Origin of the sequence: Streptomyces sp. NPDC005402 (genome assembly GCF_040606575.1) — a bacterium.
GTDB lineage: Bacteria > Actinomycetota > Actinomycetes > Streptomycetales > Streptomycetaceae > Streptomyces.
The window spans coordinates 1-115038 of sequence record NZ_JBEXFB010000004.1; the positions used below are offsets into that span (position 1 = coordinate 1).

Annotated in this window: 97 protein-coding genes, 1 tRNA gene, 1 other RNA gene and 2 pseudogenes (1 of these 101 only partly in view); 53 read left to right on the plus strand and 48 right to left on the minus strand. The window is 71.3% G+C overall.

The window, feature by feature from the left end; all coding sequences use genetic code 11:
- Positions 1-130: 130 nt before the first annotated feature.
- The 7 genes from ABZT02_RS08450 to ABZT02_RS08480 all read right to left on the minus strand — a co-directional run bounded on the left by ABZT02_RS08450 (position 131) and on the right by ABZT02_RS08480 (position 6393).
- Positions 131-1225: a serine hydrolase domain-containing protein gene (locus ABZT02_RS08450; RefSeq protein WP_356015567.1), complete on the minus strand. Its 1095-nt coding sequence runs from the start codon at positions 1223-1225 to the stop codon at positions 131-133.
- Entirely contained in the window at positions 1222-2142 is a 921-nt protein-coding gene (locus ABZT02_RS08455) for a hypothetical protein (protein ID WP_356015569.1), read from the minus strand. The genes ABZT02_RS08450 and ABZT02_RS08455 overlap by 4 nt, the downstream gene beginning before the upstream one ends.
- Positions 2139-3119, minus strand: a complete 981-nt coding sequence (locus tag ABZT02_RS08460; RefSeq protein WP_356015572.1) for a hypothetical protein — start codon at positions 3117-3119, stop codon at positions 2139-2141. Before ABZT02_RS08460 ends, ABZT02_RS08455 begins: the two co-directional genes overlap by 4 nt.
- Positions 3116-3829 carry a hypothetical protein gene (locus ABZT02_RS08465; protein WP_356015574.1) on the minus strand — a complete coding sequence of 238 codons (714 nt, stop codon included), beginning with the start codon at positions 3827-3829 and terminating at the stop codon, positions 3116-3118. The genes ABZT02_RS08460 and ABZT02_RS08465 overlap by 4 nt, the downstream gene beginning before the upstream one ends.
- 13 nt (positions 3830-3842) lie before the next feature.
- The gene (locus ABZT02_RS08470; protein ID WP_356015576.1) at positions 3843-4031 is read right to left on the minus strand and encodes a hypothetical protein; all 189 of its coding nucleotides are present in this window, start codon (positions 4029-4031) and stop codon (positions 3843-3845) included.
- 135 nt (positions 4032-4166) lie between these two features.
- Positions 4167-5543 (minus strand): hypothetical protein, encoded by a 1377-nt coding sequence (locus ABZT02_RS08475; protein WP_356015577.1) that lies wholly within the window; start codon positions 5541-5543, stop codon positions 4167-4169.
- Between the two features lie 79 nt (positions 5544-5622).
- Complete coding sequence (locus tag ABZT02_RS08480) at positions 5623-6393, minus strand: DUF4097 family beta strand repeat-containing protein (RefSeq protein WP_356015579.1); 771 nt, start codon at positions 6391-6393, stop codon at positions 5623-5625.
- A gap of 211 nt (positions 6394-6604) precedes the next feature.
- Between ABZT02_RS08480 and ABZT02_RS08485 the strand changes: the two genes are divergently transcribed.
- Positions 6605-6676: transfer RNA gene (locus tag ABZT02_RS08485), tRNA-Val, on the plus strand.
- A gap of 81 nt (positions 6677-6757) precedes the next feature.
- On the opposite strand, the gene ABZT02_RS08490 is transcribed toward ABZT02_RS08485, so the two are convergent.
- The gene (locus ABZT02_RS08490; RefSeq protein WP_356015581.1) at positions 6758-7096 is read right to left on the minus strand and encodes a hypothetical protein; all 339 of its coding nucleotides are present in this window, start codon (positions 7094-7096) and stop codon (positions 6758-6760) included.
- Between the two features lie 51 nt (positions 7097-7147).
- Entirely contained in the window at positions 7148-8446 is a 1299-nt protein-coding gene (locus ABZT02_RS08495) for an MFS transporter (RefSeq protein WP_356015584.1), read from the minus strand.
- Between the two features lie 221 nt (positions 8447-8667).
- Between ABZT02_RS08495 and ABZT02_RS08500 the strand changes: the two genes are divergently transcribed.
- On the plus strand, positions 8668-9093 hold the full coding sequence (locus tag ABZT02_RS08500) for a DUF6003 family protein (RefSeq protein ID WP_356015586.1): 426 nt from the start codon (positions 8668-8670) through the stop codon (positions 9091-9093).
- Between the two features lie 22 nt (positions 9094-9115).
- Here ABZT02_RS08500 and ABZT02_RS08505 read toward each other — a convergent pair whose 3' ends face one another.
- The 3 genes from ABZT02_RS08505 to ABZT02_RS08515 form a co-directional block, all read right to left on the minus strand.
- On the minus strand, positions 9116-10081 hold the full coding sequence (locus ABZT02_RS08505) for a YihY/virulence factor BrkB family protein (protein WP_356015588.1): 966 nt from the start codon (positions 10079-10081) through the stop codon (positions 9116-9118).
- A gap of 82 nt (positions 10082-10163) precedes the next feature.
- Positions 10164-10712 (minus strand): YciI family protein, encoded by a 549-nt coding sequence (locus ABZT02_RS08510; RefSeq protein ID WP_356015590.1) that lies wholly within the window; start codon positions 10710-10712, stop codon positions 10164-10166.
- On the minus strand, positions 10687-11520 hold the full coding sequence (locus ABZT02_RS08515) for a hypothetical protein (protein ID WP_356015592.1): 834 nt from the start codon (positions 11518-11520) through the stop codon (positions 10687-10689). Before ABZT02_RS08515 ends, ABZT02_RS08510 begins: the two co-directional genes overlap by 26 nt.
- 112 nt (positions 11521-11632) lie before the next feature.
- Between ABZT02_RS08515 and ABZT02_RS08520 the strand changes: the two genes are divergently transcribed.
- A complete protein-coding gene (locus tag ABZT02_RS08520) occupies positions 11633-12817 on the plus strand; it encodes an MFS transporter (protein WP_356015595.1) in 1185 nt (394 codons plus the stop codon).
- Positions 12818-13138: 321 nt separating this feature from the next.
- On the plus strand, positions 13139-13765 hold the full coding sequence (locus tag ABZT02_RS08525) for a dihydrofolate reductase family protein (protein WP_356015597.1): 627 nt from the start codon (positions 13139-13141) through the stop codon (positions 13763-13765).
- Here ABZT02_RS08525 and ABZT02_RS08530 read toward each other — a convergent pair.
- Positions 13723-14709 carry an alpha/beta hydrolase gene (locus ABZT02_RS08530; RefSeq protein WP_356015599.1) on the minus strand — a complete coding sequence of 329 codons (987 nt, stop codon included), beginning with the start codon at positions 14707-14709 and terminating at the stop codon, positions 13723-13725. The genes ABZT02_RS08525 and ABZT02_RS08530 overlap by 43 nt on opposite strands.
- A 148-nt stretch (positions 14710-14857) precedes the next feature.
- Between ABZT02_RS08530 and ABZT02_RS08535 the strand changes: the two genes are divergently transcribed.
- Positions 14858-15370, plus strand: coding sequence for a GNAT family N-acetyltransferase (locus tag ABZT02_RS08535; RefSeq protein WP_356015601.1), 513 nt, complete (start codon positions 14858-14860; stop codon positions 15368-15370).
- Between the two features lie 40 nt (positions 15371-15410).
- Here ABZT02_RS08535 and ABZT02_RS08540 read toward each other — a convergent pair whose 3' ends face one another.
- Positions 15411-16325 (minus strand): 2-dehydropantoate 2-reductase, encoded by a 915-nt coding sequence (locus ABZT02_RS08540; RefSeq protein ID WP_356015603.1) that lies wholly within the window; start codon positions 16323-16325, stop codon positions 15411-15413.
- Positions 16326-16442: 117 nt separating this feature from the next.
- On the opposite strand from ABZT02_RS08540, the gene ABZT02_RS08545 reads away from it, so the two are divergent.
- On the plus strand, positions 16443-16673 hold the full coding sequence (locus ABZT02_RS08545; protein WP_356015605.1) for a DUF2277 domain-containing protein: 231 nt from the start codon (positions 16443-16445) through the stop codon (positions 16671-16673).
- Positions 16674-17316: 643 nt separating this feature from the next.
- Here ABZT02_RS08545 and ABZT02_RS08550 read toward each other — a convergent pair.
- From ABZT02_RS08550 to ABZT02_RS08565, 4 genes are all read right to left on the minus strand, one after another.
- Complete coding sequence (locus tag ABZT02_RS08550) at positions 17317-17928, minus strand: VTT domain-containing protein (protein WP_356015606.1); 612 nt, start codon at positions 17926-17928, stop codon at positions 17317-17319.
- 162 nt (positions 17929-18090) lie between these two features.
- A complete protein-coding gene (locus ABZT02_RS08555) occupies positions 18091-18540 on the minus strand; it encodes a DoxX family protein (RefSeq protein ID WP_356015608.1) in 450 nt (149 codons plus the stop codon).
- A gap of 291 nt (positions 18541-18831) precedes the next feature.
- A complete protein-coding gene (locus ABZT02_RS08560; protein ID WP_356015610.1) occupies positions 18832-20496 on the minus strand; it encodes an alkaline phosphatase D family protein in 1665 nt (554 codons plus the stop codon).
- 71 nt (positions 20497-20567) lie between these two features.
- Positions 20568-21212, minus strand: a complete 645-nt coding sequence (locus ABZT02_RS08565) for an HNH endonuclease family protein (RefSeq protein WP_356015611.1) — start codon at positions 21210-21212, stop codon at positions 20568-20570.
- 343 nt (positions 21213-21555) lie between these two features.
- Here ABZT02_RS08565 and ABZT02_RS08570 point away from each other — a divergent pair, with 343 nt between their 5' ends.
- On the plus strand, positions 21556-22137 hold the full coding sequence (locus ABZT02_RS08570; protein ID WP_356015612.1) for a TMEM165/GDT1 family protein: 582 nt from the start codon (positions 21556-21558) through the stop codon (positions 22135-22137).
- A 191-nt stretch (positions 22138-22328) separates the two neighbouring features.
- Complete coding sequence (locus ABZT02_RS08575; RefSeq protein ID WP_356015615.1) at positions 22329-22997, plus strand: HAD-IA family hydrolase; 669 nt, start codon at positions 22329-22331, stop codon at positions 22995-22997.
- 190 nt (positions 22998-23187) lie between these two features.
- Here the strand turns inward: ABZT02_RS08575 and ABZT02_RS08580 are convergent, their stop codons facing one another.
- Positions 23188-24132 carry a peptidoglycan-binding domain-containing protein gene (locus ABZT02_RS08580; protein ID WP_356015616.1) on the minus strand — a complete coding sequence of 315 codons (945 nt, stop codon included), beginning with the start codon at positions 24130-24132 and terminating at the stop codon, positions 23188-23190.
- Positions 24133-24292: 160 nt separating this feature from the next.
- Here ABZT02_RS08580 and ABZT02_RS08585 point away from each other — a divergent pair, with 160 nt between their 5' ends.
- Complete coding sequence (locus ABZT02_RS08585; RefSeq protein ID WP_356016307.1) at positions 24293-26335, plus strand: MDR family MFS transporter; 2043 nt, start codon at positions 24293-24295, stop codon at positions 26333-26335.
- 166 nt (positions 26336-26501) lie between these two features.
- Here the strand turns inward: ABZT02_RS08585 and ABZT02_RS08590 are convergent, their stop codons facing one another.
- Positions 26502-26990 (minus strand): GNAT family N-acetyltransferase, encoded by a 489-nt coding sequence (locus ABZT02_RS08590; protein WP_356015617.1) that lies wholly within the window; start codon positions 26988-26990, stop codon positions 26502-26504.
- Between the two features lie 67 nt (positions 26991-27057).
- On the opposite strand from ABZT02_RS08590, the gene ABZT02_RS08595 reads away from it, so the two are divergent.
- From ABZT02_RS08595 to ABZT02_RS08605, 3 genes are all read left to right on the plus strand, one after another.
- The gene (locus tag ABZT02_RS08595) at positions 27058-27753 is read left to right on the plus strand and encodes a hypothetical protein (RefSeq protein WP_356015618.1); all 696 of its coding nucleotides are present in this window, start codon (positions 27058-27060) and stop codon (positions 27751-27753) included.
- Positions 27754-27759: 6 nt separating this feature from the next.
- Entirely contained in the window at positions 27760-28437 is a 678-nt protein-coding gene (locus ABZT02_RS08600) for a hypothetical protein (RefSeq protein ID WP_356015619.1), read from the plus strand.
- A 156-nt stretch (positions 28438-28593) separates the two neighbouring features.
- On the plus strand, positions 28594-28986 hold the full coding sequence (locus ABZT02_RS08605) for a hypothetical protein (RefSeq protein WP_351987774.1): 393 nt from the start codon (positions 28594-28596) through the stop codon (positions 28984-28986).
- Between the two features lie 10 nt (positions 28987-28996).
- On the opposite strand, the gene ABZT02_RS08610 is transcribed toward ABZT02_RS08605, so the two are convergent.
- A complete protein-coding gene (locus ABZT02_RS08610; RefSeq protein WP_356015621.1) occupies positions 28997-29668 on the minus strand; it encodes an O-methyltransferase in 672 nt (223 codons plus the stop codon).
- Between the two features lie 87 nt (positions 29669-29755).
- Positions 29756-31120 (minus strand): glycine betaine/L-proline transporter ProP, encoded by a 1365-nt coding sequence (proP, locus tag ABZT02_RS08615; RefSeq protein ID WP_356015624.1) that lies wholly within the window; start codon positions 31118-31120, stop codon positions 29756-29758.
- A gap of 309 nt (positions 31121-31429) precedes the next feature.
- Here proP and ABZT02_RS08620 point away from each other — a divergent pair, with 309 nt between their 5' ends.
- On the plus strand, positions 31430-33436 hold the full coding sequence (locus tag ABZT02_RS08620; RefSeq protein ID WP_356015626.1) for a bifunctional glycosyltransferase 87/phosphatase PAP2 family protein: 2007 nt from the start codon (positions 31430-31432) through the stop codon (positions 33434-33436).
- Between the two features lie 111 nt (positions 33437-33547).
- On the opposite strand, the gene ABZT02_RS08625 is transcribed toward ABZT02_RS08620, so the two are convergent.
- Entirely contained in the window at positions 33548-34786 is a 1239-nt protein-coding gene (locus ABZT02_RS08625) for a cytochrome P450 (protein WP_356015628.1), read from the minus strand.
- A 243-nt stretch (positions 34787-35029) separates the two neighbouring features.
- Here ABZT02_RS08625 and ABZT02_RS08630 point away from each other — a divergent pair, with 243 nt between their 5' ends.
- From ABZT02_RS08630 to ABZT02_RS08650, 5 genes are all read left to right on the plus strand, one after another.
- Positions 35030-36199, plus strand: a complete 1170-nt coding sequence (locus ABZT02_RS08630; RefSeq protein WP_356015630.1) for a steroid 3-ketoacyl-CoA thiolase — start codon at positions 35030-35032, stop codon at positions 36197-36199.
- A gap of 105 nt (positions 36200-36304) precedes the next feature.
- Positions 36305-36916 carry a DUF6461 domain-containing protein gene (locus tag ABZT02_RS08635; RefSeq protein WP_356015631.1) on the plus strand — a complete coding sequence of 204 codons (612 nt, stop codon included), beginning with the start codon at positions 36305-36307 and terminating at the stop codon, positions 36914-36916.
- A 97-nt stretch (positions 36917-37013) separates the two neighbouring features.
- Positions 37014-37367, plus strand: coding sequence for a hypothetical protein (locus ABZT02_RS08640; RefSeq protein WP_356015632.1), 354 nt, complete (start codon positions 37014-37016; stop codon positions 37365-37367).
- Between the two features lie 102 nt (positions 37368-37469).
- On the plus strand, positions 37470-37943 hold the full coding sequence (locus ABZT02_RS08645) for a pyridoxamine 5'-phosphate oxidase family protein (protein ID WP_356015635.1): 474 nt from the start codon (positions 37470-37472) through the stop codon (positions 37941-37943).
- 72 nt (positions 37944-38015) lie between these two features.
- Complete coding sequence (locus ABZT02_RS08650) at positions 38016-38168, plus strand: hypothetical protein (RefSeq protein WP_356015637.1); 153 nt, start codon at positions 38016-38018, stop codon at positions 38166-38168.
- A 39-nt stretch (positions 38169-38207) separates the two neighbouring features.
- Here the strand turns inward: ABZT02_RS08650 and ABZT02_RS08655 are convergent, their stop codons facing one another.
- A complete protein-coding gene (locus tag ABZT02_RS08655) occupies positions 38208-40484 on the minus strand; it encodes a helix-turn-helix domain-containing protein (protein WP_356015639.1) in 2277 nt (758 codons plus the stop codon).
- A 118-nt stretch (positions 40485-40602) separates the two neighbouring features.
- Here ABZT02_RS08655 and ABZT02_RS08660 point away from each other — a divergent pair, with 118 nt between their 5' ends.
- Positions 40603-41436, plus strand: a complete 834-nt coding sequence (locus tag ABZT02_RS08660) for an alpha/beta hydrolase (RefSeq protein ID WP_356015641.1) — start codon at positions 40603-40605, stop codon at positions 41434-41436.
- A gap of 18 nt (positions 41437-41454) precedes the next feature.
- Here ABZT02_RS08660 and ABZT02_RS08665 read toward each other — a convergent pair whose 3' ends face one another.
- Positions 41455-42153, minus strand: a complete 699-nt coding sequence (locus tag ABZT02_RS08665; RefSeq protein WP_356015642.1) for a YoaK family protein — start codon at positions 42151-42153, stop codon at positions 41455-41457.
- A 103-nt stretch (positions 42154-42256) separates the two neighbouring features.
- Between ABZT02_RS08665 and ABZT02_RS08670 the strand changes: the two genes are divergently transcribed.
- The gene (locus ABZT02_RS08670) at positions 42257-43507 is read left to right on the plus strand and encodes an alpha/beta hydrolase (protein WP_356015644.1); all 1251 of its coding nucleotides are present in this window, start codon (positions 42257-42259) and stop codon (positions 43505-43507) included.
- Positions 43508-43518: 11 nt separating this feature from the next.
- On the opposite strand, the gene ABZT02_RS08675 is transcribed toward ABZT02_RS08670, so the two are convergent.
- The 7 genes from ABZT02_RS08675 to ABZT02_RS08705 all read right to left on the minus strand — a co-directional run bounded on the left by ABZT02_RS08675 (position 43519) and on the right by ABZT02_RS08705 (position 50974).
- Entirely contained in the window at positions 43519-43938 is a 420-nt protein-coding gene (locus tag ABZT02_RS08675; RefSeq protein ID WP_356015646.1) for a transglycosylase SLT domain-containing protein, read from the minus strand.
- 285 nt (positions 43939-44223) lie between these two features.
- Positions 44224-45033, minus strand: a complete 810-nt coding sequence (locus ABZT02_RS08680) for an ECF transporter S component (RefSeq protein ID WP_356015648.1) — start codon at positions 45031-45033, stop codon at positions 44224-44226.
- Positions 45030-46712 carry an ATP-binding cassette domain-containing protein gene (locus ABZT02_RS08685; RefSeq protein ID WP_356015650.1) on the minus strand — a complete coding sequence of 561 codons (1683 nt, stop codon included), beginning with the start codon at positions 46710-46712 and terminating at the stop codon, positions 45030-45032. Before ABZT02_RS08685 ends, ABZT02_RS08680 begins: the two co-directional genes overlap by 4 nt.
- Entirely contained in the window at positions 46709-47812 is a 1104-nt protein-coding gene (locus tag ABZT02_RS08690; protein ID WP_356015652.1) for an energy-coupling factor transporter transmembrane component T, read from the minus strand. The genes ABZT02_RS08685 and ABZT02_RS08690 overlap by 4 nt, the downstream gene beginning before the upstream one ends.
- Positions 47802-48443 (minus strand): SCO2322 family protein, encoded by a 642-nt coding sequence (locus ABZT02_RS08695; protein WP_356015654.1) that lies wholly within the window; start codon positions 48441-48443, stop codon positions 47802-47804. The genes ABZT02_RS08690 and ABZT02_RS08695 overlap by 11 nt, the downstream gene beginning before the upstream one ends.
- Complete coding sequence (locus tag ABZT02_RS08700; RefSeq protein ID WP_356015656.1) at positions 48440-49615, minus strand: prenyltransferase/squalene oxidase repeat-containing protein; 1176 nt, start codon at positions 49613-49615, stop codon at positions 48440-48442. Before ABZT02_RS08700 ends, ABZT02_RS08695 begins: the two co-directional genes overlap by 4 nt.
- Before the next feature lie 333 nt (positions 49616-49948).
- Positions 49949-50974: an MBL fold metallo-hydrolase gene (locus ABZT02_RS08705; protein WP_356016309.1), complete on the minus strand. Its 1026-nt coding sequence runs from the start codon at positions 50972-50974 to the stop codon at positions 49949-49951.
- 167 nt (positions 50975-51141) lie between these two features.
- Here ABZT02_RS08705 and ABZT02_RS08710 point away from each other — a divergent pair, with 167 nt between their 5' ends.
- The 3 genes from ABZT02_RS08710 to ABZT02_RS08720 all read left to right on the plus strand — a co-directional run bounded on the left by ABZT02_RS08710 (position 51142) and on the right by ABZT02_RS08720 (position 54041).
- On the plus strand, positions 51142-52599 hold the full coding sequence (locus tag ABZT02_RS08710) for an aldehyde dehydrogenase (RefSeq protein ID WP_356015658.1): 1458 nt from the start codon (positions 51142-51144) through the stop codon (positions 52597-52599).
- A 4-nt stretch (positions 52600-52603) separates the two neighbouring features.
- Entirely contained in the window at positions 52604-52876 is a 273-nt protein-coding gene (locus tag ABZT02_RS08715; RefSeq protein WP_356015659.1) for a ferredoxin, read from the plus strand.
- A 304-nt stretch (positions 52877-53180) separates the two neighbouring features.
- Positions 53181-54041, plus strand: a complete 861-nt coding sequence (locus ABZT02_RS08720; RefSeq protein WP_356015660.1) for a tetratricopeptide repeat protein — start codon at positions 53181-53183, stop codon at positions 54039-54041.
- 24 nt (positions 54042-54065) lie between these two features.
- Here the strand turns inward: ABZT02_RS08720 and ABZT02_RS08725 are convergent, their stop codons facing one another.
- Complete coding sequence (locus tag ABZT02_RS08725; protein WP_356015662.1) at positions 54066-54701, minus strand: TetR family transcriptional regulator; 636 nt, start codon at positions 54699-54701, stop codon at positions 54066-54068.
- Between the two features lie 227 nt (positions 54702-54928).
- On the opposite strand from ABZT02_RS08725, the gene ABZT02_RS08730 reads away from it, so the two are divergent.
- The 3 genes from ABZT02_RS08730 to ABZT02_RS08740 are packed head-to-tail and all read left to right on the plus strand — an operon-like array spanning position 54929 to position 58826.
- Positions 54929-57031, plus strand: coding sequence for a glycosyltransferase (locus ABZT02_RS08730; protein ID WP_356015665.1), 2103 nt, complete (start codon positions 54929-54931; stop codon positions 57029-57031).
- A complete protein-coding gene (locus ABZT02_RS08735) occupies positions 57025-57759 on the plus strand; it encodes a class I SAM-dependent methyltransferase (RefSeq protein WP_356015667.1) in 735 nt (244 codons plus the stop codon). The genes ABZT02_RS08730 and ABZT02_RS08735 overlap by 7 nt, the downstream gene beginning before the upstream one ends.
- Positions 57756-58826 (plus strand): prenyltransferase, encoded by a 1071-nt coding sequence (locus tag ABZT02_RS08740; RefSeq protein WP_356015668.1) that lies wholly within the window; start codon positions 57756-57758, stop codon positions 58824-58826. Before ABZT02_RS08735 ends, ABZT02_RS08740 begins: the two co-directional genes overlap by 4 nt.
- Positions 58827-58907: 81 nt before the next feature.
- Here the strand turns inward: ABZT02_RS08740 and ABZT02_RS08745 are convergent, their stop codons facing one another.
- The 6 genes from ABZT02_RS08745 to ABZT02_RS08770 all read right to left on the minus strand — a co-directional run bounded on the left by ABZT02_RS08745 (position 58908) and on the right by ABZT02_RS08770 (position 64911).
- A complete protein-coding gene (locus tag ABZT02_RS08745) occupies positions 58908-59201 on the minus strand; it encodes a hypothetical protein (RefSeq protein WP_356015670.1) in 294 nt (97 codons plus the stop codon).
- Positions 59202-59241: 40 nt separating this feature from the next.
- On the minus strand, positions 59242-60252 hold the full coding sequence (locus tag ABZT02_RS08750; protein ID WP_356015672.1) for an LLM class F420-dependent oxidoreductase: 1011 nt from the start codon (positions 60250-60252) through the stop codon (positions 59242-59244).
- Positions 60253-60356: 104 nt separating this feature from the next.
- Positions 60357-61193, minus strand: coding sequence for a hypothetical protein (locus ABZT02_RS08755; protein ID WP_356015673.1), 837 nt, complete (start codon positions 61191-61193; stop codon positions 60357-60359).
- Between the two features lie 86 nt (positions 61194-61279).
- The gene (locus tag ABZT02_RS08760) at positions 61280-62182 is read right to left on the minus strand and encodes an N-acetylmuramoyl-L-alanine amidase (protein WP_356015674.1); all 903 of its coding nucleotides are present in this window, start codon (positions 62180-62182) and stop codon (positions 61280-61282) included.
- A gap of 36 nt (positions 62183-62218) precedes the next feature.
- Positions 62219-62872 (minus strand): class I SAM-dependent methyltransferase, encoded by a 654-nt coding sequence (locus ABZT02_RS08765; protein WP_356016311.1) that lies wholly within the window; start codon positions 62870-62872, stop codon positions 62219-62221.
- A 305-nt stretch (positions 62873-63177) separates the two neighbouring features.
- Entirely contained in the window at positions 63178-64911 is a 1734-nt protein-coding gene (locus ABZT02_RS08770; protein WP_356015675.1) for an MFS transporter, read from the minus strand.
- A gap of 136 nt (positions 64912-65047) precedes the next feature.
- On the opposite strand from ABZT02_RS08770, the gene ABZT02_RS08775 reads away from it, so the two are divergent.
- The 4 genes and pseudogenes from ABZT02_RS08775 to ABZT02_RS08790 form a co-directional block, all read left to right on the plus strand.
- Positions 65048-66526, plus strand: a complete 1479-nt coding sequence (locus ABZT02_RS08775; RefSeq protein ID WP_356015676.1) for an MFS transporter — start codon at positions 65048-65050, stop codon at positions 66524-66526.
- 51 nt (positions 66527-66577) lie between these two features.
- Complete coding sequence (locus ABZT02_RS08780) at positions 66578-67117, plus strand: SigE family RNA polymerase sigma factor (RefSeq protein ID WP_356015678.1); 540 nt, start codon at positions 66578-66580, stop codon at positions 67115-67117.
- Positions 67117-67917: a hypothetical protein gene (locus ABZT02_RS08785; RefSeq protein ID WP_356015681.1), complete on the plus strand. Its 801-nt coding sequence runs from the start codon at positions 67117-67119 to the stop codon at positions 67915-67917. Before ABZT02_RS08780 ends, ABZT02_RS08785 begins: the two co-directional genes overlap by 1 nt.
- 122 nt (positions 67918-68039) lie before the next feature.
- Positions 68040-68189 (plus strand): annotated as a pseudogene (locus tag ABZT02_RS08790) (RNA-guided endonuclease TnpB family protein); the annotation flags it as partial.
- A gap of 35 nt (positions 68190-68224) precedes the next feature.
- On the opposite strand, the gene ABZT02_RS08795 reads toward ABZT02_RS08790, so the two are convergent.
- Together ABZT02_RS08795 and ABZT02_RS08800 are read right to left on the minus strand one after the other, a co-directional pair.
- Complete coding sequence (locus ABZT02_RS08795; RefSeq protein WP_356016313.1) at positions 68225-68857, minus strand: response regulator transcription factor; 633 nt, start codon at positions 68855-68857, stop codon at positions 68225-68227.
- 199 nt (positions 68858-69056) lie between these two features.
- Positions 69057-70412 carry a sensor histidine kinase gene (locus ABZT02_RS08800; protein WP_356015682.1) on the minus strand — a complete coding sequence of 452 codons (1356 nt, stop codon included), beginning with the start codon at positions 70410-70412 and terminating at the stop codon, positions 69057-69059.
- A gap of 374 nt (positions 70413-70786) precedes the next feature.
- Here ABZT02_RS08800 and ABZT02_RS08805 point away from each other — a divergent pair, with 374 nt between their 5' ends.
- From ABZT02_RS08805 to ABZT02_RS08815, 3 genes are read left to right on the plus strand one after another with little or no spacing between them, the layout of a single operon-like run.
- Complete coding sequence (locus ABZT02_RS08805; RefSeq protein WP_356015684.1) at positions 70787-71680, plus strand: MaoC/PaaZ C-terminal domain-containing protein; 894 nt, start codon at positions 70787-70789, stop codon at positions 71678-71680.
- Positions 71681-71711: 31 nt separating this feature from the next.
- Entirely contained in the window at positions 71712-72788 is a 1077-nt protein-coding gene (locus ABZT02_RS08810) for a Zn-dependent alcohol dehydrogenase (protein ID WP_356015685.1), read from the plus strand.
- Between the two features lie 14 nt (positions 72789-72802).
- A complete protein-coding gene (locus ABZT02_RS08815) occupies positions 72803-73747 on the plus strand; it encodes a 3-oxoacyl-ACP reductase (RefSeq protein ID WP_356016315.1) in 945 nt (314 codons plus the stop codon).
- An 81-nt stretch (positions 73748-73828) separates the two neighbouring features.
- On the opposite strand, the gene ABZT02_RS08820 is transcribed toward ABZT02_RS08815, so the two are convergent.
- Together ABZT02_RS08820 and ABZT02_RS08825 are read right to left on the minus strand one after the other, a co-directional pair.
- Positions 73829-73981 carry a hypothetical protein gene (locus tag ABZT02_RS08820; protein ID WP_356015687.1) on the minus strand — a complete coding sequence of 51 codons (153 nt, stop codon included), beginning with the start codon at positions 73979-73981 and terminating at the stop codon, positions 73829-73831.
- Positions 73982-74077: 96 nt separating this feature from the next.
- On the minus strand, positions 74078-75418 hold the full coding sequence (locus tag ABZT02_RS08825) for a hypothetical protein (RefSeq protein ID WP_356015689.1): 1341 nt from the start codon (positions 75416-75418) through the stop codon (positions 74078-74080).
- A 187-nt stretch (positions 75419-75605) separates the two neighbouring features.
- Here ABZT02_RS08825 and ABZT02_RS08830 point away from each other — a divergent pair, with 187 nt between their 5' ends.
- The 3 genes from ABZT02_RS08830 to ABZT02_RS08840 are packed head-to-tail and all read left to right on the plus strand — an operon-like array spanning position 75606 to position 78477.
- On the plus strand, positions 75606-76454 hold the full coding sequence (locus ABZT02_RS08830; protein WP_356015691.1) for a Nif3-like dinuclear metal center hexameric protein: 849 nt from the start codon (positions 75606-75608) through the stop codon (positions 76452-76454).
- Positions 76451-77194, plus strand: a complete 744-nt coding sequence (locus ABZT02_RS08835; protein ID WP_356016316.1) for a C4-type zinc ribbon domain-containing protein — start codon at positions 76451-76453, stop codon at positions 77192-77194. Before ABZT02_RS08830 ends, ABZT02_RS08835 begins: the two co-directional genes overlap by 4 nt.
- An 11-nt stretch (positions 77195-77205) precedes the next feature.
- Positions 77206-78477, plus strand: coding sequence for a bifunctional RNase H/acid phosphatase (locus ABZT02_RS08840; protein WP_356015693.1), 1272 nt, complete (start codon positions 77206-77208; stop codon positions 78475-78477).
- Here the strand turns inward: ABZT02_RS08840 and eda are convergent.
- Both eda and yaaA read right to left on the minus strand, forming a co-directional pair.
- The gene (gene eda / locus ABZT02_RS08845; protein ID WP_356015694.1) at positions 78460-79086 is read right to left on the minus strand and encodes a bifunctional 4-hydroxy-2-oxoglutarate aldolase/2-dehydro-3-deoxy-phosphogluconate aldolase; all 627 of its coding nucleotides are present in this window, start codon (positions 79084-79086) and stop codon (positions 78460-78462) included. The genes ABZT02_RS08840 and eda overlap by 18 nt on opposite strands.
- A 73-nt stretch (positions 79087-79159) precedes the next feature.
- Positions 79160-79942, minus strand: coding sequence for a peroxide stress protein YaaA (gene yaaA, locus ABZT02_RS08850; RefSeq protein ID WP_356015696.1), 783 nt, complete (start codon positions 79940-79942; stop codon positions 79160-79162).
- A 63-nt stretch (positions 79943-80005) separates the two neighbouring features.
- Here yaaA and ABZT02_RS08855 point away from each other — a divergent pair, with 63 nt between their 5' ends.
- The 8 genes and pseudogenes from ABZT02_RS08855 (at position 80006) to ABZT02_RS08890 (ending at position 94398) form a co-directional block, all read left to right on the plus strand.
- The gene (locus tag ABZT02_RS08855) at positions 80006-81427 is read left to right on the plus strand and encodes an RNB domain-containing ribonuclease (RefSeq protein WP_356015698.1); all 1422 of its coding nucleotides are present in this window, start codon (positions 80006-80008) and stop codon (positions 81425-81427) included.
- Between the two features lie 147 nt (positions 81428-81574).
- Positions 81575-82153: a Uma2 family endonuclease gene (locus tag ABZT02_RS08860; protein ID WP_356015700.1), complete on the plus strand. Its 579-nt coding sequence runs from the start codon at positions 81575-81577 to the stop codon at positions 82151-82153.
- Between the two features lie 50 nt (positions 82154-82203).
- Positions 82204-83019: an AraC family transcriptional regulator gene (locus tag ABZT02_RS08865; protein ID WP_356015701.1), complete on the plus strand. Its 816-nt coding sequence runs from the start codon at positions 82204-82206 to the stop codon at positions 83017-83019.
- An 81-nt stretch (positions 83020-83100) separates the two neighbouring features.
- A pseudogene (locus ABZT02_RS08870) lies at positions 83101-83820 on the plus strand (DMT family transporter); the annotation flags it as partial.
- Positions 83821-83953: 133 nt separating this feature from the next.
- Positions 83954-84358: RNase P RNA component class A (gene rnpB / locus ABZT02_RS08875), an RNA gene on the plus strand.
- 205 nt (positions 84359-84563) lie between these two features.
- Positions 84564-85730 (plus strand): serine/threonine-protein kinase, encoded by a 1167-nt coding sequence (locus tag ABZT02_RS08880; RefSeq protein WP_356015704.1) that lies wholly within the window; start codon positions 84564-84566, stop codon positions 85728-85730.
- 283 nt (positions 85731-86013) lie between these two features.
- Positions 86014-88935: an SNF2-related protein gene (locus ABZT02_RS08885; protein ID WP_356015705.1), complete on the plus strand. Its 2922-nt coding sequence runs from the start codon at positions 86014-86016 to the stop codon at positions 88933-88935.
- Between the two features lie 51 nt (positions 88936-88986).
- A complete protein-coding gene (locus tag ABZT02_RS08890) occupies positions 88987-94398 on the plus strand; it encodes a hypothetical protein (protein ID WP_356015708.1) in 5412 nt (1803 codons plus the stop codon).
- Positions 94399-94462: 64 nt separating this feature from the next.
- Here ABZT02_RS08890 and ABZT02_RS08895 read toward each other — a convergent pair whose 3' ends face one another.
- Together ABZT02_RS08895 and ABZT02_RS08900 are read right to left on the minus strand one after the other, a co-directional pair.
- Positions 94463-94666, minus strand: a complete 204-nt coding sequence (locus ABZT02_RS08895; RefSeq protein WP_356016318.1) for a DUF397 domain-containing protein — start codon at positions 94664-94666, stop codon at positions 94463-94465.
- The gene (locus ABZT02_RS08900; protein ID WP_356016319.1) at positions 94666-95490 is read right to left on the minus strand and encodes a helix-turn-helix transcriptional regulator; all 825 of its coding nucleotides are present in this window, start codon (positions 95488-95490) and stop codon (positions 94666-94668) included. The genes ABZT02_RS08895 and ABZT02_RS08900 overlap by 1 nt, the downstream gene beginning before the upstream one ends.
- Positions 95491-95686: 196 nt before the next feature.
- Here ABZT02_RS08900 and ABZT02_RS08905 point away from each other — a divergent pair, with 196 nt between their 5' ends.
- The 5 genes from ABZT02_RS08905 to ABZT02_RS08925 are packed head-to-tail and all read left to right on the plus strand — an operon-like array spanning position 95687 to position 100836.
- Positions 95687-96163, plus strand: coding sequence for an ATP-binding protein (locus tag ABZT02_RS08905; protein ID WP_356015710.1), 477 nt, complete (start codon positions 95687-95689; stop codon positions 96161-96163).
- A gap of 30 nt (positions 96164-96193) precedes the next feature.
- Positions 96194-97390: a hypothetical protein gene (locus ABZT02_RS08910; protein ID WP_356015712.1), complete on the plus strand. Its 1197-nt coding sequence runs from the start codon at positions 96194-96196 to the stop codon at positions 97388-97390.
- A gap of 60 nt (positions 97391-97450) precedes the next feature.
- Positions 97451-98707: a DUF262 domain-containing protein gene (locus ABZT02_RS08915; RefSeq protein ID WP_356015714.1), complete on the plus strand. Its 1257-nt coding sequence runs from the start codon at positions 97451-97453 to the stop codon at positions 98705-98707.
- A complete protein-coding gene (locus tag ABZT02_RS08920) occupies positions 98704-99873 on the plus strand; it encodes a DUF3696 domain-containing protein (RefSeq protein WP_356015717.1) in 1170 nt (389 codons plus the stop codon). The genes ABZT02_RS08915 and ABZT02_RS08920 overlap by 4 nt, the downstream gene beginning before the upstream one ends.
- A gap of 30 nt (positions 99874-99903) precedes the next feature.
- Complete coding sequence (locus tag ABZT02_RS08925) at positions 99904-100836, plus strand: hypothetical protein (RefSeq protein ID WP_356015719.1); 933 nt, start codon at positions 99904-99906, stop codon at positions 100834-100836.
- Positions 100837-100840: 4 nt separating this feature from the next.
- Here the strand turns inward: ABZT02_RS08925 and ABZT02_RS08930 are convergent, their stop codons facing one another.
- A complete protein-coding gene (locus ABZT02_RS08930) occupies positions 100841-102388 on the minus strand; it encodes a sigma-70 family RNA polymerase sigma factor (protein WP_356015720.1) in 1548 nt (515 codons plus the stop codon).
- Between the two features lie 182 nt (positions 102389-102570).
- Between ABZT02_RS08930 and ABZT02_RS08935 the strand changes: the two genes are divergently transcribed.
- The 4 genes from ABZT02_RS08935 to ABZT02_RS08950 all read left to right on the plus strand — a co-directional run.
- On the plus strand, positions 102571-105702 hold the full coding sequence (locus ABZT02_RS08935) for a helicase-related protein (RefSeq protein ID WP_356016321.1): 3132 nt from the start codon (positions 102571-102573) through the stop codon (positions 105700-105702).
- Positions 105699-107552 (plus strand): DUF1998 domain-containing protein, encoded by a 1854-nt coding sequence (locus ABZT02_RS08940; RefSeq protein ID WP_356015722.1) that lies wholly within the window; start codon positions 105699-105701, stop codon positions 107550-107552. Before ABZT02_RS08935 ends, ABZT02_RS08940 begins: the two co-directional genes overlap by 4 nt.
- Complete coding sequence (locus ABZT02_RS08945) at positions 107549-108625, plus strand: AAA family ATPase (RefSeq protein ID WP_356015723.1); 1077 nt, start codon at positions 107549-107551, stop codon at positions 108623-108625. The genes ABZT02_RS08940 and ABZT02_RS08945 overlap by 4 nt, the downstream gene beginning before the upstream one ends.
- Before the next feature lie 61 nt (positions 108626-108686).
- Positions 108687-115038: the 5' portion of a DEAD/DEAH box helicase gene (locus ABZT02_RS08950; RefSeq protein WP_356015726.1), read on the plus strand. The gene runs 311 nt beyond the window's last position; only the first 6352 of its 6663 coding nucleotides appear in the window; it begins with the start codon at positions 108687-108689; its stop codon lies beyond the right edge, outside the window.

Here is a 115038-nt window from a genome sequence, read left to right on the forward strand (position 1 = left end):
CGTTGACGTCGTCATCAGCGCCGAGACAGTGTGGCGGAGCCGCATACCAGCTCGAACGATCTTCGATTCACGAACCCTGCCCCCGCGCCACGCCATGACCTGGGCGACCCCGGCCCGTCGTCCCTGATATCTACATCTCGGCCAGCAGCGCGTACGCGGTCGGCACGAAGGCGTCGCGGACACGGAAGCGGCGGGTGCACGTGGCGGCCAACGCCGTACCGGTGTCGGGGCGGAAACCCAGGAAGGCCTGCTGTCCGAGGGTCGCCCCGCCGTGGAAGTACATCGGCCCATGCTCCGTGGGGTGCTGGAACCAGGCCACCGTGTGGACGTGCCGGTGTCCGATGCCGCGCCGGAGCACAGGGCGGCGTACCGCGCGCAGCGCACCGGTCAGGGGCCGGTCCGACGGATCCAGATGTGCTTCGAGGAACGTGAGCAGGTCGTGCGGGGTGGCCCGGACGGCGCCGGCCGCCTGGAAGCCGCCGACGGCCAGCGGGGGCACGGGCGTCGTGCCGTCCCTGCGGTGTCCGGTGGCGTCGGTGTCCGGGCCGCCGGGGCCGAGGGTGGCGCCGGTCAGCCGGAGCGGGCCCAGCACCTGACCGGTGAGCAGGTCGTCCCACGGGGTGGCGGTCGCCGCTGTCAGGGCGTGGCCGAGGACGGCGACACCGAAGTTGGAGTAGTGCCAGCGGGTGCCGGGCCGGTGGCGATGCCGGTGGCGCAGGAAGGCGTCCACCACGCGCTCGGCGGGATAGCGGGCGTAGGGGTTGGTGCGCCACGTCGGCAGTGCCCGGACGAAGAAGTCGGCGGGCAGGGCGGGCAGACCGGCGGTGTGGGTGATCAGGTGGGCGAGGGTGACGGGGTCCTCGCCGGGCCGCCGGGCCGGATCCAGCAGCGCGGCGGCCGGCTCGCCCGCGGACAGCACGCCCGTGTGGGTCAGGTGGGCCAGCAGCAGTCCGGTGAACGTCTTGGAGGCCGAGCCCATTTCGTAGCGCAGCCGATCGCGCGGGACGGGCGGGGGCGGCGCGGTGCCTCCGGTGCGCACGGTGCGGAGGCCGTGCCGGGACAGCGCGAAGACGACGTCGGGCGCGTCCACGGCGTCGACGGCCGCGTCGAGTCGCCGCCGCGTCTCCTCGTCGTCGACGGCTGCCTCCTTCGACGTCACGCCGGTGATGTCGAGCGCGTCGCCCGGCCAGAAAACGGAACGCGCGGGGCGTATGTCGGCTGTCATGACGGGGTCTGCGCCAGCTGTGTCAGGGCGCGGGACATGGCCAGTACGGAGGCGAAGGCGGCGACCAGTGTCGGGTGGTAGACGAGGTCGAAGACCTCGTCGGGCTCGCCCTGCGGCATCGCGCGCACGGCGGGCATCGCGCCGTCGGGCTGCTGGGCGGCGGCGAAGCCTTCCCATGCCCGCTCGTCGAACGTGGGATGCGGCAGGCAGGCGTCGACGACCAGCAACTCGCCGAGCAGGTCCCAGCGTTGCAGGTCGAGCCAGTCGTCCAGCCAGACCGGCAGCCAGGTCGCGAGATAGTCGGCGATCCCGGCCGGCAGGCCTTCGGGGTTCTCTCCCCAGTCGGTGAGGTGGAAGACGGTGTGGGTGATGTCGTAGGCGATGTGCCCTTCCACGGTCCAGGGTTCCGGTGTCCGCCCCAGCCATGTCGCGCCGACGAGGTCGGCTTCCGGCGGCCCGGGCGGCAGGCCGAAGCGGCGCTGGAAGGCGGCCAGACCCAGGCGGCGGACCGGTGACACCTCCAGGGCGGCGAAGCTGTCCAGCCGCTGGTTGAGCCGGAAGGCCCGCTCGGCCTCGGGGCAGCTGTAGCCCAGCTCCTTGAACGGCAGGTACACCTCGAAGGGGATGGGCGATATGGGCTCGGTCTGCTGGCCGCGCACCAGCATCCGGCCGCCGTCCAGCGTGTGGGACCAGGCGTGGTCGATCAACTGCCGTGCCAGCGTGGCCTGTCGGGAGCCTGCCACGCCCTCGCGGAACAACACCTTGCAGATGAGCGCGAGTTCGCCCACCGGTTTGAAGCGTTCCAGGAATCCGATCTCCGGGTCGACGTCCAACTCCAGCCGGAATCCGTCGCGGTGGGCGTACAGCCACTCCAGGGCGCCGACCCCGACCTGGTGGACCAGACGCGTGTGGCTCATCCCGGCACTCCCTGTCCGCCGTCCACCGCGGCCGCCCCCGTGTCGTCGTCGGCCGCCTCGCGCAGCCGGTTGAGGGTCAGCACGGCGGCGAAGGCCGTCATCAGCGTCGAGTGGTAACAGTCGATGAAGGCGGGTGCGGTGGTACGGCTGCCTCGCCCGCCGACCTCCGGGACGGCACCGGAGTCGTCCTGCGCGACCGAGAGTCTCGCCCAGGCCTCCCGCAGCAGAGCGCGTTCCGGCGGGCCGGGCAGACTGCTCGCCACGGCCAGCAGTTCGCAGCTCAGGTCCCACTGCTCGTCCTCCAGGCAGGTGTCGAGCCAGGGTGCGAGCCAGTGCCGGAGGTAGTCGGCGACCGGTGGGGGCACGGCCTGCGGGGTCAGGCCCCAGTCGGTGAGATGGAAGATCACATGGGTCAGCGTGTAGCCGGCGGCCAGCTCGAACGTCCACGGCTCCGGCAGACCGGCGAGCCAGGTACGGCCCAGCGCCGTCGACATGTCCCCGTGTTCCGGGATGCCGCTGCGGCGCTCGGAGTTGAGCACGCTCAGGCGCCGGTTGGGCTCCTGTTCCGTCACCTGCCAGCCGCGGGTGCGGCCCACTGTCGCGGTGGCGCGCTCGTAGCCGGCGTGGCGCAGGCCCGCCGCCGCGAACGCCGCGTACACCTCCAGCGGATACGTGGCGAAGGGTTCGAGGCGCTGCAACTCCACGAACAGCGCGCCCCGCCTCGTCTGTTGCCACGCGAACGACAGCAGGTCGGACGCCAGCACGTGGAGCGGGTCGGCCCGGTCGGTGTGCCGTCGTACGCAGACGCACACCTGGGCCAGTTCGCCGAGGGGCTTCCAGGTGGTGTTCACGTTGCCGTGCTCGGCGAGGGCGTCGTCGCCGAGCGTGAATCCGTCGCGGTGGGCGGACAGCCAGGTCAGCGCGGCCTCGCCCACGTCCCGGACCTCGCGCGTCGCCCGTACCCCGGGCGCCGTCACACCAGCACTCCGGTTCGCATGAGTTGAGCGGCCTCGACCTGCAACTCCACGCGGGCGTCCGTGCCGCCCATCTGCGCCACGAACTCCAGACCGGTGTCCAGGCCCAGCGTCGGCGGCACCTCGTCGAGGAGGACCAGCCAGCGTCCCGCTCCGGCCGCCTGGAGCCAGTCGCGGCGGCGGACCGCCCGTACGAATCCCCGGGCGACGTCGACCGGGCGGCGGCGTGCCACCCGGGCCACCGCGCAGTCCTCGCCGGGCAGCGCCAGCGGGGCGAGCACGGCGAGTTGGTGGGTCAGGAACTGCCACGGCGCGTCGTCGAGCCAGGCCGCTTCGGGCTCGCTGTCGTCGTCCGGCGCGCCGTCGAGGGACGCGTCCAGCCGCAGCAGCGCCCGCCTCATGGCCCAGTGGCTCCACACCGAGGTGGGAGGGGCTTCGGCGGGGGGCGGGTAGGCGTGTACGGCTCTGCTGAACACGGTGAGATCGTCCGCGTCGGGGGGCGCGCAGCGCAACAGGACGCTCGGCAGGACGACATCGGCGCCCACCACCCGTACGGCGGCGAGGGACGGGTCGCCGGTCGCCGCGGGGCCGAGCCCCTTGGCGACCGTGCCTGCGAGCCGGAAGCGGTCTCCGCTCCGAAGAGCGGAGACCAGTTCCGACGTGAGGTCCTGCACCGCGCCCGCGAGGCGGGTCGAAGTGCCTGACTGCTCCATTCGGGTTCTCCCGTCAGCCCTTCTTCGGCCGCGGCGTCGGAGGCGAGAGCAGGAGCTGGCTGTGCGACGACACCAGAGCGAGCGCCGCGCACTGGCGGCTGTCGCGGTAGTAGCCGTCGGCCTCGACAGGGTCGAGAGCCGCTTCGACGTCGGTGCCGGGAACCTCGGTGAGGTCCTCGAGCTGGAATTCGGTGGAGGACATACCACCATCTCCTTTGCGAGAGATATACCGGTCTCCATCCATGTCACCGCATTGAGGCGATCTATGCAAAAAGGGATGAAATGTCCAGTTCGTGTGAGATTCAATCTCCTGCTCGCGAGTAGTTGACGAGCAGTTCTAGTGCGCGCCCCCGCGCTCCTCGCGGATCTGCGAGACCACCCGGACCACCGCCTGCCGTACCGCTTCCGTCTCGGTGAGGAAGTGCCAGTAGTCGGGGTGGCGGCCCTCCAGGCCGGCGATCGCCCGGTCCAGGCGGGCCACCGAGTCGTCCAGGGGGCGCGCGTGCCGTGGATCGGGGGTGGTGCGGCCGGTCATGGCGAGGCGCTGGGCGTCACGGATGGCGAAACGGGTGCGGTCGATCTCCTGTTGGGGGTCCTTCTGCACGGCGTTCAGCCGGCGCAGCCGGTCGCCGGCGGCGGAGACGGACTCGTCGGTGGCGTTGAGCAGGGCGCGGACCGTGGAGAGCAGGGAGGTCGCGTCCGGCCAGCGCTGTTCGTCGCGCGCGGCGCGGGCCTCGCGGAGCCTCAGCTCGGCCTGCCGGACGTTCTCCGCGGCCTGGTCCGGGACGTGTTGGAGGTCCTGCCAGCAGGCGGCGGTGAACCGGCGGCGCAGTTCGCTGAGGACCGGGTCGACCTGGCCCGCACGAGTGGTGAGGGCCTCGGCGCGGGTGCGCAGGGAGACGAGCCGGTGGTCGATCTCCGCGGCCCGCTCCGGCAGCCGCTCGGCCTCGACCCGGACCGACTCGGCCTCCCGGGCGACCCGTTCGGCCCGCTCCAGGGTGTGCGGCACACCGTGCTGCCCGGCGCCCTGGTTGAGTTTGGTCAACTCCGGTCCCAGAGCGGCGAGTCGGGCGGCGAGGTCGTCCGCCCTCAGCCCCGACTCCCGTACGGAGTCCAGGGCGTTGGAGGCGGCCAGCAGCCCCTGCCGGGCCCGCTCGACGGCCGGGGCGAGGCGGGCGAGCTGGGTCTCGGCCTTGCCCAGCAGCGGGCCGAGGCTGTCGCCGAAACGGTCCAGCTCCTTCTTGACGTTGCCCAGCTCGTCCTTGGCCCGGGTGAGCTCGGTACGCGCCTGTGCGGCGACCGCGGCCTCCAGGTCGTCCCGGTCGAGGTCATGGGCGTCGACGGCCTCGATGTAGCGCCGGCTGGCCTCGTCGATCCGCCCGCTGATCGCCTGGAAGTCGGCGACCGCCCGCCGGGCGGCGGGGGAGTCGTCGACGGCGGTGATCGTCTCTATCGAGATCCGCAGATCCCGCTGGGCGGTGTCCAGTTCGTAGAACGCGGCCGCGGCGGCGTCCTTCGCGGCCTGCGCCTCGGCCCGCTGGCTTTCCGCGCGCCCGCCGAACCAGCGCCGGGTGCCGCCGCCGGCGAAGGCGCCCGTCACCGCGAGGGCGGCCAGCAGGGGCAGGCCGACCAGGGTGAGGGTGTCCTTGAGCGCCTGACCGTGCGCGCGCGGCACCGACGACGACGAGTACGACTGCGATGGTGTCGCCGTCACATCCCTCTCCCGTGCTGTGTTCGTCCTGGCGGTGCCCGGTGTCATTCTCCCACCGGTAAGGGACGAACACACGGGCCGGTCAGTTCGCGGTTCGCACCGTGATCTTCCCGTCTCCGCTCTGGGCGGACACGATGTGGTCGCTGGAGCCGGACCGGGGCACGGACACCTCGACCCCTCCGTCGCCGCTCTTCGTGTCGACGCGGTAGGTGGCCCTCGGCAGCTCGACGGTCAGGGAGCCGTCGCCGCTGCGGGTCTCCACCCGGTCCGGTACGGCGCCGAGTTCGAGGTGGAGCGAGCCGTCCCCGGTGCGGGCGGTGACCTGGCGGGAGGTGACCTTCGCGCGCATCGATCCGTCGCCTGTGCGCAGCTCCAGCGGCCCGCTGGAGTCGGTGACCCGCACCGAACCGTCCCCGGTGCTGATGCTCAGCGGCCGGGTGAACCCCCTGGCCCGCACACTGCCGTCGCCGTCCTCGACCTTCACGCTGATGTCCCGCGGCACCTCGATGCGGTGCTTGGCCGCGCAGTCGGCCACGACGCCGCTGCACTTCATCCGCAGCACCAGCCGGTCGCCCTTCATCGACCAGGTCACCTCGGGGTCCTTGCCGACGGCGACGGTCCCCTGGAACCAGCGGGTGACCTCGATCGTGCCCGACTTGTTCGAGTCGGCGGCGACGATCTCCAGCGCCGAGTCGTCGGAGTCGACGGTCAGGGTGCGGCCCTGGAGGGCGAAGGCTTTGTGGTCGGGGGTCTTGTCGTCCCCGGCGGAGGCACCGCAGGCGGTGGCCCCCGCGACGACGAGCGCGACGACCCCGGCCGCGGCGGCGGCACGTGCGGGAACGGAACGGACCATGACGATCTCCCCCTGATCTAGCCCTGAGCGGGCGGTCGCGGGCACTCCACGACCTTGCTTCGACCCTAGGGACCGGGGCTCTCGCGGGGGATCCGGGCCGCTCCCGGATCGGGGGTGGGGTTTTCCCCCGTATCGACCCTGACTTCCCCGGCCGCCCGGGTAAGGGTTTGCAGGACACGGCCTCGGGCAAGGTAGGCTGTCGACTCGTCTCGGGTGCGTAGCTCAGGGGTAGAGCGCCTGCCTTACAAGCAGGATGTCGGCGGTTCGAAACCGTCCGCGCCCACATCGGAAGAGGACCCCGGCCGATCTCGGCCGGGGTCCTTCGTCGTTCTTCGGTGTTCCTTCGTCGTGCCGTGGGGCGTTTTCAGCCCGCTTCCTGCCGGCGGGACGCGTGCTTCAACCCGGTCCGGGCCTCCACGCGTTCCGGTGTCTCCACGTCCGTCCAGAAGCGGTGGGTGGTGACGAAGACCGCGAGTTCGTGTTCGCGCTGCCGGAGCTTTTCCACCTCGGCCTGTTCGTCGGCGGTCCAGCCGGGGGAGGCGGGGCGCTCCACCTTCCGCCAGCCGTTGTCGTCGCTGAAGCCGTCCAGAGGCGCGACCGACCAGGGGAGCCGCTTGAGCAGGGCCGACAGCTCGGCCCGGACCTGATGCAGCTCCTCCTGACCGGCGAGGAGGTCGCTAGGAAAGTCATAGGTCTTAGCCACGGCACAATGCTACGCCTGTTCGATTTTGGGTGGCGAGTCGCTTCCCGAGGTTCATGCGAACGGGCGGTGCCCGGTCGGCGGCCCGGGATCAGGGTGGGCGGGCAGCGTCCGTCCCAGCCGGGCGAGCGGCGAGAGGGCCATCACCACCGGGGACAGCAGCATTCCCGCGGCCGTCACCAGGAGGCTGGTGCGCAGCCCCCACTCCTGCGCGAGGAATCCGCCGAGCAGGGAGCCGAGCGGGGTCAGGCCCATGCCGACGAACGTGATCGTGGCGGCCGCGCGGCCCTGCATCCCGTCCGGGGTGACCGCCTGCCGAACGGCCATGACCGTGACGTTCACCAACTGGCCGCCCGCCCCGAACACGAAGCCGCCCGCGAGGAGCGCGGCGACCGTCACCGCGGAGGAGCCGTGCAGCGCGGGCACCCACAGGAACGCGCCGTCGCCGACGGCCGCCGCGGACACCAGCACCACCCCATGACCGAACCGGGCCGGCAGACGGGCGGCGAGCAGCGATCCCAGGAGCGCGCCCGGCCCCGTCGCCGCGAGCGACAGCCCGACGACGGTGCCCGACAGATGCAGCTCCCGCGGCAGGAAGAGCAGATAGACGGTCATCAGCGCGGCGAAGGAGAACTGGAAGGCCGCCGAGGTCAGGCACACGGTCCGCAGCGAGGTGTCGCTCACGACGAAACGCAGGCCCTCGTGAATCCGACGCCCTATGTGAGCGGGACGTCCCACCTGCTCCGGGATCGACTCTCGGCGACGGATCCGGCGGATCGACAGGAACGACAGAGCGAAGAACAGCGCACCGGAGGCGGCCGCGACCGGTGCCGACAGGAGTGACACCAGCGCACCGCCGAGGGCGGGACCGCCGATCTGCGCCGCGGACCGGCTGCCCTCGAGCGCGCTGTTGCCCCGTACCAGCTGATCCCGGCGCACCAACCGCACGAGCGACGACTGGTAGGCGACGTCGAAGAACACGGACAGCACCCCGACGGCGAGGACGACCACGAACAGCGCGGGCAGACCGAGCCACCCGAGGAGCCCGGCCAGAGCGGCGGCCCCCAGCGCCAGGGTCCGCCCGGCGTCCGCCAGGACCATCACCGTACGGGTCCGCCATCGGTCCACCCACGCGCCGACGAAGAGCGAGAGCAGCAGGATCGGCGCCTGCCCCACCGCTCTCAGGACGCCCAACTGGCCGGCACCGGCGTCGAGGGTCAGGACGACGAACAGCGGCAACACCAACAGGCTTGTGTGTTCCCCGAGTTGGGAGGCCGTCTGGCCCACCCAGAGGCTACGGAAGTCCCGGTCCCGCCACAGACTCGACGGGGCGGGGCGACCGGAATCGGACATGGTGGAGGAAGGAGACGGCACGGAGGTCCTCGGATCGAAGGCTGCTGTGCCACACCGTCAGGGGCAGCACGCGATGACGGGCCGGACGGCCCACGACGTCAACGCGCGCTCGGAAGACCGGGCATGTCCTCGCTCCTCTTCGGTCACTCGCCGAGCCCGAACATTAGCCGGGCGAGGCGGGGTAATGGGAGGTCGATCAGCCTGGTGAGAAGGAGCCGAGGATGACCGACGACGCCTACCTGTTCCTGCTCGACGACGCGTCCGCGCAGCTCGGCGTGGCCCCCGCCGCCGTCGGCGAGCTCGCGTGCATGGAGACCCCCGCGGTCCGCGCGTGGCTGGACGCCCAGGGAACCACGGCGACCTCCCCGCACCTGCGGCTGCTGCCGCCGGAGGAGACCGCCGCCGTGCCCGAGGGGGCCGAACGGCTGCCCGTGCCGCTGAGCGACGAGGAGCTGAGCCGGGTCCGTCACCAGCTGGTACCGCAGTCGCTCGCCGGGGTCGAGGAGGAGCTGCTCGCCTACCGCGACTGCGCGGACGGCCGGGACGGACTGATCGGCCGCGCCCTGGCCGCCGGTGTGCCGCCGCACCGCATCGTCGAACTGACCGGCGTGGACCCCGCGACGGTCACCGCCGCCGCGCAGGGCTGACCGCGGGATCGCCGTCCTGGCCTCAGTCACCCGGACCGGGGTCCGGGTGCACGGCCGACTCGATGCCCGCGCGGGCCGCTTCCAGCTGGGCGGCGAACGCGATGCCGAGGAAGAGCGCGACAGCGGTGAGGTTCGCCCACAGCAGCAGGGCGATGAAGGCCGTGAGCGGCCCGTACACGGCGCCGAAAGCACCGCTCTCCTCGACGTACAGCGCGAGCAGCCAGGTGGCCGACACCCACAGCAGCAGATGCACGGCCGAGCCGAAGGCCAGCCAGGTGTAGCCGGGCTGCACCCGGCGCGGTGACCAGCGGAAGATCACAGCGGAGGCCACCCAGGCCAGCGCGAGCCCCACCGGCAGGTCCAGCACACCCCACCAGCGGGGCCCGCCGCCGTCCCGGCCCACGGACTCGGCCACCGCGTCGCCCACGGCCTCCCCGGCGACGAGCACGACGAAGCCGAGCACCAGGGGCAGACCGGCGGCGAGCGCGAGCACGATCCCGCGCGCGTACTTGCGCGGGAAGGGACGGTCGCGCTCGATGCCGTAGATCCGGTTCGCGCCGCGTTCGATCTGGCCCATGGCCGAGGCGAGGTTCAACAGGGCGAAGCCCAGACCGAGCCACAGGGCGAGCGTGCTCCAGACACTGCCGTGCGCGGTGCGCCGCGTCCCGTCGAAGGCGTCCTTCACGATGTCGGCGCTCGCGCCCGGCACGATCCGGCCGAGCGTGAGCTCGATGATCCGGCCCACGCCCTCCGTGTGCACCGACGTGGCCAGGCCGACCAGCGCCACGGTGCACGGCACCAGACCGAGCACCACCTGGAAGGCGAGGGCCCGGGCGTTGGTGAAGCCGTCGGCGTAACGGAACCGCGCGACGGAGTCGGTCAGCAGCCGCAGGCCGCCGTAGTGGCGCAGGGCGGTGAACGCCTCGTCTCCGGAGAGCTCGTCCCCGATCATGTCCCGGGTCTGCGGGACGCGGACGGCGGTACCCATGGCGTGGACGCTCCTTGTTCGTACGGCTGGTCCCTGTGCGGTTGCCCCGAGATCCGGGTTGTCAGCGTCGAGAACCAGGTTGTCAGCGTCGTCCGCCGAACTCCCACTCATGGACCTCCACGGCGGCGTACCGGTCCGCGGTCAGCACGGCCCGTGCCCGGTCCGGATCCGGGGCACGGACCAGGGCCGCCGTGCCCAGCCAGGTGGTGGCGTCGTCCGAGAGCAGGGGGCCGTACGCGATCAGGTCGTCCCTCCCGGACGGTACGGCGAGGTCGACGGCCTCTCCCGTGCCGAGACCCAGCACCAGGTACCGGTCACCGCCGGTCCGGTCGCCGGGGAAGTCCCACATGGTGCGGCCCAGCAGGTTCCGCCAACGGCGCAGCAGCACGTCCCGGTACGCGCCCGCCTGGTAGTTGGGCTCGTCGAACGCGAACGCGCGGGCGGCAGCCGGGTCGGGCAGGTCGATGATGTGCACACTTCCGGTGAGCGTCTCCCCGTGGTCGGCGAACGTCGGCCCACGGGCGATCAGTTCGGCCTCGTACCGGTCCATGTAGGACCAGTGCGCTTCCGTCAGCTCCTCACGCAGGGACAGGGAGCCGGGCCGGTCACGGTGGTAGCAGAAGAACTCCATGGCCCCAGAGCCTTGTCCACCGGGGCCCGCATCTCAACGGCATTTGCCCGGTGGCGTGTCCGTCAGCTCCGCGAGCATCGGGGTCAGGCGGGGGGGCGAGGGCGGGGCGGGAACGTTCGAGTTCGGCCGTGACGACGGTGATCGTGGCACTCAGGGCGCGGTGGAGCTCCGCGGCGGTGAGCGAGCGTACGAGGGTCGTCTCCAGCGCGGTCGAGAGGTCCTCGGGGAGCAGATGGGCGCCCTTCGCGTACGCGATGGGGTGGCCGAGTCGCAGACAGGCCAGGGCGATGACGTGGTCGCGCAGGGTGCTGATCCAGTGTTCGGCCTGCCACCAGCGGGCGCGCTCGACGCACACGCGCGCGTGGAGGGCGTGGTGCCACAGGAGGCCGACCAGGGTGTCGCCGTCCGGGGGAGGGAAGGGTTCGAGGGGGCGGGTCCGGCCGAAGACCGTGCGCCACTGAGGGCCTCGCGGGCCGAACTCGGCCTCCGGGGCGAAGGTCAGGTCGACCTCCAGCCGGCCCGGCAGGAGGAACACCCGGATGACGACGGCCCCGACGCGCAGGTCCCAGTGGTGCAGCGCGCCGAGATCGTCGTAGAGCCGGCCCGTCCACCGCTCCAGGGTCGGAGTGAGGTCGCCGCGGACGGCCAGGACCAGGTCGGTGTCGGACCACCGGTCTGCCTCCCCGACGGCGTACGAGCCGGTGAAGGCGGCCCCCACGACCGCGCTGTCGGCTTCGGCTCGCGCGAGCAACCGCTCCCGGAGGCGGTCCCGTTCCTCGATCGTGAACATCGACCCGCTTTCGTCCAAGTGCCGTCGCTTCTTTGTCCATGGACCGGTCCGCGGTCGGGACGCGAGGGTCGGTCCATGAGCGCGGATCATGAGGATTGTCGTGCATAGCCCGGCGGTCGGACGGCGACGGATGCCAAGTGGGCTCGTCGCCCTGGCCGTCGGCGGATTCGGCATCGGGCTGACCGAGTTCCTGATCGCGGGCCTGCTGCCGCAGGTGGCGTCGAGTTTCGCGGTGTCCGAGGCGGCCGCGGGCCGGCTGATCTCCGGATACGCGTTGAGCGTCGCGGTCGGCGCGATCGTCCTGACCGCGGCGACCGCGCGGCTGCCCCGCAAACACGTCCTGGTCGGCCTGGTGGTCCTGTTCGTCCTCGGCAACCTGCTGTCCGCGATCGCGCCGAGTTACTCGGTGATGCTGCTCGGGCGGATCGTCGCGGCGCTGTGCCACGGCTCCTTCTTCGGCATTGGCTCCCTCGTCGCGCGCAGCCTGGTCGCGCCCGAGCGGAAGTCCCGCGCGGTGGCCGTCATGTTCGCCGGACTGACGGTCGCGAACGTCCTCGGCGTGCCGTTCGGCGCGCTCGTGGGAGAGCGCTGGGGCTGGCGGGCGGCGTTCTGGGCGGTCACCGCGGTCGGCCTGCTCGCGCTGGCGGGAATCGTCGCGTGCGTGCCGGGCCGCGCCGGAGGGACCCCGCCGACGGCCCCCATCGGCCTGCGCGCCCAGCTCGGTGCCTTCCGGTCCGGGCAGGTCTGGCTGACGCTGGGGGCCACCGCGCTCGGCTATGGCGGGATGTTCGGCGCGTTCAGCTACATCGCCTACACGTTCACCGAGGTCGGCGGCTTCTCCTCGGCGGATGTCGCCTGGCTGCTCATGGTGTACGGCGTCGGCCTCGTCGTCGGGAACCTGATCGGCGGGCGGGCCGCAGACCACGACCGGGACCGCGCGCTGGTCCTCACCCTGGCCGGACTCACCGTCACCCTGACCGTGTTCGGGCTGCTGGCCGCCAGCGCCACGGCGTCGGTGGTGCTGGTGTTCCTGATGGGGGTGTTCGGGTTCGCGGGCGTGCCCGGCATGATCACCCGCGTCACCGACTACGCCCAGGGCGCGGCACTCGCCGCCGGCGCCAACGTGTCCGCGTCCAACATCGGCAACGCGCTGGGCGCCTGGGCCGGAGGCCTCGCGATCACGGCGGGCCTCGGCTACACCGCACCGCTCTACGTCGGCGCCGCCATGGTGCTCGCCGCGGCCGCCGTCATGGCGGCGGCCGCGCGTCGGGCGGGGGCGGCTGGGCGGCGGGACAGGGCCATGGTGTCCCGGTGATGACTTTGGGGGCGGGTCTTCAGGGGATGGGGCCCCTGGGTCATGGTGTCGCCGCTGTTGCCGTCATGGCCGCCACCCGCGCGGCGGGCGGGGTCGTCCGGGGGGCTGGGCCGGACATGGTGGTCCGGCGATGACGTTCGGGGCGGTGACGGTTTACAGGGGGGACAGGGACGCCCCCGGGGCATGGGTGCACCGCGCCGTCGCCGTCATGGCCGCTGCCGCGCGTCGAGCGAGGCCAACCCGGCGGCCGGACCGGGACATGGTGGTCCGGCGATGACTTCCGGGGGCGGAGTCGGTCTCCCAGGAGACGAGGAGCGCCCCGTGAGAGGAACAGCCATGGAGAACCCGCAGAACGTGCGCACGGCGTCGGTACCGGACGTGGAACCGCAGACCGCCGCCGGAAAGGTGCTCTGGCACTTCACCATGTCGTTGGACGGGTTCGTGGCGGGTCCCGGGCACACGATGGACTGGATGACGGGGTTCTCGTTCCGGCCCGGCCTCGTCGAGGAGTACGCCGACACGACCGGGGCCGTGCTGGGCGGCCGGGACGGCTGGGACGCCTTCCCCGACGCCGGTGCCATCTACGGCGGCACCTGGCACGGGCCGCTGTTCGTCCTCACGCACCACCCCGAGGACGCGGGGCCCGCCGCCGGCGTGACCTTCCTGAGCTGCGACGCCGCCGACGCCGTCCGGATCGCCCTGGAAGCCGCCGGCGGCAAGAACGTGGAGGTCTTCTCGCCCACGATCGGTCGGCAGCTCCTGGAACGCGGACTGATCGACGAGATCGACCTCCACATCGCGCCGGTACTGCTCGGCGACGGGATCCGGTTGTTCGACAACCCCGGTGGCGCTCCCATCCGCCTGCAATGCCTCAACGGCGACCGCACGGCGACGGTGAACGTGCGCTACCGCCCCTTCACGACGGCTCCCAGCCAGTCGGTCAGGTGACGGCCGACCTCCTCGGGGCGTTCCTGCTGGATCCAGTGGCCGCAGCCGTCGAGGAGGTGGGCGGCGTGCAGACCGGGGAGCGTGGTGGGGAAGGCGTCGATGGCGTCGGACAGCCAGGTGGTGGAGGCGTCCAGGGTGCCGCCCAGGAAGAGGGACGGCTGGCGGATCGGCGCGCCCGCGTAGTCGGCCAGGTCCTTCCAGTCCTGGTCCATCGCGCGGTAGCGGTTGAGGGCACCGGTCAGTCCCGTGCGCTCGAACTCCCCGGCGTAGACGTCGAGATCGTCCTCGGTGAGCCAGCCCGGAAGGCGGCCGGCGGGGAAACGGTCGCGCAGCTGCCCGCCGGGCGCGACGAAGTGGGGGTCTGCGGGGACGAGTTGGGCGTCGGCCATGGGCATCGTGTCTGCGGAGAGCGCGGCGTAGAAGCCGCCCAGCCAGCCGCGTACGTCCGGCTCGATCTCCCGTTCGGCCCGGCCGGGCTCCTGGAAGTAGGAGACGTAGAACTCCTCCTCCCCGCCGATCCCCGCGAAGACCTCGCTGGGGCGGGGGCCGCCGGGCGGGGTGTACGGCACGCTCAACAGGGCGACCGCGTGGAAGACGTCCGGCCTGAGCAGCGCCGAGTGTGCGGCGATCGTCGCGCCCCAGTCGTGCCCGACGACCACCGCGGAACGCTCGCCGAGCGCCTCCACCACGGCCGCGTTGTCCTCCACCAGCTCGGTCATCCGGTACGCCGCCACCGCCTCCGGCTTCGAGGAGCGGCCGTATCCGCGCACGTCCACGGCGACCGCGCGGTATCCGGCCGCCGCCAGCACCGGCAGCTGGTGGCGCCACGAGTACCAGGACTCGGGGAAGCCGTGCAGCAGCAGGACGAGGGGCCCGGTGCCCTGTTCCGCGAGGTGGATCCGGCCGGCGGGACCGTGGACCAGACGGTGGGTGAGGTGCGGCATGTGTCCTCCGTACGTGCGGATCACGGACTACGGGTTACGGGTTACGACGATCCTGCGGGACGGCGTCGAGCTAGCGCGAGATCCGTTGCCGGTTCGGCAAAACCGCAGGCCGGGGGCGTTGTCAGACCCGGAGCCTAAGGTGGCTGGCATGGATACGGAGCAGGTGCGGCTGGTGCCCTGGGCGGAGGGCGACTTCTGGCTGCTGGAGCGGACCAACAGCCCTGAGATGACCGACCACTTGGGCGGGCCGGAGAGCGAGGAGAAACTCGTCGACCGGCATCGGCGCTACGTCGAGCTGTCGTCCGGGCGGATGTACCGCGTCACGCTCGCGGACAGCGGGGAGACCGTCGGCTCGGTGGGGTTCTGGGAGCGTGAGTGGCGGGACTCGCTGATATGGGAGACCGGGTGGGGGATCCTGCCGGAGTTCCAAGGACGGGGACTGGCCGCGCAGGCGGCCCGCGCCGTCGTCGAGGAGGCACGGGCCGCCGGCGGGCACCGGTATCTGCACGCGTTCCCGAGCGTGGAGCACACCGCGTCGAACGGTGTCTGCCGCCGGGCGGGCTTCGCGCTGATGGGCGAGGCCGAGTTCGAGTACCCGAAGGGGCACTGGATCAAGTCGAACGACTGGCGGTTCGACCTGACGGGCGAGGACGGCCGCTGAGAGCGCGGGTGGGGCGGGCGGTGACGGTCCGGACGGGCCGTCAGTCGTCGGCGGCCGCCAACTCCCGTACCACCCGCGCCGCGACGGGCACCTTCACCCCGTGCCGGTCCGCCGCGCGCAGCAACGCCCCGCCGATCGCGTCCAGTTCGAGCGGGCGGCCCGCCTCCGCGTCGCGCTGCATCGAGGACTTCATCGCGGGCGGGAAGACGTCGTAGCGGGCCAGGGCCCGGTCGGGGTCGGCGGGGCCGCCGCAGGCTCCGCTGACCGCGGCGGTCTCCTCGACCAGCGCGGTCAGCTCCTCGCGGTGGCGGGTGCGCACCTCGCCGAGGGGCAGGCCGTACAGGGTGGTGAGGAGGGCGAAGGGGGCGAGGAAGGACATCTTGGCCCACAGGGCGGCCGCTTCGTCGTCCAGGACACGGGCCCTGAGGCCGGCCGCGGCCAGGACGGAGACCAGTGCGTCGAGACGTTCGCGGGGGACGCCGTCTCCGGTCAGGTCGAGCTCGGTGAAGGGGCTGCCGTGCTCGATGACGCCCGGCGCGATCCTCGTCGACTCGACGCGGATCACCGCGGGGGCGACCCGGTCCGGGCGGTAGCGGGCGCGCAGGGTCGCCGGGTGCTCGACGCCGTTCAGGAGGGGGACGACCAGGCCGTCTCCCAGGACGGTGGGCGGGACGCGGTCCAGGGCGGAGTGCAGGGAGGTGTGCTTGACGGCGATCACACAGGCGTCGACCGGTTCGCGCAGTTCGGTGTCGGCCTCGACGGGGGTCGTGAAGTTGCCGAAGGTGCCGCTGCGGACCTGGATGCCGGCCGTGCGCAGGGTGTCCGCCGTGTCCTCGCCGGCCAGGCAGATCACCCGGTGTCCGGCGCGGGCGAGGAGAGCGGCGAGGAGGCCGCCGGTGCCGCCCGGGCCCAGGACGGCCACGGTGAGTTTCCGGTGCGCGGAGTCGTGCGCCATGTCGGGTTGTTCCTCTCGTCGGTCGGCCCCGGGGTCGGTGGCCGCCTCGGCGAGGATCATGGCATTCGGAACGGGCGGACGGAAGCGCCGATCCGCTCAGGGAGGGAGACTGTCGGTATGTGCCGCAGTATCAAGACGCTTCGTCCGCCTGTGTTGCCTGAGGAGGCGACGGAGGAGGAGATCCGGGCCGCCGCGCTTCAGTACGTGCGCAAGGTGTCGGGCTTCCGGGCCCCCGCCGCCCATAACCGCGAGGTCTTCGAACGGGCCGTGGAAGTGATCGCCGAGGCGACGGCCGAGTTGCTGGAGGGGCTGGAAGTCCGGGGAGCGGCCCGCCGCGAGGCGGGGTGACCGGGGCCGGCCTCGGACGGGTGCCCGGTGCGGGAGCCGCCCGGTGACACGCCCTGCCCGTCGCCGGCCGGGTGCTGCCGCAGTGTGATCTGCCTGGGGCGGAGGGGGCGTGCCGTTGCGCGGCCTTCCCGGTCTGCGGTCGGCGTGCGTTCTGCCGTGCCGTCGGGTGGCCTTCTCCGGTCCGAGGTCGGCGGGCGCCCTGCCGTGGCCGGTGAGAGGTGCTGTTGCAGGTTGACTGCCGGGGCGGAGGGGCGTGCGGCTGTGCGGCCACCCGGGTCCGCGGTAGGCGTGCGTCCTGCCGTGCCCGGGAGAGGTGCTGCTGCAGGTCGGCCGCCGGGGCGGGGGGCGTGCCGCTGTGCGGCCACCCGGGTCCGCGGTCGGCGTGCGTTCTGCCGTTAGCGGGGAGAGGTGCTGCCTCGGGTTCATCCGCCGGGGCGCAGGGGCATGCCGTTGCGCCGCTTCCCCGGCTCGCGGCCGACGCGCGCCCTGCCGCCGAAGGGCAGGTCACCGGCCTGCTTGGCCACCGGTGGCGCCGGCCGTTCCGGTGCAGGGCTACCCGGCCCACGCACGCCCGCACCCGACGTACGCCTGTTGCCGTTGCCGTTGCCGTTGCCGTCGACGCGCTGCCGCTGACGCCGATCCGCTACCGCGCCTCCGCTCCCCCCGTACGCGGCCGCATCACATAGGCCGCCCCCGCCCCCGCCCCGAACAGGGCTGCCACCGACACCCCCGTCGCCAGCCAGGTCGCCCCCAGCCAGTGCGCGCCGAAGTAGCCGAGGGCCACGCTGTACGCCGCCCAGGAGAGGCCCGCGAGGGCGGACCAGGGCAGGAAGTCACGGGCTCGGCGGTGGGCGGTGCCGGCCAGGAGGGAGACCACCGAGCGGCCGGCGGGAGCGAATCGGGCGAGGACCACCAGGGCCCCGCCGCCCGCGGCGAGCGCGTCGCCGAGACGTTCCTGCGCCGTGGTGAGACGACGCGAACGGGCGATCGCGCGGTCGAGGCGCTCACCGCCGCGGAAGGCGAGGCGGTACGCCGCCAGGTCGCCCAGCACGGAGGCGGTCGTCGCGCACAGGATCAGGGCCATCACGTCGGGGACCTGTCCGGTCGCCGCGCTGCCCGCCGCCGCGGCCGTCGCGGCCGTGATGACCAGCACCCCGCTGGGCAGCAACGGCACAAACACGTCGAGGAGCACCGACAGCGCGACCATGGCGTAGATCCATGGACTGCCGGTCAGTGACCCCAGGCTCTCCAACACCGCGACTCCCCGTGATTCCCCCGTAGACAGCCATACAGCGTACGCGTGGGCAGTGACAGGAGATTCACGGGGGGCTCATGAGATGAACGCGGCATGTTCACCCGGCTGCCTCGTACGGTGCCCTCCTCCAGGACGCGGGGGAGGGCACCGTATGAGATGGCCTCAGACGGCCACGGGTTCCGCGGCCGGCTTGCGTTCCTCCGCCGAGCGCTTGGCGAACAGCCGGTCCAGGCCGAACGCGCCGGACCCGGTGAAGACCAGCAGCAGGAAGGCCCAGCTGAACATCGCGGCGGCCTCACCGCCGTTCTCCATGGGCCACAGGGCCGTGGGTTGGTGCACCTTGAAGTACGCGTACGCCATGGATCCCGCGGCGAGCAGCGCGGCGCCGCGCGTGCCCAGGCCGAGCAGCACGAGGCCGCCGCAGACGAGCTGGATCACGGCCGCGTACCAGCCGGGCCAGGTGCCCGTTTCGAGGGTGCCGCCGTCGGTGCCAGGGACACCGCCGAGGACACCGAAGAGGGAGGCCGCGCCGTGACAGAGGAAGAGCAGGCCGACGACGATGCGGTACAGGCCGAGGGCGTATGGCTGGGCGCTGTTCAGGCGTCCGGTCATTGTGGGGGACTCCTTCGGTCGGGTCGGTCCCACAGGGGGGTCGCCCCAGGGGGATGGGACCGAGTCGGCCCTCCACGTTAGGTGCGCCTAACCGGTGCTTGCAAGTTCAACATTTAGCCATCGGTTTACCTCTGCTGCCCCTTCCGTTTCACCCGCAGCCGCACGTGGAACGGCTCTCGCCCACCGCACCGACGCCCGAAAGTGTGTCCGAATCCCAACCTGACGCGGGTGCGTTCGAGGCGAACTACCTTGCCGAAGACGGTACTTGACGAGATGTCAGGTGATACGACCTCAGAGCCGGGCCGTCTCCCGGCCGCTCTCCCCGGTGAGTTCGGCCTCCGAGATCGTCACCAACCTCGTCCGTCCCTCGCCCGCCTCCCGCGCGTGGTCCAGCCGCAGCCGTGCCGAACGACCGTTCAACGTCAGCGTCATGAGCTGGTTGCCGAACCAGGGTCCGCCCGTGTGTCGCCAGGAGACCGGCGGTCGCGCACAGCCGCCGTGCCGGGCGAGCCCCCGCCCGAGCGCCCGCGCCGTCGCGCTCCAGCCGAAGCGGAAGCCGAACCGGATGTACGCGGGCACGGAGTTGTGGACGGGGGAGCAGGTGAGCTGGAGGACGCGGGCGTCCGGCCCGTCCGTGTGCCACTTCGGTTCGGCCACGTACGCGTGGTGCACGTCCCCCGACAGCACCAGCACCGTCGCCGGCGCCTCGGGACCCGACCCCACCTCGGCGATCAGATCCGCCAGCGCCGTGAAGGAGTCCGGGAACGCCGCCCAGTGCTCCAGATCCGCCTTGCGCCGCAGGTTCTCCCCGAACCGGGCCCAGCGCGCCCCGCGATCCCCCCGGCACAGCGCGGCGTCCCACGCCTCGGCGTCGTGCACCAGGTGCGGCAGCAGCCAGGGCAGCGAGGTGCCGATCAGAAGGTGGTCGTAGGAGGCGCGGTCCTCCAGCGCCTGCTCGCGCACCCACTCCGCCTCGCCGGGGTCCAGCATCGACCGGTTCTCCTCGTCGAGGACGCGGGCCGCGCGGGAGTCCACCATGAGCAGCCGCACCCGGCCGAAGTCGCGCCGGTAACTCCAGCGCACCGAGGCCGCGTCGGCCTCCGCCCGGCAGGCGAAGGCGCGCAACTCGTCGGTGCCGTCGGGCGATCGGCGTACGGCGGCGTAGAGCGGGTCGGCGGCCAGTTCGGCCGGGGGGAGGTTGCCCAGGTGCTGGTAGACCCAGTACGACATCAGCCCGCTCAGCAGCCGCTCCCGCCACCACGACACGGTGCGCATGTCCTCGACCCAGGAGGCGGAGGTGTTCCAGTCGTCGATGACGTCGTGGTCGTCGAAGATCATGCAACTGGGCACGGTGGACAGCAGCCAGCGCACCTCGGGGTCGAGCCAGGACTCGTAGTAGAGGTGGGTGTACTCCTCGTAGTCCGCCACCTGGTCGCCCGGCGGGTCGCTCAGGTCGCGGCGTGCGGCCAGCCAGCTCTGCGTCGCCGGGGAGGTCTCGTCGGCGTAGACCTGGTCGCCCAGGAGGATGAGGACGTCCGGCCGTTCGCCCTCCGGCTCGGCGGCGATCCGGGTCGCGAGGGTGTCCAGGGCGTCGGGGCCCACGGGGTCCTTCTCGCCCTCCGGGGGCGCGGCCCAGCGGCAGGAGCCGAAGGCGACGCGGACGGGCGCCTCCTCGGTGGGCGTGTGGATCACGGAGGGCGGGAAGGGCGAGTCCGGCAGCGGCCACACGCGTGTGCCGTCCAGGAACACCTCGTACGACCGCTCGGTGCCGGGAGTGAGGCCGTCGACCGGGACGAGGGCGTAGTGGTGCCCCGCGATCTGGAAGGTGGGGGCCTCGCCACCGGTGCCGTCCGAGCAGCGCACCTCGGCGGTGCATGGACGGCTCGTCTCGACCCATACGGTCGCGGACGAGCCGTCGATGTACCTGAGCAGTGGTCCGACCCGCAGATCCGTCACGTGATCCTCCTCCGTCGCCCCGTACGGTACGGAACGACGGAGGGTCGCGGGGAGATTCCGTTACGGAATCGTCAGCAGTTGGCGAGGTAGCTCGTCAGCGCGCTCTTCTCCGCGGAGTCGACGGAGAGGTCGTAGTAGTACTTCACCTGGACCCAGGCGCGGACGTAGGTGCAGCGGTACGAGGTGAGCGACGGCATCCAGGTGGCCGGGTCCTGGTCGCCCTTGGACTGGTTCACGTTGTCCGTCACCGCGAGCAGCTGGGGGCGGGTGACGTCGTTGGCGAAGGACTGGCGCTGGGCGGTGGTCCAGGCGCTCGCGCCGGAGTCCCAGGCCTCGGCGAGCGGGACCAGGTGGTCGATGTCGAGGTCGGAGGCGGCGGTCCAGGTCGCGCCGTCGTACGGGGAGTACCAGCTGCCGCTGGTGGCGGTGCAGGCGGAGTTGGTGACGACGTTCGAGCCGTCCCGCTTGAGGATGTACTCACGGGTGTTGCAGGTACCGCTGATGGCGATCCACGTCGGGAACAGGTCGCGGTCGTACCCGGTGCGGTTCTCCGTCGCCACGGTGAGCGAGGCGAGGTAGGTGCGGGCGGTGGCCGCGCTGACCGGGGTGGGGAGGGCGGCGGAGGCGGTCGGGCCGTTCAGAACAGCGACGGAGGCTATGAGCGCGGTGAGCGCCCCGAGTATGCTGAGCCGTCGACGCGCGTAGAACTTCGGCATGGGAACTCCCTTGGGGGACGGGGGTGTTGGAGCGCGAGCGGTCGAATGCTCGCGGCTCCGTGTTGCGGGGAGATGTGCGTTCGGTGAGAAGTTAGTGACGTGTGCATGACACGACAAGGTTTACGACGAAACGATCACGTACGATGGAGGGCGTTGAAGGGGAGTAGCTCTTCGCCGGACCGTCGACATACTGCTCAGCTCGTCTGAGCCGGCGCCCGGAGGCAGGTCTTCAGGGATCGGCCAGCGAGACCTTCGGCCAGTAGTGCACTGACTGTGTGCTGCCGTGCCGAGGCCGTTTCGCAGGAACACTCTCGGTGGGGCAGCCCCGACCGATTGAGGACCCTTGATCAGCTTCACCGTGACGGCCGTCGTCTTCGGCGTCGTCTTCCTCGCCGAACTGCCGGACAAGACCGCGCTCGCCGGCCTCGTCCTCGGCACCCGTTACCGCGCGTCCTACGTCTTCGCGGGCGTCGCAGCCGCCTTCGCGCTGCATGTCGCGCTCGCCGTGGCGGCGGGCAGCGTGCTGACCCTGCTGCCGCAGCAGATCGTGCAGGCGCTGACGGGCGTGCTCTTCCTGGGCGGCGCGGCCGTCCTGCTCCTGAAGAAGGACGACGGTGACGAGGAGATCCGCAACCCGGAGGACCAGTCCTTCTGGAAGGTCGCCGGAGCCGGGTTCATGCTCATCCTGGTCGCCGAGTTCGGGGACCTGACCCAGATCATGACGGCGAACCTCGCGGCCCGCTACGACGACCCGCTCTCCGTCGGCCTCGGCGCGGTGCTCGCGCTGTGGGCGGTGGCCGGTCTCGGCATCGTCGGTGGAAAGGCCCTGATGAAGCGGGTTCCGCTGAAGCTCATCACCAAGGTCGCGGCGCTGCTGATGCTGGCGCTCGGGCTGTGGAGCCTGTGGGAGGCCGTGACCGGCTGAGCTGAACGGTGGGTGAACTGTGCCGGGCGCTCTCCCGGCGTGGTGGCGGGAACCCGCCCGATTTTGTACCGTGGAGAAACAAAGTGGCCTCCGCCCGTTTTCCCTGACCGGCGGGCGGGGCCGCCTTGTCCCTCCGGGGGGTGCGGGGGAGACACCTCCGAAGCCCCACGTCCCGCGTCTTGGAGCTGCCGATGACGGCCACCGCCGCCCCCACCGTGCTCACCGCCCGCGCCCTCCTGCTCGACATGGACGGCACCCTCGTCAACTCCGACGCCGTCGTGGAACGCATCTGGCGCCGCTGGGCCGAACACCACGGGCTGGACGGCGACGAGGTCATGAACGTGGTCCACGGCCGCCAGGGACACGCCTCGATGGCGGTCCTGCTGCCCGGCCGCCCCATGGAGCAGAACCTCGCGGACAACGCGCGCATGCTCGCGGAGGAGACCGCGGACATGGACGGGGTGGTGGCGATACCGGGGGCGCGGGAGTTCCTGGCCTCCCTGCGGGGGCTGCCGCACGCCCTGGTGACCTCGGCCGACGTCCCGCTGTCCACGGCCCGGATGGCCGCCGCGGGGCTGGAGCTGCCCGACGTCCGCGTCACCGCGGAGTCGGTCGGCGCCAGCAAGCCCGACCCCGAGGGATTCCTCAAGGGTGCCGCCGAGCTGGGTGTGGCACCGGCGGACTGCGTGGTCTTCGAGGACTCCGGAGCGGGGATCGCGGCCGGAAAGGCGGCCGGGATGCGCGTGGTCGGGGTCGGCCCGAGGGCCGGTCTGCACGGCCCGGACGTGGTGGTCCAGGACCTGACGCAGGTGCGGGTGGAGCCGGTGCAGGACGGCACGATCCGTCTCCACGTGAGTTAGACGTCCTTCAGGGGCGCGGGGAACTGCGCGGCCGGTGCCCACCGGACGCGCAGCCGGAATGCAGCCTATGGCTCGGTACGGCGGGGGTCTGGTGGTCCGGGACCTGACCCGGGTGCGGGTGGAGGACGGCACGACCCGTCTCCACGTGAGTTAGACCTCCTTCAGTGGCGCGCAGCCGGAAAGCGGCGGCCTATGGCTCGGTCGTCTCCGACTCCAGGCGCTCCCGGGTCAGGAGGTCGTACACCCCGTATTCCTGCACCTGGATCCCCCGGGCCCACTGATACCGGCTCACCGCGTCCTCGACGCCCTCGTTGTAGTGTCCGCTCGCCTTCCTCGAGTACAGCCCGAGCTGGGTGAGCCGCAGTTCGAGCTCGACCACCTCCGGCCCCTCGGACCCCCGCCGCAGAACCGGCGGAGCAGCCTCGCGGGCCGCGTCGGCCCCGGCCGCCGGTTTTGTCGCGGCGGAGGCCGACGGGGTCGCCGAGGGCGCCGCCGACCGGGACGGGCTCGGAGAGGCGCTGGACCCCGACGGTGACGGGGAGGCCGACGGGCTCGCGCTCGCCGTGGCGGACGGGGGCGCGGCGGACGGCCGTACGGACGCCTTGGCCGTGGACGGGGGCGCCGACGCCGCGCTCGTCGTCGCGTCCGGCACCGCCGGCCGGACGTCCCGCGGTGCCGCCTGGTCCCGCGACGGCGGCTCGTACGCGAACAGCCCGCTGGCCAGGCCGGCCGCGGCGACCACGGTCACGACCGCCCCGCCGGTGGCGAGAAGGACCGTACGGCGTCGCGTGCGGCGCGGGCGCGCGTCGGTGGTCCTCCCGTGTGCGGAAGAGCCTCCCGCCGCCTCGAACAGGCTCAGATCGGTGGGGCTCGGGGTGGCCGTCGGCGGGGTCAGCGCGCGCAGCGGCATGGTGGCGTCCGGCGCGGGCACCCTCGGCGCCGGCGCGGTCTCGTCGTCCAGCTCCACGTACGGCCGTATGCGCAGCGGATCGAAGTCCTCCGCCGCGGCCGCCTCCGCCGTACGCGCGTCCCGCAGCGCGTCCGACGCGCGCTGGGTGCACCCGCAGGACGGGGTGTTGTCCGCCCCTCTCGGTGCCCCGCACTCCGGGCACAGATGGCCGTTCGGCTCCGCCATGTGTTCGTCCCTCCCCTCACAAACTCCAGCGATTATGCAGAACCCCTCCACAGCCGACTTTCGGAAGCCCCCGGAATACCGGCTTCCAACAGGACTCAACAGGCCGTAAACGGTCACACCGACCACGATGGAGAGACAACTGGAGCCTCGGGAGGTCTTCATGGCCGCGGATGCGCACGGTATGACGGAGGATGTGCACGACGCGCGAGAACACCATGTGTCCGGCAACGTCCTCGTATCGATCGGGGCCCTGCTGCTCGGCATGCTGCTCGCCGCGCTGGACCAGACGATCGTGTCGACCGCGCTGCCCACCATCGTCAGCGACCTCGGCGGGATGGACCATCTGTCGTGGGTGGTGACCGCGTATCTGCTGGCCTCCACCGCCGCGACACCGCTGTGGGGCAAGCTCGGGGACCAGTACGGGCGCAAGCGGCTGTTCCAGACCGCGATCGTGATCTTCCTGATCGGGTCGGCGTTGTGCGGCATGTCCCAGGACATGACCCAGCTGATCGCGTTCAGGGCGCTGCAGGGGCTGGGCGGCGGCGGGCTGATGGTGCTGTCGATGGCGATCGTCGGCGATCTCGTCCCGCCGCGCGAACGAGGGCGCTACCAGGGGTTGTTCGGGGCTGTCTTCGGGGCGACCAGTGTGCTCGGACCGCTGCTGGGCGGGCTGTTCACCGAGCATCTGAGCTGGCGTTGGGTGTTCTACGTCAACCTTCCGGTGGGCGTGGTCGCGCTGGCCGTGATCGCCGTCGTGCTGCGCATTCCGCGTAAGTCGACGAAGCACGTCATCGACTATCTGGGGACCTTCCTCATCGCCGCCGTCGCCACCTGCCTGGTGCTGGTGGCCTCGCTGGGCGGCAACACCTGGGGCTGGGGGTCGCCCCAGATCGTCGGGCTCGCGGTGCTGGGGGTGGCGCTGGCGGTCGCGTTCGTGGCGGTCGAACGGCGGGCCGCCGAGCCGGTGCTGCCGTTGAAGCTGTTCCGCGTGCGGACCTTCACCCTGTCCGCCGTCATCAGCTTCATCGTCGGGTTCGCGATGTTCGGGGCCATGACCTATCTGCCCACCTTCCTCCAGGTGGTGCACGGAGTCTCGCCGACCATGTCCGGCGTGCACATGCTGCCCATGGTGTTCGGCCTGCTGCTGTCCTCGACGGTTTCCGGGCAGATCGTCAGCCGTACCGGACGCTGGAAGGTGTTCCCGGTGGCCGGGACCGCGGTCACCACGCTGGGACTGCTGCTTCTGCACCGGCTCGACGAGAGCAGTTCCACCTGGGTGATGAGCCTGTACTTCTGTGTCTTCGGACTGGGACTCGGGCTGGTCATGCAGGTGCTGGTGCTGATCGTGCAGAACGCCGTCTCCTACGAGGATCTCGGCGTCGCCACGTCCGGTGCGACCTTCTTCCGGTCCATCGGAGCGTCCTTCGGCGTCGCCATCTTCGGAACGGTCTTCGCGAACCGGCTCGGCGACAAGCTGGCCGAGGCCCTTCGGGGCGCCCAACTGCCGCCCGGGGTCTCGGTCTCGGGGATCGAGGCCGACTCCCGCGGGCTCGCGCAGCTGCCGGGCTCGCTCAGGCCCGAGGCACTGCACGCGTACGCCTCGTCGATCACCGACGTCTTCCTCTACGCCGCGCCCGTCGCGTTCCTCGGGTTCGTGCTGGCGTGGTTCCTCAAGGAGGACCGGCTGCGCGGGTCGGTCACGGCGCCCGACGTCACGGAGACGCTGGCCAGCAACCCCGTGGAACGGTCGTCGTACGACGAGGTGTGCCGGGCGCTGTCGGTGCTCGGGACCCGCGAGGGGCGGCGGGAGATCTACCGGGAGATCACCGCGCGGGCCGGGTACGACCTGCTGCCCGCGTCGAGCTGGCTCGTGCTGCGCATGCGGAAGTACGGGTGGGTCGAGCCGGCACTGCTCGCCGTGCGCACCCCCGTGCCGCTGGGGGCGATCATCGAGGCGGCGCGGCAGGTGGAGGAACGGGGGCTGGCGTCCCGGCAGGGCCCCGATCTGCTGCTCACCGAGCCCGGACAGGAGGTAGCCGCACGGCTCGCGTCGGCTCGGGAGGAGTCGCTGGGAGAGCTGCTGGGGGACTGGTGGGGGCCCGACCGGCCCACGGATCTCACTCAGCTGGTGAAGGACCTGAACGACGAACTGTGCGGCTCCGACCGGGAACAGCCGCACGAGGGGCCTGCGGCCCGGCTGTGACGGTGCGCCACCTGGGCGGGTGGGGTTGCGCGTTCGGCTGCGGCCTGGTGGGGGCGGGCGTTCGGCGCGGTTCCCCGCGCCCCTGATGCCTGCGGCGCAGCTGCGGGCCGGGTGGGGGGCGGGGGCTGCCCCCACCCGGCCCCTTCTCGCCGTAGGCGTCGGCTCGCTACAGCGTCTTGCCCAGCGTGTGGTCCGCGTAGATGTCGTCGCTGTACGGCTCGATCTCCTCGTAGCCGAGCCTCGCGTACAGGGCCAGGGCCTCGGTCAGGTCCTTGCGGGTCTCCAGGATCACTCGGGTGGCGCCCAGGCCTCGGGCCGCGGACTCCGCCGCCTCGACGAGGAGGGCCGCGCCGCCCTTGCCGCGCATCTCCGCGCGCAGGTAGACCCTGGTCAACTCGGCGCTTCCGTCGGGGCGCAGGCGTATGCCCGCGGTCCCGGCCGCTTCTCCCTCGAAGCGTGCCACAAGCAACAGACCTGTAGGAGGCGTCAGTTCGCCGCCCGTGTGTCTCGCCACCTCCCGCTCCAGCTCGGCCGGGTCTGTCCTGCGGTTCTCGTGGAGGACGTAGTAGCGGTCGCTGACCTCCGTGTAGTAGGCGCGCCAAAGTGCCGCTGCCGTGGGGGAGTCGGGGGCTTCGGGGGTGACGGTCCAGGTCATGGCCTGATTGTCGCGTACACATATGCGGAGACGGTTTGAACAAACCGTTCAGGGCAACCCGGCAGATATGTCAACAGGCCTGATCATCGCTCTGATCGTGATCGTGGCGGCCGTCCTCGTAGGGGCGGCCGTCCTGACCCTGCGTGGCCGGGGCGCGCAGCACGGCCGGGGCCTGAAGCGACGCTTCGGGCCCGAATACGACCGTACCGTGGCCCGGCACGACGGGGACGAGAAGGCCGCCGAGCGCGAACTCGCCGAGCGCGTCGAGCGGCACGGATCCCTGCGCAAGCAGCCACTCGAACCGGCGCAGCGCCAGCGGTACGAGGACCGCTGGACGGCCGCCCAGGAACGCTTCGTCGACTCCCCTCGGGAGGCCGTCGCCGAGGCGGATCGGCTGCTCGCCGAGCTCGCCGAGGCCCGGGGTTTCCCGGGCGGCGGGCAGTACGACGAACAGTTCAACGCGCTGTCCGTGCACCACGCGGACCATGTGCACGGCTACCGGCGGGTGCACGCGGTGGCCAGTGCCCGCACGAACGCCCGGCAGGACGGCGACGGCCGGACGGACACGGAGGAGATGCGTGCCGCCATGCTCGAGGCGCGAGCCCTCTTCGAGGACCTCGTCGGCCCGGCGCGCAGCCGCGAGGAGTCCCGTACACCCACCAGCGAGTCCCACGTGCGCGCGGGTCAGCCCCGCGACGGTCGCGACGACAGCCGGGGACATCTGCCGTGGGCATTCAACAAGCGTCACGCGAAGGGGAGTTGAGCTGACATGACGGATGCCACGAGCAGGCCGGGCGCCGACGGCACCCGGGGTGAGGGAAGGACCGGCAGGGGTACGGGCAACGACCCCGCGGGTTCGCGCAGTCCCCTGGTGACGCCCACCGAGACCGAGGCGCCGGATCTGGATCCGGCGGGACGTCCGGCGGCCGGCACGACCGGTGCTGAGCGGCGTGGGCCGGGCACCGGTGACGAGGGCGGCTTCGGCGGTGACTCCGCTGCCGGCCGTGACAAGACGTCCGGCCTCGGTCGGGAGACCGAGCGCGGGCGGGACGCCGGTTCCGACGCCGTCGGCGGTGTCGGAACGGGCGTGGGCGGCCCCTCGGGCCACAAGGGTCACGACGGCCACATGGGCCGCAAGGGCCACGAAGGTCACGATGCCGGGCTGCTGCCGCACGACGAGTGCGACAAGCTCAGCACGCGGCTCCAGCAGGCTGTCGCCGGGTTCGTGGACGAACCCCGGTCCGCCGTCGAGGAGGCCGACCACGTGCTGGAGGAGGTCGCCGCCCGGTTCACCGACGCCGTCACGCAGCGTCGGCGCACCCTGCGCAACTCCTGGCAGAGCGGCGACGGCGGTCAGAACAAGGCCATGAGCGCCGGCGACACCGAGCAACTCCGGCTGGCGCTGCGGGACTACCGCGAGCTGGCGGAGCGGCTGCTGCACAGCTGACCCATCGTCCCTACGTACGACCGGCCTGCCGCCCGAAGTCGGGCGGCGGGCCGCTTTGGGTTCCTTGCGCCGGACACCGCCGTGCCGGGCGATTTATCATGCGGCGGCGGCGAGCCGACGTGGTTGCCGCGCAAGGACCTTTCAAGAGGAGCGCACGTGCTCGAACTCACCATGGCCGTCGTCACCGCGGCGGAGGAGGGTGCCACGGCCGGAATGCAGATGGCCGACGCACCCAGTGACCCGGGCACCGTGCTGCGCGTGGGCCGGGACAAGTCCGTATGCCGGCTCGCGACCCCCGAAGACTGGCTGTTCGTCTCCCGGGTGCACCTGGAGTTCCTGTGCGGGCCCGAGGGCGTCTGGCAGGTGACCTGGCTGCAGGGCTCGCAGCCCGATCCCTCGTCCGAGGTACAACTGGTGGCCGGGGCCTACGCGCAGCCGCTGGTCTACGGCGGCTCCGTGACGCTGCCCCGGGGCGGCAACGGCGAGATCGTCATCCGCGACCGCACCGCCCCGCGCAGCGTCAACGTCGGTTTCTACCACGAGGTGTGAGAGTCCCGGCTCACGGCAGCACGCGGGCCAGCGCGAAGCCGTCGTAGCCCTTGCTGCCCACCGTCTGGATCGCGGTGGCGCTCAACCTCGGGTGCCCGCCGATCAGTTCGAGCGCGGTGCGGGTGCCCTGGACGTCGGGGGCGGGGTTGCCGGGGTCGGCGACCCGGCCGCCCCGTACGACGTTGTCCACCACGATCAGGCTGCCCGCGCTGGTGAGCTTGAGCGCCCACTCCACGTAGTGCGGGTTGTTGACCTTGTCGGCGTCGATGAAGACCAGGTCGAACGGGGGCGGGTTCTCGTCGGCCAGCCGGGGGAGGGACTCCAGGGCGGGGCCGACCCGCACCTCGACGACCTTGTCGAGGCCCGCGCGGGCGAGGTTGCGGGTGGCGACCTCGGCGTGCTTCGGGTCGTACTCCAGTGACACCAGGCGGCCGTCGGTGGGCAGGGCGCGGGCCAGCCAGATCGTGCTGTAGCCGCCGAGCGTGCCGAGCTCCAGGATCGTGCGGGCGCCCTGGATCTGGGCGAGGAGCTGCAGGAACTTGCCCTGTGGTGCGGTGATCGCGATCTGCGGCAGGTCGGCGGCCTCGCTGTCGCGCAAGGCCGCCCGGAGTACTTCGTCTTCGGGCGCGAGGTGGGTGGTGAAGTAGTCGTCGACGTCGTCCCAGAGCTGCGACTCGCTCATGCACCTGTGCCTTTCATATGTCTAGTTAGAGCTGCTAACTAGTTGCGCTAATGAATATAGTCGCGCTCCCACCTCGTGTCCGGGTATTTACTTCTGCGGGGGCGAGCCGGGCAGCGGCCGACCCGCCGACTCCGTCATGAACCACACCGCCACACCGCCGATCACGGCCGCGGCCATCATGTAGTAGGCGGGCATCATCATGTTCCCGGTCGCGCCGATCAACGCGGTCACCACCAGCGGTGTCGTGCCGCCGAAGAGGGACACCGAGACGTTGAAGCCGACCGACAGGGAGCTGTAGCGCACCCGGGTCGGGAAGAGGGCCGGGAGGGCGGACGGCATCGCCGCCGTGAAGCAGACCAGGAGCAGGCCCAGCGCGCCCATGCCGAGCGCGATCGCGAACAGGCTGCCCTGGCGGATCAGCAGCAGGGCCGGGACCGACAGGAACAGGAAGCCGACGCAGCCCGCGGCGATCACCGGCCGGCGCCCGACACGGTCGCTCAGGGCGCCCGCGAAGGGCTGGACGACCATCATCAGCGCCATCACGCCGAGGACGACCAGCAGGCCGTGCGTCTCGTCGTACCCCAGCTCGCTGGTCAGATAGCTCGGCATGTACGACAGCAGCATGTAGTCGGTGACGTTGAAGACCAGGACCAGGCCCACGCACAGCAGCAGCGCCTGCCACTGGCCGGTGATCATCTCGCGCAGCGGGACCTTCCGGCGGCTGGACCCGGCCTTCTCGGCCTCGGCCGCGAACGCCGGGGTCTCCTCCAGGCGCAGCCGCAGATAGAGGCCGATGACACCCATCGGGCCCGCGATCAGGAACGGGATCCGCCAGCCCCACGACACCAGGTCCTCGGTGGACAGCAGGGCCGTCATCAGCGTGACCAGGCCGGCGCCGGCGATGTAACCGGCCAGCGTGCCGAACTCCAGCCAGCTGCCGAGGAAGCCTCGCTTTTTGTCGGGCGCGTACTCGGCGATGAAGGTGGACGCGCCCGCGTACTCGCCGCCGGTCGAGAAGCCCTGGACCAGGCGGGCGGCCAGGAGCAGCAGCGGTGCGCCGACGCCGATGGTGCCGTACGAGGGGATCAGCCCGATGGAGAAGGTGCCGGCCGCCATCATGATCATGGTCACGGCGAGGACCTTCTGGCGGCCCACACGGTCGCCCAGCGGGCCGAAGACCAGGCCGCCGAGCGGGCGGACCAGGAAGGCCGCGGCGAAGGCGCCGAACGTGGACAGGAGCTGGGCGGTCGGATTGCCGGACGGGAAGAAGACCTTGCCCAGGGTGACGGCGATGTAGCTGTAGACGCCGAAGTCGAACCACTCCATGGCGTTGCCCAGTGCGGCGGCCTTCACGGCTCGCTTCACGAGGGCAGGGTCGACGGCGACGGCCTCGGGGGTGCCGGGGTCGCGAGGGGTGCGGACGGGGTGAGAGAGGGCGGGAGCACTCGCCAAAACTTCGCTCGCCTGCCTTTCGACGGGGACAAGGGCAAAAAGCGACCATAGGCGGACTTGCCGGGCTTACGTCCCGCTCACGTCCGGTCGCGAACCGTAAATAAACGTGCTTTATGCAGGTACCCTGCGCCTGGCCGGGGACGCGCCTTCCCGTAGCCCATGTGATCCATCTCGCGCCTGTCCGCGCGGGGCCCTCCCGGCGGACTAGTGTCATTCGGACAAAAGGAAGCGGACGTCAGGTGAAGCCGGGGTTGCCTGCGTCCTTCTTCACGGACGCATGGCACGAACGGGACGAGAGGCCGACGCGGCGTGGCGAATGCGGAGCACAGTGGGACCACCGAGGTCCAGGCGCGGCTGCGCGCGGCCAGGCTCGTCCTGTGGCTGGTGGCGGCCGTCCTCGCCCTACGCGAGCTGGCCGTCGTCCTCCGTACCCCCAGAGGCGAGCGGCTGACGGACCTGGAGACCTGGGTCGGCCCGGACGGCGTCCTGCACGTGAAGGGTTCGCTGTACGACTCGACGCAGTTCACCGGTACCCCATTCGGGGGACTCGTCCTGAAGCCGCTCACCCGCGCCGCCGAACAGGCCCTCGGCTGGGGCTGGACCTTCGGCACCCTGCTCCTGGTCGTCGCCCTCGGTCTCGTCGCCGCCCGTGCCCTGCCCCAGCCGGTCGGCCGCCGCACCTCCCTGCTCGCCGCGCCGGTCGCGATCAGCCTCCTCATGCTGTCGCTGCCCGTGCGCAACACGCTCTACCTCGGGCAGACCAGCATCATCCCGGTCCTGCTCGTCCTGGTCGCCTGCTTCGTCGTACGAGGTGAACGGGTCAGCGGACTGCTCATCGGTCTCGCCGCCGCACTCCAGCCCACGGTCCTGCTCTTCGCGGCCCTGCTCTGGTTCACCGGCCGCCGCCGAGGGGCCCTCACCACGGCCGCGACCTTCGCCGCCGGCACCGCGCTCGCCTGGGCCGCGCTGCCGCACGACTCGTACACCTACTGGGTGCACCACATCGCCGGCACCGGCCTCGGCGGCCCCGCCGACGACCTCGCCAACCAGTCCCTGCACGGCCTGCTGCTGCGTCTGGGCATGACGGGACCGCTGGAGATCTCCCTCTTCCTGGTGCTCGGCGCGGCCGTCGCCGCGCTGGGCGTGCGCCGGGCCGTGCGCTACGCCCGCGACGGCCAGCTGCTGCTCGCCGTCGCCATCACCGGCTGCGCGGCGATCGCCGTCTCACCGACCACCTGGCAGCACCAGCTGCTGTGGGTGCTGCTCGCGGTCGTCGGGCGGGTCGGGAAGCGGGCCTCGGACCGGTATGTGTGGCCGGTCGCCGTCGTCGTGGTGATGACCCTGCCGACGACGATGCTGCTGCCGCACATCTCGGCGCTGTACACCCTGCGGGACAACATGGTGCTGCTGGCCGCGCTCGCCGCCGCCACGGTGATCCCGTTCCTCTCGCGCACCTCGCCGCACTACCGGACGCCGATCCCCGCGGAGTACGCCGCTGTGGTGCCCGCGCGGTTCCGGCGCGTGCCGCTGCTGCCGTTCCTGCGCCGGGTACTCACGCGGCCGAACCTGCTCCTCGAACTGCTGCTCATCCGGGTCACCTACGCCGCCTACCAGCAGGTCAGACTCGCGGCGACCGGCGGCACCAACTCGGCGGGGCGGGCCACCGCCGAGAAGCACGGCCGGCAGGTCTACGACCTGGAACGCCTGCTGCACATCGACCTCGAGCACTGGGCCAACCACGCGGTCGTCAAGGTGGACTGGCTGCGGAACTTCTTCGACCACTACTACGAGTCCTTCCACTTCGTGGTCCCGCTGAGCGTGCTCGCCGTCCTGTACTGGCGGCGGCCGGTGGACTACCGGTGGGCCCGGGCCTCACTGGGGCTCGCGACCCTGTTGGCCCTGGTCGGCTTCTGGCTCTATCCGCTGGCGCCGCCGCGGCTCATGCCGGCGCTGGGGATCATCGACACCGTGCACGGGGTGCAGGACTTCTCGAAGCCGGATTACGGGACGCTCACCGCTCTGACCAACCAGTACGCGGCCATGCCTTCGCTGCACTTCGGGTGGTCGCTCTGGTGCGGGGTGGTGATCGCGGTCATCGCGCCGAGGTGGTGGATGAAGGGGCTGGGGCTGCTGCACCCGTTCTTCACGGTGTCGGCGATCGTGGCCACGGGGAATCACTGGGTGCTGGATGCGGTGGGGGGTGCGGTGGTTGTCGGCGGGGGGTTCGGGTTGTCGTACGTCTTTCAGGGGCCGCGGGCTCGGGTGGTTCGAGTGGCGGTGGAAGCTGACGAGGAACGGGCGTTGGTGAAGAGGTAGCACCCAAGGGGGTGCCGCCTGGTGTGGTCCGGCGGGCGCGGGGCCGTTGGGGCTGTTCGCGCCCACGCGGCGGAGCCGCATATGGATACAGCCCCGCGCCCCTGGACAGCCTTAACTGAGCGTCACCTGGAGCTCCTTGACCCCGTTGATCCACGCCGAGCGCAGGCGGCGGGGGTCGCCTGCTGCCCGTAGGTCGGGCATGGCGTCGGCTATGGCGTTGAAGATCAGGTCGATCTCCAGGACCGCGAGGGACTTGCCGAGGCAGTAGTGCGGGCCTCCGCCGCCGAAGCCGAGGTGGGGATTGGGGTCGCGGGTGATGTCGAAGGCGTCCGGGTTCTCGAAGACCTCGGGGTCGTGGTTGGCGGCGGCGTAGAAGATGCCGACCCGGTCGCCCTTCTTGATCTGCTTGCCGCCGAGTTCCGTGTCCTGGGTGGCCGTGCGCTGGAAGGCGTTGACGGGCGTGGCCCAGCGGACGATCTCCTCCGCCGCCGTCGAGGGGCGCTCGGCCTTGTAGAGCTCCCACTGGTCGGGGTGGGTGAGGAAGGCGTGCATGCCGTGGGTGATGGCGTTGCGGGTCGTCTCGTTGCCCGCGACCGCCAGCATCAGCACGAAGAAGCCGAACTCGTCGGAGTTCAGGTTGCCTTCGTCCTCCGCGGCCACCAGGGTCGTGACGATGTCCTTCGCCGGGCACTGCTTGCGGTCGGCGGCCATGTTCATCGCGTAGGCGATGACCTCCATGGCCGACTCCTGGCCCACCTGCTCGCTGATCGCGTACTCCGGATCGTCGTACGAGATCATCTTGTTGGACCAGTCGAAGATCTTGGCCCGGTCGTCCTGCGGGATGCCGATGAGCTCGGCGATGGCCTGGAGGGGCAGTTCGCAGGCGACCTGGGTGACGAAGTCGAAGGACTCGCCGGGCAGGGTGCGCGCGGTCTCGACGATCGCGTGGGCGCGGTTGCGCAGGCGTTCCTCCAGGGCGCGGATGGCTCGGGGGGTGAACACCCGTTGGACGATCCCGCGGACCCTGGTGTGTTCCGGCGGGTCCATGTTGAGCAGGATCAGGCGCTGCGCGTCGATCGCGTCTCGCTCGATGCGCTCGTTGAAGCGGATGATCGCCGTGTTGAGGTACGACGAGAAGATCTCCGGGTGGGTGGAGACGTACTTGACGTCCGCGTGCCGGGTGACCGCCCAGTACCCCTCGTCCTGGAAGCCGGCGACATTGCCCGGCTGGGGGATCCAGCGCACCGGTTCGGCCCGGCGCAGCTCGGCGAACTCCGGCAGCGGTACGCGGCTTTGCAGCAGGTCGGGGTCGGTGAAGTCGAACCCCTCGGGGAGTGCTGGACAGGTCATCGGCAACTCACTCCAGCTGTCTGGAAACTCTCTGACGGTCCATCAGGAACAGAGCTGCCGTGACGGTAGTAACGGGTTCTACAAGAGGCAAGGGGCATGGGGCCTCCAATTGTGTGCACGACCCTTGCGGTGGTGGGTGGCTCGTCAGCAGACTGCAAAGCAGCGCGAAGTAGAACACGTACTAGTTCTGCGTCTGTTCCACGGAAGTTCCATGGATCCGTTCGGAGGAGAGGACCCGCACCCATGGCCGCCGAACCCGTGATCGTCGAAGCCGTCCGCACCCCCATCGGCAGGCGCGGCGGCGCGCTCGCCAACCTGCATCCCGCCTATCTGCTGGGCGAGACCTACCGTGAACTCCTCGGCCGTGCCGGCATCCCCGCCGACGCGGTGGAACAGATCGTCGGCGGCACGGTCACCCATGCCGGCGAGCAGTCCATGAACCCCGCGCGCACGGCCTGGCTGACCGTCGGGCTGCCCTACGAGACGGCGGCGACGACGGTCGACTGCCAGTGCGGCTCCTCGCAGCAGGCCTCCCACATGGTCGCCAACATGATCGCGGCCGGGGTCATCGACGTCGGCATCAGCTGCGGTGTCGAGGCGATGTCCCGGGTGCCGCTGGGGTCGGGATCGAAGCACGGCCCCGGGAAGCCGTTCCCGGACGAGTGGAACGTCGACCTGCCCAATCAGTTCGAGGCGGCCGAACGGATCGCGCGACGCCGGGGGCTGACCCGGGAGAACGTCGACTCGCTCGGGCTGATCTCCCAGGAGCGGGCGGCCGTCGCCTGGTCCGAGGAGCGCTTCAAGCGGGAGACGTTCGCGGTCCAGGTGCCGACCACCGAGGACGAACAGCGGGCCGGGCAGGGCATGTGGCGGCTCGTCGACCGGGACGAGGGGCTGCGGGACACGTCCATGGAGGCGCTGGCCGGCCTGAAGCCGGTCATGCCGACGGCGATCCACACGGCGGGCAACTCCTCCCAGATCAGCGACGGCGCCGCGGCGATCATGTGGGCGTCGAAGCGGATGGCGCGGGCGCTGAAGCTGAGGCCGCGGGCGCGGATCGTGGCGCAGGCGCTGGTCGGCGCCGACCCGCACTTCCACCTCGACGGTCCCATCGACGCGACCCGCGCGGTGCTCGGCAAGGCGGGCATGTCCCTGAAGGACATCGACCTCGTCGAGATCAACGAGGCGTTCGCCTCCGTGGTGCTCAGCTGGGCCCAGGTCTTCGAACAGGACCTGGAGAAGGTCAACGTCAACGGCGGCGCGATCGCGCTCGGACACCCGGTGGGATCCACCGGGGCGCGTCTCATCACGACCGCGCTGCATGAACTGGAGCGCACCGACAAGGAGTTCGCGCTGATCACGATGTGTGCGGGCGGGGCGCTGGCGACGGGGACGATCATCCAGCGTCTGTAGGAGCTGGTGAAGGCGGCGGGGGCGAGGGAGAGGATCGGCCCCGCCGGGGTCTCTGTCCGGTTCGAGTGCGGGCCTCCATGATGGCGACATGGCAGAGGGACTGCGATGGGTGTCGAGGCGTATCCCCTCGGCTACAGCCTCGTCTTCTGCGAGCACCTCGCGCCGGAGGAGGTTCTCGTACGGCTCGGGGCGCGGCGGGAGGCCCTGTATCCGCTCACCCGGCTCCAGGCGCAGGACATCGAGGTCCGCAACGCGGCCGACGAGCCCTGGAACCTGGATCACTTGGGGGACCTGGACGTGGCGGCCCTGGAGGAACTGGGCTTCCTTCGCTCTGAGGTCGACGCCGTCGTGCGGGCCGGTTCGGCCGGGGGCTGGGCGTACGCGATCCAGGCCTCCGTGTCGTACGTCTCCGCCCGCAACCACCTTCCCGCCCTGTCCCGCGGCACCCGTGTCCTCGCCGTCAGCCGGGACGTGAACGCCACGCAGCGGGTGGAGTACGCGGTGGTCGACGGGCGGGTCCTGTCCTCCTTCGACCCCGGGATCCCCGCCTACGACGACGGGGTCGAGCCGTCGGCGCTCGGCTGGCCGTCGGACAGCGGGGGTATGACCTCGCCGCAGGTGCTGGAGTATCTGGAGAGACGATTCGCGCTGTCGGTGCCCGATGCGTCGGAAGGGCTGGCGCTTCCGGCGGCGGCCTTCTCCCGGCGGGAGGCCTGAGCGTCGGGCTCGGAGGCGTCGCGGGACCGGACATCTCCTGGAGCGATGAGTTTTCGCGGCCGCGGCCGTCCTCACTACGACGTGGGAGGTGTGCGCGATGGGCGCGACGGTACGGCAGGAAGCTCTGGAGCGGCTGCGGGTTCTGGTCGGGGAGTGGGTGGTGGAGGCGGAGTTTCCCGGACAGGCGACGGGGGCCGGGCGGAGTGTGTTCGAGTGGGCGCTGGACGGGCAGTTCCTGGTGCAGCGGACCGAGGCCCCGCATCCCGCGCCGGCCAGTACGGCGATCGTGTCGGTCGAGCCCGGGACGGGGGCGTACACGCAGCACTACTTCGACTCGCGGGGTGTCGTACGGCTGTACGCGATGACCTTCGACGGCGAGGTGTGCAACTGCTGCGTGCGGAGGAGGACTTCTCCCCGCTGTCCTTCCGGCAGTGCTTCACCGGGCGGCTGAGCGCGGACGGCGACAGCATCCACGGCGTGTGGGAGCAGTCGAAGGACGGGTCGGCCGAGTGGGAGACGGACTTCGGGCTGACGTACCGCAGGAGCCGCTGAGATGAGGCCCGTTGACAGGCGGCCCACGGTCGCGAACGCGCGCGGGATCGTCGACGCGAGCCGGTACCTGGTGCTGGCCACGGCGGACGCGGAGGGGCGGCCCTGGAGTACGCCGGTGTACTTCGCGCATGTGGGGTGCCGGGAGTTCTTCTGGGTGTCCTCGCCGGAGGCCGTCCATTCGCGGAACATCGCGGTGCGGCCCGAGGTGGGGATCGCGGTCTTCGACTCCTCGGTGGAGATCGGCACCGGGCAGGGGGTGTACGTGTCCGCCGTCGCCGCCGAGCTGGTGGACGGGGCCGAGCGGGCGCTGGAGGTCTTCTCCCGGCGGTCACTGGGGCACGGCGGCCGTGTCTGGACCCTCGACGACGTGCGGGGCGACTCCGGGATGCGGCTGTACCGGGCGGTGGCCGGGACCCACTCGATGCTGGCGAAGGATGGGCGCCCGGACCACCGGGTGACGGTCGAGCTGGGATGAGGGGGGAGCGGGCTGCACCCGGGGTCCGGGTGTGCGGTCCCTCGTGGCGGCGGGCGCGGAGCGGGATCGTGGATGACGGATCGCAACGGTCCGTCGGCCCAGGTCACCGCCCACGCATTCCTGTCGCGCCCCGGCACGCTGTGGGAGGACTGGTCGCGGGCCGCCGCAGAGGGGGCGGAGCAGGTGACGAGTCCGGCCCCGGTCCGGACGGCACCGCGAGCGTGAGCCCCTGGGACCGAGGCGCCGGGGTCCGGAGCCGGGGGCTCAGGTGACGGGCCCGAGGCGTTCGAGGCCGGCTGCCGCCTCCGCGGCGGACGCCGTGTCGCCGAACTGGGTGAACAGCTCGCGGGCCAGGGTGTAGTGCTCCCGGGCCCCGGTGGGGTCGCCGCAGTGTTCCAGTGCCGTGGCGAGCCCGAGGGAGGTGTGGGCGCGGAGGCGGTCGACGCCGGCGTGGTCGGAGGGGGTGCCGACGGTCCGGAACACCTCCGCCGCCTCGGACCAGCGTTCCAGGGCCAGCAGGTCCCTGGCCGTCTCGCAGCGCAGCAGGGCCGCCGCGAACTCGTTCAGGCCGGGAACGTCCCCGGTGCGGGTGCCGAGCAGGGCCCGGTGCAGAGCCAGCGCCTCCTCTCCGCGTCCGGTCTCCCGCAGCGCGGTGCCGAGGACCCGCTGGGAGACCGCCTTGCCGGTGGAGTCACCCGTGGTCTCGAAGAGCCGGGTGGCCCGGGCGGCCGCCTCCGCCGCCTCCGCGGGCCGGGCCAGACCCATGCAGGCCCCGCTGATGTACGACCACGCCCAGGCCTGCTGCTCCAGATCACCCGTCTCCGACGCCAGCTCGAGCGCCCGGCGTGCGATGTGCTCGGCCTCCGCGTACTGGTAGGCGCCGACCGAGTGGGCCCAGGCCAGGCAGTTGAGCTGGTGGGCCTCGGTCGCGCGGTCACCGAGGGCGGCCGCGGACCGGACGCCGTGGGAGAAGAGGGTCTGCCACTCGGGCCACTGGCTCCAGCGGTCGGAGAACCAGTACAGGGTGCGCGAGGCGTGCAGGATCTCCGTGTGCCGGCCCGCCGCGAACATCAGGGGCAGCGCGCCCGCCCAGTTGGAACGCTCGGCGGTGAGCCACTGCTCCGCCTCCCCGGCGGACCCCGGGGTGAAGGCGCCGGGTTCGCCCGCCCAGGTTTCCGGCGCACCGGGCGCCTCGAACCGCCGGCCCGCCGTGGCGGCCGACCGCAGGAGCCAGTCCGCCATCCGCAGCCGCACGACCCGGGTCACCGACTCGGGCTCCTCCGCGCTCAGTCGCTCGCGTGCGAAGAGCCGTACGAGATCGTGCAGGGCGTACCGGCCGGGCGCGGTCTCCTCCAGCAGGCCCCGGTCGACCAGCAGGTCGAGGGAGTCCTCGGTGGTGAGCGGGTCCTCGCCGGTGATGACCGCGGCGAGGTCGGGGCCGAGGTCGTGGCCGGGTACGAGGGAGAGGCGGCGCAGCAGGACGCGGTGCGGGTCGGTGAGTTGGCCGTAGGAGAGGGTGAGGGCGCTGCGTACGGCGAGATCACCCGCGACCAGCCCGCTCAACCTGCGTCCCTCGTCGGCGAGTTGGCCTGCCAAGCGGGCCGGGGTCCAACTCGGGCGGCTGGAAAGGCGGTTGCCGACGATGCGCAGGGCCAGCGGGAGATGGCCGCACAGTTCGGTCAGCCGGGTGATCGCCTCGGACTGGCCATCGGTGCGCGGGGCACCGAGGATCCGCTCCAGCAGCCTCGTCGACTCCCCGCCGCTGAGGCCGCCGAGCCTGATCCGCCGGACGCCTTCGAGACCGGCCAGCGGCCGTCTGCTGGTGACCAGCACGAAACTGCCCTCGGCGTCCGGCAGCAGCGGCCTGGTCTGGTTCTCGTCGGCCGCGTCGTCGAGGACGACCAGCGCCCGCCGGCCGGTGAGCGCGGCCCGGTAGACGGCCTCCCGGGCGACGGGGTCGACCGGGATCCGGTCCGGGGGGTGACCCAGTGCCGTCAGCAGGAGGACCAGCGCCTCGGCGGCCGGCAGCGGGGAGTCGCTCATGCCGTGCAGCTGGACGCAGACGCTGCCGTCCGGGAAGGCGCCGGCCAGCCGCCGTGCCGCTTCCGCCGCCAGGGTCGTCTTGCCCTGCCCGCCCGGCCCGAAGAGCACCGCCGCACGCGTGCGCGTGCCGGTGGCGAGCGCCTGCAGATCGGCCAGTTCCTGCTTGCGGCCGGTGAAGTCCGGGACGGTCCGCAGGAGATACGGCGATGCCGAAGGCCCCCCGCGGTCCCGGCCGGCCTCGGCGAGCCGCCGCAGGAGCTCGCCCTGCTCGGCGTCGAGCCGCAGGGCGGCCGCGAGCGCGTCGACCGTACGCCGCTGCGGCCCCCGGCTGCGTCCGCGCTCCAGGTCACCGAGCGCGCGCACGCTCACCCCGGACGCCTCGGACAACTCCTCCAGGGTCAGCCGGGCGGCCCGGCGCAGGGACCGCAGCATCACACCGAAGGCGGTGCCGCCGTGCGGTACGTCGGACTGCGGAACTTCACGATCATGACTGGTCATCACGACAATTAGAACAAGCGCTTCCTGCTTCCGCCGCTACTTCCGCCCGTACTTCTGCCTGGCGACCACCGTCCGCTCCTGGTGTGCTGGAGTCTCACCTACCAGAGGATGCACCGACATGGCGTACATCACCGTTGGCGAAGAGAACAGCACGCCGATCAAGCTCTACTACGAGGACCACGGCACCGGACAGCCCGTCGTGCTGATCCACGGCTACCCGCTCGACGGCCACTCCTGGGAGAAGCAGCTCCCCGCGCTGCTGGAGGCCGGTCACCGGGTCATCACCTACGACCGCCGCGGCTTCGGCCGCTCCTCGCAGCCCACCACCGGCTACGACTACGACACCTTCGCCGCCGACCTCGACAAGGTCCTCACCACCCTGGACCTGACCGACGCGGTCCTCGTCGGCTTCTCCATGGGCACCGGCGAGGTGGGCCGCTACCTGGGCACCTACGGCTCGGGCCGGGTCGCGAAGGCGGCCTTCCTGGCCTCCCTGGAGCCCTTCCTGCTCAAGACCGACGACAACCCGACGGGCGTGGACCAGTCGGTGTTCGACGGCATCCTGGAGGCCGTGACCAAGGACCGTTACGCCTACTTCGACGCCTTCTACCAGGACTTCTACAACCTGGACGAGACGCTCGGCAGCCGGATCAGCGAAGCGGCCGTCCGGGGCAGCTGGAACGTGGCGGCGGGTGCCTCGGCGCACGCCTCGGTGGCCTGCGTGCCGACCTGGATCACCGACTTCCGGGCCGACGTGGCCAAGATCGACGTACCGGCGCTGATCCTGCACGGCACCGGCGACCGTATCCTGCCGATCGACGCGACCGGCCGGCCCTTCCACGCGCTGCTGCCGTCCGCCGAGTACGTCGAGATCGAGGGCGCCCCGCACGGCCTGCTGTGGACGCACGCGGAGGAGGTCACCTCCGCGCTGCTGGCCTTCCTCGCCAAGTAGCCCTCGGGAGATCAGGGGCTACTCGCGCCCCGACGCGGCCACCGCCAGCAGGGCCACCAGCCCCGCCGCGATGGCCAGCGGAATCGCGAGGCCGTGGTGGAGCACCAGCCACGCGCCCACCCCCGCCCCGGCCACCATCGCGATCACGGACGCCGTACGGCGGGGTGAGCGGGTGCCGGGGCCGCCGCCGGCCCGGGAGTCGGCGGCGAGGCCGGTCAACGTCATGGTCAGCACGGTCGTCGTCAGGTCAGGGACGCCGAGCTTGCGGACCGTGGCGTTGCGCAGGCCCATGGCGAACGCGGTGACGGCGATGAGGGTGTAGGCGGTGGCCGTGGCGCCGGGCGCGGCGAAGGCGACCACGGCCGAGACCCCCAGAAGCACCGCCTCGGCGGCGAGGGTGAGCCGGGCCCAGGTGCGGCGGGAGCCGGAGCCGAGCCGTACGGCCACCCGGCCGCCCGCCACCGCGCCCACCACGAACGCCGCCAGCGAGGTCAGCGTGTGCTCCACCGAGAAGCCGGGCGCCCCGGCCGCGGCGAACCCGAGGACGACCACGTTGCCGGTCATGTTCGCGGTGAAGACGTGTTCCAGGCCGAGATAGCTGACGGCGTCGATCAGTCCGCTGACCACCGTCAGCCCCAGCAGCACGGCCACCAGGCGCAGCCCGCGCGCCTCGGGATCGCCGGCTGCCTTCAGGCCGGTGCCGCTCTGTTCGCTCATCGAGTCTCCGGAATGCCGGACGGTCGGGGTGCACCCAAGTCCACCATGGCTGCGGGGGACTCTCGGATGTCGGGGCGTCCCGCGCGTCCGTAGCGTCGAGGACATGAGCGATGAGACGCACACATCCCCTGCAGTACGGGCGAGTTGGCGCACACGGAAGGGACTCGCCGGTGCGGCGGCCCTGCTGCTCGCCGGGCTCGCCGCGGCCCCGGTGGCAGCGGCCGCCGACCAGGGGGCGCAGCACACGCGGCGCGGTGACCTGGTCTCCGTCGCGCCGGTCGCCGACCGGGACGCCGGGCAGGTCAGGTCGTTCCTGACCGAACGGGACGTCGACGCCGACGTGGTGCGGTACGGCGTACGGGCGTACCGGCTGACGTACCGGACCGTCGATCCGCACGGCCGGCCCACCACCGCGACCGGGCTGCTGACGCTTCCCCGGGGCGGCGCCCACCGCCTCGACCTGGTCTCCGACACCCACGGCACGATGGTGGACCGCGACTACGCGCCCTCGGCGAGCGAGGACTTCGGACGGGTGCCGTCGTATCTCAACGCCGCCGCGGGCCGGGCGGTCGCCGCCCCCGACTACCTCGGCCTCGGCAAGGGCCCTGGCCCGCATCCGTACATGGACACCGCCTCGTCCGTGACCGCCTCCGTCGACATGCTGCGCGCCGCGCGGACGGCCGCGGAACGGCTCGGGCGCCCGCTGACCGGTCAGGTGTACGCGACGGGCTTCTCGCAGGGCGGCCAGGTCGCGATGGCGCTGGGCAAGGCCCTGCGGGAAGGCGCCGACCGGCACTTCCGGCTGAGGGCACTCGCGCCGGTCAGCGGCCCGTACGACCTGGAGGGACAGGAGATGCCCGCGCTGTTCGACGGCCGGGTCAACGACACCAGCGGGGTCCTCTACATCTCGTACTGGCTGGTCGCGCAGAACCGCCTGCACCCCCTCTACAAGGACCCGTCCGAGGTGTTCCGCGCGCCGTACGCGGGCCGGGTCGAGGGCCTGCTCGACGGGAGCCACGAGGAGGAGGACGTCGTCAAGGGGCTCGCGCCCTCGGTGAAGCAGCTGCTCACGCCCGCCTTCTACGAGCGTCTGCGGCACCCTTCCGGCGCCGTGCTGGACGCGATGCGCGCCGCCGACCACACCTGCGACTGGAAGCCGGAGGTGCCGGTACGGCTGTACGCCGGTACCGCCGACACCGACGTGCCCATCGGCAACACCCGGGCATGCGCCCGCACCCTCGCAGGTCAGGGAGCGAGGGTGCGGGTGGTCGATCAGGGGCCTGTGGACCACTTCGGTTCGATCGTGGTGTCGGCCCCGCAGGTGGTGCGGTTCTTCGACGGCGTACGGCGGTGACGAGCGGCGGCTCAGTACCAGCCGTTGGCCTGCCAGAAGGCCCAGGCTCCGGTCGGGCTGCCGTAGCGGGAGTTCATGTAGTCGAGGCCCCACTTGATCTGGGTCTTGGCATTGGTCTTCCAGTCGGAACCGACGGAGGCCATCTTGGAGCCGGGCAGGGCCTGGACCAGGCCGTAGGCGCCGGAGGAGGAGTTCGTGGCGTCGACGTCCCAGCCGCTCTCGTGCTCGACGATCTTGCTGAACGCGTTGTACTGCGCGGCGTTCGGGATCATCTTGTGCGCGATGGCCTTGGCGGAGGCGGGCGAGTTGGTGGTGGCCGCCTGGGCCGGCGCCGCGGTCAGGACCAGGCCGGCGGTGGCGGCGGCCATCGCGACGGTGGTGATGGCCTTCTTCGGAGAAGCGATGCGGCGGGCGATGCGGGAGACCGACACGGGGAACCTTTTCTTCGGGGACGGGGGTGTCGCTCGCGGTCCCGGGGGACATGCGTCGGCGCCGAGGCCCGTGGGCTTGTCGGCGCCGTGCGACGTCGTCCAGAGAAACAGGCTCGGAAGGCGCCCGCAATGACCCCTTTTACTAGTGGTGGCCGAATCGCCGGGAAAGGGCATGCGTGTGATCGGGCTCTCAAACCGCAGGTCAGAGGGGGTACGTAAGAGGCGTTATGTCCGAAATGCTCCTACTGTTCCCGCTAGTAGGTGAGCTGGGTCATGTGGGGCGCTTCACCGTTCGGGCGCCTCGAATGTGACCTGGGCCTCGAAGGCCGCGCGGCGGGTGGCCCGGCGCAGCCCCCTGAGGAGGGCCGGGCCGAGGGTGAGCGTCAGGACCACGGTGACCACGGCCCGGCCGAGGTCCCAGCCGAGGGACGTGGCCACGCAGTACGCCACGAAACGGGCCAGGTTGGCGGGGACGCCGGCGTGCGGGTCGAAGGCGATGTCCGAGGCCAGGGCACCCATGAAGGGCCAGCCGGCCATGTTCATGGCGGTGCCGTAGGCGAAGGCGGCGAGGAAGCCGTAGGCGGCCAGCAGCCGGACCTCCGTACGGCCCTGTGCGCGGGCGGGTACCGGCAGCAGGCCCGCCCCCATCGTGAACCAGCCCATCGCCAGCATCTGGAACGGCATCCAAGGTCCCACCCCACCCGTCAACAGGGCGGACGCGAACATCGTGACGTTGCCGAGCACGAAGCCGAAGCCGGGGCCGAGGACGCGGCCGCTGAGCACCATCAGGAAGAACATCGGCTCGATACCGGCGGTGCCGGCGCCGATCGGCCTGAGCGCGGCGCCGGTCGCCGCGAGTACGCCGAGCATCGCCACCGCCTTGGGGCCGAGCCCCGACTCCGCGAGCGCCGCGGCGACCACCGCGACCAGGAGGACGAGCAGTCCGGCGAAGAGCCAGGGGGCGTCCTGGGTGTGGGTGCCGACCTGGGAGGTGGGCGGGGCGAGGAAGGGCCAGCCGAAGGCGACGACACCCACGGCGCTGACCAGGGCGAGGGTGAGGAGGGAGCGGGGGCCGAGGTGTACGGCTCGGGTCATGACAGGGCCTTTTTCACCTCGGTGACCGTGAGCCACCGCTGGGGGGCGAGGATCTTGCTGACCTGCGGGGCGAAGGAGGGGGAGGACGTGATGACGTCCGTCGCCGGGCCGTCGGCGATGACCTCGCCCTCGGCCAGCAGGATCACCCGGTGGGCGAGTTCCGCGGCGAGTTCCACGTCGTGGGTGGCGAGCATGATCGCGTGGCCGGTGGCCGCGAGTTCCCTCAGCAGGCCGACCAGGCGGGCCTTCGCCGCGTAGTCCAGGCCGCGGGTCGGCTCGTCGAGGAGCAGGAGGGGCGGGCGGGCGGTCAGGACCACGGCGAGGGCGAGAGCGAGCCGCTGGCCTTCGGAGAGGTCGCGGGGGTGGGTGTCGTCGGTCACGCCGGTCAGGAGGTCGTCGACCAGCGCGCGGCAGGTGCCGGGTGCGGCGCCGGCGTCGTGGTCGGCGGCCCGGCATTCCGCGGCGACCGTGTCGGCGTAGAGCAGGTCCCGGGGTTCCTGGGGTACGAGGCCCACTCGGCGCACGAGGTCCCGGGGGGCGGTGCGGTGCGGCGGGGCGCCGCCTACCCGGACCGATCCGGCGGAGGGTTCCGTGAGACCGACCAGGGTGTTGAGGAGCGTGGACTTGCCGGCGCCGTTGCGGCCCATGAGGGCGATGGTCTCGCCGGGGCGGACGGTGAGGTCGAGGTGGCGCAGGGCCTGGACGTGGGCCCGGCGGACGGAGAGGGAGCGGACCTCGGCGAGCTGGGAGGGGGCGGGTGCGGTCGGCTTGGGGCGGCGCAGCCGACGGACCCGGCCCTCGGCCGGCCCCTGGGGGGCGGCCTCGCCGTCGGCGGCCGCGGGTGCGACGTCCACGAGTGCTCGTCCGGCCAGCCGCTCCCTCAGTTCCCCCGCCCTGCGACGCGCGTCCCGCACCGTGAGCGGCAACGGAGCCCAGCCCGCCAGCCGCCCCAGGTCCACCACCGGTGGGTACACCGGTGACACGGCCATCATCTCGGCCGGGGTGCCGAGGACCGGCGGCTCCCCGCGGGCGGGCAGGAGGGCAACCTGGTCGGCGTACTGGATGACACGTTCCAGGCGGTGTTCGGCCATGAGGATCGTGGTGCCGAGGTCGTGGACCAGGCGCTGGAGGACGGCGAGGACCTCCTCCGCCGCCGCGGGGTCCAGTGCCGAGGTCGGTTCGTCGAGGACCAGGACGCGGGGGTGCGGGGTGAGGACCGAGCCGATCGCCACGCGTTGCTGCTGGCCGCCGGAGAGGGTCGCCAGCGGGCGGTCGCGCAGGGGCGCGAGGCCCAGCAGGTCCAGGGTCTCCTCCACCCGGCGGCGCATCACCGTCGGCGCCAGGCCCAACGACTCCATGCCGTAGGCGAGTTCGTCCTCCACGGTGTCCGTCACGAAATGGGAGAGCGGGTCCTGGCCGACCGTGCCCACCACGTCGGCCAGTTCGCGTGGCTTGTGGGTGCGGGTGTCGCGGCCGGCCACCGTGACCCGGCCGCGCAGGGTACCGCCGGTGAAGTGCGGGACGAGCCCGCTGACCGCGCCGAGGATCGTGGACTTGCCGACCCCCGACGGACCCACGAGCAGGACGAGTTCACCCTCGGGCACCTCGAAGTCGACGCCCCGGACGGTGGGTTCGGACGCCCCGTCGTACGTCACGGACACATCCTCGAAGCGGATCACGACGACGGCTCCTTGGCGGAGGGATCGGGGGCGGGGGCGAGGAAGGCAGGCAGGAGGCCCAGGAGGACCGCCGCGGCCGGCCGGACGGGGAGGGCGGGGGCGACAAGGGGCACCACACCGGGATGCAGGGCGGCCGGATCGGTGGCGCCCGCGAGGAACATCGCCGCCGCCACGGCCGCGCCGGAACCGGCGACCAGGAAGGACCGCGTGGTCCAGCGGTCCGGACGGTACCGGGTGCGCGGGGTGCGGCGGCCGCCCAGACGCAGACCCGCGAGGGCGGCGGCGAGACCGGCGAGGAGTACGGGGATGCCGTACGTGCCGCCCTCGGCGGTGAGCAGTCCGTACGTGCCCGCGCAGACGCCGAGCAGGCCGCCGAGGGTGAGCGCGGTGGTCGTACGGCGGACTCCGGGCGCCACCTCGGCCGTTCGGCCGTAACCGCGGGCGTCCATGGCCGCGGCGAGGGCGACCGAACGCTCCAACGCGCCCTCCAGGACCGGGAGTCCGACCTGGAGAAGGCCTCGGACGCCGGTGTCGGGGCGGCCTCGGAGGCGGCGGGCGGCGCGCAGGCGTTGGACGTCGGCGATGAGATGGGGGGCGAAGGTGAGGGCCACGACCACGGCCACGCCGAGTTCGTAGAGGGCGCCGGGAAGGGACTTGAGGAGGCGGTGGGGGTTGGCGAGGGCGTTCGCCGCGCCCACGCAGACGAGGAGGGTGGCCAGTTTCAGGCCGTCGTAGAGGGCGAAGACGAGGGACTCCGCGGTGACCCTGCCGCCCAGGCGGATGCCCTGGGCCCAGTCGGGGAGGGGGAGTTCGGGGAGGGTGACGAGCACATGGGTGCCGGGTATGGGGGAGCCGAGGACGATCGTGAAGAGGAGCCGGACGAGGAGCACGGCGAGGGCGAGCTTGAGAAACGCCGTGTACGAGCGGGACCAGGGCGTGTTCCGGCGGCAGGACGCCACCACGTAGGCGGAGGTGGCGACGAGAAGGGCGAGCAGCAGGGGGTTGGTGGTGCGGGTGGCCGCGATCCCGAGGGAGAGGGACCAGAGCCACCAGGCGCCGGGGTGCAGGGGCGCAGGCCGGACAGGTGAACTACGCGGCATTCCTGCGCCGCCTTGCTTGCCACACCGCGGCCGCTCCCAGTACGGCGATCGCTGCCAGGCCCGCGAACAGCCCCACGGACGGACCCCCGTCCGACGAGGCGGACTTCTTCCCCGGCTGCTTCCCCTTCTCCGTCCCCGTCACCTGCTCCCCGCACCCCGCCTCCGGGTACCCCGCGATCGCGCAGAGCAGGGCGTTCGTGCTGTAACGCAGTGGCTTCGCGGCCGCCGCCAGGGCCTCCGCCGTGGTCGCGTCCCGGGGTACCACCGCGCACTCGGTACGGCTCGCCGGGGGCTTCGCGCCGGACGGGGCGTCCGCGGCCGTACCGAAGTCGATGACCAACGCCACGCGTTTACGGCCGTCCCGCGCCGCCGTGTCCCCGCAGATCGCCGTGAACGACGCCGTCCCGCGCGGCTTGTCCGCGTCCGCCGAGTCCTCGCTCACGGCGAAGCGGAAGCCCTGGACGTCGCCGTCGGAGGGGACCGCGGTCGAGGGCCCCTGCGTGGCGTAGGTCCAGGTCGCGCCGGTGCGGTCCCAGAAGGACCAGTAGCGGTACCCGGCGGCGTGCGCCGGGCTCATGGTGGCGAGGAACAGGCCCGTCAGGAGGGAGAGGAGGGCCGCCCGCCGGATCACGGCCGCTTCCTCTTGTTGCGGCCGCTGAGGAGGAAGCCGATGCCCGCCCCGGCGGCGAGGCCCGCGCCGACCACCCACCACACGGAGCCACCGGAGTCGTCCTGGGACGCGGTGGCCGGTGCCGGTCCCGTCGCGGTCAGCCGCTTCACCAGGTCCGTGCCGCCGAAGTCGCTCGGGTCGGTGCCGGCCGCCTCGGCGGCGAGGATCAGCTGGGCGTAGGCCGCCGGCCCGTTCTGCTCGGCCCACTTCGCGGAGTTCCGCTCCAGCCACGCCAGGGGCCCCCGCGCGGCCTCGGGGCCGCCCTGTACGGCGAGTGCGACGACCGCGTCCGCCGTGTTGCCGTAGTCGGGCTGGTTCTCGGCACCGGGGAGGGCGGACGTGAGGTAGCCGTCCTTCGCGACCGCCTTGGCGAGGAAGGAGGCTCCGTTGGCCGCGGCCTTCGCAGGGGTGAGGTCCGGTGCGTCGGCGCAGGTGCTCTCCCTCGTGGTGTCGGCCCTCGCCGTCAGCGGACCCGTTCCGCGCGCGGCGAGGACGGCCGCCGCCGTCGCGTCCGCGTTGGCCCTGAGCTTGCCCTTCTTGTCCGGCTGATAGGCGAAGGCGCCCCCGTCGGCACACGGCAGGGACAGCTTCAGCAGGGCGTCGTAGGGCGACTTCCCGCCGGTGCGGATCTTCGAGACGAAAATGTTCTGGGTGGCGAGCGCGCCCATGACCACGGATGTCGAGTTGGCGTCGCTGGCCCCGCCGGGGGCGAAGCCCCAGCCGCCGTCCTTGTTCTGGACGGACTTCAGCCAGTTCACGGCCTTCGTGACCGCGCTGCCGTGGCCGCCGACCGCGGACAGGGCCTGGGCAGCCGCGGCCGTGCTGTTGGTGTCGACCATCAGCTTGGCATCGCAGGCCTTGGCCGGGTTCGCGCGGAACGCCGGGAACGCCCCGTTCGCGCACTGCTGCCCGGCCAGCCAGTCGACGGCCGCGGCCGGGGGCTCCGCGTGCACCCGGTACAGGGCGATGAGCGCGAACGACTGCCGCCAGACCCCGTCGTACGTGGGGTCGCTGCTGCCGTACAGCCCCGAGGGCAGGGACGGCGAGGGGGACGGCGAGGCGGCTGCGGCGGGCGCGGCCGTGCCGATCACGATGGATGCGGCCAGGACCGCGGCGCTGCGGCGGACGTTCATGATCGGCGGATGCCCTTCTCCCTGCGGAGAGCCGGGCAGCACGGGAGAACCCCCGGGCGGCTCGGCTCCGTATACCTCGACGGTGCCGTACACCGGCCGGTTGCCGATGCACGCGAGCCGGTCACGAACCGTACGGGGCAGTCCGGCTCACCGCCGGAAGGGGCGGATCACGGTGGGGGTACCTCCCAGGCCCTCAAGGCGCTGGGGGAGGGTCAGCGCCGGAATTGCACCGGCTTTCCCCTGTACGGGTGTGATACGACCTGGCTACTGTACTCGGCCGTAGGGAAGCGCCTGAGAGCCGCCTGTGGACCTGGGTGGGTGAGGCCGGTGTCCTCAGGCGGCCACGTACGTCACCGGATCGCTCCCCGTCACCGCCTCCGCCCGCCCCAGCTTCACCAGCCGCCGCAGATGCGCCTCGGCCTCCGAGACCGCGATGTTCCGTGACCCGTAGGGGATCTGCTCCCAGGGCCGGTTCCACTCCATGCGCTCGGCGAGCTGCCAGGGGGTGAGGGGCTCGGCGAGGAGGGAGCGCAGGTCGGTGAGGCGTTCCTCGTGGTGGGCGAGCAACTCCTGTACGCGGGCGGCCGCGTCGGTGAAGACATGCTGGTGTGCGGGGAGGACCTCGGCGGGGGCGAGCCGGCCGACGCGTTCCAGGGAGTCGAGGTAGTCGCCGAGGGGGTCGGTGACGGTGGTGTCGTCGGGGTCCTCGTACAGGCCGATGTGTGGGGTGATCTCGGGGAGGAGGTGGTCACCGGAGAACAGTCGCCCGGTGCCGGGCAGTTGGGCCGGGTGTTCCTCCTCCAGGTGCAGGCAGACATGGCCGGGGGTGTGCCCCGGGGTCCAGATCGCGCGGAGTCTGCGGCCGGGGAGGTCGAGGAGTTCGCCGGGGACGATCTCGCGGTCGGGCAACGCGGGGGAGAAGCCAGGCAGTTCGCGGCGGCGGGCGGTGCGCAGGGGGGCCACGTGTTCCTCGGGGGCGCCCGCCGCCTCCAGCTTGGCCGTCATGTAAGTGAACCAGCGCTCGGCCCGGGTCTCCCGGGTGCGCCGCACGATCGCCGAGTCCGCCGCGTGCATCGCGATCCAGGCACCGGAGGCGTCCCGCACCTTGCCGGAGAGGCCGTGGTGGTCGGGGTGGTGGTGGGTGATGACCACGCCGTGGATCTCGTCGACGGAGGTGCCGCAGGCCGTCAGCCCCTCGGCGAGGGTGTCCCAGGAGGCCGGGTCGTCCCAGCCGGTGTCGACCAGGACCGGCCCCCGGTCGGTGTCGACGACGTACACGAGCGTGTGGCCGAGAGGGTTGTCGGGGATGGGCACCTGGACGGACCGGACGCCTCCACCATGGTCGTGCACCTGCGCCATGAGTTCCCCAATCACCGCGTTCCCAGCACTATAACTAGAACGAGTTTCGACGGTAGCCCGAGGTCACCAACAGTCGCGGTGTGCGGCCCGTGGACTCCTCCCAGTGGAACTGGTATCAGTTCCGTATCTGATGGATCGTCAGCAGCCGCCGCAGGGAGGCGTTCGCCATGACCGAGCTCGTGGAACACGGACAGCTGTTCATCGGCGGGGAGTTGACCGACCCCCTGGGCGAGGACGTCATCGAGGTGATCTCCCCGCACACCCAGGAGGTCATCGGAAGGGTGCCGCACGCCTCGCGCGCGGACGTGGACGCGGCGGTCGCCGCCGCCCGCACCGCCTTCGACGAGGGGCCCTGGCCGCGGATGTCGCTCGACGAGCGCATCGAGGTCGTCACCAGGATCAAGGACGCCATCGCGGTCCGGCACGAGGAGATCGCCCGCGTGATCTCCTCCGAGAACGGCTCCCCGTACTCCTGGAGCGTCCTCGCGCAGGCCCTCGGCGCGATGATGGTCTGGGACTCGGCGATCACCGTCGCCCGGAACTTCACGTACGAGGAGCAGCGCGACGGAGTCCTCGGCCGCATCCTCGTGCGCCGCGAGCCGGTCGGGGTCGTGGCCGCCGTGGTGCCCTGGAACGTCCCGCAGTTCGTCGCCGCCGCCAAACTCGGGCCCGCGCTGCTCACCGGCTGCACGGTGGTGCTCAAGCCGTCGCCCGAGTCGCCGCTGGACGCCTACATCCTGGCCGAGATCACCAAGGAGGCCGGGCTGCCGGACGGCGTGCTGTCCATCCTCCCGGCCGACCGCGAGGTCAGCGAGTACCTGGTCGGGCACCCCGGCGTCGACAAGGTCTCCTTCACCGGCTCGGTGGGGGCGGGCAAGCGCGTGATGGAGGTCGCCGCCCGCAACCTCACGCGCGTGACGCTGGAGTTGGGCGGCAAGTCGGCGGCCGTGGTCCTCCCGGACGCGGACGTCGAGGCGGCCGTCGCCGGGATCGTCCCGTCCGCCTGGATGAACAACGGACAGGCCTGCGTGGCCCAGACCCGCATCCTGCTGCCCCGCTCCCGCTACGACGAGTTCGCCGAGGCCCTTGCCGCGGCGGCGAGTTCACTGGTCGTCGGCGACCCGCTCGACCCGGCCACGCAGGTCGGCCCGCTGGTCGCCGAACGCCAGCAGCGCCGCAACCTCGACTACATCAGGATCGGCCAGGAGGAGGGCGCCAAGATCCTCACCGGCGGCGGGCGCCCGGCCGGCCTGGACCGCGGCTGGTACGTCGAGCCGACACTCTTCGGGGACGTCGACAACTCGATGCGGATCGCGCGGGAGGAGATCTTCGGGCCCGTGATCTGCCTGCTCCCCTACGGCGACGAGTCCGAGGCCGTGAAGATCGCCAACGACTCCGACTACGGCCTGTCCGGCAGCGTGTGGACGGCCGACGTCGAGCGTGGCATCGAGGTGGCGCGGCAGGTCCGTACCGGCACCTACTCGGTCAACACCTTCAGCCTCGACATGCTCGGCCCCTTCGGCGGCTACAAGAACTCGGGCCTGGGAAGGGAGTTCGGCCCGGAGGGCTACGGCGAGTACCTGGAGCACAAGATGATCCATCTGCCGGCCGGCTGGGAGGCGTGAGCGAATGGAGGTATCTCCCGCGCGAGCCGATGCGAGCGTGGGGACGGGAGACCGCTGGCACGTCGAGGTCGACCGCTCCCTGTGCATCGGCTCCGCCCAGTGCGTCCACACCGCCCCCGACGGCTTCCGCCTGGACACCGCACGCCAGTCCCACCCCGCCGAGCCGGAGACCGACGCCAACGAGAAGATCCTGGTCGCGGCCGAGAACTGCCCGGTGGAGGCCATCATGATCACGCTCCTGGGGAGCGGGGAACCGGTGTTCCCGCCGGAGGAGTAGGCGTCGAGAAAATCATGGTTTGAGGGGGTTCATTCCCGGACTCACGTTCTATTCTGGACGCAGGCCTACGAGACGAGTGAGGGAGTCCAACCGGAGTAGCCGACTCGGGCGCGACGCGAAGGTTTCCGCCGGGGCCGACGTCGACGGTCGGGCTGAGAGGCCGGAGAGCAGCGGGAAGGCTCGACGGCGACCCCTGGACCTGATCCGGACCATGCCGGCGAAGGGAACCCGTCTCGTAGGTTTTGTGCGTGAGGGCGTACGCTCCTGCGGTCGTCGAACGGGACCGATGGGGTGGGAAACAAACGTGGAGAAGTCCGAGGCCAGGGAGCTGATCGAGCAGGCGCGCGCGGCCTGGGACGCCGAGGAGTGGCTGCGCGCCGCCGAGTTGTACGAGCGGGTGCTCGCGCACTTCCCGGACCTCGAGGCCAGCGCGGTGTGGTGGTACGACGCCGCACTCGCCCACAAGTTCCTGCGGAACTGGGCCAAGGCGTACGAGCTGGGCCGGGAGGCCGCGGCCCGCTCTCCGCGCGGCGAGGGCGACCCGGCGTACTGGAACCTCGGCGTCGCGGCCACCATCCAGCGTGACTGGGCGACCGCGCGGGACGCCTGGACCGGCTTCGGCATCCGGCTCCGGGACGGCGAGGGGCCGATCGACGACGGCTTCGGACACGCCTGCGTGCGCCTGGACACCGGCGAGCGCGAGGTCGTCTGGATCGAGCGGCTGTGCCCGACCCGCGGCCGGGTCGTCAGCGTGCCCGTCACGGGCGGACGGCGTTACGGCGAGATCGTCGTCCACGACGGCGAACCGAAGGGCGAGCGGGTCGTCGAGGGGTCGGCCTACCCCGTCTTCGAGGAACTCCTGCTCTTCGAGGCGTCCGAACTGCCCACCCTGGAGGTCACGGTGGCCGCCGGCGAGACGGCCGACCTGGAGGCCCTCCTCACGCTGTTCACCGACCACGGCTTCGGCGCCGAGCCGGCGAGCAGCGTCCGGGTGCTGTGCGCCTGCTGCAGCGAGGGCAGCCACGCACAGGAGCGCTCCGTCGAGGCGGGCGCCCAGCAGGTCTCCCTCGCAGCCCCCGAGGAGGAGGCCCGGCGGCTGTTGGACCGGTGGGCGGCAGAGACGGCCATCGGACGGAGCTGGAGCGGGCTCGCGGCCGTCGGCTAGGAAGGGCTGGGGGTCCGGGGTCGATCAGGGCCGGGGTTCAGTGAGGTCGATCAGCCGGCACACCGTCTCGATGTCGATCTTCACCTGGGCGATGGAGGCGCGGCCCGAGAGCCAGGTGATCAGGGCCGAGTGCCAGGTGTGCTCGATGACGCGGACCGCGGAGAGCTGCTCGGGCGTCGGGTCCGCGAGGCCCATGGCGTCCAGGATGATCAGCGTGGTCTGGTGGGAGACCTGGTCGACCTCAGGGCTCACACTGCGGTCCGCGAAGGTCAGTGCGCGGACCATCGCGTCGGCCAGGTGCGGTTCGCGCTGCAGGGCGCGGAAGGCCCGCATCAGGGTCTCCGCGACCCGCTCGGCCGCCGTCTCGCCCTGCGGCGGCTTCTTGCGGAGCGTGCCGTGCATGTGTTCCAGCTGGTCCTGCATGGTCGCGACCAGCAGATGGATCTTGGAGGGGAAGTAGCGGTAGAGGGTGCCGAGTGCCACCTGCGAGGACTCCGCGACCTCCCGCATCTGCACCGCGTCGAACCCGCCACGGCTCGCCAGTTGCGCGCTCGCGTGCAGGATGCGGCGGCGCCGCGCCTCCTGCCGCTCGGTCAGCGGTGGCGCGTCGGGTCGCGCGGTACTGGCTTCCACTCCGGCCGACTTGGCCACCTTGTCCACCTTGGGTTCCGTGACAGTCCGTGAGGGCTCGCGATCACACAGCATGGCAGGCTGCCGGGCCGTGGCGCGGTCGCGGCGTTCGTGGCGTGAATCACCTGATCCACCGCTCACAGGACCCCTACCTGCCGGTAGATTCAGAGCCTCCTGAACGATCAAGTCTGAAACTTGTTCTAGATTACCGTCTCGTCGTAATCTCGCGGGACCGTGCAGGCAGAAGGGGGCCCAGAGTGACCGCTGAGGCCAGTCAGGCGGGGTCTTTCGAGGACCTGGCCGCCGACGGCGAGCGACCGCTCCGTATCGCGCTCCTCACCTACAAAGGGAACCCGTTCTGCGGCGGTCAGGGCGTCTATGTACGGCACCTCTCGCGTGAACTGGCCCGCCTCGGCCACCGCGTCGAGGTCATCGGCTCCCAGCCGTACCCGGTCCTCGACCCGGGATACGACGGCCTGAGCCTGACCGAACTCCCGAGCCTGGACCTGTACCGCTCCCCGGACCCCTTCCGCACCCCGCGGCGCGACGAGTACCGCGACTGGATCGACGCCCTGGAAGTCGCCACGATGTGGACCGGAGGCTTCCCCGAGCCACTCACCTTCTCCCTGCGGGCCCGACGCCATCTCCGGGCCCGCAGCGGTGAGTTCGACGTGATTCACGACAACCAGACCCTCGGTTACGGCCTGTTGGGCGATGTCGGCGCACCGCTGGTGACCACCATCCACCACCCCATCACCGTGGACCGCCAGTTGGAGCTGGACGCGGCCGACGGCCGGCGGCAGCGGCTGTCCAAGCGCCGCTGGTACGCCTTCACCCGCATGCAGAAGCGCGTGGCCCGCCGCCTGCCGTCCGTGCTCACCGTCTCCGGCACGTCCCGCCAGGAGATCGTCGACCACCTGGGCGTGCGCGACGACCGTATCCACGTCGTCCACATCGGCGCCGACACCGACCAGTTCTCGCCGGATCCGTCGGTCCCCGTGGTGCCGGGCCGGATCGTGACGACCTCCAGCGCGGACGTCCCCCTCAAGGGCCTGGTCTTCCTCGTCGAGGCGCTGGCGAAGGTCCGCACGGAACACCCCGGGGCGCACGTCGTCGTCGTGGGCAAGCGGCCGACCGAGGGCCCGGTCGCGCAGACCATCGAGCGTTACGGCCTCGAAGGCGCCGTCGACTTCGTCAAGGGCATCTCGGACGCCGAACTCGTCGACCTGGTCCGCTCGGCGGAGGTGGCCTGCGTGCCGTCGCTCTACGAGGGCTTCTCCCTGCCGGCCGCCGAGGCGATGGCGACCGGAACCCCGCTGGTCGCCACGACCGGCGGCGCGATCCCCGAGGTCGCGGGCCGCGACGGCGAGACCTGCCTCGCGGTACCGCCGGGCGACTCCGGCGCACTGGCGGCGGGCCTGAGCCGACTGCTGGGCGACCCGGACCTACGGGCGCGGCTCGGGGCGGCGGGACGCGAGCGAGTGCTCTCCCGCTTCACCTGGGCGCGCGCCGCCGAGGGAACGGTGACCAGATACCGGGAGGCGATGGCCGCCACCGCGAAGGCGACCACGCCCCGCTCGACGGCGTCCACGGCTCGTGCGACGGCGGACCTGGCCGGTACGGCGGCGACCTCGGCCCGCACAGCGGCAGACTCGGCTGGTGCGGGGGCAGAGCTGGCCCTTGCGGCGGTGGACCCGACTGGCACGGCGGTGGACTCTGCCGGCGCGGCGGCGGACCCGGTGCGTGCGGCGGTGGACCCGGCCCGTTTGGCGGCGACCTCGGCCCGCTCGGCCGTGAACCCGGCCCGCACAGCGGCAGACTCGGCTGGTGCGGCGGTGGACCCGGCGCGTGTGGCGGCGTCCTCGGCCCGCTCGGTGGCGAACCCGGCCCGCACGGCGGCGGATACGGCGGGTGCGGCGGGTGCGGCGACGGACCCGGCCGGCGCGGCGGCAGACCCGGCACGTGTGGCGGCGACCTCGGCCCGCTCGGTGGCGAACCCGGCCCGCACAGCGGTGGATCCGGCGCGCGTGGCGGCGAACCCAGCCGGTACGGCGGCGGACTCAGCCGGTGTGGCGGCGAACCCAGCCGGTACGGCGGCAAACCCGGCCCGCACCGCGGCAAACCCGGCCCGGTCGGCGGCCCCGGACCAGGGTGGCTCGGCCGGCCCGGATCGCGGTCGGAGCGTAGCCCCCGTGAGTCGCGCTGTGGACGCCGTGCCGGGGGAGGGCGGTGCGGTGGGCGCCACTGATGCCCCCGCGCCCTCGAACAGCGCCGTACCCGCAGCCTCGAAGACCGCTGCTGCCCCCGCAGCCTCCACCAGTGACACCGGTGTCTATCCCGAAAGCAGGGCCACGTGCTGACCGTCGACTTCTCCAGGTTCCCGCTCGCGCCGGGCGACCGCGTGCTGGACCTCGGCTGCGGGGCCGGCCGGCACGCCTTCGAGTGCTACCGGCGCGGCGCGCAGGTCGTGGCCCTGGACCAGAACGCCGACGAAATCCGCGAGGTCGCCAAGTGGTTCGCGGCGATGAAGGAGGCCGGGGAGGCCCCCGAGGGCGCCACCGCGACGGCCATGGAGGGCGACGCCCTGGCTCTCCCGTTCCCCGACGAGTCCTTCGACGTCGTGATCATCTCCGAGGTGATGGAGCACATCCCCGACGACAAGGGCGTACTCGCCGAGATGGTCCGGGTGTTGAAGCCGGGCGGCCGGATCGCCATCACCGTCCCGCGCTACGGCCCCGAGAAGGTCTGCTGGGCCCTGTCCGACGCCTACCACGAGGTCGAGGGCGGACACATCCGCATCTACAAGGCCGACGAACTGCTCGCGAAGATCCGCGAGGCCGGCCTCAAGCCGTACGGCACCCACCACGCGCACGCCCTGCACTCCCCGTACTGGTGGCTGAAGTGCGCGTTCGGCGTCGACAACGACAAGGCGCTGCCGGTGCAGGCGTACCACAAGCTGCTGGTCTGGGACATCATGAAGAAACCGCTGGCCACCCGGGTCGCCGAGCAGGCCCTCAACCCGCTGATCGGCAAGAGCTTCGTGGCCTACGCGACCAAGCCGCACCTGCCGCGGGTGGCCACCTCGTGACCACTCCCCGGACAGAACACCTCGTCCTGCCCGGGGTCCTCACCGCCGAGCAGGCCGCCGCGACCGTCGCCGGAATCCTGGCCGTGCAGCGGGAGGACGGGGCGATACCGTGGTTCCGCGGGCACCACCTCGACCCGTGGGACCACACCGAGGCCGCGATGGCACTGGACGCGGCGGGCGAGCACGAGGCCGCCGAGCGGGCCTACGAGTGGCTCGCCCGGCACCAGAACGAGGACGGGTCCTGGTACGCCGCGTACCAGGACGGGCAGTTCGCGGAGGTCACCGACCGCGGACGCGAGACCAACTTCGTGGCCTACATAGCCGTAGGTGTGTGGCACCACTACCTGTCCACCGGCGACGACACGTTCCTCGACCGGATGTGGCCGACGGTGTACGCCGCGATGGAGTTCGTCCTGGGACTCCAGCAGCCGGGCGGGCAGATCGGCTGGAAGCGGGAGGACGACGGCAGGCCCGTCACCGACGGGCTCCTCACCGGATCCTCCTCGATCCACCACGCGCTGCGGTGCGCGCTCGCGATCGCCGAACAGCGCGAAGAACCGCAGCCCGACTGGGAGTTGGCGGTCGGTGCGCTGCGGCACGCGATCCGCCGGCACCCCGAACGCTTCCTCGACAAGGACCGCTACTCGATGGACTGGTACTACCCGGTCCTGGGCGGGGCGTTGACCGGTGCGGAGGCCAAGTCCCGTATCGAGGAGGGCTGGGAGCGGTTCGTCGTACCCGGTCTCGGGGTGCGCTGCGTCGTCCCCAACCCGTGGGTGACGGGCGGGGAGTCGGCCGAACTCGCCCTGGCCCTGTGGGTCATGGGAGAGTCCGACCGCGCCCTGGAGATCCTCCAGTCGATCCGGCATCTGCGGGACGCGGAGAGCGGGTTGTACTGGACCGGGTACGTGTTCGAGGACGGGGCCGTGTGGCCGCAGGAACTGACCACGTGGACGGCGGGATCACTGCTGCTGGCTGTGGCCGCGCTGGGCGGCCACGAGGCGACCTGCGCGGTGTTCGGGGGCGACCGGCTGCCGCTGGGGCTGGACACGGACTGCTGCTCCTGAGAGCTCGGCCCTGTCTGTCCGTCGGCGGGCGCGGGTGGTCTGTGGCTTGTCGCGCAGTTCCCCGCGCCCCTTCAGGGCGTTTCAGTGACGGTGAGCCCTATTGGCGATGGCGTGGCCCACGAAGAGGTAGACCACCGCTGCCAGGCCGTAGCCCGCGACCACACGGGCCCAGGCCTCGTCGAAGGTGAAGAGGTCGTAGGACCAGCCGGCGAGCCAGCGAGCGGCATCGTGGATGAACTGCACGAAGTCGTTCGCACGGTTGGCGTCCAGCAGGTACATCAGGATCCACAGGCCCAGGATGAAGGCCATGATGTCGGCGACGACCGCTATGACCGTCCCGGCTGAGTTGGCACCACGGCGCGTATGAGTGGACATGGTGTTCGAATGGCCGCGAATTCTCCGCCGAAACCTGGAGTCATGCGTTGAGCTCCGCCAGCACCCGCAGCGACTCCCGGTCCGGGGCCAGCGCCAGCAGGTCCGTCACCGGGCCCTTGCGCCACGACTCCAGCCGCTCGGCGATGCGTTCGCGCGGGCCGACCAGGGAGATCTCGTCCGCGAACGCGTCCGGCACCGCGAGCACCGCCTCCTCGCGACGGCCTTCGAGGAACAGCCGCTGGATCCTGCGCGCCTGTTCCTCGTACCCCATGCGGGCCATCAGGTCGGCGTGGAAGTTGCGGGCCGCGTGCCCCATTCCGCCGATGTAGAAGCCGAGCATCGTCTTGACGGGCAGCAGCCCCTCGGCCACGTCGTCGCACACCCGCACCTGCGCCATGGGGGCGACGAGGAAGCCCTCCGGGGCTTCGGCGAGCGAGGCCTCGTAGACCTCGGGCCGGTTCGGCGACCAGTACAACGGCAGCCAGCCGTCGGCGATCCGGGTGGTCTGGGCGATGTTCTTCGGCCCCTCGGCGCCGAGGAGGACCGGCAGATCGGCGCGCAGGGGATGGGTGATCGGCTTGAGCGCCTTGCCGAGCCCGGTGCCGTCCGCACCCCGGTACGGCAACGGGTGGAAGCGGCCGTCCACCTCGACCGGCGCCTGCCTCCTCAGCACCTGCCGCACGACGTCGACGTACTCCCGGGTCGCGGTCAGCGGCGACTTGGGGAACGGGCGGCCGTACCAGCCCTCGACGACCTGCGGGCCGGACAGCCCGAGGCCGAGCATGACCCGCCCGCCGGAGAGATGGTCCAGGGTGAGGGCGTGCATGGCGGTCGTGGTCGGCGAACGGGCCGCCATCTGCGCAACCGCCGTACCCAGCCTGATCGTTGACGTCCGCGCCGCGATCCAGGTGAGCGGCGTGAACACGTCCGACCCCCAGGACTCGGCCGTCCACACCGAGTGGTAGCCGAGCCGCTCCGCCTCCTGGGCGAGCGGCACCTGGTCGGGGGAGGGGCCGCGGCCCCAGTAACCGAGCGCAAGGCCGAGTCGCACGACGCCTCCTGACGATCCGTCAGCTCGTTGCAGCCGCTCGCGAATGTACGGCAACGGCCCCCCGCCCGGAAGGGGCGAGGGGCCGTCGTACGACCTCGAAGGACTCAGCCGCGCTGGATACCGCTGGTGTCCTGCAGCACCCCGCGGCGGCCGTCCTGCGTCTGGGCGACCAGACCCGGACCGCGCTGCTCGACCGCCAAGTACCAGGTACCCGGGGCGAGTTCGGCGATCGGCGTCGGCGAACCGTCCTCCGCGAACAGCGGACGCGGCACCGGCACGGCGAACCAGAACGGCGAGAACTCCGCGGCGGGCGGCTGCGGGGCCTGCGCCTGCGGCTGGGGCTGCGCACCGAAGGGCTGCCCCGGCTGCGGCTGACCACCGTAGGGCTGTCCCTGCTGTCCCTGCGGCCCCGGCTGCTGGGCACCCGGGTAGCCGTAACCACCGGGCGGCTGGGCGCCGTAGGGCTGCGGCTGGGGCGGCTTGGGGGCCGGGACGAGACCGGCCTGGAGGGCCGGGACGAGGGGGGTGGCGACGGCGGCCGCGGCCATGACCAGGGTGGCGACGAGAGCGAGGATCAGTCCGATACCGGCGCTGACGGCGTCCGAACTGGAGCCGTAGTCCGCGGCGCTGAGCGGGTCGAAGACGTTCCCGAGCGCGCTCCAGGCGGCGAACACCGTGAACGCGGTGCCGACCTGACCGAGGTCGAGACCCGCCACCTTCGGGAGCTGCGACAGGCCGCGCGACAGGACGACGAGGGCGGCGCCGATGATGCCCGCGAGGACCACCCCCATCACGACCGGACCGCTCGCCCAGGCGCTGGGGAGATCGGCGTCGTCGGAGACTCCGTCGACCGAGTACAGATCAAGGAACGACGCGATGAACAGCAACACCGCTGCACCGATCACCACGCCGTCGCCTCGAGTGAGGGAGCGGATATTCACTTCAAGTCCTTCGTAGGTCGTCTCGTCGTCGGTAGACCCTATCGTCCGCCCGGGCGGAGCGTACGACGGGATCCGCGCGCTGATCGTCACCCGCGCAGGAATCTCACGATTCCCTCAGAGATTCCTTGCGCCGCCTTCTGCCGCCACGCCCCGCTGGTGAGCAGTGCCGCGTCCTTGCTGTCGCGCATGTTGCCGCATTCGATGAACACCTTGGGAACCTTTGACAGGTTGAGGCCGCCCAGGTCGGTACGGGTGTCGAGGCCGGTGCCGTGGCCGATGTAGTTGGAGGGCCCGGTGTGCGTCGCGTGGCCGAAGTCGGTCGCGATGAGTTTGCCGAGTTCGGCGGAGGGGGCGACGATCCGGCGGGTGTCGGCGATGCCCTTGTGGACGCGGCCCGGGAGGATCACGTGGTAGCCGCGCTGCCCGGCGCCCGCGCCGTCCGCGTGGATCGACACCACGGCGTCGGCCTTCGCCCTGTTGCCGATTTTGGCCCGCTCGTCCACACAGGGGCCGTAGGGGCGGTTGCCGTCCTGCGTCAGTTTCACCGTCGCGCCCTGCCTCTCCAGCAGGGTGCGCAGCCGGTGGGCGACGTCGAGAGTGAACTTGGCCTCCGCGTAACCGGAGTTGGTCGACGTCCCCGTCGTGTCGCACTCCTTGCGGTTCGTGCCGATGTCCACCTTGCGGTTGATCTCGGCCGTGTGCCGGAAGTTGGTGAGGTTGTGCCCCGGGTCGATGACGACGACCTTGCCCCTGAGCGGGGCGGACGGTGCCTTGTCGTCGGCGGTGGTGGAGGAGACGGTCGGCGGAGCGCTCGCCCGCGGAATCGCCGCGGCCGCCGTCCCGTTGCCGTCGGCCGCCCCGCTCACCCCCTCGTACACCAGCCACCCGAGCAGCGCGCCCGGCAGGAGCACGGCGAGGGAGAGGACCAGCGGCCGGCGCCGGGGGCGGCGGGGCTGGGGGGAATCGAATTCAGGGCCTGCGTACGACACGACTGCGACTCTAGTCCCGCCCTCGGATCCCCGCCCTCAGATCCCGGCCCGCGTCCGCCGCAACACCCGCAGCGAGTCGGTCGCCGAGACCTCCGTGAAGGCGCCGGAGGCGAGGGCCCGAAGGTACACGCGGTACGGCGCCTGGCCGGTGAACTCGTCCTCCGGCTCCGGGAACACGTCATGGATGACGAGCAGCCCGCCCTCGGCCACGTGCGGGGCCCAGCCCTCGTAGTCGGCGTTCGCGTGCTCGTCGGTGTGGCCGCCGTCGACGAAGACCAGGCCGAGTGGGGAGCCCCAGATCTTCGCGATCTGCGGCGACCGCCCCACCAGAGCGACGACGTGCTCCTCCAGCCCGGCCCGGTACAGGGTCCTGCGGAAGGTCGGCAGCGTGTCCATCACCCCGAGCTCGGGGTCGACGGTCTCCGGGTCGTGGTACTCCCACCCGGGCTGCTGCTCCTCGCTGCCGCGGTGGTGGTCGAGGGTCAGTGCGACGACCCCGGACTCCCGGGCCGCGTCACCGAGCAGGATCGCGGAACGGCCGCAGTACGTACCGACTTCCAGAAGCGGCAGCCCGAGCCGCCCGGCGTCCAGGGCTGCCTCGTGGAGGGCCAGCCCCTCGCCGACCGGCATGAACCCTTTCGCGGCCTCGAAGGCGGCCAGGATCTCGGGCTTGGGTGCGGCCGCGGCCATGGGGTTCCTCTCGGTCGTACGTGTGGGCAGACGCCGTACGACCGCCATGCCGCCGTACGTCCTTCCGGGCCCCCATGCTGCCGCACCCTCCGCCCGACGGGGGACAGGGGGTGAGGCACGTACCGGAGGGGACGACCCACCGCGGTGGCAGGTGGCAGGTGGCAGGGGACAGGGGGGCGCTGGTCAGCAAGGCGCCCGCCCCGGCCGTCGTGCGGATCGGGGGCGGTCCCGCGCGACCTTCCTGGCGCCCCCGACGCCACTCACCCCCGCCCCAGGTGCGGGGCGGGGGTGCGGGCAACCGTCGGTCAGGCCGTGACCGTCTCGCCCGGCAGGGCCAGGTCCAGGTCGATCGCCCGGTCGTCGCCCGTGTGGGTGGCCGCGGAGGCCAGGGGGCCGCGGCCGGTGGCGCGGGCGGCGAGGACGTAGGCGCCCTGGGTGGGGACGGTGAGGACGTACGAGCCGTCGTCGGCGGAGAGTGTGGCGCCCGCCTGACGGCCCCGGCGGTCGATCAGCGTGACCTTGGCACGGGCGACGGGAGCGCCGGAGGCGTCCAGGACCCGGCCACGGAAGCCCCGCAGTACCTCGTCGGCGCGCTCGATGGCCGCCTCCTCCTCACTGCTCGCCCGAAGCTGCGGTGCCTTGTTCGGCTTCGGCAGGAACAGGGCCATCAGCAGTCCGACGGCCACCGCACCGGTCGCGATGAGGAAGGACACCCGGAAGCCGTGCATGGTCGGTACCGCGACGCCGCCGACGTTGTTCGCCGTGTTCGCCAGCACCATCCCGATCACGGCGCTCGACACGGACGTACCGATGGAGCGCATCAGGGTGTTGAGGCCGTTCGCCGCGCCCGTCTCCGACGCGGGCACCGCGCCGACGATCAACGCGGGCAGCGAGGAGTAGGCGAGCCCGATGCCCGCGCCGAGGACCACCGCGATCACGAGGCTCTGCCAGGCCGCGCTCATGAGGCCGAGGCCCGCGCCGTAGCCGATCGCGATGATCAGCATGCCGAGGATGAGAGTGACCTTGGGGCCGTACTTCGCCGACAGCCGGGCGTACACGGGCGCGGTGAACATCATCGTCAGGCCCAGCGGAGCAACGAGCAGGCCCGCGGTGACCATCGACTGACCGAGGCCGTAGCCGGTCGCCTTCGGGAGCTGGAGCAGCTGGGGAAGGACGAGCGAGACGACGTAGAACGAGACACCGACCATGATCGACGCCAGGTTGGTGAAGAGGACCGCCGGGCGGGCCGTGGTGCGCAGGTCGACCAGCGGGGCCTTGAGCCGCAGCTCCATGACGCCCCACAGGACGAGCACGACCGCGGCGGCGGCGAAGAGGCCGAGCGTGGTGCCCGAGGTCCAGCCCCAGTCGCTGCCCTTGGTGATCGGCAGGAGGAAGAGGACGAGACCGGTGGAGAGACCTATCGCGCCCAGGACGTCGAAGGTGCCCTCGGCGCGCGCCGGGGACTCCGGTACGACGAGGAGGGTGAGGACGATCGAGAGGGCGCCGAGGCCCGCGGCGCCGTAGAAGAGGGCGTGCCAGTCGGCGTGCTGGGCGATCAGGGCCGCGAGCGGCAGGGCGAGGCCGCCGCCGACGCCGATCGAGGAGCTCATCAGCGCCATGGCCGAGCCGAGCTTCTCGCGGGGCAGCATGTCGCGCATCAGGCCGATGCCCAGGGGTATCGCGCCCATGGCGAAGCCCTGGAGGGTGCGGCCGGCGATCATCGTGAGCAGGTCGCTGGTGAGGGCGCTGACCAGGGCGCCCACCACCATCACGGCGAGGCTGAGGATGAGCAGGCGGCGCTTGCCGTACAGGTCGCCGAGGCGGCCCATGATCGGGGTGGCGACGGCGCCCGAGAGCAGGGTGGATGTCAGGACCCAGGTGGCGTTGCTGGGCTCGGTGTCCAGCAGTTGCGGCAGGTCCTTGATGACCGGGACGAGCAGGGTCTGCATCACCGCGACCACGATGCCCGCGAAGGCGAGCACCGGGACGACAGCGCCGGACGCTCTCCGGGTGGGCTGGTCGGTCGGCGTGTGCGTCATGTGAGGGAGGCCTCCGGGCCTGGAAGATCGGCTTACGTGTGGCTTGAACTACGTATGCATGGGCAACTATTCCGATGCTTCGGCGTACTAACGATTTCTTTATATTCTCTTGGGGAAGCGCAGCCGGGTTGAGACCATGGCAGCCATGCTCGAAGCCGCTGAAGTCGCCCGCAGACCCCGCAGACCCCGCAGACCCCGCAGACCCCGCAGACCCCGCAGACCCCGCCGTCCCCGGTCGGCGCCGCCCGCCTGGCTGGTGGTGGCGCTGGCGTGCGCGGGACAGTTCCTGGTCGTCCTCGACGTGTCCGTCGTCAACGTGGCGCTGCCGTCCATACGTGCCGACCTGGGCATGAGCGAGTCCGGTCTCCAGTGGGTCGTGAACGCCTACTCCATCGCCTTCGCCGGGTTCATGCTCCTCGGCGGCCGGGCCGGTGACCTCTACGGCCGCAAGCGGATGTTCCTGGTCGGCCTCGGCCTGTTCACGGTCGCCTCGCTGGCCGGCGGCCTGGCCCAGCAGGGCGGCGAACTGCTGCTCGCCCGGGCCGTGCAGGGCCTCGGTGCCGCGGTGCTCGCCCCCGCGACCCTCACGATCGTCACGTCGGCCGTCCCCGAGGGGCCCGCGCGGGCCCGGGCCATCGCCACCTGGACGGCCGTCGGCGCGGGCGGCGGCGCGGCCGGCGGCTTCTTCGGCGGACTCCTCGTCGACACCCTGTCCTGGCGCTGGGTGCTGCTGATCAACGTGCCCGTCGGCGCGCTGGTCCTGCTGGGCTCGCTGCTGTGGCTGACCGAGAGCCGCAGCGGGGACGGGCGGCGCCTCGACCTGCCGGGAGCGCTGCTGGTCACCGGGGGGCTGGCGGTGTTGGCGTACGGCATCTCGCAGACCGAGGCCGAGGGATGGACGGCGGCCGCCACCCTGGTCCCGCTGGCCGTCGGCCTCGCGCTGGTCGCGGGCTTCCTCGTCGTCGAGTCGCGTACGACGGCCCCGCTGATGCCGCTCGGACTGCTCAGGGTGCGCGCGGTGGCGTCGGCGAACGCGGCGATGTTCCTGAGCGGCTCCGCCCTGTTCTGCACGTGGTACTTCATCACGCTCTACGCCCAGAACGTCCTCGGATACTCCCCGCTCGAAGCCGGGCTCTCCATGCTGCCGAGCTCCCTGGCGATCGTGCTCGGCTCCAAGCTCGCGCCCCGCCTCATGCACCGGCTCGGGGCGCGCCGGGTGGCGGCTCTGGGGACGCTCGTCGCGCTGACGGGTTACGGCTGGCAGTCGACGATGACCTCGGACGGCGGCTACGTCACCTCGATCATGGTCCCCGGCGTCCTGATGATGCTGGGCGCGGGTCTCGCCTCGACCCCGCTCGCCTCGCTGGCCACGTCGGGTGCGGCGCCGGGGGAGGCCGGGCTGGTGTCCGGGCTGGTCAACACCTCGCGCACGATGGGCGGCTCGCTGGGGCTCGCGGTCCTGTCGACGCTCGCGGCGGCCCGGACGGGGGGTGCGGGCTCGCCGGAGGCGCTGACGGAGGGGTACGCGCTGGCGTTCCGGGCGGGGACGGGGGTGCTGCTGGCCGGGGTGGTGCTCATGCTGGTGTGGCTGCCTCGGAAGATTTCGGTGACGTGAGGCAACCGTCCGGGCCGCCCATGGACTCCTCAAGACATCTAGGAGGTGCCCATGGGGGATCGGAAACAGGCTCGGGACGAGGAGTTCCAGAGCTTTGTCATCGGCCGCTGGCCGCGGCTGATGCGGACGGCATTTCTCCTCACGGGGGAGCAGCACGCCGCGGAGGATCTGGTCCAGACGACGCTCGAACAGGCCTATGTGGCCTGGCGCAGGGTCGGCTCGGCGGACGATCCGGAGGCGTATGTACGGCGCGTGATGATCAACGCGCACGCGCGCAGGCACCGCAGGAGGCTCAAGGAGTTCCTGGCGCGGGGGGACGACTCGGGCCTGGTGCGCGAGATCGCCGACACCGGTGACCGCATGGCCCAGGCCGACGACCGCGGCGCCCTGCTGACGGCGCTGGCCCAACTGCCGCCACGGCAGCGGGAGGCGGTGGTCCTGCGGTACTGGGAGGACCTGACCGAGACCCAGACGGCCGAGGCGATGGGCTGCTCGGTCGGCTCGGTGAAGAGCAACGCGGCCAAGGGGATCGCGAAACTTCGCGCCATACCCGGACTGGCCGACATGGCGACCCAGGGAGGGCGGAAGTGATGAGCGCGGACCGGGAGAAGAGCCACCACATGCATGACAGCGACATCGCCCTCCTGCTGGCCGACGCCGCCGACGAGGTAGAGATCGGCATAGCCCCCTACCAGGCGGTGCTCCGCGGTGGCCGCAGGCGCCGGGCCCGCCGCTGGGCGGTGGCCGCGGCCACGGCACTGGTGCTCGCGGGCTCCTCGGCGACCCTCGCGGTGGCGGGGTTGCCGGGCGGGGGCGGCGGGCAGGTGGCGACCCGGCCGTCCGTCCCGGCCGCCGCCGACCCCTCCAAGGCCCTGCGCACCACGCTGGCGACCGGCACCGACCAGGGGACCAAGTGGCGCGTTCTGATCGACGTGTGGTCGGCCCCGCGCGACGAGAAGCAGGCCGAGGCCCAGCGCGCCGCCATGGCCTTGCGCGGTGAGACCCCGCCGGACGCCCACAAGGCCTCCGACCTCATCGGTAAGATCACCTACTTCGTGCACCGCGAGTATGGCGGCGAGACGACGAAGGTCATGGAGAACACGGTCCCCGAGTCGGACACCATGACCGGCACGGACCTCATCTCCGGCTCGCTCCCGCTCCAGCCCGACGACAAGGCGGACGTACGGCTCGTCATCGGCTACGTCGCCAAGACCGCCCAGCGCGTCAACTGCACCTGGACGAACGAGACGGCGACGGTGGTGGAGAAGGCCGGCCCCGGGACCGGCACCGACGTCCCGGCGATCCGGTCGCCGAAGGGCTCCCCCTACGACTGGTTCGTGTGCCTGGCGCCGAAGGGCACCGAGTACAAGACGGCGGAGGTGATCGGGTAGGGAGCCGCCGGGGTTACCTGTTTCTTGCGAGGAGGCCTCGGCGTTCACGCAGGGGAGGAATCGCATCCGGGTGTCGCGACGCGGAGCGTCGCCGTATCAGGTTCAGGGCGCGGAGCGCCCGCAGTGAGCGCACCTACACCTGCACCGTGTGCGGAACTGTGTCTCCACGGGACAAGAACTCCGCACGTGTGATGCTCGTCCGGGCTGGTCTCAACCCGGCTGGTGCCGATGGCGCAAGACTTTCTGGAGCGCTGCTCCAGGAGGCGGCCTGAGCCAGGAATCCCCTTCCTTTCAGGGAGGGGAGGATTCAAAGCCACCCCTGCTGCCGGGCCGCCCGTACCGCCTCCATCCGGTTGCGGGTGCCCGTCTTGCCGATGGCGGAGGAGAGGTAGTTGCGGACGGTGGACTCGGAGAGGTGGAGCCTGCCGGCGATGTCGGCGACCGTCGCGCCGTCCGTGGACGCCTTGAGGACATCGCACTCGCGGGCGGTGAGGGGGTTCGGGCCGGCGCTCAGGGCGGCCGCGGCGAGGGCGGGGTCGATCACGGTCTCGCCGGTCAGCACCCGGCGGATCGAGACCGCCAGCTCCTCCACGGGACCGTCCTTGACGAGGAAACCGGCGGCACCCGCCTCCATGGCCCGGCGGAGGTAACCGGGTCGTCCGAAGGTGGTCAGGATCAGCACCCGGCAGTCCGGCGCCTGGTCGCGCAGTTCGGCGGCGGCGTCCAGACCGCTCATCCCCGGCAGCTCGATGTCGAGCAGCGCCACGTCGGGGCGGTGGACGAGCGCCGCGTCCACGATCGCGTCCCCGGCCGCGACCTGGGCCACGACCTCGATGTCCGGCTCCATCCCGAGCAGCAGCGCGAGCGCCCCGCGCATCATGCCCTGGTCCTCGGCGAGCAGCACACGGATGGACTTGGCGGCCCGGTGCTCCCGGGGCATCTCGTTCACGGCCCAAGAGTAGGGCGCGTCGGGGGGAGCGGTGGGGGTGCGACGTCGTTGCGCCGGAGCGCGCGGCTCACCGTCCTCATTGCCAACGGGCCGCTGCCCGAGCCGCCCGCCACGCCGCTCGTCTCCCGCTCCCGCGCCGCGGTCTCCGCCGCATCCTTGAGAACCGAAGAGGGGACGGACCTGTACGGCGTCACCCCGCGACCTCGCCGATCCGGGCCGCGCGCACCGCCCCCGCCGGCTCCCCGGACGGCTCCGGCGCCACCGACTCGACCGGCAGCTCGGCCCGCACCACGAATCCACCCCGTGCCCCCGGACTTGCCTCCAACGACCCACCGGCCGCGGCCAGCCGCTCGGCGAGCCCCTTGAGACCGGTGCCGCCGACGACCGGGATGGACACCGTGCCGGCGTTCTCACCCCCGCACTCACCCAGGGTCGGCGCCGTGCCCGCCGCCGTCCCCCGGCCGTCGTCCCAGATCCGCAGCCGCACCCGTTCCGCCGAGCCCTGCACGGAGATCTCGCAGCGCTCCGCCCCGCTGTGCCGTACCGCGTTGGTCACCGCCTCGCGGACCACCCAGCCCAGCAGGGCCTCGGTCTGGGCGGTGAGCGGGTGCCCGGATCGCTGGACGACGGGCTCGATGCCCGCGGCACGCAGGGCCGAGGCGGCCCGGTCGAGGTCCGTGCTGAGGCTGCCCTCGCGGTAGCCCGTCACCGCCTCGCGGATCTCGGTGAGCGCCTGGCGGCCGACCGACTCGATGTCGCAGACCTGGAGGAGCGCCGCGTCCAGGTCCCGTGGGGCGAGGCGCCGGGCCGCCTCCGACTTCACCACGATCACCGACAGGGTGTGCCCGAGCAGATCGTGCAGATCGCGGGAGAACCGCAGCCGTTCCTCCTCGACCGCGCGCCGGGCCAGTTCCTCGCGGGCCTCCCGCAACTGCCGTACCGCTTCGGAGAGGGACATGATCGCGGCCGTCACCATCGTGGAGATCCAGGTGGCGTACGCGGTGTCGAGGCCGCCCCAGCCGTCGCGGAAGACGCAGGCCGCGCCGGCGACCACGGTCACGACGGCCCCCACCCACCGCAGGTGCGGCAGCCGCACGACGGCGCCCGTCGCGAGCCCGAGCAGGGGGAAGAACAGCAGCCAGTTACCGCCGTACCCCATCGCCAGACCGCAGGTCACCAGCCCCATCAGCACCAGCGCCACCCGCGTCGAGGTCGCCTCCCGGGTCTCCTTGCAGAAGGCGCGGAAGGCGACGTAGATGTAGAGCGAGTTGAACGTGAACAGCCCGAGGCCGCCGATCCAGGGGCTGGGGGTCTCGCCCTGGAAGAGATTGGAGAAGGCGCCCATCCCCATCAGCAGCCACGGCAGCAGACCGAACCCGCTGCCCAGGCCCGCCTTGGTGGGGACCTCCCCGGCCCGCTCCGCGGCCTGGTACTCGGCGTTGAGGCGTTGCTTGTTCGCCTTGTAGTACCGCTGGTGCTTCCGCGCCTCGCGGATCCCCTCGCGGGTTTCGTCCACGCGGCACGAGAACTTGCGCGTCCAGGACATGACCGTTCCTCCGCTCAGAGGTTCCCGGCGTGCCGCCGGTAGGGCAGGACAGCGTACGAACCGAACGGCGGCAGCCATGCTCCCCGTTTCCGTCCCCCGTGTCATGCCGACGACGCTACGCATCGCGGAGGCCGCCCGGCAGATGTGCATGTACGGACTCGGGCAGTACGAATGTCACACGCCCGGAACCCGGGAACCGGCACCCCTCACGGTCACCTGACACACCGTCAGGAGCCTTCACAACTGCGTCGGGCTCGGCTATACAGAGGGCGCCGGACTGGAACGCGTTCTAGATCGGCCCGCGACGACCTCGGTGCGGCCGACGGTGCGGACGGCCGTACCGAGGTCTTGACCGAGCCCCTGTCAGGAGCCGTATGCCCATCGACGCAGCCAAGGCCCTCGCCGCCGAACCCCGGACCGGCGAGATCTCCTGGAACTCCAAGGACGTCCAGCTCTACCACCTCGGCATCGGAGCAGGCGTTCCCGCCACCGACCCCGACGAACTGCGCTACACCCTCGAATCCCGGCTGCACGTCCTGCCGAGCTTCGCCACGGTGGCGGGCTCGGGATCGCCGGGAGTGATCAGCGGCCTGTCCATGCCCGGCGTCGACGTCGATCTCGCCAAGGTCCTGCACGGCGGCCAGTCACTGGTCATCCACCGTCCCCTCCCCGCCCAGGGCACCGCGACCGCCACCCACCGCATCGCCGCCGTGTACGACAAGGGCAAGGCGGCCGTCCTGGTCATGCGGACCGAAGTCGCGGACGCCGATGGCCCGTTGTGGACCAACGACGCCCAGATCTTCGTACGGGGAGAGGGCGGCTGGGGCGGCGACCGGGGCCCCTCCGCCCTCCCCCACTCTCGGCTTCGCTCGAGCGGGGGGACCCCCACCGAACCCCCCACCGGCGCACCCGACCGGACCGTGGAGCGTGCCGTCCGCGAGGACCAGGCGCTGCTCTACCGCCTCTCCGGCGACTGGAACCCGCTGCACGCCGACCCGGAGTTCGCCAAGGTCGCCGGGTTCGAACGGCCCATCCTGCACGGGCTGTGCACCTACGGAATGACACTCAAGGCGGTCGTCGACACGCTGCTCGGCGGGGACGTGACCCGGGTGCGGTCGTACGTCACCCGGTTCGCCGGGGTCGTGTACCCGGGGGAGACCCTGCGGATCCGTATGTGGCACACGCCGGAGTCCACCAGGGTCGCCGTCAGTGCCGTGGAACGCGACGACGCGCCGGTCCTCGCCGACACCGTCGTCGAACACTCCTGAACCCACCACGCCGTACGAGGGGAGCCGCACCATGCGCGCAGCCGTACTGCACGAGATCGGCCAGGAAAAGCTCGAAGTCCTCGACGACGTCGAGGCGGTGGGCTTCGGACCCGGCAGGGTCAGGATCCGGGTGCGGGCCACGGGGCTGTGTCACTCGGACCTGTCCGCGATGGCCGGGGTCCTCCCGCAGCCGGCGCCCTTCGTCCCCGGGCACGAGGGCGCGGGCGAGATCCTCGAAGTCGGGGAGGGCGTGAGTAACTTGAAGCCCGGTGACCGGGTCGTCGTCTGCTGGCTGCCCGCCTGCGGAGCCTGTCCCGCGTGCAAGCGCGGCCAGACCGAACTGTGCCTGGCCGGGTTCATGAACGCGGGCACCCCCAACTTCCGGCGTCCCGGCGGTGATGTCTTCGGCTTCGCGGGCACCGGCACCTTCGCCGAGGAGGTCGTCGTCGACGCGGGCTGCGCGGTGCCGATACCCGACGACGTGCCCTTCGACATCGCGGCACTGATCGGCTGCGGGGTCACCACCGGACTCGGGGCCGCGCTCAACACCGCGGACGTGGAGGCCGGTTCGTCGGTCGCCGTCATCGGCTGCGGCGGTGTCGGCATCTCCGCCATCCAGGGGGCCCGGCTCAAGGGCGCCGCCGAGATCGTCGCCGTCGACCCGGTCGCCTCGCGCCGCGAGGCCGCCCTGAAGTTCGGCGCGACCCGGGCCGTCTCCCCGGACGAACTCGCCGACGCCAAGCAGCAGGTGACCGCCGGCGAGGGCTTCGACTACGTCTTCGAGGTCGTCGGCAGGTCGGCGACCGCCCGCACGGCGTACGAGAACACCCGGCGTGGCGGCACCCTCGTGGTCGTCGGCGCGGGCGCCATGGACGACTTCCTCCAGCTCAACATGTTCGAGCTGTTCTTCGACGAGAAGCGCATCCTGCCCTCCATGTACGGCGGCGGGGACGTCCTGCGCTCCTACGAGCGGACCATCGCCCTGTGGCGGGCCGGCCGTATCGACCTGGACGGCCTGATCACCCACCGGGTACCGCTGAGCGAGATCAACGAGGCGCTCGACCAGATGCGCACGGGGACCTCACTCCGTACTTGCATAGAGATCTGAGGGCCGCGATGACCGTGCCACTGCCACTCGATGGGCTCGCGGCGATCGTCACCGGCGCGGGCCGGGGCCTGGGCCGGGCCGAGGCGCTGGAACTGGCCCGGCTCGGCGCGGCCGTGGTCGTCAACGACTTCGGACAGCCGGGCCGGGACGGTTCCGGCGAGGCCTCCGCGGGACCGGCCGAGCAGGTCGCCGAGGAGATCCGGGCCGCGGGCGGACAGGCCCTCGCCCACACCGGGGACGTGGCCGACCACCGACAGGCCGGAGAACTCGTCGAGTTGGCGATCGCCGAGTTCGGCAAGCTCGACATCCTCGTCAACAACGCGGGCATCCTGCGCGACCGCATGGTCTTCTCCATGACCGAGGGCGAGTGGGACGCCGTGATCAGGGTCCACCTCAAGGGCCACTTCAACACCACCCGGTTCGCGGCCGCGCACTGGCGCGGGCGGTCCAAGGCGGCGGGCGGGCCGGTGTACGGCCGGATCGTGAACACCTCCTCGGAGGCGTTCCTCGCCGGGTCCGCCGGACAGCCCAACTACGCGGCCGCCAAGGGCGGGATCGTCGGACTCACCACCTCGACGGCCCTCGCGCTCGCCAAGTACGGCGTCACCGCCAACGCCATCTGCCCGCGTGCCCGCACCCGGATGACCGAGGACGTCTTCTCGGGAGCGGGGTTCGAGCAGCCCGAGTCGGGGCTCGACCCCCTCGCCCCCGAGCATGTCGCCCCGCTCGTCGGCTACTTGGCCTCACCGGCCGCCGAGCGCGTCAACGGCCAGCTTCTCGTCGTACATGGAGGGATGGTCGTGGTGGTCGAACGGCCGCGGGTGCAGGCCAAGTTCGACAGCAAGCAGGACACGTTCACCTACGACGAACTGGACGCGCTGCTCACCCCGCACTACGCGCGGCGGCCGACCGGGGAGACCTTCGCGGCCGCCGAAGTGCTCGGACTCAAACGGGAGTAGAGGCGCTGGGACCGGCACGGGGCCGGACACGCGGCGGCCCGCTCCCCGTACGAGGAGCGGGCCGTGTGTCGTCGTCTGTCCTCAGGCCGCGGCCTCGGACTGCTCGACCGACTTGCGGTGTCGGCCACGCGGGGCCGTGTCGCTGTCCTGGACCGAGATCGGGCCCCGGTGCTTACCGTGGCCCGTGGACTCCTGGACGTCGGCAGTCGACTGGTTCGTGCTGGCGTCGCTCATGGAAGTAATTCACCCCGTCAACATGATCTTTCTTACAGCGGGGGGAGTTTAACCGGCACACCACAGGGCGAATCCAGGCGGCCGGGCCAACCGGCACTACTTCGTTACAAGATTGCCCAACGGGGCTTGCTGCAAGGGCACAGGGCGTGCCACGACAGGCTCCGGAGGGTCCGGTTCGGGCGCCCGCGCGACCGTACCGCCGCCGCCCTCCGAACCCTCCGGGCCCGCGTCCCCCGCCCCCGTTGCCCCCGTTCCCCCCGGGCCCTCCGCCTCCCCGGTGAGGCCTCCGTTCCCCAAGAGTGCCGCCCACCGCGCCACCCCGCACGGCGTGTCCGCTGTGGCGTACGGCAGGAGCAGCTCCCCGTCCTCGGTCCACAGCCCGGCACCCGTCAACCACCCCTCGGGCGCCGGGAGATGCAGGACCTGTCGGGCGGCGGGCCGCCACACGCCCACCCAGCTGCCCATCGGACCGTCGACGCGCAGCGCCACCCCGCAGCCCTCCGGCATCAGCACCTGCCCCGGCTGGATCGCGAACGGCGTCACCGCACAGTCCTGCACCCGCAGACACTCCGGGAAGCGCACCGGCAACGTGCTCCCCAGGACCCCCCAGCCCAGCCGCGTACGCCCGGGCGAGGGCGCGTCCGAGGAGATCAGCAGCAGACCGCTGTCCGGGTCGGCCAGCAGCAGCCGGTCGTCGCTGCCGTCGGTGATCTGCAGCAGCGGCGACACCTCCCCACCCCGCTCCAGATCGACCACGACCGCCTTGGTCCGCCCCCCGGCCTCCCGGTCCAGGGCCAGCATCCGCCCGGCCCGGTCCAGCCACACCCCGCCCGAGCAGCGCCCCGGGATCTCCGCGAGGTGCTCCGGCCCGAAGGCACCGCCCGCCACCAGCCACACGGCACTGGAGCGCGGGCCCACAGCGAGGGCGTACGCGTTCTCGCCGCCCGGCGCCGGCGGCAGCAGCCGCAGGGACGTGCCGTCCGCGGGGCACTCGACCGCGCCCAGCGGCAGCTCACCGGTCTGCGGGCCGGTCGGGTAGAGCAGCGAGAAGGTGTGCCGCCCGTCCGCGAACCGCCTGATCAGCACCCGCCCGTCGCCCATCGGCTGCACCTCGGTGCCGGGCTCCTCGGGCTGGTTGCCGGGCAACGGCACCGCGTAGGGCTCGGGGCCGTCCAGGGTCCAGCGCTCGGGGAACCAGGAGTCGCCGTCCCGGGCGAGGCGGGCCGCGTAGGAGCCGTCGACGGTGATCACGCACTCCGTACGCGGGATCACACCTTCCGTGCGCGGGGTCTCGCCGTACTCGGTGATCGCGCGGCCCTCCGTCCGTGGCGTCTCCCCGTCCTCGGTGCTCGCGCCCTCCGTCCGCGAGGTCTCCCCGTCCCCGTTCTCCCCGTTCCCCGCGTTCGCCGCCATGGGTTCGATGGCACAGGCCGTCATCGTCCGGTCACCTCCGGTGACGAAACTAGTTTTCGCACGCGCAGACGGGGGACGGGCCGGCTTCCGCTTCACACAAAGGGGTGGCCCAGGAACGATTCGCCTGAGGAAACCGGGGCGACTGTGCTGAGCGGGACGGTCGTGGGCGGCTCAGGTTCAGCGGGACAGACCAGGCAGGTAGCCTTTCCCCGTGCCCCGTCTGTCTGAAGTCATCGCCGCGCTGGAGAACCTGTGGCCCGCCGAGCGGGCCGAGTCCTGGGACGCGGTCGGCACCGTCGTGGGCGAACCCGACCAAGAGGTCACACGGGTCCTGTTCGCCGTCGACCCGGTCCAGGAGATCGTCGACGAGGCGGTGAAGCTGGGCGCGGACCTGCTGGTCACCCACCACCCCCTCTACCTGCGCGGTACGACGACCGTGGCGGCCTCGCACTTCAAGGGCCGGGTAGTCCACACCCTCATCAAGAACGACATCGCGCTGCACGTGGCCCACACCAACGCGGACACCGCCGACCCGGGCGTCTCCGACGCGCTCGCGGGCGCGCTCGACCTCCGGGTCGTACGGCCGCTGGTGCCGGACCCGACCGATCCGTCCGGACGCCGGGGCCTGGGGCGGGTGTGTGAGCTCGACCCCCCGACGACGGTCCGCGAACTCGCCGCGCGAGCCGCCGCCCGCCTGCCCGCCACCGCGCAGGGCATCCGCGTCGCCGGCGACCCCGAGGCCACCGTCCGCACGGTCGCCGTCAGCGGCGGCTCCGGCGACAGCCTCTTCGACCAGGTCCGCGCGGCCGGCGTCGACGCCTTCCTCACCGCGGACCTGCGCCACCACCCGGCGTCCGAATTCCTCGCGGATCGCGCCCACAGTCCCCTCGCGCTGCTCGACGCGGCGCACTGGGCCACCGAGTGGCCCTGGTGCGAGCTGGCCGCCGCCCAGCTCGACGAGATCTCCGACCGCCACGGCTGGAACCTGCGCGTGCACGTCTCCAAGACGGTCACCGACCCCTGGACCAGCCACTCCCCTTCACCTGGAGCCCCCAACTGAACGCCGCGCCCGCCGACCAGATCCGACTCCTCGACGTCCAGGACCTCGACGTCCGCCTCCAGCAGCTCACCCACAAGCGCAGGTCGCTGCCCGAGCACGCCGAGATCGAGTCGCTCACCAAGGACGCCACCCAGCTGCGCGACCTGCTGGTGGCCGCCCAGACCGAGGAGAGCGACACCGCCCGCGAGCAGACCAAGGCCGAGCAGGACGTGGACCAGGTGCGCCAGCGCGCCGCCCGCGACCAGCAGCGCCTGGACTCCGGTGCCGTGACCTCGCCCAAGGACCTGGAGAACCTCCAGCGCGAGATCACCTCCCTCGCCAAGCGCCAGGGCGACCTGGAGGACGTCGTGCTGGAGGTCATGGAGCGTCTGGAGTCCGCGCAGGAGCGGGTGGCCGAGCTGACCGGGCGCGTCACCTCCGTCCAGTCGAAGATCGAGGACGCGACCGCCCGCCGGGACGCCGCCTTCGAGACCCTCGACGGCGAGATCGCATCCGTCATCAAGGAGCGCGAGGTCATCGCCGCCTCCATCCCCGCCGACCTCCTCAAGCTCTACGACAAGCTCCGCGCGCAGCAGGGCGGGATCGGCGCGGCCAAGCTGTACCAGCGCACCTGCCAGGGCTGCCGCCAGGAGCTCGCCATCACCGACATCAACGAGATCCGCGCGGCCGCGCCCGACACCGTGGTGCGCTGCGAGAACTGCCGCCGCATCCTGGTGCGCACGTCCGAGTCCGGCCTGTAAGGGGCGTCGCCGTGCGGGAGTTCATCGTCGAGGCCGACGGCGGCTCGCGGGGCAACCCCGGGCCGGCCGGCTACGGCTCCGTGGTCCTGGACGCGGCGACGGGCGAGACGCTGATCGAGACGTACGAATACCTCGGCGTCGTCAGCAACAACGTCGCCGAGTACCGGGGGCTGCTGGCTGGCCTGCGCGCCGCGCACGACCTGGACCCGTCGGCCTCCGTGCACGTCCGCATGGACTCCAAGCTCGTCGTCGAGCAGATGTCGGGGCGCTGGAAGATCAAGCACCCCGACATGAAGCCGCTGGCTCTGGCGGCCGGGCGGGTGTTCCCTCCCGGGCAGGTCACCTACGAGTGGATCCCGCGCGAGCAGAACAAGCACGCGGACCGGCTGGCGAACGAGGCGATGGATTCGCGGGCGTCGGCGAGTTCGGTACGGAAGCCGTCGGCTGCCGACGGGAAGCTGTCCTCCGAGGAGGGGAAGCTGTCGGCTGCCGGCGGGGAACTGTCCTCTGCCGAGGGGAAGCTGTCGGCTGCCGGCGGGGAATTGCCCTCTGCCGGCGGGAAGCCGTCCTCTGCCGACGGGAAAGAGTCCGCTGCCGAGGCCGACGTGCGTGCCGCCAAGGTCGTGGCAAGCCCAGGTTGGGCCCCGGCCGACATGGGCGCGCCCGCCACCTTCGTGCTCCTGCGCCACGGGGAGACCCCCCTGACCCCCCAGAAGCGGTTCTCGGGAAGCGGCGGCACGGATCCGTCCCTGTCCGACATCGGCAGGGAACAGGCCAGGAGGGCCGCCGAAGCCCTGGCCCAACGGGGCACGATCCAGCACATCCTCGCCTCGCCCCTGACCCGTACGAGGGAGACCGCCGCCGCCGTAGCGGAGCGCCTCGGCATCGAGGTCACCGTCGAGGACGGCCTGATCGAGACCGACTTCGGCGCCTGGGAGGGTCTCACCTTCGGCGAGGTGCGCGAGCGCTACCCGGACGACCTCACCACCTGGCTGTCCGACCCGGAGGCCGAACCCACCGGCGGCGGCGAGAGCTTCGCGGCCACGGCGACCCGGATCGCGGCGACCAGGGACAGGCTTGTCGCGGCGTACGCGGGCCGCACGGTCCTGCTCGTCACCCACGTCACCCCGATCAAGACGTTCGTCCGCCTCGCCCTCGGCGCCCCGCCCGAGTCCCTGTTCCGCATGGAACTCTCGGCGGCGTCCATGTCAGTGGTCGCGTACTACGCCGACGGCAACGCGAGCGTGCGACTCCTCAACGACACGTCACACCTGCGGCCGTAGCGCCGACGCCTCCCGGGCCAGCGTCTCGACCCGCCCCCAGTCCCGCGCGGCGACCGCATCCTCCGGGAGCATCCAAGTCCCGCCCACACAGCCGACGTTGGGCAGGGACAGATACTCGGGGGCGTTCCCGGCCCCGATCCCGCCCGTCGGACAGAACCGCGCCTGCGGCAACGGCCCGGAGAGCGACTTCAGATACGCCGTACCGCCCGCCGCCTCCGCCGGGAAGAACTTCATCTCCGTCACGCCCCGCTCCAGCAGCGCCACGACCTCCGAGGTCGTCGACACCCCCGGCAGGAACGGCACCCCCGACCCCCGCATCGCCTCCAGGAGTACGTCCGTCCAGCCCGGACTGACGAGAAAGCGCGCGCCGGCGGCCACTGAGTCTCGCACCTGGTCCGGCGTGATCACGGTCCCCGCACCCACCACCGCGTCGGGCACCTCCTTCGCGATCGCCCGGATCGCGTCGAGCGCGACGGGCGTCCGCAGTGTCACCTCGATCGCGGAAAGCCCCCCGGCGACCAGCGCCCGGGCGAGCGGCACGGCGTCGGAGACGTCCGCGATGACGACGACGGGGACCACGGGGGCAAGGTCCAGGAGCGAGGGGGCCATGGCGTCATCCTGCCCTCGGTGTGCAGCATGCGCAAAGGGTGTTGCACATGCTGCAATTCGCTGACCGGGGAGTTCAGTGAACCTCGTCCACCAGCACATCCAGCGCCCAGGCCGCCCCCGCCTTCGCAGGCGCCTCGGCCTCCACCTCGAACCCCAGCTCCCGCAGCGCCTCCACCAGCTCGGCGGGATCCTTGGGCGCGATCCCCGCCGACAGCAGACCCCGCACCATCCGCCCCTTCGTCGCCTTGTTGAAGTGGCTGACGACCTTCCGCGTCGGCGCGTGCAGCACCCGCACGGTCGCCGTCCGCTCCGCGACCTCACCCTTCGGTTTCCACGCGGCCGCGTAGGCGGAGGACCGCAGATCGAGCACGAGCCCGTTCCCGGCCGCCTCGGTGAGCACGGACGCCATCGGCTTACGCCAGTGCGCACCCAGCGCCCCGAGCCCGGGCAGTTTCACCCCCATCGAGCAGCGGTACGACGGAATCCGGTCGCTCACCCGGACCGCCCCCCAAAGCCCCGAGAACACGAGCAGCGAACGCCCCGCACGCCTCTTCGCGGCCGCGTCGAGGGAGGCCAGATCGAGGGCGTCGTAGAGCACCCCTGTGTAGATCTCCCCGGCGGGCCGCGCGCCGGCCGTCCTGAGCTCGACGTTCTTGGCGACCTCGCCCCGCAGTCCCTCGCTCAGCCCGAGCACCTCGCGCGCCTTCTCCTCGTCCGCGGCGCACAACTCGACGAGCGCGTCGAGGACGGCCTCCCGGCTCTCGTTGAGCCCCGGCAGCGACAGCGACTCCAGCTTCAGCGGGGCGCCACGACCGGAAGACGCCTTGCCTTCGGAGGGAGGCAGCAGGACCAGCACGGAACATCTCCTTCTGTTGAGCTCCGGACAGCGTACGGCGCCTGATCTGCTTACCCTCGCTGTATGCCTCGCCGCCGCATACGTGTGACCGACGTCCCCCTACGGGCCGCCTTCGCCGCCCTGCGCACCGAACTCGGCGTGCCCTCGGACTTCCCGCCCGAGGTGCTGTCCGAGGCTGAACGGCCCTCTCGGCCGGGGGCTCACGCCGACGCCACCGACATCCCCCTCTTCACCATCGATCCGCCCGCCTCCACCGACCTCGACCAGGCGATGCACCTCTCCCGACGCGGCACCGGCTACCGCCTCCGGTACGCCATCGCCGACGTCGCCGCCTTCGTCGTACCCGGTGGCTACCTCGATGCGGAGACGCACCGGCGGGTGATGACCCTGTACTTCCCGGACACCCGCATTCCGCTCCACCCGCCGGTGTTGAGCGAGGGCGCCGCGAGCCTGCTCCCGGACCAGGTCCGCCCCGCCGCCCTGTGGACGATCGACCTCGACGCGGAAGGCCGTACGACCGCGACCGAAGTCCACCGCGCCCTGGTCCGCAGCCGGGCCAAGCTCGACTACGAGGGCGTGCAGCGGGCGATCGACTCGGGGACGGCGGAGGAGCCGCTCGCGCTGCTTCGTGTCGTCGGCGAGCTGCGGGAACGGCTGGAGGTCGAGCGCGGCGGGATCTCGTTGCGGGTTCCCGAACAGGAGATCGTCGAGCGCGACGGCACGTACGAGCCGGCGTACCGCGCCGGGGCGCCGGCCGACGGCTGGAACGCCCAGATCTCCCTGCTCACGGGCATGGCGGCGGCGGACCTGATGCTGGCGTACGGGACGGGGGTGCTCCGCACGCTCCCCGCCGCCCCTGACGGCGCGGTGGGCAGGTTGCGCCGCACCGCGCACGCGCTGCACATCCACTGGCCGCACCATGTGTCGTACGCGGCGCTGATCCGTTCCCTGGACCCCCGGATCCCCCACCACGCGGCGTTCCTCCAGGAGTGCACGACGCTGCTGCGCGGCGCGGGTTACACGACCTTCCTCGACGGTGTCCTCCCTGACATCACCACCCACGCGGCCGTGGCCGCCCCCTACGCCCACTGCACGGCCCCACTACGACGCCTCGCCGATCGCTACGCCTCGGAGATCTGCCTGGCGGCGGTGGCGGGGGAGCCGGTGCCGGAGTGGGTGCGGGCGGCACTGGCCGCGTTGCCGGGCGAGATGGCGGACGGCGGCCGACGCGCGGGCACGGTCGAACGGGCCTGCGTCGACCTCGTCGAGGCGGCCCTGCTGAAGGACCGGGTGGGGGAGGTGTTCGACGGCTGCGTGGTGGACGTGGACGAACACCGCCCGACGGTGGGGACCGTGCAGTTGGAGATGCCTGCGGTGATCGGGCGGGTGGAGGGGGCGGGGGGGTTGGCGCTGGGAGAGCGGCTGCGGGTACGGCTCACGGAGGCGGACCCCGGCTCCCCGAAGGTGCGGTTCGCGCCTGCCTGAGGCCATGCCTCAGTTCCCCGGGCAGTGGGCTCGTCGACTGACGTCGCTCATGGTCGTGTGCCACGATCGAGGGAACGGTTCCCGATCTCTCGGGCAGGTGATCTTCCGATGTCCCGGTCTGGCGAGCGACAGAAGGAGGGGCGTGACATGACTGCCATGGCCCACGAGCCGCTCACGCAGGAAGAGGTCCTGCTGGAGGGCTTTCTCGCCCTGGACACACCGGAGGGTTTCCGGGCTGAGCTGATCGAGGGGGAGATCGTAGTGACGCCGCCGCCGGACGGGGAGCACGAGAAGTACATCAGCAGGCTCGTAAGGCAAGTGATCAAGCAGTCCCGAACTGACATGGACTTCTCTGGAAACAAGGGTCTCCGGGCGAAGAGCGGCGAAGCCTGTCCGAAGAACCACGTGGTCCCCGACGTTACGTTCGCACCTCTTGACCTAGACCTGTTTGCGCCCGCCGGATCCTGGATGCCCTGCGACGGCGTGGCCATGGTCCTGGAGGTGACGTCGACCAAGCCCAAGGCCGACCGTGAGGCCAAGCGCCGCTGCTATGCCCGCGGCGGCATCCCGCTCTACCTCTTGATCGATCGAGAGGCCTCATCGGCCACGTTGTTCAGCGACCCGGAGAAGGACGACTACCGGGAGCACTGCACCCGCCCCTTCGGCAAGGCGCTCACCCTCCCGGAGCCGTTCGCCTTCGAGCTGGAGACCGCGGACTTTCTCTGAGAGCTGCGGCGTTGCACCCGGAGGTCGACAGACACAGGGGGCGGCGCCGCATGGAACAAGCACTGTGGACAAGGGCACGACTGGGCCGCTGCGGCCCCCCGCTGGACCTCCTGACCGCCCGCTTCGACCGCCACGTCTACGCCCCGCACGCCCACGACGAGTACACGATCGGCGTGTGCGTCGGCGGCTCGGAACTCATCGACTACCGGGGCGGCCACATCCGCACGGGCCCCGGCTCGATCGTCGTACTGGCCCCGGGCGAGATGCACACGGGCGGCCCGGGCACCACGACCGACGGCTACGCGTACCGTGCCCTGTACGCGGCGCCCACTCTCCTCACGGAGGAGGCCGCCCTCCCGTACTTCCGCGAACCCCTCCTGGACGACCCGGAACTGGCCGCGGCCCTCCTCTCCGCCCACACCGAACTCAGCGCCTGCCCGGACCCGTTGGAGACCGAGTCCCGCCTCCCCTGGCTCCTGACGGCCCTGGCCTGCCGCCACTCCACGGCCCGCGTGGAGACCTGCGTGATCCCCGGCGCGGAAGCGGTCGCGAGAACGGTCCGCGACCGCCTGGCCGACGAGCTGCTGTCACCCCCGTCCCTCGCCGCCCTGGCCGCGGACCTGGGCCTGTCCCGCTACCAACTCCTCAGGGCCTTCCGTACGACGATGGGGGTACCGCCGTACGCCTGGCTGGCCCAGTACAGAGTCGCCAGGGCGAGAGGCCTACTGGAATCCGGTCTGCGCCCATCGGAGGTGGCCGTCTCGGTGGGCTTCGCGGACCAGGCACACCTGACGCGCTGGTTCCGCAGAGTGCTCGGGGTAACCCCGGCGGCGTACCGCAACAGCGTTCAAGACGCGAGCCGTTGAGACGCTCAGGATTTCCGCATGACTGCACGCGGCTGGTTCCTGTTCTCCCTGATGGGCGTGGTGTGGGGCATCCCCTACCTGATGATCAAAGTGGCGGTGGACGCCCCGCTGTCGGCGGCGACGGTGGTGTTCGTGCGCTGCGCCCTGGGCGCGCTGCTCCTGCTGCCGTTCGCGATGCGGCAGGGCGGCCTGTCGGAGACCGTACGACGGCACTGGCGCCCCATGCTGGCCTTCGCGGTCATAGAGATCATGGGCCCCTGGTACACGCTGACGGACGCGGAACGCCACCTCTCCAGCTCCACGGCGGGCCTGCTGATAGCGGGCGTACCGATAGTCGGCGTGGTCCTGGCCCGCTTCTTCGGCGACACCGAGAGGTTGGGCGTGAGACGGGTGACGGGCCTGGGGCTGGGCCTGGCCGGAGTGGGAGTCCTTACGGTCCCGCACCTGACGGGCGGAGACGCGAAGTCGATGGCGGAGGTGCTGGTGACGGTGGTGGGCTATGCGACGGCACCCCTGATAGCCGCGCGCCACCTGAAGGACGTCCCGTCCCTCCAGCTCACAGCCCCCTGCCTGGCTCTGGCGGCGCTGGTGTACGCCCCAGGCGCGGCGCTGACCTGGCCCTCCTCGATGCCCTCCGCCTCGGTCCTGACGGCACTGGCCGGCCTCGGAGTGATCTGCACGGCGGTGGCCTTCGTCGCCTTCCTCGAACTGATCAAGGAGGTCGGCCCGACGAGGGCGACGGTGATCACGTACGTCAACCCGGCGGTAGCGGTCGTGGCGGGTGTCCTGTTCCTCTCCGAGCCCCTGACAGTGGGCGTCGGTGTGGCCTTCGCGCTGATCCTGACGGGCTCGGTTCTGGCCACGGCGGGCCCGGTGAAGGTCACCGCGGAACCATCCTGCTGCGAGTCCCCGGTAACATGGTCCCCACGGCAGACGAGCCGGGCGGACGGCCGCGTGGAGTCCCCTCTTGGAGGACTCCCCGAGGAACGTCCGGGCTCCACAGGGCAGGGTGATGGCTAACGGCCACCCGGGGTGACCCGCGGGAAAGTGCCACAGAAAACAAACCGCCCGGCGCTTCGGCACCGGGTAAGGGTGAAACGGCGGTGTAAGAGACCACCAGTGCCCAGGGCGACCTGAGCAGCTAGGTAAACCCCACCCGGAGCAAGGTCAAAAGGAAACACCCAGGTGTTTCTGCGGGGACGTTCGAGGGCTGCCCGCCCGAGTCCCCGGGTAGACCGCACGAGACCGGCGGCAACGCCGGTCCTAGATGGATGGCCGTCGCCGGGGAGTTCGCGAGAACCCCCCGGAACAGAACCCGGCGTACAGCCCGACTCGTCTGCCACTTAGAGTTTCTGACCAGAAGAAACGGAGGTCAGAGGCCTTTTCTCTGTCTCTCCAGATCCTGGAGGCGTCCTAGAACTGGACGTCGCCTCATTTGATCGTTCGGTAATCTGCACGGCGTGGCGAAACACCGCCAGGGAGAGCTACGGCCGCATGGCAGTGCGCGGGCCGGGTGCCAGACGCCAAGGGGGAGCGAGGACGCCGTGGAACCGCTGAGGAGTGACGACCCCACTCACATCGGGGGCTTTACGCTCCGCGGCCATATCGGCTCCGGCGGTATGGGCCGGGTGTACCTCGGCGAGTCACCCGCCGGACAGCAGGTCGCCGTCAAGGTCATCAAGTCGTCCGTGCTGGATACCGAGACCCGCAACAGGTTCGTCCTCGAGGTGGAGAACCTCAGGAAGGTCTTCGGTCCCCGGGTCGCCGCCTTCGCAGGTGCCGACCCGCTCGCCGACCAGCCCTGGCTCGCCGTCGACTACGTTCCCGGCCCCGACCTCCTGCGCCACGTCCGCGACCATGGCACGCTCCCGCTCGTCGAGACCTCGAGCCTCGGCGCGCTGCTCGCCGAGGGACTCACCTCCGTCCATCAGGCGCAGCTCCTGCACCGGGACCTCAAGCCGCAGAACATCCTGCTCGGCCCCGACGGCCCCAAGGTGATCGACTTCGGGCTCGCGGTGCTCGCGGAACGCCGTACAACACTGACCGCGACGGGTGTCGTGGTCGGCAGCGTCCTGTGCATGCCACCCGAGCAGGCGGAGGGCACTCACCAACTGACCCCGGCGGCGGACGTGTACGCCCTCGGCGTGGTGCTGCTCTTCGCCGCCACCGGCCACTACCCGTACGACGGTGACAACTGGCTCGCGGTCGCGGCCCGGATCGGCGATCGGCAGCAGGCCCCGGACCTGATAGGACTGCCCACGGAACTGACGCCCGTTGTGTCCTCGATGCTTGCCTTCGACCCGGCCGACCGCCCTTCCCTCCCGGATGTCACGGGCGCACTGGTGGCCGTCCTCAATAGTTCCGGCGTCTCCGCTCGGCAGGCCCGGCAACGGCTGATCGCGCGGACGGCACCGCATGCCGACGGCCGACTGGTGCCGCCTCCGGGACCGATCGCCGAGTATGTGCCCACGGTCGTCGATCTCGTGACGCCGTCCGCGGAGGAACAGCCGGACACCGACGACGCAGACGTACAGGCGAAGGCGGATGCCCCCATCCCGCCCCCGCCGGCCCCACGTCCCGTCGTGACACGGCCCCGGACACGCCGCGGTCGCACCCCGGATGCCGCCACGGCCCACGACGTCGCCGAGGCCCTGCGCTCCGCCTACGCCAAGGAGGCCGCCTTCGTTCCGGCTCGCGGCGCAGGCCGCTGACCGACCAGGCATGCTTGGCCGATTCGACCAGGCCGGGCGGAGCCGCTGCGGTTCGGCGGCACCGCTGCAGGGGCGCGGGGCTGCGTCGGTATGTGGCCGCCACGAGGGTACGACCAGCCGCGACGGCGCCGCCGACGAGCGACGCACACCACGGCCGCGTGGCACATCCGCATAGCGGCGGTCGACCGGTCGCTCGGTTCCCGCAGCGACCTGCACGGACGGCACCCGCCATGGAAGACTTGCGCGGTATTCGACCACTCCCGTAGGACGCGGAGGCAGCAGCGTGACCCACCAGCCGGACGTCTCGGAGTCCAGGTTCCCGCCGGGGGCCCAGATCCTCGTACGGGACGAGGAGTGGCTGGTGAAGAACGTCACCCCGAGCCGGGACGGCGCCAAGATCGAGGCGGTCGGCGTCTCGGAGTTCGTCCGCGACGAGACGGCCGTCTTCTTCACCGAGATCGAGCGTCTGGCCGGTGACGGAGTCAGGCTCCTCGACCCGGAGGACACCGAGCTGGTCGAGGACCCCACCGACCACTTCCGCCGCAGCCGTCTCTTCCTCGAAGCCCTGCTGCGCAAGACCCCGCTCCCGCAGACCGAGCGCGGCCTGGCGCTCGCCGACCGCTTCCTCGTCGACCCGCTCAGCTATCAGCAGCGCCCGGCCGAACTGGCCCTCTCCCTGGCCAACCTGCGGCCCCGTCTGCTCATCGCCGACGTCGTCGGCCTCGGCAAGACCCTGGAGATCGGTCTCACCCTGGCCGAGCTGATCCGCCGCGGCCGAGGTGAGCGCATCCTCGTCGTCACCCCGCAGCACGTCCTGGAGCAGTTCCAGCACGAGCTGTGGACGCGTTTCTCCATCCCGCTGATCCGCCTCGACTCGGTCGGTATCCAGCGCATCCAGCGGGAGATCCCGGCGGGCCGCAACCCTTTCACCCACTACAAGCGGGTCATCGTCTCCGTCGACACCCTCAAGAACATCGGCCAGTACCGCCACCACCTGGAGAAGATCCAGTGGGACGCCGTCGTCATCGACGAGTCCCACAACCTCATCAACCGCGGCAGCCAGCGCAACGCCCTCGCCCGCGTCCTCGCCCCCAACACCGACGCCCTGCTGCTGGCCAGCGCCACCCCGCACAACGGCGACGGGAAGTCCTTCGCCGAGCTGATCAGCCTCCTTGACCCGGCGGCGATCGCCGACCCGAACGACTACGACGCCGAGAACGACCTCGGTCACCTCTTCATCCGCCGTACGAAGGTCCACCCCGAGGTGCGCGACCAGATCGGCAAGGAGTGGGCTGACCGCGACCCCACCGTCTCCGTGCCCTGCACCGCGACCGACGCCGAGGAGCGGATCTTCGCGGAACTCACCGAGCACTGGATCCCGGCGCCGGACACCTCCACCGAGTTCGGCACCGCGACGTCCGGCCGTACGGCGCTCACCGAGGACCGCCTCTTCCCGTACACGCTCCTGAAGGCCTTCCTCTCCTCCCACCGCGCGCTCGCCAAGACCGTCACCACCCGCAGCAAAACCCTGACCGACAAGGCGGCGAAGACGGCCCCCGGCACCCCGGCGGCCGCCCGCATCAGCACCGAACTCCAAGCCCTGGAGCGTCTGTTCGCGCTGACGTCGGCGATCGGGGAGTCCGGGGCGCAGGGCGACTCCGCCAAGCTCGACGCGCTCGTGGAGCAGCTCACCGACATCGGTGTCCGGCCCGGCTCGGCCACCCGGGTCGTCGTGTTCTCCGAACGCGTCGAGACGCTGAAGTGGCTTGCCAAGGTCGTCCCCGCCCGCCTCGGTTTCACTGAGCAGCAGGCGCGGCAGGCGGTGAAGGTCATGCACGGCGGTCTGTCGGACAAGGAGCAGATGGCCGTCGTCGAGGCCTTCGGCCTCGCCCACGACCCCGTCCGCATCCTGTTCACCGGCGACGTGGCCTCCGAGGGCGTCAACCTGCACCGCCAGTGCCACGACCTCGTGCACTACGACATCCCCTGGTCGCTGATCCGCATCGAGCAGCGCAACGGCCGCATCGACCGCTACGGCCAGAAGCACAACCCCCGCTTCCGCGCGCTGATCCTGCACTCCGACACCCCGGGCGCAAAGGACGACCGCACGGTCGCCCAGAAACTCCTCGAGCGCGAGGAGGAGGCCTACCGTCTCGACGGCACCGCGGAAGCGGTGACCGGCCTGTACCGGGCCGAGGAGGAGGAACGCCGTCTGATCAGGGATCTCCTCGCCGGCCGTACGGTCGAGGAGTCCCTCGCCGCCTCACCCACCCCCGGCGACCCGCTGACCGCGCTCTTCTCCCAGCCGTCCGTCCTGCCCGAGCACCACCCCGTGCCCAAGGCGCAGGTCCCGTCGCTGTTCGGCGGCGACACGGAGGCGTTCGTACGGGCGGCCCTCGACGAGGTCTACGACGAGCACCCGCACGACGCCCTCGACCTGTCCGAACACCGCCACACCGGACCGAGCGGCGAACCGGCCCCCTACCTGAGCCTCGCCACCGCCAAGGCCCCCGACCTCCTCCACCGCCTCGACATCCTGCCGCCCGACTACCTGCGGGAGCAGAAGCTGAAGGAGCGCCTCCTGGTCACCTTCGACCGCGGCCTCGGACAGCACAGCCTGGACGAGGCCCGCGGCAAGTCCGGGTCCAGCTGGCCCGCCATCGGCTACCTCACCGACATCCATCCCTTGGTGGAGTGGCTGGTGGACAAGGTCCTCGTGCAGCTCGGCCGCCAGCAGGCACCGGTCCTCCTCACCCCTCGGGCACCCGGCCCGACCTTCCTCGTCCAGGGCATCTACTCCAACAAGCTCGGCCGTCCCACGGTCGTGGAGTGGATGGCCGTCCGCGGCCTGCCCGGCGAGCCCGAGGTGGTGCCGATGCCGGACGCCCTCGCGGAGGCGGGCGTGGGCCCCGACATGGCCAACCCGGCCCCGCCCCGAGACCTCCCGGCTCTCCAGGCCCTGGTCCCGGCCGCGGTGGCGGCGGCCCGGGAGCACCTGGAGGCGCGCAAGGACGCCTGGACCCAGCAGATCAGCGCCCAGCTCGACGACTACCGCGCACGCCTCGGCCGCTGGCAGCAGCAGTCCCTGCTGCCCGGCCGGATCGTCGCGGACACCATCCGCCACCAGACGGAACTGGCCGACAAGCTCTCCGCCACCGGCCGCCCGCTGCTGCGCGTCCTGGCCGTCCTCGACCGCGACGCCTGACCGGCACCAGCCTCTCTCCCTTCGAAGCCACCCGCAGAAACGGTCCTCGACGTGACGTACGACTCGCTGGTCAACCACGGCGACTACTTCTCCGCCCACTACCTCGCCGAGGTCCTCCCCAAGGACCTCAAGGCGAAGGACGGACTGCTCGCCCGCTGGGCCGAACACGAGGCCGAGGAGAACAAGAAGCCGGCGGACCAGCCGCGCACCCTCACCCCCCGCCAGGGCCTACGAGCCCTGCGCACGCCGTACTTCGCCGAGCGCGCCGACCTCGCCGAGCGCGCCCAGGCCGAGATCGACGCTCCCGAGGACGAGTCGGGCTGGCGCACGCACGACGACCCGCGCTGGGTCAAGACGGTCGCCGAGCTCCACGAACGTGTACTGAGGGCACTCGGATACACCCCCACTCCGGTGACTCTCACCGTCGAACGAGCGGGCCGCACCTACGACATCGAGGTCGCCCATGCCGAACCCGGGCTGGTCGCGATCGCCTGCGGCTGGGCCGCCGAACCGGACGCCGCCCGCGACCCCGCGGGCCCCGGCCGGCTCCTGCACCCGGTGGACATCCCGCAGGGCGAGCCGCTGACCGACGCCGACACCCTGGTCCGCTTCCTCTTCGCCGCCGACGAACCGCCCCGCTACGTCCTGATCCTGGTCGGCGGTGTCGTCGTACTGGCCGACCGCACCGCCTGGAGTGAGGGCCGCTACCTCGCTGTCAGCCTCGACTCCGCCTTGGAACGCCGGGACGACCGCCCCGGCGGCGAACTCGACACCATCGCCGCCCTGTTCGGCGCGGACTCGCTCCGCGTCCCGGAGACCGGCGGCACGAACCCCCTCGACGACCTCGTCTCCAAGTCGGGCAAACACGCCGTCGGCGTCTCCACGGAACTGCGCGAGGGCCTCAAGGACTCGGTCGAACTCATCGCCCAGGCCGTCCTGGACCGGCTGGCCGAGCCCGGACAGGGAGTGACTGCGGCCGACCTCGACGACCCGCAGCGCCTAGCCCGCCGCTTGACCCGCGAGTCCCTGCGCTACCTGTACCGGATCCTGTTCCTGCTGTACGCGGAGGCCCGCCCGGAGCTGGGCATCCTGCCGTCGGACTACCCCGAGTACGGGGCGGGTTACGGCCTTCAGCGCCTCGGCGACCTGGCCGTCCGGGACCTCGTCGGCCCCACGGCGCGCGACGGCTTCCACCTCTACCAGTCGATCGACCTGCTCACCCGCATGGTGAACAAGGGCCACCGCCCGTACGGCACCGAGGAGGAGGACCGGGCGGCGGAGGCGGCGGACCGCGAGGCGGAGGCGGCGGAGGCGGCCGAACTCGCGGCCGCTGGGGGAGACCTGACGGAGGCACAACTCACCTTGCGTGCCCGCCGCTTCGAACGGGAACGGCGGGCCCGGCGCAGTGAGGACGTCGGCCTGCGCTTCGAGCCCCTGCGCTCGGACCTGTTCGAGCCGGGCGCGATCCGGCTGATCGACCCGAAGGTCCCCAACCCCCTGTACGACGAGGACGACCCGTCCGCCGGACCGGAGTTCTTCGACACCCGGCTGCGCAACGCCACCCTCCACAAGGTGCTGCGCCGACTGATGCTCACCAAGGGCCGCAAGGGCGAGCGGGGCGGCTTCATCTCCTACGCCCAGCTCGGCATCAACCAGCTCGGCGCCGTGTACGAGGGCCTGATGTCCTACACCGGCTTCATCGCGCGCGAGACCCTCTTCGAGGTCGCCAAGGGCGGCGACGCGTCGAAGGGCAGCTGGATGATCCCGGAGTCCCGGGCCAGCGACTACCCGAACGAGGTGTTCGTCCAGCGGCTGAACGACGATACCGGCCTGACGGAGCGGGCCGAGTACCCGCCGGGTTCGTTCGTCTACCGGCTGGCGGGCCGCGACCGCGAGAACACCGCCTCCTACTACACCCCGGAGTCCCTCACCCAGGTCACGGTCGAACTGGCCCTGAAGCACCGCCTGGACCAGAACGGCGAGGTGACGTCGGCGAAGGAGCTGCTGGGGTGGAAGATCTGCGAACCGGCCCTCGGCTCCGGTGCGTTCCTCAATGAGGCGATCAACCAAGTCGCCGCCGAGTACCTGAAACGGCGCCAGGCCGAGACCGGTGTGGAGATCCAGCCCGACCAGAGGCTGGCCGAGCTGCAGAAGGTCAAGGCCTACGTCGCCCTGCACAACGCGTACGGCGTCGACCTCAACGCCACGGCGGTGGAACTGGCCGAGGTCTCGCTCTGGCTCAACACCATGCACCCCGGGATGCAGGCGCCGTGGTTCGGTCTGCACCTGCGGCGCGGCAACTCCCTTGTCGGCGCGGGACGGAAGATCTACGACAAGGACGCGCTCGGCAAGGGCAAGTGGCTCTCGAAGAAGGACACGCTCGCTCCGAAGGAACTCCCCTTCAGGGAGGGCGAGTTGCCGGATGGTGCGGTCCATCACTTCCTGTTGCCCGCGCTGGGGTGGGGCGCGGTCGTCGGGGACGCCAAGTCCAAGAAGATCGCCGAAGAGCTGGACAAGGCGGCCGTTCAGCGGATGGAGAAGTGGCGCTCGGGCATACAGCGAGCCCCGAAGACCGTGACACAGCGCCGACGGCTCCAAGGGGTCGCACGGCGTGCCGAGTTCCTGTGGAAGCTGGTCGTCGAGCGGCTGAACCAGTCCGAGCGGGAGATCTCGCGCGAGATCGACGTCTGGGGCGCGGACTGGCTGAAGCATCCCAAGCAGGCGGTACCGAAGGAGGTCGTGTACGGCGACCTCACGCGGCCGGGGACGCCGTACTGGCGGCTCAAGACGGTCATGGACGTGTGGTGCGCGCTGTGGTTCTGGCCGTTGGACCGGGTAGGGGAGCTGGTCGGCCCGGAGGACGTGCCCGACGACGGTGGTGGCGATGCCGGGGGTGACGAGCCGGCGTCGGAGGCGGGCGATGCGCCGGTGGTGGTGGCGGCCACCGGCCCGGCGCCTGGAGACCAACTCTGGGTGAAGGAGGGGCTCTTCGACGACGGGCTTCCTCAGCAGTTGGAGATGGGGGAGGCCGAGCCCGGGGCGGAGGCGGAGGACAAGAAGCCGGCGCGGAAGCAGACGTCCGGTAAGCCAAAGGGGCGGCGCGAGGTCATTCCCCTCGCGACGCTGGACGACTGGATCGACTTCCTTGAGTGCGCGCTCGGGGCGAAGGACGTGCCGGCGGATTCCCTGGTGGCCGGTTTCGGGAACCTGGAGGCGCTGCGGGAGTACGAGGTGAAACTCGGCGGGTTCATGGGGATGGACTCGCCGTTCCGGTTGAAGGCGCGGTTCCCGTGGTTGGACACGGTGGAGGACGTGGCCGGGAGTGAGGACCGGGATGACGTAGGCGCGGACGGGGGGATGGGGTTCTTCCACTGGGAGTTGCAGTTCGCGCATGTTTTTGCCGGGGAGGCCGGTGGGTTTGATGTGCAGGTGGGGAATCCGCCGTGGGTGCGGCCGGAGTGGAAGGAGGACTCTGTTCTCGCCGAGCGCGATCCGTGGTTCATGCTCACGGAGAAGCCGAGCGCGGCGGTGAGGAAGGCTCGGGTTGCCGAGCTGTTCAGCGGTGCCGAGGCGCGGGCCTACTTCCTGAACGAGCTCGTTGCCATCATGGGTGTGTCGAGCCAGCTTGGCTCGCCGGTCGTGTACCCGGTGCTCGGTGGCACGCGGCCCGATCTGTATCGCGCGTTCATGTGTCAGACCTGGACCCACGCTGGGCGTGACGGCACGGTCGGGCTCATTCACCCTGACACGCATTTCAGCGGTGACAAGGATGGTCTGCTGCGGGCGGTTGCATATAGACGGCTGCGTGTGCACGGGGACTTTTCCAACGCGAGCAACCGCTTCTTCCCTCCGCCAGTTGGTCATGCCAGCCACTTCGGCGTGCACATCTATGGGCCTGACCGGGAGATCGGCTTTGACCATTTGTCCTGGCTGTTCTCAGTGGATGCTCTGCGCCTGTCCGCCCAGCACGATGGAACGGGACCTGACCCGGTCGTGCGGAGGGGGGACACGTGGGACGAGCGGCCGCACAGAAAGCGGATCATCCGGGTGAACCGCGCGACGCTGGAACAGTGGCAGCGACTGACCGGGGAGGAAGAGCAGCGGGTTGATCAGGGAAGGCTGCTCTCTCCAGTGAGTGCGGCGGAAGGGGAGGCGATCAGGGCGCTCGCGGACTATCCGCTGCGACTGGGGCCGCTGAAGCCACCGATCTCCTCGGGCTACAACGAAACCCTCGCCAAGAGAGATGGCCTGATCGACTACAACCTTCCGAACGAGGGTGGCTCGGTCTTCCAACCCGAGAAGTGGGACGACGTCATTCTCAAAGGCCCCCAACTTGGCCTTGCAAACCCACTGTTCAAGCAGCCAAGCCAGGGCAGCAGCGAGGTGCTCGGCCTCAACCACCTCACGATTCCTGACGACGCAGTGCCGGAGACGGAGTACGTGCGCGTAGCGACGCCGGAGCTGTACGCCGAGAAGCAAGACCAGTGGCTGGACAGGTGCGGGCTGGAACAGCTGCGGGCGTCGGAGGATGCAGTGGCTGAGGCACGGCGAGTGTTGGCGGAGGCTCGGGGAGTTCCGGAGGACGAGGTCGGGGCCGAGGAAGTGGATCAACACTTCGTGAGGCGGTCGACCCGGGCCTACACGAAGTTCTACCGGCTGGCATGGCGAAAGATGATCGCTCCGGACACGGAGCGCAGCTTGTACGAAGCGCTCCTTCCACCGGGGCCCGCTCACATCGATGGCATGCGCAGCACTCACTTGGGCAACAATCGCATGACCGCTCTCACGGCCGGATTCTGGGCATCCATCCCAGTCGACTACCTGCTGCGTACTACACGCGTGCGCAACCTTGATGTGACGCAGGCCGGCCGACTTCCGATCCCGTCCGAAAGGCACCCGCTGGCATCAGCTCTGCTGCTGCGTACCCTTCGGCTCAACTGCCTCACGAAACAGTACGCCGCGCTCTGGTCCGAGCTGTATGACCCGACTTGGCCGGGATACGAGTCCTGGGCCCGGGACTGGCCTCGTATAGAGCCGCTGCACAAGGTGAGCTCCGAGTGGACCCGAGCTACCGCCCTGCGAACCGAACGTGCACGCCGTGCGGCACTGGTCGAGTTGGACGCCTTGGTCGCTGTCTGGCTCGGTGTGGACGCTCACTCGCTCGTCGCCATGTACAAGGCCCGCTTCCCGATCATGCAAGACTTCGACGCCGTCACCTGGTTCGACGCCGAGGGCCGCCGCATCGCGGGCAGCCGTCACACCTTCGGTCACGGCCAGACCAAGGACCACTACGAACAACTCCGCGCCCACCTCGACGGCGAACGCAAGGAGCCGCCGGACGGCTACACGCCCCCCTTTTACAAGGCGAACCGTGAGGCCGAGATGCGAGAGGCACACGCCTACTTCTCGGCGCGGCTCCAAGAGGCCATCGACAAGGGCAAGTGGACTCCGCCGTCCACCTGACCGGGATACGCCGACGCCCCGCGCCCGGTACGGAACCGGATGCGGGGCGTCAGCATGTCGTACGTCAGTGATCGGCGGCGTACGAGACGAAGGCGACCCATTGGTGTGCACTGAAGGCGAGTTGGGGGCCCTGCACGCGCTTGGAGTCCCGTACCTGGATGGTTTCGGGAGCGAAGGCGACCTCCACGCACTCCGGGCCGTCGTTCGTGCTGTAGCTGCTCTTGAACCAATGCAGCACGGAACCGTTCCCCGTCGAGGGGTTGGTCATCATGTCTCTCCAAGCACTTTCTCGATGAAGGCCAGCGACTCACGCGGCGTGAGGGCCTGGGCCCGGATGATGCCATAGCGGATCTCGTGGATCTGAACCTCCTTGGGATCAGAGATCAGCCGACTGGTGAGCTGGACCTCGTTGTGACCCACGGTGTCCCCTTCCTTGAGCCGGAGCAGCTGAAGTGAGCCAGCGAGACCGGCGTGGTCCTCGCGGTCTGTGGGCATCACCTGGATCTCCACATTCCGCCGCTGACCGACCTCCAACAGGCGTTCGAGCTGCTTCCGCATCACCATTCTGCCTCCGAGAGGACGGCGAAGCGTCACCTCTTCCTGGACGAAACTGAAGACGGGGGCCGGCTGCTGGTCGAAGATCTCCTGCCGTGCCAAGCGCGCGGCGACGAGCCGCTCAACCTCGTCCTCGCTGAAGGGTGGGCGCCGCATCCCATACAACGCCCTCGCGTACTCTGGCGTCTGAAGAAGCCCATGGACGACGGAGTTGGCGTAGGCGCACAGCTCAACCGCCTCCCCCTCCAACTTCGCCAGATCCCGAACCTTCTTCGGATACCGAGCCTCCTCCACATCCTTCTTCAACCCCGCGAGCAACCCGCCCGCGTCCAACACCGGATCCGCCGCCTCCAGGAACTTCGCACTCGGTGCCCGCCGCCCCCGCTCAACCGAGGACACCTGCTCCTCGCTGTACCCGACGGCCGCCCCCAACTCGGCCTGCGTCAGCCCTGTCCGCTCCCGGCACGCCTTGAGAATCTTGCCCACCGTCCGCAGTACCGCCGCCGACTCCTCGTCATCGGCGCCGTACGGCTCCATCCCGTCACCGCTCTGCTGCGACCGCCCCGTCACGCTCACGCCCGGACACCTCCACGTGCCGCCCGTACCCAACTCCCCGCCGCCACACCGCGTAACGCCACACCGCCCGGACAGAGCCGGACAGCACCCGGACAGTGACGCTGCGTACCGCCGTCATCGCTTTTCAGAGTAGGGTCGGCCGACCACGCTGAGTGACATGAACGCCGATATTGCCCCCACGAGGGCACCGCACTCCGACCCCACCCAACCCACCGCCCCCACCCTCCACTTCACCCTCCGCCTCTCCGCCACCCCGAGAGGCGCCCGCCTCGCCCGTCACCTCGCGGCCGAGCAACTCCACACCTGGGGCTGGCCGTACGACACCGAGGCCAACCACATCGCCACCCTCCTCGTCTCGGAACTCGCCACGAACGCCGCCCTGCACGGCCGAGTCAGAGGCCGCGACTTCCGCCTCCGCCTCACCCTCCACCCCGGGGACGCCACGCTCCGTATCGAACTCACCGACGCCCGCCCCGCGCACCACCCGCCCACCCCCGGCACTCTTTCGCCGCCTTCCCCGGACGACGACTCCGGCCGAGGACTCCTCCTCGTCGAGACCCTGGCCACCCACTGGGGAACGACGTGCGGCGACCCGTACACCAAGACCGTCTGGTGTGAAGTCGTCCTCGCGTGACTGTCAGTGCCGTTTGGGACCCTGCTCGCCATGACACGGACAGAATTCGCGTACGTCTCCTTCTTCTGGGGCTGGTGGACCTTCTTCGAAGCGGTCTGGATCGCCGCGCGGTGGCAGTCCCGGTCGCGTGTGCTGGGCGCGGTGGTGTACCGGTTACCGGGCGTGCGGCGCGTCGGGCGGGGCGCGTGCGAGAGGCGTTTGACAGCGCTGCTGAAGGAGTTGGAGCGGCGCGGCGTACCGGCGGAGGCGCGGCCGGAGCAGGACGAACTCGTCGACCGGCGGGACCATATCGCCGCCGGCCGTTCCGTGTCCGTACTCCTCCAGGCGGTGCCCCTCCTGACCGCTTTGCTCCCCTTCGTGTGGTCGGCTTCGCCCGCCCGGACCACAATCACACCCCTGTGGATGTGTGCTGCCATTGCCGGATTCAGTGCCGTCTCCATGGCACTGATGGCCGCAGACATGCGGGCCGTCACGGTCTCCGACGCGGCGGGGACCGTGACGGAGGCGGCCGTCCACTTCCTGGAGCTACTGCTCGTACCGGACGGCCGTCGCGCCCAGGACTCGGCCCTCGATGTCCATGCGCGAGTCTTCGCCCGCCTCTGCCAATCCCTGCGCGCACAGGCCCGGCACGCCCCCCGCAGAACACCGCCCGTCGCCCGCGAACAGCTGAGGCAGACCACGGAACGGCTGATCGGCGCGCTCACCCACGCCGACCAGCGCTACCTCTTCAGTGAGGGAGCGGACCGCGACACCGCCGTACGTCACCTGTCCCTGCTGGTCGCCGGCGCCCTCCGGTACAGCTGCCGTCCGCGTGGGCAGCGGGACAGCCTGGTCGTCATCGACACCGCGCTCCTCGCGGACGCACCGGAACCGGACGCGGCGGCCACCGAGGCCGAGCCGCTACGGAGCCGCCTGCTGGCGGGGGCGGGCAAGGCGGCGGTGGCCGTGGGCCTGCTCGCCGGGGCCGTTCTCCTGCCCGGTGGGGGAGCGGTCTCGGAGCTGCTGGCGGCCGGGGGGCTGGCGAGCGTAGCCCTGGTCTGCCCGCCGCTCCGGGAGGCCCTGCACCGCGCTCGGGAACTTCTCGTCGGCGGCCCGTCCACCGGCGACAACGAGCCGGCGCTGCCGGGCGAGGAGCACAGCCGCCCTCCGGTGTCCGTCCCGCCCGGCCCCTGCCCGCACTGCGCCGACCACTCATCCGTCACCGCGGGATCACGGCCGGTAGGCTGAGAGACGATCAAAACCGAGCGATGACCGGGCGCGACACGAGGGCGAGGGCGACGAGACGACATGGCCGGGCTGGAGGACAGCAGCCAGGGGCGTACACGGGACCGGCGGTCGGTGTACGAGCGGTACCAGGTGGGCGCGGGGGACGAGGGTGCGCAAGAGCCCCTCACTTTCGCTCTCGAGGTGACCGCCGACGGCCATGCCACCGATGTGGAGCGCGAGGAAGAACCAGACCGAATCACCTCGCCCTTCGACCCGGACGACATCGACATCGAGACCCGCACGACCACCGTCGACCTTCTGCTGTCCCGACTGCGCAACGAAATGGTCGACCTCGCCCCGGACTTTCAGCGCCGGGCAGGCATCTGGACCGACGAGAAGCAGAGCCGGCTCATCGAGTCGCTTCTGCTGCGCATTCCGATCCCCTCCTTCTACGCGGCCGAGAAGAAGGACGGCAGTTGGGCCATCGTCGACGGCATCCAGCGACTGACGTCCATCGCCCGGTTCGTGGCGCCGCAGACCGTCGGCAAGCCACAACTCCTCCTGAAGGGGTTGGAGTACCTGGTCGGATTCGACGGGCAGAGCTTCGACAACCTCTCCGGCAAGCTGCAGATCCGGCTGCGGGAGACCGAGGTCGTCGTCCATGTGATCCGTCGCGGTACGCCGGAACCAGTGATGTTCAACGTCTTCGCCAGGCTGAACACCGGCGGTGAACCCCTCACCCGGCAGGAGATCCGGCACGCGTTGATCCCTGGTAGGGCACGCACCTTCCTTGTCGAACTCGCCGAATCGCAGGAGTTCCGCAGGGCAACCAGGCATAGCGTCGTCGGGGATCGAATGGCCGACCGGGAAATGGTGCTGCGGTTCCTCGCCTTCCGGCTGACCGCTCCGCAGGATTACAGCCGGGGGGACTTCGACGGCTTCCTCGCGGACGCCATGCACCGGATCAACCGCCTCGGCGCCGACGGGGAGCAACGACTGCGTGAGGAGTTCCTGCGAGCCATGACGGCGGCGGAGGCGATCTTCGCGGAACACGCCTTCCGCAAGTTCCGTCGCGGCCAGCGGCGCAAGTCCCCCATCAACAAAGCACTGTTCGAGAGCGTCGCGGTGAACCTGGCGGCGCTGACTCCGGCCGAGTGTGACGAGTTGACGGAATGGGACCTCACTCTGGGCATCGCCGAATGTCTGGAGGACGCGGACTTCGAGCGGTCCATCTCCGTGGGCACCGGCGATCCGAAGAGAGTGCACAAGCGCTTCGAGACGATCGAGGAGATGTTCCGGGAAGTGCTGAGTGACATCCGGAAGGAGCGCGAACAGTGATCACTCAACTCACCCTGGTCAATTTCAAGGCGTTCCGCCGGCTCAGCCTTGCGCTGGGGCCCCTGACTCTGCTGACCGGCCTCAACTCGTCAGGTAAGAGCAGTGTTCTGCAGGCACTTGGCATGATTCGACAGTCCTACGACGCCGGCGGGCTGCGGGGAATGGGAATCGCGTACAACGAGGCCTCCGAGGACGGTTTCCTGCTCAACGGTGAGCTGGTGGAGCTGGGTACGGCTCAAGATGTTCTGCATGAGGACTTCGGCGCCGCCGACGACCTGAGCCATATCGTCGGGAGGCCGGCGTCCCCGTACGTGGCCTTCGTCGTTGAACAGGAGGGCGCTCGGTACGGGTGGGGCGCCGCGTACGACACTTCGCAACCGGACCAGGACCTTATGCCGGTGTGGATGCCTCCGCCCGAGGGAACGGCTCCGTTCGCGTACCGCCCGTTCCAGTACCTCCAAGCCGACCGCATCACGCCCGCCGTCACCTATCCACGTTCCCATCAGATCGCCATCGCCCGCGGCTTTCTCGGCGTGCGGGGCGAGCATGCGGTGAATTACCTCCGCCATCATGCCGAGGACGTCGTCGACGCGGACCGGTTGTGGCACCCCCGCGCCACATCCCCTCAGCTCCTGGATCTGACGAACGCCTGGATGCAGGAACTCTGTCCCGGCGTCAATCTCCAGGCTTCCGCCATCGAAGGCACCGACTCGGTACGGCTTTCCTATGGTTTCGGCGGCACCGCCGGCATCAACGCCACCCGCCGACGCCGTCCCACCAACGTCGGCTTCGGCCTGACGTACGCGCTGCCGATCGTGATCGCCTGTCTCACAGCCACGCCCGACAGCCTGATCCTGCTGGAGAACCCGGAAGCCCATCTGCACCCGAAGGGCCAGACCAGAATGGCGGCCCTGCTCGCCGCGACAGCGGCGACCGGTGCTCAACTCATCGTCGAGACACACAGTGACCACGTCCTCAACGGCGTCCGCATCGCGGTCAAGCAGGGCAGGTTGCAGCCCGAAGGCGCAGTCGTCCACTACTTCCGAGGGAACGGAGCGGGCGCCGAAGTGGTCAGCCCCCGCATCGACAAGGACGGCATGCTCGCCCAGTGGCCCCAGGGGTTCTTCGACGAGTGGGAGAACTCGCTCGATCAGCTGCTGGACTGACGGGGCATCGACAGAAGGGGGAGGAAGAGCGTGCCGCTGCTGTTCCTGAACGAGCGGTCGTGGGCGACGGCCTGTGACCGCTCGCGCGCCAACGTGGCCATGGCCGACTTCGTTGACGCTGTTCGGGCCGTCGTCAAGGAGGACCCGGACGAGACGGCTCTGGTGAGCGAGGTCGCTCGGGAGTCGCTGGAGATCGCCGAGGGGTACACGATCGGCGACTGGTTCCTCGACGATCCGAAGAACCGCGATCGGTGGCGGCGCCTGCGGGCTCTGCAGAACAGGTCTCCGGTCAAGAGCGTCTATCCGGCGCCTGACGCCGACGGCCATCTCGAATACCGTCACAAGGGCGAGGAGGTCCTGGGACTGGGCGCCGCGCACTTTATGCAGGGCATAGCCGTCAGCCTCCCGGTAGCACCTGAGTGGACTCCGGCCTCGGTCACCCTCGAACGCCGCGAACTCGTCGAACTCGACGACGGCACCCTGGAGTTCGAGGACCTCTCGGTCGAGGTCCGGCACATTTCCGTGAGGACCCACGTCGGCGACCATCTCGACTGGATCCGGAAATCCCGCCTGGCGAGAGCGGACAGCGGCCGGCAGATCTGGGAGCGCCGCGCCGACCTCTACCCACACCTCCAGTTCCTGCCCCGAACCGAAGGCCACCTCGCCGACCTTGACCCTCGCTGGGTCGTGCCCGTACGGGGCTGCCTGGAACGGCTGGAGGCGGCGGTGGCCCTCTGGGACCCGGCGACGCGGCACGAACCGGAATGGCAGACCAAGGTCACCCCGGAGAGCCAGACGCGCCGAGAAGTCTGCCGCTTCACCGACCTCGACGGCGAGCGGCGCCTCTTCGAGCTGCACGCCCGCTTCACCCCGGGCATGGGCCGCATCCACTTCCGCCTGGTCCCGGAGGAGCGGGCGATCCGGCTCGCGCACATCGGCAGCAAGATCCGCCCGGACCTCTGACCCGTCAGAACAGCGTGCCCTGACCTTCCGGTATCCGCGGCTTCTTGACCTGGGGCGTCGGCCGGGGGGCTTCCTCGACTGGTGCGGACGCCGGCGGGGGCGCCTCCTGTACAGGAGGCTTGCGCTTGCGTCCCCGCTTTCCCCGAGGCGCCGGCACCCCACCCGCCAGCACCTCCTTCAGCCGGTCACGGGCCCGGGTCTCCAGCTGACGGATCCGCTCGCGCGAGACGCCGTACTCCTCGCCGATCTCCTCCAGCGTCTGACGCTCACCGCCCACCAGCCCACAGCGCCGCCGCATCACATCGGCCTCGCGCTCGCTGAGACAGGCGCGGGCCAGCAGTTCCTCCACCCGCAGCCGGGAGTACTTCGGAGCGAGTACTTCCTCCGGCGTGGGCGCCAGGTGCAGCGTCGCCACCAGCTCGCCCAGATGCGTCCCGTCACCGATCTCGCGGTCCAGGGAGTCCGTGGGCCGGCTGATCCGGCGTACCGCGTCGACCTCGGCCACGGTGAGGTTCGCCGCCACGGCCACCGCGCCCGCCGAGAGGGACTGTCCCTGAGATGCCAGCCGCGCCTCGACCGTCGCGACCTTGCGCACCTTCTCATGCAGGTGCACCGGGATACGGATCAGCCGGCTCTCGTTGCCCAGCGCCCGCTCCAGTGCCTGCCGGGCCCACCAGGTCGCGTACGTAGAGAACTTGAACCCCTTGCTCGGGTCGAACAGACAGGCCGCGTGCATCACCCCGGTCACGCCGTGCTGCACCAGGTCTTCGTAGTCAAGACCCTGGCCCTGTAGACGCTGGGCCAGCTTGTGCACCAACCGGAGGTTGTGGATGACCAGCGTCTCGTAGGCGCGGCGGCGGATGTCGGTGCCTGGGAGGGCCGTGAGCTCGGCCTCCTCCGGTCTGTGGTCGATGTGCTCCGGCCCGCCCTTGAGGAGGACACTCAGCCCGACCTCCTCCTCGGCGGTCAGGAGCGTCTTCCACGCGGTGTGCCGGAACCGGTCCTCGTTCATACGGGCCCGCGCGGCGGCCATCGCGGAGTCGAGGTCCGTGAGGACTTCCCCCTTGCCGCCGAGTTCGTCCGCCTGCGGCTCTTCGTCGAGTCGGGCTTCCTCCGGAACCGCTGCGGCCTCCGCCCGGCGCGGAGTCGGGATCGCGCCGATCACCACTCCCTCGCCTCGAAGGGCCGTCGTCAGCAACTGCCGTTCCGCGGCGTCCAGTCCGCACAGCGACACCAGCCCGGCGAACGCGGGTGCCGGGACCATGCCCGCGGCGACGTACTTGCGCGCGAGCCCCAGGACTCGGACGACGCGCACGCTCTCCCGGGTAGGGGCGGCGGACCGCTCGACGACCAGTCCCTGCTGCGCCAGCGCCACTTCCAGCCTTTTCAGGCCATCTGAATCCAGCCCCAGGGGAGCCGTCACCGCTGTGAACTCGTCCTCCGTTACGCGGCCGCCGCGTGCGCGACCGTGCAGGTCGGCCAGCAACGCCGTCATCGTGCCGCGCAGATCACGCACCCTGTTCCCCCGGGTGCCCGGTGCGTCCGCCGTCATGAGGAGACTGTGGCACAGGCCACTGACAATCGACCCTGTGATGCGGGAACGCTGCGTCCACCTCCTGTGGCTGGATGTGAGCGCTTTCCCGAACGGAGGGGCGCTGGTCGGCATATGCCGGATACGATCTTGCGGACCGGTACGTTCGGTCACCAGGGGGCAGCATGGGGGACACGGGGGCCATGGGGCCAAGAGAAGAACTCGTCGCGTTCGTACGCACTCAGCTCGTCGGGCCCGCCCAGGACGAGCACGAGACGGTGACCTCCCCGCCCGACAGGCTGTACCTGATGGGCACCCTGTATCCCCAAGACGCAGACCTGCACCGGCAGTTGACGCTCTCCGCCGAGGTGCTGGACGCGCCTGGCGCGGAGGAACAGCGGGAGGACACCGCCCAGCGGGACGACCCCGTGCCGGAAGCGAACTCCTGGCTTCCCTCTTCTCTTGGACTGTCCCTGTTCACCACCGCCGCCGAACTCCGCGTCACGGTCGAGGGCTCCCGCTACCTCACCGAGCGGGATGAGCACGGGCGACGCCGCTGGCAGCGCATCCCGCTGCCCGCCGAGCCGCGCTCCTTCAAGGCGGGGGAGCCCGGCGCCCTCGTCTTCGACGGACGTGGTGAGATTCGGGTGACCTGGCGGACGTTCGGGCACGGGCGACTGGTCACGGTGGCGCTCGTCAACACGGCCCGCGCGCCTCGCCAGTCCCTCAGCGCCGCCGAGCGCGAACGGCAGTGGGACAGCATGCTGTTCCAGGTGGGGCTCGGCGTCGAGACAGTCGACGGGGAGGTCCTTCCTTACCCCGGTATCCGGCTCGCCAGCCGCGACGAGGAGGAGCAGGAACTCCGCCTCCAGTATCGGCACGTCAAGACCTACGCCGTCGGCCATGGCTGCGCCGTGCGGGAGGAGCGCACTGGCGACGGGCGCGTGACTCGTGTCCACGCCGAGGTGATGCCGCAGACCGAGGTCCCCACGGTGCGGGCGGCGGGGCCGAGGACGCCTGTCCTGCTGCTGGAGCGGCTCGCCGACGAGACCCTTCCCGTCGGTCAACTGCGGCGAGAACTGGACGAGTTCGTAGGCGGCTACCGCGCCTGGTGCGACGAGCAGTGGGCCACGGACGTACCCTCCTCGGCCCGGCCCGCCGCCCGCCGCATCCTGGAGCGGATCAGCACCGCCGTACTGCGCATGGAGAGCGGCGTACAGGCCCTGTGCGCCGACGAGAACGAGGATCTGCGGCGGGCCTTCCGTACCGCGAACGCCGCCATGGCCCTCCAGATGCGGCACAGCGAAACCGACCAGGCCGGACAACGGCACGCTCGCAGTGCCGCTGTACAGCTGGACCCGACGGCTGACCCGGCAGCCTCCTGGCGCCCCTTCCAGCTCGCCTTCTTCCTCATGGCGGTGGAGGGCGCGGCCGACCCGTCCCATCCCGACCGGGAGACGGTCGACCTGATCTGGTTCCCGACCGGTGGTGGCAAGACGGAGGCGTATCTGCTGCTCGCCGCCTTCGTGATGGTGTTGCGCAGGCTCCGGCCGCGCGGCACCTCGGGCGGCGGGACCGCCGTACTGAGCCGGTACACGCTGTCGCTGCTGACCACACAGCAGTTCCAGCGTGCCGCGACCACCGTGTGCGCCCTGGAACGCCTCAGGCAGGCCGATCCGGTGGCGCTCGGGCGTGAGACCTTCTCCATCGGGCTGTGGGTCGGCGAGGCGACGACCCCGAACTCGTACCAGTCGGCCGTGGAAGCTTTCGACGAGGTGCGAGCCGCCGCCACCCCGGACGACCGTTTCATTCTCGACCGCTGCCCCTGGTGCGGCACCCGCATCGTGCCCGAACGCAAGTCCCCGGACCGCTCCGACTACGGCATCGACGCGCGCGCCTCGTCCTTCCGCTTCTTCTGCCCCCGCGACGACTGCGCCTTCCACGACGAACTCCCGGTAGCCGTCGTCGACGCCCACCTCTACGACAAGCCCCCGACGTTCGTCCTCGGCACGGTCGATAAGTTCGCCCGGCTCGCCTGGGAGCGGGACGCCGGACGGCTCTTCGGCCGCGGCGGTGCCCTGCCGCCCGACCTCGTCATCCAGGACGAGCTGCACCTGCTCACCGGCCCCCTCGGCACCACGGTCGGCCTGTACGAGGCGGCCATCCTGCAACTGTGCTCGCCCGCCCAGCAGGGACCGAAGATCGTCGCCTCCACGGCGACCATCCGCCGCTCCGGCGAACAGGTCCGCAGACTGTACGGGCGGCCCGTACAGCTCTTCCCGCCCGCCGGCCTGGACGCGCGCTCCTCCTACTTCGCCGAGCCCGACTCCGGACGGCCCGGCCGCCTGTACGTCGGGGTCATGGCGCAGGGCCACACGGCCGGTCGCGCCACCGTCGCCACCGCCGCCACCCTCCTCCAGGGGCCGTTGCAGCTGCCTGAGGAGCACCGCGACGACTACTGGACCCTCGTCGCCTACCACCACAGCCTCCGCGAGCTGGGCCGCACCGTCACCGCCGCGGCCGACGACATCCCCGCCCAGCTCGGCGGCATCGGCCCGGTCGCGGAGCGGCGGGTGCTCACCGAGGGACAGGTGCAGGAGCTCACCAGCAGCCTGGACCGCAGCGAGCAGCCTCTCGTGCTGGACCGGTTGGAGAAGTCCTGGGACGATCCCGCGGCGATTTCCCTGCTGCCCTGCACCAACATGCTGTCCGTGGGCGTGGACGTGAAGCGCCTCGCCCTGATGCTGATGCTCGGCCAGCCCAAGGCCACCGCTGAGTACATCCAGGCCACCAGCCGGGTGGGACGGCACCGCGTGCCCGGACTCGTGGTGACCTTCCTCAACGCCACCAAGCCGCGCGACCGTTCGCACTACGAGACCTTCGGGACGTACCACGCCGCCCTGTACCGGCACGTCGAGCCGACCACCGTCACACCCTGGTCCGTGCCCTCCCGCAGGCGTGCCCTGCACGCGGCCCTCGTGGTGCTCGTCCGGCACGGCCTCGGGCTCAGCGCCGAGGACGCGGCCGGCGACGTCCTCGATCGGGTCGCCGATGTGAGCACCCAGGCGGAACGGCTCGTGGAGTGGGTCTGGCGCAGTGACCCGGAGGCGGCGCCGGGGGTCCGGGACGACCTCTTCAGGCTGTTCCAGGACTGGCAGGAGGCGGCGCGGGAGGCGCGGAGCGACGGCAAGCGCCTGCACTACCGCACCCAGGGCAAGGGCCAGCACAACCTGCTGCGCGACTTCGACCGCGGCGGGGGCCTGTGGGAGACCCCGCACTCCATGCGCAACGTCGACCGGGAATGCCAGGTCGTGGTGAAGGGAGCCGACGCATGAGCCGCCGCCGGGTACGCCAGGCGCAGACCGTGGTGCCCTTCGGTACCGGAGCCGTACTCGACGTGCAGGGCGAGTCCTTCGTCGCCGCGGGCATCGGCGACTGGCCCCGAGCCCATCAGCCCGTGTCCTCGCCCCGGCTCGCCGCGCGTCTCGGCGTCTCCGGCTTCCGGGCGGCGCCGCCCGCCCCGCACGACGCCTGGGACATCCCGGACGCCGCCGGCCCGCCGTACATCCGCTTCCCCGCCTGGCTGTTCTGTCCGGCGTGCCGACGGATGACGCACTGGAGGGTGGCCGACGAGCGGCCGGGGCAGCCGCCGCGCTGCCGCAGCTGTTCGCCACAGCGACAGCTCACCCCGATGCGGTTCGTCCAGATCTGCCCGTCCGGTCATCTCGGCGACGTCGACTGGTGGTACTGGGCGCACTCCGAACTCACGCCGGAACAGCGGGAGTCCTGCCCTGACCGGGACCACTTGCGGTTCCGTTTCGAGGAACGGGCGACCGGCCTGGAGGCCCTGTCGGTAGCGTGCACGGCCGACGGTTGCCGTGCCGCGTCCCGGGACCTGCTCGACGTCCTCGGCGCCAAGCGGATGCGGTGCACCGGCCGTAACCCGTGGCAGCGCCGGAGCGAAGCGGCCAAGGACTGCCCCGGGCCCGTACAGATCGTCCAGCGGACCGCGGGAAACCTGTACTACCCCGTCGTCCACTCGGCCCTCGACATCCCTGAGAGCGCAGAGACCGCCACCGACGGGGAGATCGCCGAACAGGTACGCCTTCACGAGATGTGGCTCGCCCTGTGCAAGGCGCCCGACGGCCCGCGCGCCCCGCTCATCCGGTCGATGATCACCGAGGACACGGGAGCCGACGACGCCCTTCTCGACGACCTGCTCGCGGAGGAGACCGGCGCCCCGGCCGCCGAGCCCGGCCAGCACCCCCACCAGGTCGTGTACCCGGACCTGAGCAGCGACGAATGGGCCGCCTTCATCGCTCCCGCGCCGGAGCCCACCCGGGACTTCGTCATCCGGGAGGCCGGGCTCGGGCTGGAGGACGAGACCGAGGCGCCATGGGTGGATCTGCGGAGCAAGGTCGCGCGCGTGGTCGTGGCCGACCGGCTCCGTGAGGTGCGCGCCATCCAGGGCTTCAGCCGGGTCACCCCGACCGCCAGATTCGTCCCGGTGGACACCGGCCGACGGGCCCGCTGGCTGCCCGCTGTGGAAGTCTTCGGTGAGGGAGTCTTCCTCGCCCTCGACGAGCGGCGACTGGCCGAGTGGGAGCGAGACCGCGACGTACGCGACCGGGTGCGCGGACTGCGGGACGACCTCGACCGGGCCTTCCAGAAGGACCGCCTCGAAGCCCTCACCGGGCCCGAACTGCTGCCCCGGTTCGTGCTGTTGCACACGCTCGCCCACCTCCTGGTCCGGCAGCTGTCCTTCGAGTCCGGGTACTCCACCGCCTCCCTGCGCGAGCGCGTGTACGCCCGGTCCGGCGGCGGCACACAGGCGGGTGTTCTCGTCTACACCGCCGCGGGGGATGCCGAGGGGACCCTCGGAGGCCTGGTCCGCCAGGGCGAGCCGCCCCGGCTCGCCGAAACCCTGCTGCGGCTGACCGAGGCCGCCGCCTGGTGCTCGGCCGACCCGCTGTGCGCGGAACACACCGGGCAGGGCTACGCGAACCTCAACCGCGCGGCCTGCCACGCCTGTTGTCTGCTGCCCGAGACCAGCTGCGAGACCGGCAACGCGCTGCTCGACCGGGTGCTGCTCGTCGGCGGGGCGGGCGTCCCCGGCTACTTCGAGGACGTCATCACGGCGGCCCGGGAGCTCGCGGTCCGCGAGATCGAGGACGACGACCGGTGACGCTGACGTACCTCGACCTCAGCGAGGAACAGCAGGATTTGCTGCGCGACCTGCCGTTCGAGGGGCACCATGTCGTCACCGGGCCGCCGGGCTCCGGCAAGAGCGTGCTCGCCGCCCAGCGTGCCGGCCTGCTCGCCCTCACCGGGGTACGGGTTCATCTGCTCACCCGGTCCAATCTGCTGCGCCAGACACTGGCGGCTCACGGCGACGTCGAGATCTCCACCGTGCACGCGTGGATCCAGGCCTGGCACCGGGCCCGTACCGGCGAAGGGGCCCCGCAGGCTGCCGAGGACTGGTTCGACTGGTCCGAACTGTTCGCCCTCGCCGCCGTGGAGGAGCCGGCCGAGCCGTACGCCGTCGTCGTGGACGAAGGCCAGGACCTGCCCCGGTCCTTCTACCGGTTGTGCCATCTGCTCGGGGCTCCCGTCACCGTCTTCGCCGACGAGTGCCAGCGCATCACCGACACCCAGTCCACGCTCGACGAGATCAGCACGGCGTTGCGGGACTGCGCCCGCCACGAGCTCACGACGGGACACCGCACGACCCGGCCCGTCACGGCCCTCGCCGCCCGCTTCCACACCGGAGCCAACCCGCCACCTCTGCCGTCCCGCACCGGACCGGTTCCCAGGTTGTCGCGGTACGCCGACCAGCGCGCCCTGGCATCCCAGCTCGTCGCGCACGCCGAACGGCATCCGCAACGCACCATCGGCGTGGTCCTGCGCACGACACGGCAGCAACTCGCCCTGCACGAACACCTTGAGCGGGCCGCGCCCCAGCTCCGCTCGCAGGTGTACGTCGGCGCCGCCGCCGAGGGGCGTCACCGCACGCTCGACCTGAAGCGGCCCGGCATCCGGGTCATCAGCCGGGCCAGCGCCAAGGGCCTGGAGTTCGACAGCGTCTTCGTGCCCGACATCCACACCGACAGCGGCGACCCGGGAGCGGCCGCGCTGCGGATGACGTACTACGTACTGCTCACCCGCGCGCGGGAAGAGGTCCACCTCGGGTACGAGGGCGACCGGGAACCCCCAGCGGTCGCGGGCATCCCGGCCGACCTGCTGGTTCGCGCCGTATGAGATGTCGTAGCCGTGTAGGAGACTTCGTACCAGCCGTCGCTTAAGGACAAGGAGCCACCGGGTGCGCCCCACTCTCGCCGCCGAACAGGTCGGGGACAGCCTCACGCAGTACCTGACCACCACGTTCGCCCTCGCGGACGAAGGTGAGCGGCGTGCCCTGGAGGACTTCCTGCGGGACCCGCAGGACGGCATCTTCCGTGGCCCGTACCTGCGGATCCGCACGCCCTTCAAACCGGCCGGAAACGCCTGGAAGTCGGCTCTGGAATGGGCACCCGAAGGCTTCGAGCCCTACCGGCACCAGGCACGGGCCTGGCAGCGGTTGTCCACGCTGCGCGGGCCGGCCCGCCCGACCCTGATCACCACCGGCACCGGATCGGGCAAGACCGAGTCCTTCCTGGTGCCCGTGCTCGACCACTGCCGCCGCGCGCGCTCGGCCGGGCAGGACGGGGTCAAGGCGATCCTGCTGTACCCGATGAACGCGCTCGCCACCGACCAGGCACAGCGCCTCAACGAGCAGCTCAAGGACCCTCGCCTGGCCCAGGTGTCAGCCGCCCTCTACATCGGCGACGAGCCCGCCACCGGCTACGCGCGCGTACAGACGGACCGGGCACGCATCCGCAGCGCCCGGCCCGACATCATCATCACCAACTACAAGATGCTGGACCTGCTGCTCCAGCGCGCCGAGGACATCCCGCTCTGGCAGGACGAAGCCCTCGCCTACGTCGTGGTCGACGAATTCCACACCTACGACGGTGCCCAGGGCACGGACGTCGCCATGCTGATGCGACGGCTCGGCGCCGCCACCGGCAAGGCACGGCCCGGCCGCCCGCTCGGCGACGTATGTCCCGTCGCCACCTCGGCGACCCTCGGCGAAAGCGCTCCCGCCGTGACGGGGACCCTGAACCTCCCGGCGGCGGAGGGCGGCGGCACCATCCTCGACGTGGCGGCCCAGGTCTTCGGCACACCGTTCGGCCCGGACTCGGTGATCGGCGAGGACCGGATGACCGTCCAGCAGTTCGCCGGGAAGTCGGACTTCACGCTGCCCTTCCCGGCCCCGCAGGACGTGATCACCCTCGGCGACCCCCTGCGCGACCCGGACGCCATGGACCGTCTCGTGGACGCCTTCACCCGGCGGCCCGACGAGCACCGCGACCGCCCGCCGACCCCCGTCGAGCTCGGCGAGATCCTGCGCACCCATCGGCTCACCGCGGCCGTCCTAGAGATCCTCGACGGGCGGCCCAAGACCCGCGCCGAGATCATGGACGCGCTGCCGCGCTACGCCTACCACTGGGGCATGGCCGTCCAGCAGCAGCCCGAGGAGGCCGCGCAGGCCCTGTCCCGGTTCATCGCCCTCCTGTCCGTCGCGCAGGGCCCCGACAGCACGGAGCAGCGGCCGCGGCCGCTGCTGACGGTGGAGGTCCACCAGTGGGTGCGGTCGGTCTCACGCGTGCTGCGCGGCATCGGACCCAGGCCTGAGTTCCGCTGGGACGAGGACCGGCCCCGGGAGGAACAGGCGACGACCCTCGACGCCGGCGACGGCCCGGTGGCCGACGGGCCCGAGGCAGCGGTGGCCCTCGACTCCGCCGTACCACCGGCGAACGTCTTCCTTCCCGCCGTCCACTGTCGGCAGTGCGGGCGGTCGGGCTGGGCCGCTCTCTCCCGCGAACACGACCGGGCCGAACTGGAGATGAGCCCGGCGAAGATCCGGCAGGCGTCCCTCAGCAGGGACAAACGGCTGGTGCGCACCCTGATCGCAGCCACGGTCGCCGAGGCTCACCGGTCCGCCTTCGACCCCGCCGAGGACACGGGGCGGCGCGGCTCCGTCTTCGTTCTCGACGGAGAACAGGGCCGCATCCGGCCCATCGACCCCGCCAAGGACTTCGAACGGCCCGACGCCTACGGCGTGCGCGCGGCCAAGGGCCTCAGGGATGCCGCGTTCGTCCGCGTCGACCTGATGAACGACCAGGCCGCCGCCGACGACCGCTGCCCCAACTGCGCCACCGGCAACGCCATCCGCTTCCTCGGCCGCGGACTCGCCCCCCTGGCCGCCGCGTCCATCACCCAGCTGTTCACCGGCGGCGAACTGGCGCCCGGCCCGGAGCGGCGCACGCTGCTGTTCAACGACTCCGTGCAGGACGCCGCGCACCGCGCGGGCTTCGTCGCCAACCGCGCCTACGACTTCTCCCTGCGTGCCCTGCTGGCGGACCAGCTGGACGAGGACACCGCACGGCCACTCAACGACATCGTGGCGGACTGCCTGGCCGAGGTCGTCGACCGTGACGTCCTCGCCGCCGTCGCGCCCCCGGCCCTGCACGACATCCACGGTGTGGACCTCCTGCTGTCAGGCCGCAGCAAGGGCAGCCGCGCCACCTGGGAGCTGGTCGGCGAGCGGCTGTCCTTCGCCGCCGTACTCGAATTCGGCCTGCGCTCCCGCCAAGGCCGCACCCTGGAACTGACCCGCACCGCCGCGGCCGAGGTCGACCTCACCGACCCCGGGCAGGCCACCGAGATCGTCCGGGACCTGCTCCAACGGACTCCGGCCCTGGTCGCCCTGGCGGACGGCACCGTGCCGGACGAGGAACGCTTCCGCGGCTACGTCCGCGGCATCCTGGAGCGGCTCCGCATCCGGGGCGCCGTACGCCACCGCTGGCTCGACCCCTGGCTCGACGAGGCCGGAGTGCGACGCTGGCTGGTATGGGGCGGACGGCCGTCCGGCATGCCCGCCTTCCCACCCGGCATCTCGGCACCCGCCTTCCTCCTCGACCGGGCCAAGGACAGAACACAGTTCGACACCCTCGGCTCGGCACAGAACTGGTACCAGGACTGGACCACACGCTGCCTGGGCCTGCCCCGCGACGCGGCCGCCGAGTTCGTCCGTGCCCTGCTGCCGCGCCTGGCCGAGGCCGGCATCCTCTGCGTCCACACCGCCAAGGACGGTGCGACCCGGGTCTACGGCCTCCAGCCCGGTCACATCCGGGTCCGCAAACTCGCCGACGACATCGTGAGCGACGCCTACGCGTGCTGCCCCGTCTGCTCGTGGCAGCAGACGGTCCACCCCGACCACCTGGACGCCTGGCACCGCCAGCCCTGCCCGCGCTACCAGTGCCCCGGAGAACTGCTCGCAGGCGCCGCCGACCCCGGCAACGAATCGGTGGCCCGCCTGCGCGACTACACCAAGGACTACTACCGGCGCCTGTACCGGGAGACTGGTGCCTACACCGTGGTGACCGCCGAGCACACCGGCGCCCTCACCCGGAAGGAACGGGAGACCGTCGAGGCAGAGTTCCGGCGTGGCACCCACTACACCGACCCCAATGTGCTGTCCTGCACGCCCACCCTCGAACTCGGCATCGACATCGGCGCTCTGTCAGCCGTGGTGCTCGCCTCCCTGCCCAAAGGCCCCGCGAACTACGTGCAGCGGGTCGGCCGGGCCGGACGCTCCAGCGGCAACGCCTACCTCCTCACCCTCGTCGACCGCGGCCCGCGCGACCTCTACTACCTGCAGGAGCCGCGGCAGATGATCGCGGGCGAGATCCACCCGCCGGGTTGCTACCTTTCGGCCGCCGAGATCCTGCGCCGCCAGTACGTGGCCCGCCTCGTCGACCTCGCGGCCCGTGGCCTGCTGCACGGTCCCGACGAGGACGGCGCGCCCGAGGTGCTCCCGCTGCCCCGACTCGCCTCCGCCCTCTTCGGAGACACCGGCTGGCTGCACGACTTCACGGATGCCGCGCTGGCCCGTGGCGCGCATCTCGTGGAGGAGTTCCTGGCGCTCTTCGTCGACGAGGACGACGTGCCCGCCGTGGACGAGGAGACGGCTCACGCCCTGCGCTCCTTCGCCACCGAAGGGCTCCGCCCGGCCGTCGAACGAGCCGCCGCCACCTGGGAAGAGCGCCTGACCGACCTGCGCGGCCGCCTCACCGCCATCGACGAGGCCCGCGCCCAGCTCATCGCCGGAGACCCCGAACACGTCCGGCAGGACCGCGAACTGCGCGCCGAACGGGCCGCCGTCGCCCGCCGGTTCGCCGAGATCGGCCGGGAGAGCGCCCACGGCACCCTGGTCGACCTCGGCCTTCTGCCCAACTACAGCCTGGTGGACGGTGGCACGGAACTGGAGGCGACCCTCACCTGGACCGAGGAGGGCGAGGACGGGACCACCACCTACGACAGCAAGGTCGTCAGCCACGAGCGGGCGGCCCGGCTGGCACTCACTGACTACGCCCCCGGGAACCTCTTCTACTTCAAGGGGTACAAGCACCGAATCTCCGGCCTGGACATAGGCAGTGCCGAACGCCCCAAGTGGCTGGTGTGGCGGGTGTGCCCCAGCTGCGGCTACGTCCGCACACACCGGGCCGAGGACGACACCACCGCCTGCCCGCGCTGTCACGGCAGCGCCATCGGCGACCGCGGCTGTCTGCACCGGGTACTCCAGCCCACCCGCGTCACCTCCCGGGAGCGGCGCGACGACGCCCGGGTCAGGGACGAGTCCGACGACCGCGAGAGGCTCACGTACACAGTCGTCACCGCCGTGGACATCCCCACCGAGGACATCGAGTCCGCGTGGCGGCACCAACAAGCCACCTTCGGCTGGGACTTCAGCCGACGAGCCGCGGTCCGTGCCTTCAACCTCGGGCAGAGCCGCTTCGACGTCCCCGCCACCGACTCCTTCGCGGGCGAGGACGTCCGCCTCAACCCCTTCTACGTGTGCACCCAGTGCGGCGGCGCCACGGCGAAGGGACGCCCCGCGCCCGACCAGTCCCCGGACGCCCTGAGCCCGTCCCTCGCCCGCCGTCCGGACCGGTCCCACCACCGGCCCTGGTGCCCTCGCTTCCGAGGCCGGGGCCGCCCGGACGGCGACGTCTCTCTGCTGCTCGCTCACGAACTGCACACGGAGGCCCTGCGCATCCTGCTGCCCGCCGCCACGACCCACGTCGAGGAACGGTTGTCCTCCTTCAAGGCGCTGCTGCGGGCGGGCATCGCGGAGACCTACGGCGGTAACCCCGACCACCTGGAGGCCGTCGTGGCCTCCATGCCCGACCAGTCGGGCGGCGGCGAGATCCGGCGTCGCTTCCTCGTGGTGTACGACACCCTCCCCGGCGGAACCGGTTATCTGCACCGCCTCGCCGACCCGGCCACCTTCCGGGACGTTCTCGTGGCGGCACGCCACCGCATCGATACCTGCCCCTGCAAGGAAGAAGGCAAGGCGGCCTGCCACCGCTGCCTGCTGCGCCACGTCTCGGGCAGTGAGTACGCACACGTCAGCCGGGGCGCGGCGCTCGGCATGCTGCGCGAGTTCCTCGGCGACGCGGTCGAGGGCTGGCAGATCGCCCCGGTTGCCGCCACCCATGAGATCCCCCTGGGGCGCCAGGTGGAGAGCGAGCTCGAAGCCTGGTTCCTGGAAGGACTCGTAGCCTGGGCCCGCCGCAAGGACACCCAGGCGAGCGTCCGGCACGCCCAGGACCCCTCCGGCACCATCGCCACGGATCTCAGGCTCACGGCACCGGACGGGCGCACCGTCGTCCACTGGCAGATCAAGCCCCAGGAGGATCTCGGCTGGACCCGCCCGGACTTCGTGGTCCGCAGACTGGACGCTGAACCTCTGCGGGTAGCGATCTATCTCGACGGCTTCCAGTACCACGCCTCGGCCGACCACAACCGCATCGCCGACGACGCGGCCCGCCGGGCCCGCCTCCGTGCCGAGGGCTGGGTGGTGTTCCAGCTGACTTGGACCGACCTGGCCCGCTGGGACGGTGAAGGCGCCGCCTCCGACCGGCCGGCCTGGGAGCCGTACCAGAACAACGCCATGCGGATAGCGGGGCAGGTTCTCCAGGGGCAGTACGGCGGCGATCCCCGTGAGCTGCGCGACACGGTCTGGCAGAACCCCGTGGTCACGCTGCTGAAGTTCCTCGCCGATCCCGGTCCGCGGCGGTGGCGACTGCGTACTCAGGCAGCTCTGTCCGGTCTGATCGCGCTGCCTGAAGCGGTTCGGACGGCCACGACCGTCCAGAACGCGGCTACCCGGATCAACCAGCACCTCCGCGGGGAGGACACGCCCGGTACTCAAGGGCCTGTCCAAGTGGTGAGCGTGACCGACGCGAGCGGCTGCCCGCTCGTTCTGGCGGTCGACATGACGCCGGGTCCCGTGGCCGCGGCCTGGACCGCGCTCGTCGTCCTGGACGACAGCCGCGAGGCCGTCACCAAGGACCCGACGGCCCACCAGCACCGCTGGCAGGCCTGGCTGTACTGGGGGAACCTCATCCAGTTCCTCTCCGAAGGCGAGGGCGACGCCCGGCAAGTCGCCGCGAGTGAGCTGCCGCTCTTCGACGCCGCGCAGCTCCAGGTCGCCGCGGGAGTGGGGGGACCGGGAGGCGGGCAGCCCGGGGTGGCCAGGGACGCTGCCTGGGAGGACGTACTGC

What these genes read in the sequence shown, in the direction of transcription:
- ABZT02_RS08450 (WP_356015567.1), bottom strand. Translation starts at nt 1,225, where the DNA reads ATGACAGCCGACATACGCCCCGCGCGTTCCGTTTTCTGGCCGGGCGAC.
- ABZT02_RS08455 (WP_356015569.1), bottom strand. Translation starts at nt 2,142, where the DNA reads ATGAGCCACACGCGTCTGGTCCACCAGGTCGGGGTCGGCGCCCTGGAG.
- ABZT02_RS08465 (WP_356015574.1), bottom strand. Translation starts at nt 3,829, where the DNA reads ATGGAGCAGTCAGGCACTTCGACCCGCCTCGCGGGCGCGGTGCAGGAC.
- ABZT02_RS08470 (WP_356015576.1), bottom strand. Translation starts at nt 4,031, where the DNA reads ATGTCCTCCACCGAATTCCAGCTCGAGGACCTCACCGAGGTTCCCGGC.
- ABZT02_RS08480 (WP_356015579.1), bottom strand. Translation starts at nt 6,393, where the DNA reads ATGGTCCGTTCCGTTCCCGCACGTGCCGCCGCCGCGGCCGGGGTCGTC.
- ABZT02_RS08495 (WP_356015584.1), bottom strand. Translation starts at nt 8,446, where the DNA reads ATGTCCGATTCCGGTCGCCCCGCCCCGTCGAGTCTGTGGCGGGACCGG.
- ABZT02_RS08500 (WP_356015586.1), top strand. Translation starts at nt 8,668, where the DNA reads ATGACCGACGACGCCTACCTGTTCCTGCTCGACGACGCGTCCGCGCAG.
- ABZT02_RS08505 (WP_356015588.1), bottom strand. Translation starts at nt 10,081, where the DNA reads ATGGGTACCGCCGTCCGCGTCCCGCAGACCCGGGACATGATCGGGGAC.
- ABZT02_RS08510 (WP_356015590.1), bottom strand. Translation starts at nt 10,712, where the DNA reads ATGGAGTTCTTCTGCTACCACCGTGACCGGCCCGGCTCCCTGTCCCTG.
- ABZT02_RS08520 (WP_356015595.1), top strand. Translation starts at nt 11,633, where the DNA reads ATGCCAAGTGGGCTCGTCGCCCTGGCCGTCGGCGGATTCGGCATCGGG.
- ABZT02_RS08530 (WP_356015599.1), bottom strand. Translation starts at nt 14,709, where the DNA reads ATGCCGCACCTCACCCACCGTCTGGTCCACGGTCCCGCCGGCCGGATC.
- ABZT02_RS08535 (WP_356015601.1), top strand. Translation starts at nt 14,858, where the DNA reads ATGGATACGGAGCAGGTGCGGCTGGTGCCCTGGGCGGAGGGCGACTTC.
- ABZT02_RS08540 (WP_356015603.1), bottom strand. Translation starts at nt 16,325, where the DNA reads ATGGCGCACGACTCCGCGCACCGGAAACTCACCGTGGCCGTCCTGGGC.
- ABZT02_RS08545 (WP_356015605.1), top strand. Translation starts at nt 16,443, where the DNA reads ATGTGCCGCAGTATCAAGACGCTTCGTCCGCCTGTGTTGCCTGAGGAG.
- ABZT02_RS08555 (WP_356015608.1), bottom strand. Translation starts at nt 18,540, where the DNA reads ATGACCGGACGCCTGAACAGCGCCCAGCCATACGCCCTCGGCCTGTAC.
- ABZT02_RS08565 (WP_356015611.1), bottom strand. Translation starts at nt 21,212, where the DNA reads ATGCCGAAGTTCTACGCGCGTCGACGGCTCAGCATACTCGGGGCGCTC.
- ABZT02_RS08575 (WP_356015615.1), top strand. Translation starts at nt 22,329, where the DNA reads ATGACGGCCACCGCCGCCCCCACCGTGCTCACCGCCCGCGCCCTCCTG.
- ABZT02_RS08580 (WP_356015616.1), bottom strand. Translation starts at nt 24,132, where the DNA reads ATGGCGGAGCCGAACGGCCATCTGTGCCCGGAGTGCGGGGCACCGAGA.
- ABZT02_RS08585 (WP_356016307.1), top strand. Translation starts at nt 24,293, where the DNA reads ATGGCCGCGGATGCGCACGGTATGACGGAGGATGTGCACGACGCGCGA.
- ABZT02_RS08590 (WP_356015617.1), bottom strand. Translation starts at nt 26,990, where the DNA reads ATGACCTGGACCGTCACCCCCGAAGCCCCCGACTCCCCCACGGCAGCG.
- ABZT02_RS08595 (WP_356015618.1), top strand. Translation starts at nt 27,058, where the DNA reads ATGTCAACAGGCCTGATCATCGCTCTGATCGTGATCGTGGCGGCCGTC.
- ABZT02_RS08600 (WP_356015619.1), top strand. Translation starts at nt 27,760, where the DNA reads ATGACGGATGCCACGAGCAGGCCGGGCGCCGACGGCACCCGGGGTGAG.
- ABZT02_RS08610 (WP_356015621.1), bottom strand. Translation starts at nt 29,668, where the DNA reads ATGAGCGAGTCGCAGCTCTGGGACGACGTCGACGACTACTTCACCACC.
- ABZT02_RS08625 (WP_356015628.1), bottom strand. Translation starts at nt 34,786, where the DNA reads ATGACCTGTCCAGCACTCCCCGAGGGGTTCGACTTCACCGACCCCGAC.
- ABZT02_RS08630 (WP_356015630.1), top strand. Translation starts at nt 35,030, where the DNA reads ATGGCCGCCGAACCCGTGATCGTCGAAGCCGTCCGCACCCCCATCGGC.
- ABZT02_RS08635 (WP_356015631.1), top strand. Translation starts at nt 36,305, where the DNA reads ATGGGTGTCGAGGCGTATCCCCTCGGCTACAGCCTCGTCTTCTGCGAG.
- ABZT02_RS08640 (WP_356015632.1), top strand. Translation starts at nt 37,014, where the DNA reads ATGGGCGCGACGGTACGGCAGGAAGCTCTGGAGCGGCTGCGGGTTCTG.
- ABZT02_RS08645 (WP_356015635.1), top strand. Translation starts at nt 37,470, where the DNA reads ATGAGGCCCGTTGACAGGCGGCCCACGGTCGCGAACGCGCGCGGGATC.
- ABZT02_RS08650 (WP_356015637.1), top strand. Translation starts at nt 38,016, where the DNA reads ATGACGGATCGCAACGGTCCGTCGGCCCAGGTCACCGCCCACGCATTC.
- ABZT02_RS08655 (WP_356015639.1), bottom strand. Translation starts at nt 40,484, where the DNA reads ATGACCAGTCATGATCGTGAAGTTCCGCAGTCCGACGTACCGCACGGC.
- ABZT02_RS08660 (WP_356015641.1), top strand. Translation starts at nt 40,603, where the DNA reads ATGGCGTACATCACCGTTGGCGAAGAGAACAGCACGCCGATCAAGCTC.
- ABZT02_RS08665 (WP_356015642.1), bottom strand. Translation starts at nt 42,153, where the DNA reads ATGAGCGAACAGAGCGGCACCGGCCTGAAGGCAGCCGGCGATCCCGAG.
- ABZT02_RS08670 (WP_356015644.1), top strand. Translation starts at nt 42,257, where the DNA reads ATGAGCGATGAGACGCACACATCCCCTGCAGTACGGGCGAGTTGGCGC.
- ABZT02_RS08680 (WP_356015648.1), bottom strand. Translation starts at nt 45,033, where the DNA reads ATGACCCGAGCCGTACACCTCGGCCCCCGCTCCCTCCTCACCCTCGCC.
- ABZT02_RS08690 (WP_356015652.1), bottom strand. Translation starts at nt 47,812, where the DNA reads ATGCCGCGTAGTTCACCTGTCCGGCCTGCGCCCCTGCACCCCGGCGCC.
- ABZT02_RS08700 (WP_356015656.1), bottom strand. Translation starts at nt 49,615, where the DNA reads ATGAACGTCCGCCGCAGCGCCGCGGTCCTGGCCGCATCCATCGTGATC.
- ABZT02_RS08705 (WP_356016309.1), bottom strand. Translation starts at nt 50,974, where the DNA reads ATGGCGCAGGTGCACGACCATGGTGGAGGCGTCCGGTCCGTCCAGGTG.
- ABZT02_RS08710 (WP_356015658.1), top strand. Translation starts at nt 51,142, where the DNA reads ATGACCGAGCTCGTGGAACACGGACAGCTGTTCATCGGCGGGGAGTTG.
- ABZT02_RS08715 (WP_356015659.1), top strand. Translation starts at nt 52,604, where the DNA reads ATGGAGGTATCTCCCGCGCGAGCCGATGCGAGCGTGGGGACGGGAGAC.
- ABZT02_RS08745 (WP_356015670.1), bottom strand. Translation starts at nt 59,201, where the DNA reads ATGTCCACTCATACGCGCCGTGGTGCCAACTCAGCCGGGACGGTCATA.
- ABZT02_RS08765 (WP_356016311.1), bottom strand. Translation starts at nt 62,872, where the DNA reads ATGGCCGCGGCCGCACCCAAGCCCGAGATCCTGGCCGCCTTCGAGGCC.
- ABZT02_RS08770 (WP_356015675.1), bottom strand. Translation starts at nt 64,911, where the DNA reads ATGACGCACACGCCGACCGACCAGCCCACCCGGAGAGCGTCCGGCGCT.
- ABZT02_RS08775 (WP_356015676.1), top strand. Translation starts at nt 65,048, where the DNA reads ATGGCAGCCATGCTCGAAGCCGCTGAAGTCGCCCGCAGACCCCGCAGA.
- ABZT02_RS08780 (WP_356015678.1), top strand. Translation starts at nt 66,578, where the DNA reads ATGGGGGATCGGAAACAGGCTCGGGACGAGGAGTTCCAGAGCTTTGTC.
- ABZT02_RS08785 (WP_356015681.1), top strand. Translation starts at nt 67,117, where the DNA reads ATGAGCGCGGACCGGGAGAAGAGCCACCACATGCATGACAGCGACATC.
- ABZT02_RS08795 (WP_356016313.1), bottom strand. Translation starts at nt 68,857, where the DNA reads ATGCCCCGGGAGCACCGGGCCGCCAAGTCCATCCGTGTGCTGCTCGCC.
- ABZT02_RS08800 (WP_356015682.1), bottom strand. Translation starts at nt 70,412, where the DNA reads ATGTCCTGGACGCGCAAGTTCTCGTGCCGCGTGGACGAAACCCGCGAG.
- ABZT02_RS08805 (WP_356015684.1), top strand. Translation starts at nt 70,787, where the DNA reads ATGCCCATCGACGCAGCCAAGGCCCTCGCCGCCGAACCCCGGACCGGC.
- ABZT02_RS08810 (WP_356015685.1), top strand. Translation starts at nt 71,712, where the DNA reads ATGCGCGCAGCCGTACTGCACGAGATCGGCCAGGAAAAGCTCGAAGTC.
- ABZT02_RS08820 (WP_356015687.1), bottom strand. Translation starts at nt 73,981, where the DNA reads ATGAGCGACGCCAGCACGAACCAGTCGACTGCCGACGTCCAGGAGTCC.
- ABZT02_RS08825 (WP_356015689.1), bottom strand. Translation starts at nt 75,418, where the DNA reads ATGACGGCCTGTGCCATCGAACCCATGGCGGCGAACGCGGGGAACGGG.
- eda (WP_356015694.1), bottom strand. Translation starts at nt 79,086, where the DNA reads ATGGCCCCCTCGCTCCTGGACCTTGCCCCCGTGGTCCCCGTCGTCGTC.
- ABZT02_RS08855 (WP_356015698.1), top strand. Translation starts at nt 80,006, where the DNA reads ATGCCTCGCCGCCGCATACGTGTGACCGACGTCCCCCTACGGGCCGCC.
- ABZT02_RS08860 (WP_356015700.1), top strand. Translation starts at nt 81,575, where the DNA reads ATGACTGCCATGGCCCACGAGCCGCTCACGCAGGAAGAGGTCCTGCTG.
- ABZT02_RS08865 (WP_356015701.1), top strand. Translation starts at nt 82,204, where the DNA reads ATGGAACAAGCACTGTGGACAAGGGCACGACTGGGCCGCTGCGGCCCC.
- ABZT02_RS08895 (WP_356016318.1), bottom strand. Translation starts at nt 94,666, where the DNA reads ATGACCAACCCCTCGACGGGGAACGGTTCCGTGCTGCATTGGTTCAAG.
- ABZT02_RS08900 (WP_356016319.1), bottom strand. Translation starts at nt 95,490, where the DNA reads ATGGAGCCGTACGGCGCCGATGACGAGGAGTCGGCGGCGGTACTGCGG.
- ABZT02_RS08905 (WP_356015710.1), top strand. Translation starts at nt 95,687, where the DNA reads ATGAACGCCGATATTGCCCCCACGAGGGCACCGCACTCCGACCCCACC.
- ABZT02_RS08910 (WP_356015712.1), top strand. Translation starts at nt 96,194, where the DNA reads ATGACACGGACAGAATTCGCGTACGTCTCCTTCTTCTGGGGCTGGTGG.
- ABZT02_RS08915 (WP_356015714.1), top strand. Translation starts at nt 97,451, where the DNA reads ATGGCCGGGCTGGAGGACAGCAGCCAGGGGCGTACACGGGACCGGCGG.
- ABZT02_RS08930 (WP_356015720.1), bottom strand. Translation starts at nt 102,388, where the DNA reads ATGACGGCGGACGCACCGGGCACCCGGGGGAACAGGGTGCGTGATCTG.
- ABZT02_RS08935 (WP_356016321.1), top strand. Translation starts at nt 102,571, where the DNA reads ATGGGGCCAAGAGAAGAACTCGTCGCGTTCGTACGCACTCAGCTCGTC.
- ABZT02_RS08940 (WP_356015722.1), top strand. Translation starts at nt 105,699, where the DNA reads ATGAGCCGCCGCCGGGTACGCCAGGCGCAGACCGTGGTGCCCTTCGGT.